The sequence below is a fragment of the Natrinema sp. CBA1119 genome (assembly GCF_002572525.1).
Classification (GTDB): domain Archaea; phylum Halobacteriota; class Halobacteria; order Halobacteriales; family Natrialbaceae; genus Natrinema.
The window spans coordinates 3326434-3439237 of record NZ_PDBS01000001.1 but is presented as its reverse complement, the minus strand read 5'-3'; the positions used below and the strand labels follow the sequence as shown (position 1 = coordinate 3439237).

The window sequence follows — 112804 nt, the reverse complement described above, 5'->3', positions numbered from 1 at the left end:
CGGCGCGGTGGTGCGGGCGCTGCTGACGATCGGCGACGAACGGGAGTGGACACCGGGACGCCTCGAAGCAACATCGCTGACGACCGACGGAGAGACCCGCGGCTGGTGGTACGCCGAACGCGAGTGGTTCGAGCGCCTCGGTTCGGACCTCTCACAACTCGAGTTTTCCCAGCGCGTGTTAAAAACCATAAAAAATTACCGAAGCGAACACGACGGCCGTTAAATACGCCGTGGAGATAGATTAATAACGCTTCACGCGCCTTCTTGTCGTAGACGATTCAATGACCGGAGAACAGGTGTACGTTTCACACGCGCCAGGTGACCTCGAGCTCGCCCAGGACCTGTTCTCGACGGTCAAAAATTTCCCGTTCGGCGTCCACCTCGCGCTCGAGGAGATCGAGTCCGGGCGATCACGAAAGCGACTCGAGGGGCGTCTCGCCAACAGCGACGTGGTCGTCGCGGTGCTGACCGAGGACGCGGCCGACAACACCTGGATCGATCAGGAAATCGGTTACGCGGTGGCCAAAGGGATTCCCGTCGTGCCGCTTCGCGACGAGGGAGTTAGCCGTCGCGGATACGTCGGCGACGTCGACGGACTGACGATCGATCGGGGGGACCTCTCGGTCACGATTTTCAACCTGCTCTCCCGACTCCGGAGTGAACTCTCACCGCTGGGGGCGCTCTCGGTACCGAACTGGTACATCCGATTCCCGTGTACGATCCCCGACTGCGGCCACCCGGTCACGCTCGAACTCGAGCACGGACAGACGAAACTCTGGAAACTCCACAGCCACGGGAAACACCTGACGACGTCGTGTGCGGTCTGTGAGTCGACGTACTACTTCAACCCGGCGACGATCGGATTTTTGGGCCGCAAAGACGGAATCGATCGTCAATCGCCGTCCCGAAGCCGTTCGTAAGCGTCCGTGACGAGCCCGAAGGCGGATCGACTACCGCTCGAGCGGTCGGGATGGGCGCGTTTGACCTGCTCGTGATACGCTTTGCGGAGCGTCTCGTCGCTCGCGCCGGCGTCCACGTCGAGAACCTCGCGAGCCCTCGTCTTTCGCATCTCAACGTCGGTGACGATACCGCGCTCCTCGGCGTCGGACTTGCAGTCGGCACACAACCGTTCCGTGCGCTCGTCGATCGTGGTAACGCGAAAGAGCTCTTCGGAGACCCGCTCGCGACACTGACTACAGCGGCGTCGGTCCTCGTCCGGACCCGCTTCGGTGGAACGCTCGGAGTCGGTCACGGCTGTGGATTCCTCTATAGTTCCGTTAGCAGTGCCGTCAGTACCGGACGTTCCACCACCGTCGCGACTCGGAGCATCGGCGACACACGACGGACAGCAGGTCACCACGGTCCCGTCGTCGAGCACCACGTCCTCGAGTTCGGCCAGACGGAACGTGCCGGTACAGCCGTCGCACGTGTCCCGACGCTGGTCGAGCGAACCGCCTCTTTCGGCGGCCGCTCTGGCGTGTGGCTCACAGTGCTGACAGCAGACGACCTGTTCGCCGTCCGGCATCGTCACTGTCGTCAGTTCCTCGAGCGGAGTCGTTCGACCACAGCCATCACAGCCGGCCGGTTCGTCGCCGACGGCAGCCATCACGCCATCAGTTCGTGTTCGTCCTTTATTAGTTCTTCTGCTGACAGTCATGGTTGGCATCAGTTCGGGGTGTCGTCTCAACACGATACCCGTCGGAATCGGTCCGTGTAGCAACTAATTACTCGCGGAACACCCCTCGGGCCGTCCGACGACCGAGCCTGAACGGAATCGATAACAAAGTGGCCATGCGCCGACCGCTAGCTTGTGCGAGGCCCCCCTCGCACGGAGACGCTCCGTCCGTTGGATGGTACTCGGCGGCTCGCCGTCGCCGGGTTCCACCTCTCCTGTCAGGTTCGTTCGCGCCGATCGGAATCGGGAAACCGATATGACTCCGATGCCGAGTACCGGTATGGACACGGCAGTTCAGACCGGCTCCCGGGACGGATCGATCGACAGCGAACGGGTCGGTATCGGCGTCGTCGACCTGGGCATCGTCGTCGGCCTCGTTCTCCTCGGGAACGTCGAACACGGTGGCAACCCGATTGCCGAACCGCTCGCCTCGCTCGAGACGGTCGCCCCGTTCGTGATCGGGTGGATCGCCGTCGCAGCGCTCGCAGGCGTGTACACGCGCGACAATCTCATCGGGACCGATGGCGTTCGTCTGACGGCGACCGCATGGATCGCGGCGGCGAACGTCGGGCTCATGCTTCGTGGATCGCCGTTGTTCGAGGGTGGTACGACCTGGCCGTTTCCGGTCGTCATTACCGGTATCGTGCTCGTCGCCTTGCTCGGTTGGCGGCTCGGATACGCCCTATTCCGCTCACGATTGCGGTAGGTCACATTCCTTCGATAGTAGCCACTGAAATGATTCACATACTGATCGTATAGCTGTCGTTCGATCAGGTGTGCAATGACTTGTAGTGGCTGCTATAACTGGTTTCGCCGAAACGGGCCGACGTGGAGTGTTCAGCATTCATACTTGAATATCGACACTGGTTGATATCTCTCTTTTGATGGCGAATATAGAGGAGGTAGATATAAAATATATTATGTGATGGTCTGAGAGAGGCGTACTCGACGGAAAATGCAAGATCCGTATCTGATCCATAAGTTATGAGGATACAACCCTATGGATATCAATTAGGGACAGATCCACCACGAGCCGATTATGGGAAACACTTATATGGTTATTTCCCATACTACAGGATACATTATGACTGGATATTACGACATTGTTCTCGGCCTCATCCCAGTCGCACTGCTCGGTATCACCGCAGCCCTGACCGTCGTGGGGATTTCGTTGACTGCGGCGGTGCCGATCGGTTCGCTTGTGGCGATGACGATTATCGGACACGCAATGTTTGTCAACACGCCGGCCGAGGCTGCCGACGAGCCCCGGTCTGCGCGTCCCCCGCACGCGGACTAAGGAATTCCGGTCATTTTCTCTCTCTCTCACTCGTTTTCCCGTATACCCGCTTCCGGTTCCGTTTCGTCGCTTCGGTCCCTCGTCTCGGTTATGACAGCGACCCTGTTTCTGACCAGCGATGCCGTCGCAGACCTCGCGACACCGACCGACTACGCCGACGCCGTTCGCGACGGCTATCGACAGCGTGCGGAGGATCACATTCACGCGGAACTGGGCGAGATCATCGCCGGGAACGCGCCCGGCCGGCGGAGCGACGACGAAATCACGGTCTTCGATAGCGGCGGGACGGGCATCGAGACGGTCGCGGTGGCGTCCCTGCTCTACGGGCGCGCACGGGAGAAGGAGTTCGGCACCCAAATCGAGTTCTCGCCGGCGAGCGAGGCCTTGACGGGGAACTGAGCCCTCGAGAGCCGATCGGGACGGTCGGTGTGCCCGGCGCGGAGGGGAAACGGTTCGGCCGGTTACTCAAATCGCTATTTAAGCTTGTGTGACATTTACTGCGCCTCGCCGATTTGGGAGTAGATGATGCGACGACGATCGTACATGACAGGGTTCGGCGGTGCCATCGCAGTCGGCCTCGCCAACGTCGTACCGTTCGGTCGCGGTGACTCGAACGATGGAACTGACCAGCGAAACGAATCCGACGACTCGGAACCGGCTTCGGGAATCGCGCATCCGACGCCGTCCCCCGCGTGTCTGCAAAACCCGTCGTTCGAGGAATACCTCGACGGGTGGAGCGTCGGCGCGGACCTCCCGACGGTTCCCGGTGAGTTGACCGATCCGGTCAACCATTCCGTCGCGATCACCGCCGAACGGGCGGCGGACGGCGAACGGTCGATGGCGCTGTTCATCGACGGCGTCGCCGATGATGGGACGATCTGGGTCGAACAACCGGTGAACATCACGCACGTCGACGCGGTGACCGTCGATGTCTACAGTCAACAAAAGTCGTTCAACCGAATGTCACAGGTGGCCTTTTTTGCCGGGAAGAAGCCACGCGACGGGCTCTCGGAGGGAGACTTCAACCGCGAGAAGGTCATCGAAGACCACGCGGGATGGAAGACGTACTCGTATTCGGTGAGCGGTCTCGAAGGGATCGTGACGCTCGCCGTCGGCATGAACGTCGTCTGGGAGACCGGCGTTCGGCGGTTCTTCGACGACATTCGACTCGTCGCGGAGTAGGCGCCGCACTGAGACGGACGGCGAATTTTTCACGGGGTATCGACCGCCAGTTGCAACGATAGCCCCCCATTCCTACCACGGAACGTCGACGACCCGTCCGATCGCGGGTGTGAATCGCCTCGAACCGTCTGTGAACCGCCTCGAACCGTCTGTGAACCGCCTCGAGGTCAAGTGGTTCGAGAGAGCGACGCTCTCTCGTCATCCCGAGAACCTCCGATTCTCGGACGACCCCGAGACACTCGACCTGCTCCGCCCGTAGATTGAGCCCGCTACTCGCTGGCGGGCCGAATTTTGAATCCGTACCGGGTGACGCCTTCCTGCGTGTAAATCCGGCGGATCGTCGTCTCGATTCGGTCGCCGACCGAGAAGTCGGCGGGATCGGCGTCGGTCCCCATCGCCGGGGCGCTGACGGTCTCGTCGCCGCTATCGGTTTCTAGCGCGACGATCGCGGCCGCGTAGTCGCCCGAGCGAGCCTGCTGTTCGGCGAACTCCGGCGGCGCGCCGCCCTGCGAGATGGTCGTCACGGCTTCGATCGTTCCCTCGCCGGCGAGTTCGATGGCCTCGTAGTCGGCGAGCGCACCGCAGTCGTCACAGGCCCCTTCCGGCGGGAAGGAAAGGGCACCGCATTCCGAACACCGACCGGCCTCGAGTCGGTAGCGCTGGGGAAGCGAGCGCCGCCAGGAGGGGACGCTGACGTACGCGCCGCCGCCCGACGGCGGTCCCGTGGTGACGACGCCGCGCTGGCGGAGGTACTCGGCGTACGTGAGCGGGTCGTCGCCCTCGAGTGCGGTCACGGCGGGCACCTCGCCCTCGCTTCGCTGCGTCGCCGACGCAACGCTGACGACGAATGCATCCGCACCCGCGCCGCTCCCGTGGGAGACCGCGAGGATCGACTCGTAGCCGTCCGCAAGTGCCCGCGCGAGCGACAGCGGGACGCTCGCGGCACCGAGGTCGCCCAGCTCGTGGACCGTCGCGGCGGCCTGGATCTCGTCCGTGCTGACGCCGGCCGCACCGGCCGCGCGATAGGGCAGTTTGCCGTCGGGGGCCTGGATCGCGGCCGCTTCGGTGTCCGGTTCGACCTCGAGGCCGTCGACGGCACCGCCGATCGTCTCGGTGAACGCCTGCCGGTCGTACTGGGTGACGCCCAGACCCCGGGTCTCGTCCTCGCCGGTATTGCGGAACCGCGTTCCCGGATAGGGCGCGGCGTACTCGGCGCGGTCGGTGATCTCGGCCGGCCCGTCGGACTCGAGGACGAACGCAGCACTGCCGGCCCCGGCGGCGTGATCCATCCCGTCGTCGGGGTCGCCCCGCGGTGCGTCGGCTGCGACGACGAGCGCGGTCGTCGAGTCGGCCTCGAGCGCGTCCATACCGGCCCACAGCGCGCGGGTGCCGGAACGGGTGCTGCCGCTGAAGAGCTGTCCGGTCGCCGACTCGGAGAGGGATAGCATCGCCCCGAGCCGGACGGTCAGGTCCTCCTCGGCCGCCGGCAGTCGCGAGGACGCGACGCCCAGCCAGTCGATGTCGTCGGGGTCGGTCGCCGCTGCCTCGAGCGCTCGCGTCGCGGCCTCGTAGGCCATCGTCAGGGTGTCCTCGTCGGCCGAGGGAACGGCCTTCTCGGTCACGCCGGCGGCGTGGAACTGCCCCCAGGCCTCCTCGAAGGCTTCGCTGCTGATTCGGAACCGCGGTGCATACGCGCCGACGCCGGTGATCGCGGCCGTCATCACGCGCTCACCTCCCGTTCCTTCTCGAAAATGTGAATCACGGATGCACCGCCGCTGCCGCCGACGTTGTGAGTCAGCCCGCGTGTGGGGTTTTCGACCTGTCGCTCACCGGCCGCGCCGGAGAGTTGCTTGTAGGCCTCGACGACCTGGCCGGCACCGGTCGCGCCGATGGGATGGCCCTTCGACTTGAGGCCACCCGACGTGTTGACCGGCAACTCGCCGCCGAGTTCGGTCGCGCCGGACTCGATGAGTTGTCCGGCCTCACCTTCCTCACAGAATCCGAGATCCTCGTAGGCCAGCAGTTCCGCGATCGCAAAGCAGTCGTGGACCTCCGCGAAGTCGAGCTCATCGGGTGCGACGTCGGCCATCTCGTAGGCCGATTCGGCCGCCCGCTGGCTCGCCGGCACGCCGGTGTACGTATCGCGCTGGAAGAGGCCGACGGTGTCGCTGCCGGCACCGACGCCGGCGACCCGGATCGGGTCGTCCGTGTAGTCGTCGACGACGTCCTCGCTGACGATCAGCGCACACGCCGCGCCGTCCGAAGTCGGACAGCAGTGATAGAGATTGAGTGGGTCCGCGACGACCGGGGCGGACTGGGCGTCCTCGAGCGAGCACTCGAATCCCAACTGGGCGTGGGGATTCTTCGCGCCGTTCGAGTGGTTCTTGACGGCGACCCGGGAGAGCTGTTCGCGCGTGGTCCCGTACCGTTCCATGTGGACGCTGGCCATCTGGGCGTAGACGCCGGAGAACGTGGTTCCGGAGAGGCGTTCCCACTCGGTCTCGCCCGAGACCCCGAGCCAGTACTTCGTCGCGTCCGAGCTCATATCCGACATGATCTCGAAGCCGCCCGCGAGGACGACGTCCGCCATTCCCGATTTGACGGCCTGCACGGCCTGTCGCACCGCAAAGCCGCTGGCCGCGCAGGCGTTTTCGACCCGGGTACAGGGGACGCCGTCGAGGCCGACGTGTTCGGTTACCGCGGGTCCGGAGAGGCCGAGCTGGCGGCCGCCGACGCCGAGGTTACCGACGAACGCCTCGTCGACGTCGTCGGCCTCGAGTTCCTTCGGTACGCTGTCCGTCGCCGCATCGAACGCCGTCCGGAACAGTGATCGGTAGCTCTCCGACGGGAAAGCCCCGTAATCCGACTGCCCCGCACCGACGAGGTACGCGTCTCGCATACTCGTTCTTCGGTCGTCCGGTGTGAAATAACTGTACGCTTTGTGACGATCGATGATCACGAACGCCCGTCCGCTCCTCGAGCCGGCGGGCCAGTCGTACTCCATGAGACTCGACGCGGGATTCAAGCGTCTCGTCACCGTATCTCCGGTATGTCACGCGCGGCCGAGCTCGTGTCCGTCCTCGAGGCCACGGACTCGCTGGCGATCGTCTGCCACGACAATCCGGATCCGGACTGTCTCGCCAGCGCGCTCGCGCTCGAAGCGATCGCGCGAGACCACGATGTCGAGGAGGTGACGATCGCCTACGGCGGCGAGATCTCCCACCAGCAAAACCGCGCGTTCGTCAACCTCCTCGAGATCAGTCTCCGGACGCTCTCGAGGACCGCGATCGAGGAGTACGACAGCGTGAGCTTCGTCGACCACACCAGACCGGGGGCGAACACCGAAGTGCCGGCGGACGTCACTCCCGACATCGTCGTCGATCACCACCCCGGCGAGTCGGTCGACGCCGCGTTCGAGGACGTTCGCGACGAATACGGTGCGACCGCGACCATCTTCATCGAGTATCTGCAGGAACTCGAGGTCGACCTGACGACGCGGCTCGCCTCCGCGCTCCTCTTCGCGCTCCACCGCGAGCGGCTGGATTTCGTCCGCGAACCCACGCGACGCGAGTACGAGGCCGCGCTCGCCGTCTATCCCGACGCCGACCTCGAGATCCTCGAGCAGCTGTACGGCAGCGCGTTCTCGCCGGGGACGCTCGACGCGATCGGCCGAGCGATCGCCAGTCGAGAGCGCCGGGGCTCGTCCCTCGTCGCGAGCGTCGGTAAGACCGGCGAGACCGACGCGCTTCCCCAGGCGGCGGACTACCTGCTCAACCTCGAGGGGGTGGACACCGTGTTGGTCTACGGCGTCGTCGGCGACGCGATTCGGCTGAGCGGCCGCTCGATCGATCCGCGAGTTCACATGGGCGAGACGCTGGCGGAGGGGTTCGACGAACTCGGTGCGGTCGGCGGCCACCATGACATGGCCGGCGGCCGGATCGAACTGGGGCTCTTCGCGGACGACGACGACGACGACGGCGCACTCCTCGAGTTCGTCGGCGGACGGCTCACCCGTCGGTTCTTCGACGCGCTGAACCTCGACGACTGATGTCGAAACCGACGAACGGCCCGACTCATCGACTCGGCGTTCGATCGACACTCGACTCGTCAATGGCCGTTCGACCGACGTGATACTCGCGCCGGCTGTTCGACCGATGCGGTGCACTCATACGGTCTGTTGTACCGATGTCCCGGCGCAACCGCGAACCGCCCTGCGGGTGCGCCGGAACTGACTGACAGCAGTCCGTCTCAGTCGATGTCGATCGAGTGCGCCTCCTCGTCCGCCTCGCGCTTTGGCAGCCGCACGGTCAGGATGCCGTTGTTGACGCTGGCCTGAACCGCGTCGGCGTCGACCGGTTCGGGAAGCCGAATCTGCCGGCTGAATGACTCAGTCTTCCGTTCCCGACGGATGTAATTCTCTTCGTCGCCGCCCATCTCCTGACTGTGTTCTCGCTGCCCGGAAACGGCCAGCGACTCGCCGGAGAGGCGCAACTCGAGGTCGTCGCTCTCGTAGCCGGGGACGTCGACGGTGACGACGAACCCGTCGCCCTCGTCGGCGAGGTCCAGACTCGTCGTCGAGCCGCCCGTCGAGAGATCGAGTCGGCTCCGGTTGTCCACCTGCGTTTCCCACGATCGGGCCGCCGTCTCGATCTGGCGATTGAGTCGGTCGAGCAGGTCGTCGATACCGTCGAACGGACGCGGTCGATCTGCCATGGTAGCACCTATCGAACGTAGACGATCGACGGCGAAAAAGGCCACCCTCGGTCGGAGTGACTGTCTCCCCGACGAACGTGTTCCCGAGAGATTGCGGCAGAACCGAGGGGTGGGCTGGTCGTTTTTACGCTGCTCGTCCTAGGAACGGATATGACGGACGCACTATTCGTCGTCAGCGAAGAAGGGTACTGGGGAGAGGAATGCGTCGAGCCGCTCGAGGCGCTCACCGAAGCGGGCGTCGAGATCACGGTCGCGACACCGTCGGGCGATCCGCCGGTCGTCGACGAGCGATCGCTCGATCCGGAACAGGTCGGCGAGGAGACCGCCGAACACGTCCGTGAGGTCGCCGAGACTGACGATCGACTGAACGATCCGATCCCGATCGCACAGGCCGACGCCGAGGGGTATGACGCCGTCGTTTTCCCCGGCGGCCACGGCACCGAGTGGGACATCAATCAGGACAAACACGCCCGCGAACTCCTCCGCGATATCGTCGAGGGCGACGGCAAGGCGCTCGTCGTCTGCCACGCCGTCGGCATGCTCGGCTTCGCCCGCGACAGTCACGGCGCGTTCATCGTTAACGGCCGGGATGTGACCGGCTTCCCCAACGAGTGGGAGGAGGGCATCGTCGACGAGGCCGACCGCATGCCCGACGGCCGCAAGCTCCCCTACTGGGTCGAGGACGAAGTGAAAGAAGCGGGCGGCAACTGGGACGCCGAACTCGATTCCGACACCAGCGTCACCGTCGATGGCGACCTCGTCACCGCCCGCGGCCCCGGCTCCTCGAGCGCCGCGGCCGAGACCCTGCTCGAGGAACTGGACGTCTGATCCGACTCGGCCCGCTCGATCCGAGTCCGTTATACGCGCGCCATCCCAGGGGTACCTGTGGTTCCCGCTGAATCGAACACCGCTGCACAGCCCGGATCAGTACGGAGTCGCGGCTACCGCATCACCGTCGACGACGGACGGGAGTCGTTTTTCGCGCTCAGTATCGAACGCGTCGACAGCGAGGACGCGTGGCTCATGTCGGACGCCGCCGTCGCGCTCGAAAACGTGCGGTAAGCGACGATCACCCTGTGTTGACCTGAGTCCGAATTGACACTGTTCGCGTCACGAATGAGAAGGGGCTTTAGGATATCCGTTCTTCTCCCGTCCAATGAGACGTCGGACGTATCTAGCCGGCGGCGCGAGCGTGCTCGCGGGGATTGCCGTGTCTGGCTTTGTGAGTCGACCGCCGAACAACGAGCGCCTGCTCGAGGCGGCTCGCGAATCACCCGATGCCGACGAGGGGAGTTCGAACACGGAGACGATCCTTCCGGGAACCGACCACGAGACGCCGCTCTACGAGATCGACGCGCCGAACGACGGACCGACCGCGATGGTCTTCGGCGGCGTCCACGGCGACGAACGGGGCGGGATCGAGGCCGCTCGAGAAATCTCCGACTGGCGTCCCGACGCGGGGACGCTCGTCGTCGTTCCCGAGACCAATCGCGTGGCCGTCGAAAACAACGAGCGCCGCGGCGTCGACGGTGACCTGAATCGACAGTTTCCGGCCGACCGTGAGCCCCAGAGCGAACTCGCAGCGGGCATCTGGGACGCCGTCGAGGCCCACGAGCCGGACGTCGTGCTCGACCTTCATCGGTCGCTCGGAATCTATAGCCTTCATCGGGAATTCGTCGGGCAGGCGATCTTTCACTCGCCCGACGCCCGCGGCGAACGGCTCGCCGACCGCCTCAACGAGGATGCCGTCCCGTGGTATTTGCCGTTCCACAAATTCACGGCCGGAGAGACTTCCCTCACCGGGCCGTTGCTCTTCCAGCACACCGCGCGCGAACTCGGGGCGAGCGCCTACCTCTTCGAGACCACCGAGTTCCTGCTCGATCACTCCGCGATGGTTGAACTGTCGCGACTGGCGGCCGCACACGTCCTCGAGTTGCACGGCTTGCTCGAGGTCGGAGGTGGCGCATGACTGGTAGCAGCCGACGCGCGGGCAGCGACGGTGAGCGCGACGGGCGACTACCCGTATCCCTTCGTCGGATCGCAACGAGTCCAGTGACGCTCGCCACGTTCGCGCTCCTGGTCGTCCCGTTCGGACTGGGCTGGTTCGAGACGCGGCTTTTCTCGCCGCTCGCGTTGCCGGGCTACCTGATTTTCACCATCGGGACTGCGATCGGCAACGCCATCTCGCCGCGCCTCGATTTCTGGGTCTACTGGGTGCCGTTCCTCGGCGGTACCGCCGGCATCGCCGCCGTCGCCGGCTTCGGTTACGAGTGGTGGTGCGGTCGGAGGGGTGGCGACTCGAGCGAGCGACTGTAAGGACGACTGCTCGACCGCGACCGATGGACGATCGCTCGTGACGGTTCGTGTTGCAACGAATCAGTCCCTTTTTACACGCAGACGGGGAATCACCTCTCATGAGCTTCGAGGAAGACGACCGCGTGGTCCTCCACGACGAGCACAGCGAGTTCGACGGCGAAACCGGCACCGTCTCCCAGACGATGGAGTCGATGTTCGGCGACGTCACCTACACCATCAGCTTCGACGACGGCCAGGAAGCCGGCGTCCCCGAAGACGACCTCGAGGCGGCCGACGACGCCGACGAGGAGACGGACGCAGACGAAGAATAACTACCGCTCGCGAGTCGGTTCGCTCGAGTCTACTCGCCGACCGCACCGGACCGACGACACCGCGCCCGCAAACCACACCACACTTCGAATCGCAGATGCCACAAATCCCGCTTCACTACGTCGATTTACGGACGTTTTGCTACGCTACCGAGGATGAGAAACGCGTCGAAGAGGCCCTCCGAACGTTCCTTCCCGACGACGACGAGCCGTTCGAGATCGAACGCGCCGAGAGCGAGGGCCACTACGGCGACCGCATCCTCGTCCTCTCGGCACGCGTGGAGAAGGCAGACGACGTCCGCCATGTCCTTTCGCGGCTGGCCGACCTCGAGTCCTTTGACGAGCTGATCGACGAACTCGACGAGCGGGTCACCGAGAACACCGAACTGTTTCTCCGACTCGACAAGCAAGCGGCCTTCGCGGGCGATGTCCGCCTCGGAGAGGGGATCACCTTCCGCGGAAAGGTCGAGGCCTACCCGGCGAAGAAGGAACAGGCCGTCGAAAACGCCGAAGATGTCCTCGAGCGGCTGCGCGAGCAGGAATAACCCCCCCCCCTCGCTGTCGGGTCGCTGCGCACTCAGTAACGGACGCGGTTTTTGGCCGCTTTCGACCGTTCAGCCGCGGCAGCCGACCTGCCGCGTCCCGTTGCTCTCGGCCGCCAGCGGAACGTGCCGATCCGACCGAACCCGATTCGCCGGGCACGACTCATCGATCTGACCGAACGTGATCCGCCGGGTACGAAGGGCTTTTGACTGGCCAGTCAGTTAGTTCAGATACGCATTGAATGACGGACGAGACGATCGACGATATTATGGAGGCGACGTATCGAGCGCTCTGTACGCACGGCTACGCGGATCTGACGATGCAGGATATCGCCGCGGAATCGACCAAAAGCAAGGGGACGCTCCACTATCACTTCGAGGGCAAGCAGGACCTCCTCGAGTCGTTTCTGGCGTTTCTCCTGAACCGGTTCGAGGAGCGAACCGAGACGATTCCGGGCGAGACGCCGGCCGAACGTCTCCACGAATTTCTCGAGGAATTGTTGACGCCGGCGGACGAGGGCTCCGCCGAGGAGTTTCGGACGGCGATCCTCGAAATCAAGGCGCAAGCGCCGTACAACGAGGTTTTCCGGGAGAAACTGAGTGCGTTCGACCGCGCGCTTCAAGCGCGCATCGCGACCCTCGTCGCGGACGGCCTCGAGGCGGGGGAGTTCCGTGCGGATATCGATCCGGACGAGACGGCCGACTTTCTCGTCACGCTGTTTCACGGCGCACAGACGCGAGCGGCCGCGGTCGATCGGCCGCCCGAACGGACGCGCCAGTACGTCCACGAGTACATCGACGAGACCCTGCGGCCGGACGAGGCGACCGAGCGAGACACGGCGACGACTGACGTGGACGGGGAGGCCGGCGAATGAGCCTCATCGATCGCCTCGTGGGCTGGCTCTCGCGCCGTCTCGATCGACTCTCCGGACTGTTCAAGGGCCGCGACGAGTTCGATCTGACCTCGGGCGATATCGCTGGTCCGCTGTTCTACCTCTCGCTGCCGATCATCGTGACGAATCTGTTGCAGACGGCCTACAACCTCATCGACACGTTCTGGCTCGGTCAGTATAGCACCGAAGCGCTCGCGGCCATCAGCTTCGCGTTCCCGATGGTCTTCCTGCTTATCTCGGTCGGCATGGGGCTGTCCGTCGCCGGGAGCGTGCTCGTCGCCCAGCACATCGGCGCAGATGAGGAGAGCGAGGCGGAGTACGCCGCCTCGCAGACCGTCGCCCTGTCGTTGCTCGGTGCGGTGGTCTTGGGTCTGGTCGGCTACGTCTTTGTCGACGGACTCCTCGGACTCCTCGGCGCGTCGCCGGACGTGTTGCCGCTAGCGACCGACTACATGGAGGTCATCTCGCTCGGGATGCCCTTCATGTTCGGATTCTTCGTCTTCATCGCGCTGATGCGGGGCTATGGCGACACGATCACGCCGATGCTGGTGATGCTCGGCTCCGTTCTCCTCAACGTCATCCTCGACCCGTTCCTGATCTTCGGCTGGGGGCCGTTCCCCGAACTCGGCATCGAGGGGGCGGCGATCGCCACGGTCTTCTCCCGCGCCCTCGCGCTCGTCGTCGGGCTGGTGATCATGTTCCGCGGGACGCGAGGCGTCCGGATTCGGCTCCGCCAGATGCGTCCGGACCTCTCGTTTGCCACGAAACTCGTTCGAATCGGGTTTCCGGCGTCGATCGAGGGCATGGGCAGAGCCCTGTCGATCAATCTCCTGCTGGTGATCGTCGGCCTGTTCCCAACCTACGTCGTCGCGGCCTACGGCATCGGTACCCGCGTGTTCTCGGTCATCTTCCTGCCGGCGATCGCAGTCGCCCGCGGCGTCGAGACGATGACCGGACAGAACGTCGGTGCCGACAAACCGGAACGCGCGGAAGCGGCCGCCAACTTCGCCGCCAAAACCATGTTCGTTATCCTCGGCGCGCTCGGCGTCGTGGCGTGGCTCGGCGCACGGCCCATCACCGCCGTGTTCACCGACGATCCCGCGGTCATCGAGGTCGGCGTCACGTTCCTCCGGTACGTCGCGCCCTCGTTCGGCTTCATCGGCGTGATGCGAGCCTACAACGGAAGCTTCCGCGGCACCGGGAAGACACTCACCGCCGCGGCGATCGTTCTCGTGACCTACGCAGTCATCCGACTCCCGATCGCCTACGTCCTCTCGCAAACGACGATGGAGTACCGCGGAATCTGGCTCGCGTTCGCCGCCTCGAACGCCGTCGGTGCCGGCCTCGCCTACGGCTGGTACCGCAGAGGGACCTGGCGCGACGCCGACGTTACCGACGGGCCGCCGGCTCCCGGTCTCGGCGACAACCTCGAGGTCGGTGAGACGGACGCGAGCACGAACGACTAACGGACCACCCCATTCAGTAAAGTGCCCGTGAGGTGACGAACTCACGAGCCGAGTCACTATGCGATTCCCCCTCGACAGTTCGTACTGGCGGGCCGACGACCGAGCACGGCGAGCGAACCGCTCGAGTTGCGCTGCGCGGAGGTAGTCGATGGTCGAGACCGTCAGTATCGATATCCTGAGCCTCCTGCTCGTCCTGTCGGTCGCCTGGGTGTTCGGCGCGCTCGCCGAGCGCCTCGGCTACCCGACGATGATGGGGGAGCTGTTCGCCGGCATCGCCTTCGGCCCCGCCCTGCTCGGTCTCTTGCGCCCCTCGGAACTGCTGTCGGTCCTCTCGGAACTCGGCGTCTTCCTCCTCATGGTCTACGTCGGCATGGAGGTCGACCTCCGCGAACTGTTCGAGCTCGGTTCCCAGTCACTGCTGATCGCCTTCGGCGCGTTCGTCATCCCGTTCGGACTCGGCTATGCGGCCGGCATCTGGCTTGGCATCTCAGTCGGTGCGGCGCTCTTTCTCGGACTCGCCATGGCCGCCACGTCGCTCGCGACGAAGTCCCGGATCCTCGCCGACCTCGAGCTACTGGACACTCGGATCGCGAACGTGTTGCTCGGCGGCGCGCTCGCCTCCGACGTGGGCGTGCTCATCGCGTTCGCGGGCGTCGATAGCTACGTCACCGCCGGCGGACTCGATCCGAACGAGATCGGCGTGATCCTCCTGCAGGCGTTTGGCTTCTTCGCGGTGACGCTACTGATCGGCTATCGGTTCCTGCCGATCGCGTGGCGGTATATTGAGCGTCAGCGCGAGCATTACGGGTTCGTCGATCGGACGACCGCGTTCACGTTCGCGCTGCTCGTCTCCTTGCTGTTCGCACAACTCGCGACGCTCGCGGACCTGCACATGATCATCGGCGGCTTCATGGCGGGAATGTTCCTCCGGCAGTCCGACGTGGAACCCGGGCTCTACGAGCACATGCACACGGTCATGTACGACCTCGCGATGGGGTTGTTCGCACCGGTCTTCTTCGTCACGGTCGGCTTTCAGATCACGTTCGACGTCTTCTTCGACTCGTTCGTCGTGCTCGCCGTCCTGGTCGCCATCGCGTTCTTCGGCAAGATCATCGGCTCCTGGCTGTTCTCGCTCCCGACGTCGCTCACCTCGCTCGAGGGGTTGGTCGTCGGCTTCGGCATGAACGGTCGCGGGACCGTCGAGATCATCATCGCACAGGTCGCCTACGAGGCCGGCGTTATCGACGCGGAACTGTTCTCGATTCTCGTCTTCATCGCGGTCTTTACGACCGCGCTCGTCCCCGTGACCGTCACCTGGGGCGTGGGCCTGCTCGAGGCGGCGGACGAACTCGTCTACGTCGATTCGGCGATCGCGACCGAGGACTGAGCACCGGTCGCGGCTCATCGCCACTCGTCGAGCCGGTCGCCGTCCTGGCCACGCTCGAGCGGGGCGTTTTTGCCGCCCGCGCCAGCAGGTAGGGGTATGCAAGTCCACGTCGTGGGTGACGATCCCGTCCGCGAGGCGGTCGTCGCCGCGCTCGATGACGTCGATATCGGCGTCCGTGACGCCGAGCCGTCGTCCCTCTCCGATGCCCGCTTCGCCGTCGTCAGCGACGTCGCCGGCTCGGCGACGTTCGATCAGGCGAACGAGGCCGCCCGTTCGGGCGGAACGCCCTGGATCGCCGTCGAGATCGGCGGGATCGGCGGCCACCCGCTTTCGGCTGTCGACGCCGCTATCTCGGGATTCGCGCCCGCCACCGGCTGCTTCGACTGTCTCCGTTCGCGGGTCGCGTCGAATCTCGAGGAGCGAGCCGACGCCCCGCAGGCCGATCGCGCCGGAGCACGACTCGCCGGTGCGATCGCCGGTCGGGAGTGCGTTCGCGTCCTCTCGGGCGACGAGCGCTCGATCATCGGGCAGGTACGCGAAGTACCACACGCCCGCCGGGAGTTCCTGCCCGTTCCGGGCTGTGCGTGCGCCGATACGGATCGGGATCGATCGCTCGAGCGCGATGCCGAAACGCTCGGCCTCGATGCAGCGGTCGAACGCGCCGAGCGGGCGATCGACAACCGCGTCGGTCCCGTCTCGAGCATCGCCGAGGTCGAGTCGTTCCCGGCCCCCTACTACCTGGCGACCGTGGCGGAGACGACCGCCTTCAGCGACGCGAGCGCGCCCCGGCAGGCCGCCGGCGTCGCCGACGACTGGAACGCTGCCCTGATGAAAGCGGTCGGCGAGGGACTCGAGCGCTACTGCGCGGGCGTCTATCGCGACGCGGAGTTCGTCCGCGCGAGCGAGGACAACCTCGAGAACGCGGTCGCGCCGACTGAGCTCGTTCGGCCAGACGACGCACCGGCGTACGACTCCGGCGATGAACACCGCTGGGTGCCGGGCGAGGCCCTCGAGACCGGAGAACCGACACACCTGCCCGCCGCGGCGGTCCAGTTCCCCCAGCCGGGCGCGTCGCTGGTCCCGGCGATCACGACCGGGCTGGGACTTGGCTCCTCGACGGTCGACGCGCTCGTATCCGGGTTGACCGAGGTGATCGAGCGCGACGCGACGATGCTCGCCTGGTACTCGACATTTGAGCCGCTCGGGCTGTCGGTCGAGACGGACGCTTTCGCGACACTCGAGCGCCGCGCCCGGAGCGAGGGACTCTCGGTGACGCCGTTGCTCGTCACGCAGGATATCGACGTGCCCGTCGTCGCCGTGGCCGTGCATCGCGAGCCAAACGCACTCGAGGGCGACGAGCCGATTTCGGCGACCGACGACGCGTGGCCGGCTTTCGCGGTCGGCTCGGCGGCCGGCCTCGACGCCGCGGCGGCCGCGACTGCGGCGCTCGAGGAGGCGCTCCAAAACTGGATGGAACTGCGCAGTCTCGGCCCCGACGATGCGGCCGACGCCGGTGGCGCGATCGGCGAGTACGCGTCGTTTCCCGAGCGCGCGCGCGAGTTCGTCGACGCCGACCGGATGGTTCCCGCAGCGAGCGTCGGTCCCGACTCCGTCCCGACCGGTCTCGACCGCCTCGAGACGCTGTGTTCGCGGACGGCCGACGCAGGGCTGACGCCATTTGCTGCGCGCTTGACGACGCGCGATGTCGAGTCGATCGACTTCGAGGCGGTCCGAGTCGTCGTCCCCGGTGCCCAGCCGCTGTTCACCGACGAGTCGTTCTTCGGCGAACGCGCGCGGACGGTACCGGACGACCTCGGCTTCGAACCGCGCCTCGAGCGGGCGTTTCATCCGTATCCCTGAACCTGGAGCGGTTCGCCCGTCGGGGCCAGGTATCGGATTCGCGTTATGCGCCGGTATCCGCCGCAGAATCAGTCTCGTTCGTTCCGCCGTCGGTCCGCTCGGAGTCGTTCGGTTCGGGATCTGTCGTCCCGGGCCCGTCCGTCCCGGAACCCTCTGCTCCCGGTTCAGCGGCCGGCCCGGAGGATTCGCCGTCGTCGCTGCTGAGTTCTATTGTCAGATCGTCGCCGGTAATCCTGATGATCACCGACTTGGTGTTCGGCGTGATCATCGCCTCCTCGGTGGTCTGTTCTTCGCTCTGCCGTTCGTACTTGGTCACGCGGAGATGTTGCTCGGTCGCCTCGAGATGGGGCGGCGTGGCCGACTGGTTGGCCGTGATCGTATAACTCTCGTCGTAGGTCTGGCGGTTCGTCCCCGGCTTGTACGCCTCGAGCGTGACATCGTAGTGACTCTCGGCTTCACTGTGGATCTCGATCGGGACCAGGCCCTGGAACGTGCCCTCGTAGTGCTCTTGGAGCGCGTCGGCACAGCCTGAGAGCGCGATCGTCGCGGCCACCCCCGCGGTTCGAAGTACCGTCCGACGGTTCACGTGTACTCGTCAGTGTCGAACGACTGTATGCGTTACTCTTCCGGTCTCCCCGATGTCCACGACTGACTCGGCGGCCGATCGGTCGGGCCGGGGACCGGTCTCGGTAGATATCCTCATCCACGGGATTTTTGCATCCCGACCCGAACGACAAGGCATGGAGAAAGTCGCTATCGACGACGTTGACATCGAAACCAACCCGATGGACGTTCACTCGATCAGACGGCCGGTTTCGGACGCGCTCGGATTTTCGGACTTTGCGATGAACTACTTCGAACTCGAGCCGGGAGAGTCCTTTTCGGGCGGCCTGCACACCCATCACGATCAGGAGGAGGTCTTCTACGTCCAGGAGGGGACGGCGACATTCGACATGGAAGAAGGGGAGGTGACGGTCGACGAGGACGAGGTGATTCGGTTCGCGCCCGGTGACTTCCAGCACGGCTACAACGACACCGACGAGCGGGTCGTCGGCTTCGCCTTCGGTGCGCCCAAGTCGAAACACGACTGGGACCAGATCGAGTCGATACTCTACTGTCAGGACTGCGAGGACGAGGTCGGCCACGGCCTCGAACTGACGGATGACGGTGCCTTCCGGCTGACGTGTACCGAGTGTGGCAACTCGTTTACGCCCTAATATCGGGGGACGGGCTCGAGGAGTCGCGAACGTGACCCGTGTCCGCCGCCGAGATATCGCGCTCGCGAGCGACGATCGGATTCGATCGCGGCCGGAACCTTTTCAGGGGGGACCGAGTGGATCAACGTATGGCCACAGCAGACGGTTCGAACGCGGAGATCGACACGAGACTGTTCATCACCGTTTCCGGGCCGCCGGGCTGCGGGGCGACGACGCTCTGTCAACGCCTCGCCGACGCGATGGGCTGTCCCTACGTCTCCGGCGGCGACATCTTCCGCGAACTCGCCGACGACCGCGACATGAGCCTCAACCAGCTCACCGCGGAGGCCGACGGCTCCGCCGACATCGACCGCGCGCTCGACCGACGCCTCCAGCAGATCGCCGAGAAGTGGGGGATGGCCAACAAGCCGTTCATTCTCGAGTCCCGGCTCGCGGGCTGGCTAGCCGGCGAGCGCGCCGACCTACGGATCTGGCTCGACGCGCCCGAAGACGTCCGCCTCGAGCGGATCGACGACCGCGGCGAAACCGACGCCGAAATGCGCGTCCGCGAGGTGAGCGAAGCCGGCCGCTATCAGTCCTACTACGAGATCGATATCGGCAATCAGACGTTCTACGACCTCCACATCAATACCGCCCGCTGGAGCAAGCACGGCGTGTTCTCGCTCGTCCGAACGGCCATCGAGGAGTACGGTCCCGAAGCGGACGAGGGAGCGTTCACGACTCCCGAACTCGATCCCTAAAATCGGCTCGAGGGGGGATTCGACGGGGCCTCGAGCATCGAACGCGACCTCGTCACGGTGACGGCGGTCGCGGCCGGTCGAAACGGACCGCGTCCGTTACTCGCTGTCGGGGGAGTAGTTCGGCGCTTCGTCGGTGATGACGACGTCGTGGGCGTGGCTCTCGGCCTGCCCGGCCGCGGAGACGCGGACGAACTCCGAGCGCTCCTTGAATGCGGGGACGGTTTCCGCGCCGACGTAGCCCATGCCCGACTGCATGCCGCCAGCGAGCTGGTGGAGTTCGGACTTGAGCGTCCCCTTGTACGGCGTCGCGGCCTCGACGCCCTCCGGAACGTACTCGTCGTCCTCGTCGGGTTCGTCCTTGAGGTATCGGTCGCTGTCACCGGACTTCATCGCGCCGACGGATCCCATGCCGCGGTACTGTTTGTACTTCTTCCCGTTCATCGTGACGACGCGACCGGGTGCTTCCTCCGTGCCGGCGAAGTAGGAGCCGAGCATGACCGCGTCCGCGCCGGCGGCGACCGCCTTAATCGCGTCGCCGGAGTACCGGATGCCGCCGTCGGCGATCACCGGCACGTCGTGGTCGCTCGCGACGTCGGCGACCTGCGCGACGGCCGTGATCTGTGGCATCCCCGACCCCGAGACGATGCGGGTGGTACAGATCGAGCCCGGGCCGATGCCGACCTTGAGGCCGTCCGCGAAGTCGACGAGGTCCTCGGCCGCCTCGCGGGTGCCGATGTTTCCAACGACGACGTCCGCGTCGACGGACTCCTTGATGTCTCGAGCGCCCTCGACGACGTTCAGGTTGTGCGCGTGTGCGGTGTCGATGAAGAGGACATCGGCATCGGCCTCGTCGGCGGCCGTCGCGCGGTCGTGCTCGAACGGGCTGACGGCGACGCCACAGCGGAGGCGACCGTCCTCGTCGCGGACGGCCTCCTTGTACTCGCGGCGCTGCAGGATCCCCTGCATCGTCACGAGACCGACGAGCAAGTTCTCGTCGTCGACGACCGGGACGCGCTCGATCTTGTGATCGTACATCATCTCGAAGGCATCGCGGGAGTCGATGTCCTCGGGGGCCGTGATGACCTCGTCGGTCATCGCCTCGGTGACCGGGTCGTCCTCGTTGACCTCGAGGTGGGGCCGGATGTCCGTACTCGAGATGATCCCCAGGACTTCGCCGTTGGTGTTGACGACGGGCGCGCCGCCGACGCCCTTACGGGCCATTCGCTCGTCGACCTCGCGCACGGACATCTCGGGATCGGCGGTCACCACCGAGTCGAGGGGGATGATGAGTTCGTCGGCGCTCTTGACGCGCCCGATCTCCTCGACCATCTCGTCGATGTTCATGTTGCGGTGGAGAACGCCGAGGCCGCCGTGGCGGGCCATCGCGATCGCCATGCTGCTCTCGGTGACGGTGTCCATCGCCGCCGAGAGGATGGGAACGGAGACCTCGACGTTTTTCGAGACGTTCGACGTGAGGTCGGCGTCGTCGGGTTCGACGCGGCTCTCCTTCGGGCGGAGAAGGACGTCGTCGAACGTTAGCGCTTCCGGTACCTGCAGTTTCGAAGAATAGGGCTCTTGCTCTGGAACGTCGTTCGCCATGTAAACCGTCCGGACCCCCGAGCAAAAAGGGTTGCGAGATATAGCCGGGTGCGAACGGTTGACGGAGGCCTCAGTGGGCGAATCGGTCGGCCGGTCAGACGTCGTCAGGCCACGCTCGCTCTCCGCTCGAAATGTCTGCGCTCGTCCTCGAGTCGTCGGGTTCTTGTCCAAACATTTCGGCGGTGCGAGAGTCACAGTCGGTGTCACAAATCGCGGCGATTCCAGCGACGAGTGCCGACATCCAAGCCAGATCTGTGCGTTTCCGTACGGATCTGGGTGCTACTGCTGAAACACTGCCGAATCGTGAAATGCAGTCCCACACAACGTTTATTGACAGTCCGCTCGTGTATTTGGGTATGTACGCTGTGAGTGCAGCCGCCGCCCGAACCGATGGCCGGACGAGTTCCGACTTCGTCGCCGCCTTCGCCTTCGGGAATGTTACACAGAAACTCACAGCGCGAGGCCCTACTTCCAATGCGATCGACTGGTGTGCGGACCGGTCGGTACGGGATCGCCCGTCATATCGCCCACAGGCCTCGGGTCATGGCCATCGGCCCTGACCGATGAGTACGTCACAACACCCGGTCGCGCTCCAGATGGAGCGCATCGTCGGGGGTGACGCGCGGCTCCTTGCGCTGGTGATGATGCTGCCGTTAGTCGACGGCGTTTTCCCCGCGTTGATCCTGGCCGGCGCGCTCGACGAGCCGCTGGGTGCGTTGCAGGTCGGCCTGTTGATCTTCGGTGGGAGCGCCACCGTCGCCGTGATTTTAGCGGAGATGAACGGCACGCCTCGAGAGCAGGCGACCGTCGTCTTGCTCGTCGGGATCCCGCTGATACTGCTCGCGGCGGTCCAGGCCGCACTCGCGCCGGCGATCGAGAGCGTGCTCGATATCGTCATCTTCGAGCGGTTCGCGGCGCTGGTGATCGCCGCTATCGCGGCCAAGACCGCCAGCGCGACCATCGGGGACTACCTCCCCAACCCCGTCGTCGTCATCGGGCTGGGACTGGTCGCGAGTATCGATCCCTCGGGGGCGACGTTCGTCGTGATGACCGATCCCGTCCTCGTCGTCCACGCGACGCTGGCGGCGGCCGTCGGCGTGGCGTTCGCGCTGACCATCGCCCTCACCGGACCGTACCTGCGGGAGTACATGGACATCGACCGGTTCCGCTTCGGGAGCGCGGTCGCGCTCGGATTGCTGCCGCTATCCCTGCTCGGGATGGCCTTCGGACAGGCCCCGCTGGCCGCGCTGCTCGTCGCCGCCCTGTTCGCCGTCGACCTCCCGTGGGGCGGCTCCGACGCGGACTCGAGTTCCGGAGCCGATTCGGGTTCGGCGGCCGCACAGATGGGCGCGGTGGCCGACGGCGGGGACGTCGAGGACTCGAGCGAGCCGCCGGCCGCCGAAAGCGAGGAAGAGGAGTCGAACGCGTATCCGGGCGACGACGGGACGGATACCGCGGGACGGGCTCCGTGGCTGTAGTGCGGTTTCAGTACCGAATCGAAACCACTTTAGGGTGGATCGCCCAACGAAGACTCGAGGGGTCGTGGCCAAGCCAGGCATGGCGGCTGACTCCAGAGGCACCGCGCCCGGGACGACACTCCAGACTGATATACTGATCGGACACCTGATCAGTGTTCGTGTGATGACCCTCTGGAGTTCCGAGGCGCACCGGAGATATCAGTAGATCGGGGGTTCAAATCCCTCCGACCCCATTCCTCGCCGCTCGCAAACTCGCGAGCGGCAGGTATGCAAGAGGAGGGATTTGAATCAGGGAGCAGCTTCGCTGCGACCGTGGTTCAAATCCCGTCGACTCGACTGTGCTTTCTTCGGGTAGCGAACTATCGTGTGTCCACTCTCGAGTTCGACGTCAGGGCGATCCCCGGCGAATGCGGATCGATCTGATTCTCTCCAGATTGAAGGCAGACTGTTTCGAGAACGTCCAGGTGCTCGCGAGCAAGGCCCTCGAGAAGTGATCGCGATCGGGGAACGATCCGACCGTACTCCGTGGCGTCGAGTTCACCTGGAAGACTCCGGCCGGTGGCACTGAAACCGGGTTCGTCGGCGCTGTTGCCGATCACTGAACCGACCTCGATAGTGGCAACGCTCCCGTTTTCGTTGCTTTCAGCAAGTTTCCTTGAATAACATCCCTGCTTAGACAACTCGGGTTGTAGCCTCCGACTCGAGGGCGGGGTTGGCACCGCGATCGCACCGCAACGCCGGCGGGGTCGTTTCGCGCTTCGCGCGAAAGCCCCCTTGGCGGGTGTCCCCAAGGGGACTGAACCAAAAAATTACAGCGCCCCGCCCCCGCCTCCGCACGCAGAACTCCAGTTGAAGCACATGAAACGGGGGTATTGTCACTATTGTGTCTCTCCTACGGGCAATCTTATTTGAGACGATAGATTTTACAGATGCGGATACTGATAAGTGAATATGAATGAAAAAGCTCTCGAAACCTATGCTAAGAGGGTCATAGACCTATCTCGGGAGATTACTTCTAAAAGAAAACTAGATCCGGATCGTTTTCCACCATGGGTTCGATCAGCAAGCATTAAAGCCGCCTCTTATCGAGGTCAAAACTTGCTTCTTATTTCGGATGGAGCTGGTGGTGATAATTTTGAATATTATGATGATATAGTGTCTGACACAGAACTGTATTTCGATATCAACTACGAGGATGTTAATAAATCCGCTTTAGAACTACCAGAACATTCTCTTGAAACTCAGAATGGCGTGAAATTCACAACACTCACTGGACAACGGGGGGAGGATGGTGGCTCTACAATAAATATACCACCAGAAATAATGCTTCTTGCTTCACAACCACACGAAATACCGAATCCCTTCTCTGTTAGCAATCTATTTTTACAGCTTGATAATGCTGGTGATTATATGGGTACAAGCTTTATACCTGCTGCTCTATATGTCCATGACTATTTTTTCGACAATCCAGATAACTTGATAAAACCATCTGCTAAGGAGCTATATAGTATAATAGAAACAACATATGTGTCAGGATGGGGCGACTATTATGAGACAAAAACAACTCGTCGACAAAATATCTTATCACGAGTGGATGATACAGCGATCGTTTTGGGGAAATATGACAATGATGAGTTGGAACGACAACTCGAAGAGGTATCTAATGCACTTGAGGCACGAGGATACCAAGCACCTTTGATTAAGGATCTCCCTAGCCATCCAAGTCATTCAATGCCGAGAAAGGTCAAATTATGGGCGATCGCATCTCGCTTCTGTGTAATAATTGACCGAGATCCGTCAGGCCATTTAGTTGAGTATTCTGATTTGAAAAATGAAGGGATATTATTAGCTATACTTCGAAAAAAGGGGTCTGGATCCACTCGAATGATTGCACACGAAGAATTCAGCAGTAAGTATATACGAGTATTTGAATTTGATGATTCTCCTGTTCAAGTGATTGACGATGTAATTACTTGGGTGGAGTCTGAAATTGATGGATTCGAAGATTATTATTCCGACCTATATGATTGGAGGTGAATAGTTGGTTTAGTGCTGCTGCTGCTTCTTCTTTTGTCGGTTCTTCACACCTCCCTCGGGTTACACGTTGACAGAATACAATCTCTGTGAGTACACACAATATCCTGATTCTTGTGTGCATATCTCGAATCAGTCGATCATTTGTGACCATATTTTCCTTTCAACAATAGACAAATTCAGTCGTTTAGGGGCGAAATAGGCTATTCAGTAAGTCCGGGAACTAGAATTCCAAGGATCGTGTGTACGGGTAAGCAAATCAGAATCGACGGAGACTATACATATCGTCAAGTCGCTTTCGTTTCAAGTCGAATTCGCGAAGGTAGGAAGTGAAGCCAATCACTCTCGAGGGTTTATTTGACTAACATCTAATTCGCCATCCAGATATGAGACTCCATCCTCAGTGATCGCATAAACACCGTTTCCGAGATTCTTCACGAGACCATGAGGACAAAGATACTCTCTGCACCGTCTTCCAAGATATTCTGCGCCGAATTTAATTCGCTCATCGGTTTCCATTTTCGAGGGTGGGTGCGGTCCTTCCTCCTCGAGAAATTCTAAGATCCGGTCGTCCGCTCGCACCATCCAACCCGCATCCAATCTCATTACCCTCGATACGACTCAAACCTGCCTATAACCCACGAATACACCTCTTTTGGTTGTTGTGAGCGTTCTAGAATCATGTTTGAGCAAACTATTAGTAGGTATTGACTAATGAATGTTAGATAGGGGCTGTGTAGAAAGGTCTCTCACAGACCAGAAAGCATCGATCCAGTGCTTCAGACACCGGATCCCTCAACAGTTCCCGAAACCACCCTCCGAAACCCATGCCCGACAAAAATCCGCGAAACCGCGACCACCCCACTCGAGCGACCGAACCACCCCAAAACTACCCCGCGCCCGACGGCCGCACCGCGTGGATCGAACTCACCGCCTTCCAGCGCGACTGTCTCGAGGCCGTCACCCGCCTCGAGCGAACCCACATCCCCGCTCGCGAACCCGCGATCATCGACGAACTCGAGCGCGCCTACCCCAGCGTCACCCGCACCAGACTCGATCCGAACCTGCACGTGCTCGTGGGCCACGGCCTCCTCGAAAAGCGGCGACTCGAGGCACACCGGTGTGAGTACCCGCTCACCGACGACGGCCGCGCCCTCCTCATCCAGCGCGCCGAACGCCTCGCGGTCGCCTGCGAGATCGGCGCGCCCGATTCCGACGCGGTCGACTCGAGCGCTCGAGGGGCGGGTGAGAACGGATGACCGGGACTCGAGCCGAGCCGGCCGTGCGGTGTCCGGACTGCGACGCGGCGCTCCCCGAACGCGACCCGCTGGTGGGCTGGTGGCTCTGTGACGACTGCGCGATCGCGGTCGGCGATGACGGCGAGCGAATACCGTGATCGCCACGCCCGCTCCGGGGACGGTATCGCTCCGGAGACGGCACCGAGCCCGCTCGAGGACCGACCGGCGGAACCCGCCGATCGGCCCGAACTGACGCGCTATCATGCTCCTGGACACCGCCGCCGGCGGGTGATCTGCCAATAGATATTAACGTAATCCGGAGAGTGTCGTTTTATGAACAGACGAACGATCTTGCAGGCGACGACCACCGTTCCGCTGGCCCTCGTGGCCGGGTGCACCTCGAGTTCCGACACCGATGACGCGGACGGAAACGGGGAGAACGACGCGGAGTCACAGGGCGACGTCGGGATGACGATCGAAACCGGCGGTGTCGAACTGACGCTCGCCGACGTGGAACTCGCGATCGAACTCGAGACCGACGACGGCGAGCGTCGCGAGTCGAACGAGGGCGAAATGTGGGTGCTCGCGAACGTCGCAGTCGCGAACAGGAGCGAGGAAACGCAGGATCTCCCTCGCGCCGAGAATTTCAAACTCGTCACCGGAGGCGAACAGTATGACAGCGCCGTCCTCTCGAGTCTCGCGTCCCCCGTTTCGGGCGAGGGGTACGACGCTCCCACCGACGCTCGACAGGACGTCTCCGCGGGCGGATGGCTCGCGTTTTCGATCCCGGACACGACCGAGTCCGCGACGCTGTCGTGGGCGGGAGCCGGCGACTCCGAAGCCGATGAAGACGAGGAAGCCAGGGACGAAGCGTCGTGGGACCTCGCGCTGGACCCCGCGGAGCTGCCCGATGTCGGATTCCTCGAGTTGAACCTCCCGGAGACGGTCGCCATCGGTGACGAAATCGCGGCCGAAGTCGTCCTGGAGAACGCCGGTGGCACCGAATACACGGTCGAAACCGCCCTCGAAGCCGAACGTCCCGGCGGATCGACCGACACCGAGTCGTTCGAGGTCACCGTCCCCGCCGAAGACACCGCGAGCGCACAACATTCATTCACTCCGCTGATGACGGGATCGTTCACCGTCACCCTCGGAGAATACAGCGTCTCGAAGTCGGTGGAAGTGACTCCCCTGACGACCGCGTTCGGTGAGACGGTAGCCGTCGACGGGTTGCCACAGATCACGATCAGCGACCCCATCGTTACGGATTCGTTCGAGGCTGATTCGTACTACGGCACCGAGACCGTTCAGGCGGACGGGTCGTTCGTGTTTTTCGAATTCGAAGTGCAAAACACCAGTCGCAACCGGTTGTCGGCCCCTCGGTCGTCGGACCTGGATCTCTCCGCCAACGGATCGGTGTACGATACCGCGTCCCTCGACGTGGGTATCAGCGCGAGCTACGTCGATCCCATAGAGGACGGGGAGTACGGCACGTACGGGACCATCGGCGCAGGGGAAACGATAGCCGGCGTCCTCCGATTCGATGTCCCAAGTTCGATAGCCCCAGCCGATCTCGAGTTGATCGGCGAGTGGTCGAACGGATACGCGAGTGCGGAAACGAGCATTCACTGGAGCCAATAGCCGCGACCGAACCGCCCGAGTCCGGTCCCGTTCCCGGAATATCGGTTCTCGGAACATCTCGAATCGGTCTTACGGCGCGTGCGGGGGCGTATCGATGGGGCAGCTATCTGCAGTAATCGAACCGGCCGATATCGCGATTGCGGCCTGACTTTCGAGGGAGCGCGCCGAATCAGTCGTCGCCGTCGGTTTTGATGATCGCGAACCAGAAGTCCTCGATTGACTGGACGAACTCGACGAACTCGTCGGTTTCCACCGGTTTTCGGATGTACTCGTCCGCCTCGAGGCCGTGCGTTCGCACGATGTCTTCGCCCATCTTCGAACTCGTGAGGACGACGACGGGAATCTCGTTCAGTACCGGTTCATCCTTCAGTTCCGCGAGGACCTCCATCCCGCTCTTGCCGGGGAGTTGGGGCTCGAGCAGGATGAGATCCGGCTGCGGGACGTCCCCGTAGTCGCCGCGTTGATGAACGAAATCGAGCGCCGCCTCGCCGTCGGAGACCGTGTGAACGGCGTTCGCGATTTTCCCATCCTCGAAGTTCTCCTCGAAGAGCCGCACGTCGCCGTGATTCGGCTCGACCAATAAAATGTCGACCACCTCCCCCAGATCAGTTTCGTTAGTCTCGTCTGCCGAAGCCATACATGGGTATGCGACCGCAAGGATAAAACTGCAACTCTCTGGCCCTATTACTGCCAAGTAGTCGTTTCAGCGTCCCTCAGCGCCGCATCCCTTGTTCGGCGGGTAAGCCGCCCGTCGCCGACCGCGGGAACGCGGAACCGCTACTCGCGGCTGGCGGCACCCCTCACCCGCTCGACGACCAACTGCTCGAGGCGCTCGATCCGCTGCTCGGTGCTCGGATGGGTCCGAAACGGGCCCGCCGATGCGGCCGCCCCCTCGCGCGGAAGAATATCCAGCGCGCTCGCCGACTTCGCCCAGGTGCGCTTGTCCTCGCTGGGTCGTGAGCGGTCGTCCGAGAGCGTCTCGAGCGCGCTGGCGAGGTCGCACAGCGCGCCCGTCAGTTCCGCGGCCCCCCTGTCGGCCGCGAACTCCCGACCGCGCGAGAGGATGGCGATCCCGAACTGACAGCACAGTCGCTGTCCCGTTGTGACGACCGTCAGGAGCGCCCACAGGACGAGCCGGGCCAGATAGGCGAGCGGCTGGGAGACCAGTAGTTTTCGAGACGGCGGATCGTCCGACCCCACGTGTTCGGCGACCAGCATCGGAACGAGTACGAGATTCATGATGCGACTGTCGCCGTTCGCGAGGTGGCTGAGCTCGTGTGCGAGCACCGCTTCCCGCTCCGCCGCCGAGAGCCGATTGACGAGCCCCGTGGTGACGATGACGGTCCCGCTCGAGCGGCCGCCGACGGCGTAGGACGCCGGCCGTCGGCGATCGGCGACGTAGACCGCCGGCTCCGGGACGTCTCCCTGCTGGGCGAGCCGACGGGCCACCGCCGCCAGTTCGGGATGGGTTTCGGACGCCGGCGCGCCCGCTTTGCCGAGTTCCGCCTGGAACTCTCGGATTTCGTCCCGGACCGGCCAGTAGTAGAGGACCGGGAGCAGTGGAATCCCGCTCGCGATGGCGACGCGGAGGGGGTGCGTGAGCGTCCACTGCAACAATCCGAAGTAGTCCCCGGAAAACGGCAGGAGCAGCGTCTCGAGCACGTAGACGACGAGGATTCCGAGCCACGCGAGCGAGCCCCCGATGACGATCGCCGTCGGATTCCGGCGGAACGACACGTCGACGGAATATCAGCTGAACGAGGAGAGACCGATTCCACGGTTGTTGTCCAACCGGATCCGTACTGACTGTCGATGCCCCGCTCGTTCGACGGCGTTACCCATCAGATTAGATTACTTATCAGTTACTGTATAGTGTCGGTGCTCTCAAATACGAAGCTCACGTTGCATTGTATATGAGTCAAACGCGATCCGCGGACGACTCGTCAGTGCTGGTCGAACGAACGGCCGGATTGACGGCGGTACTCGGTGTGTTCATCATGGCATCGACGGTCGTCTTTACGGTCACGGGCAACATGGGGATCCACAACGTCCTCGTGGGTGCGCTGACCGCACTTGTCGCCTCGGTACACGCGTACCGAACCGGCGAAAGCCGAACCCAGAGCATCGCCCTCGCCGCGGTCCTCGTGGTGCTCGGAATCTGGATCGCCGCGTCACCGTTCGTTTTCGGAACCGAGCGAGAACTGGTGGTCGGAATCAACAGTCTCGGTGGCGCGATCATCGCGATTCTCTCGCTCGTTAGTGTGTACGGAAGCGTTCAAACATCGGAGACGACCGCGACGACCGCCTAACTCGAGGGTTCCCATTTTCGCGGCTGTCCGTTCCACCACGCACGAGTGACAACGAAGCTGCCAGCCGCGAGCGGATCGGCGTTGTCTTTCACCCGATGGAGTACGAGTATACGGCATCGAACCGAAAGCACAGTATCGAGCGCTCCGGTGAGTTCACTCGAGCGCGACGGAGGATATCCTCGAGCGTCTCGAGGAGACGCGACTGCACGATACCGTCCCGAATTTCTGCAACGGCCGATTCTCCGTCGGCTATCGTGGCCACTGAAAGGAACTGCACACCTGATCGCATGAGAGCGATGCAATCAGCGTATACATCGGTCCAGTGGCTACGATAGCCGTCACACGATGGGCGTCATTCCGAACGGGTCGTGTCAGAAATAGCCACATTCGGGCGGCTTTTCCCGCTTCCGGTCGTCCGGAGAGGCATGACCGACAGCGACATCCACGTGGCAGCGCTCTGTGGCAGTCTCCGCGAGGAGAGTCACACTCGGACCGCACTCGAGGTCACCCTCTCGGCCGCCGAACGGGCCGGCGCGACGACCGAGTTACTCGATCTCCGGGAGTACGACCTTCCGATCTTCGACGCTGACCGGGATCGCGAGGATGCAGGCGATGCCGAGGCGCTGGCGGCCCGGGTTCGCGACGCCGATACGATTATCCTCGGCTCGCCGATGTATCACGGATCGTACGCCTCGCCGCTGAAGACCGCGATCGACTACTGCGGGTTCGACGAGTTCGCGGACAAGACCGTCGGACTCCTCGCCGTCTCAGGTGGCGCGTTTCCCGTGACGGCCTTAGAGCACATGCGGTCGGTCTGCCGGGCGCTGAACGCGTGGGTGATCCCCCACGAGTCGGCGGTTCCGAACGCGAGTGCCGCCCTCGAGGACGGCGAGTTCGTCGACCCGAAACTCGAGAAGCGAGTGACGACGCTGGGTCGGCGGGCGGTGCAGTATGCGGCGATCGAGCCGGATCCCGACTCCTTCGAGAGCGATCAAAACGTGGGTGCACAGGGGAAGTGAGCGGTCGGTCTCCGCGTGAGCCCCACGCGTCACACGGACTCCCGTCAGTCAGTTCCGGCGCACCCGCGGCCCGCCATGCGGTGGCCGGGACACAGTCACGACAGACCGTCTCAGGGGTCGAGAACCCGCTGGAATCGATACTGGTGGGCGAGAAACGCGAAGAGTCCGAAGACGAGCACGCCGATGTGAAGCGCCTTGATCTCGAGAACGACCGTCGTGACGCCGAGCGAAACCGGTGGCGAGGAGAGGCTCCAGTCGGTAAACCAGCCGGTCGCGAGTAGCATCGACGCCCCGACGGCCAGCAGGAGTCCCGGGACCACCGGCGTGAACGGCACGCGCGTGGACGCGTGTCGTCTGAAAACGCGTTGCTCGAGGAGGAACTGCGCGGTGAGGATCCCAGCGAGGATGACGGTCGCGACGACGACGCCGGGGACGGCACCGATCAGTTCGGCCACGAGCAGCCAGACGAGCCACCCGGTCGTGAGCAGGACCGTCACGCCGAGTCGCCGCGGTTGCAGGAGGTCGCCGATATCGCTGACCGTCGCGCCGAAGACGCCCGCCCTGAGCAGCGACCCGCAGAAGAGCACCCCGAGCCCCGCGAGTGCGGTTGACGTGGTTCGCGAGTCGACGACGAGGACGAACCAGCACCCGACCGCGAGCATTTCGACGGCCGCGGCCGAGAGCGCCGCAGTGACGCCCACCACGCGTCGCCGCGTCGATCGACCGAGAACCTCGGGCTGGCGGAAAACGCTCATACTCCGATCCGTTTCGACTGAATCCCTTTCGTTATGGAAGGCGTTCCACACCTCTCTTCGCCCTCATCGTGCCGATGGTACCTTATAGCACGGGAAGCAGTCAGTTTATCGCTCGACGACGCGATCCGATTGGTGGACGGAGACTCGCGTCGCCCGTCGATCGAAGGCCCACTCGGCAGCCGTCCGCGTACGCACGACCGACACGCACTCGAGGCCAACCGGAAGCGGACGTAGGAACCGATTTCCCCGACGAAATCCCGCAGATATCGGATCTCCGGCCAGTTCAGTCCACCGTGAGCGAATTACGGATCGACAGCGACCGATCGCGATGGTCGGTGAGCAGTCGATCGCCACGCCGGTAAACAAGTAATTAAACAGTTTGTCTTTCGAAACCGGTCCCTGAAACGAGCGGGACCGGTGGGTCCGACGACGGAAACGGTGAACAGAACTATGTACGGTGGTGTGGTCGAAGCGAATTATGCCCGAGATGGAACAACAAGACAAAACGTTGTCCGAGCTCATCGTCAAGGAAGCAATCAACAGAGGAATGGACTCGCCGATGCGGGAATCGATTCTCGAAGCTGTCGAAGAGTCTGAAGGATCGCGATCGGGCGGACGGCTGCCGCTCGCGGGGGCCCTGTTCGGCCTCGGTGCGACCGTGGGCTTTCTCGTGGGTCGTCAGTCACCGGAACTCGAGGAATCACCGATCGATGACCTCGAGGAGCCTGAGATCATCGAGGACGTCATGGAGTCGACCGAAGCGACCGACGAGACGACGGCCGAGGTGAACGAGGAATCGGACGCCAGTTCGACATCGCGACTCCCGCGACTCCTGCTCGCGGTGGGCGTACTCGCCGGGGCCGCGTTCCTCCGTCGTCGCCTCGCCTCGAGCGAAGAAGAGGAGTGGGAGCCGATCGAGGAGTTCGAGCCGGCGACGAGCGGCGATGCGGAAGAGGAGACCGAGTCGGAGCAGATGGAAGAGGCCGACGCCGAGGAGGCCGGCGAGGAAAGCGAGGAGTAGGGCAAGGAAAGCGAAACAAACGAGGCGCCGCGACCCCCATTCGCGACCGAGTTCGTGGATTCGAACCGCCCCTCTCCGATCCAAACAGCGTCTCTCCGAGTCGAACGACGTCCCTCCGAGTCGGCCGGTGCTCTGCCGAGCCGACCGATGGCTCGGACGAATTTTTTCGAATCTCTGTCGTCGCCCTGACGAAGGAGCTAAGGGACCGACGCAGACAGTATACGGTCAATGGAGACGACCCACCGCGTTTTCGCCGGTGATTCTCGCGATCTCTCGCGCGTGGCCGACGAGTCGGTCGAACTCGTCGTCACGTCGCCGCCGTATCCGATGATCGAGATGTGGGACGACCTCTTTACCGGGCTCGATCCCGCGATTGGCGACGCGCTGGACGACGGCGACGGTCAGGCCGCCTTTGACGGGATGCACGACCAACTCGAGGCCGTCTGGGACGAACTCGAGCGGGTACTCGTCGACGGCGGGATCGCCTGCATCAACGTGGGCGATGCGACCCGATCGGTCGACGGGAGCTTTCGGGTCTATCCGAACCACGCTCGCGTGCTCGCGGCGTTCGAGAAACGGGGATTCGATCCGTTGCCGGACGTGCTCTGGCGCAAACCGGCGAACAGCGCGGCCAAATTCATGGGCAGCGGGATGATCCCGCCGAACGCCTACGTGACGCTGGAACACGAGTACATCCTGGTTTTCCGAAAGGGAGACCAGCGCCGCGCGTTCGAGCCGGGAGCCGACCGGCGCTACGAGGCCGCGTTCTTTTGGGAGGAGCGCAACCGCTGGTTCTCGGACGTCTGGACCGAGGTTACGGGGGAGTTGCAGTCCCTCGAGGAGGCCGACGACGAACTCCGAGAGCGGTCGGCGGCTTACCCGCTGGAGATTCCCTACCGGCTGATCTGTATGTATTCCGCCTACGGCGATACCGTGCTCGACCCCTTCTGGGGCACCGGCACGACCACGCTCGCAGCGATGTGTGCCGGCCGAAACTCGATCGGGTTCGAACTCGAGGACGCTTTCCTCGAGGTGTTCGACGACCGGATCGACGACGTGCCGGCGCTGTCGCGGTCGGTCGGCCGCACGCGTCTCGAGCGTCACCGGGCGTTCGTCGAGCGTCGCCGCGAGGACGGTCACGCGTTCGAGTACGAGGCGGACCACTACGAAACGCCGGTTATGACTGATATGGAACGGGGTATTCGACTCCGAGAGGCGCGCGCTATCGAGGACCGCGACGACGGCTACCTGGTCGAGCACGATCCGCTCGTCTTCGAGTGAGCCGCCGCTCGGCGCCTGAACCGACGCGAGCTTTTTCCCTTCCCCGCCCCCAGCAGGGGTATGGTTCGAAGTCTCGAGGAGCCCGAGATGACGCCGGTCCGCGCCCTTTCCGTCGGCTCGTCCGAGTGGATCCGGACGGCGACGGCGGGGCTCGCGGACGAAGCGGTGGCACTCGCGGAATCCGTTCCGAACGCGTCCGACCTCTCGGACGACCGGCTCGAGACGGTCGATTGCGTCCTGACCGACGACCGAGACGTCCTCGCGGCCGTTGACGGCTCGTGTCCGGTCGTTTACGCGGTCGATCCGGCCGCGAACGAGTCGATCGACCGCCTCCGGGACGAGGGTGCGACCGAAATCGTCGCCAAGACGACCATCCAGGAACCGCCGTTGCTGACCCATCGGCTCCGGCGGACGGTCGAGTTCACAGCGATGGAGCGATCGGCCGACCACCGAGTAGAGTTGTATCGGACGTTGCTCGATCAGTCGTCGGATCTGTTGATAGTCCTCGACGAGGAGGGAGTGGTCACCGACGTGAGTCCGGCGGTCGAACGCGTCGGAGGGTTCACCGCGGACGAAATGTCCGGGACGAACATGCTCGACTACACCCACCCCGACGATACGCAGCGGGTCCGAGACGAGTTCGACACGGTTTGCGAGGGCGAACTCGGGACCAGGCGAACCGTCGAGTACACCTGCAAACACGCGGACGATCGCTGGTACGTCCACGAGGCCGTTCTCACGAACCGACTCGAGGACGGCACCGTCGACGGCATCATCGCGTCGATTCGTGACATCACGGAGTTCCACCGCATGGAACGGGAGTTGAGCGAGTCGTTCAAACGCGTCACCGACTCGTTCTACGCCCTCGACGCGGACTGGCGGTTCACCTACGTCAACGATCGCGCGCTCGAGGTGCTCGAGATGGAGCGATCCGATCTGGTCGGTCAACGTATCCTCGATGTCTTCCCGAAAATGAAAGGGACCCCGTTCCAGTCCGCCGCCCTCGAGGCGATGGAAACACAGGAGTCGCGGACGGTCGAAGCCTACCTGGGGTCCTACGACGCGTGGATCGAGGCCCGGATTTACCCATCCCCGTCCGGAATCTCCGTCTACTGGCGGGACGTGAGCGAGCGCGTCGAGCGCAAACGGGATCTCTCCGAGCGGACGGAGCGATTGCAGGCGCTGGTCGAGAACGTTCCCGTCGTGTTGTTCGTTCTCGACGACGACGGGACCTTCACGCTCTCGGAAGGCCAGGGGCTCGCGAACCTCGGCTTCGAATCCGAGGAGGTCATCGGCCGATCGTTCTTCGACCTGCTCGAGGACTATCCCGAGGTTCGCGCCGACGTGAGGGACGCACTCGATGGGGTGGCAGTCAACACGCGGAGACGGATCGGAGACCGTATTTTCGAGACATCCCTCCGACCGATCGCGGACGACGGTACCGTCGATCGCGTCATCGGCGTCGCTAACGATATCACCGAACGGGTCCAGTATCAGGAGGCGCTCAACGGGCTCCACGAGGCGACCAGTCACCTGTTGACGGTCGACTCGAAGGAGGACGCGTGCGAGTACATCGTCGACATCGCGACCGACGTGCTCGACCTCGAAACCGTCGTCTACCGTTTCGACGAGGAGACGAACGAACTGCTGCCCGCGGCGTACTCGCCGGCCATCGAGTCGACGTTCGGTTCGCCACACCCGCTCCAGCCCGACGCCGGTGATCCGTGGCAGGCGTTCGTCGCCGGCGAACCGACGGTCCACGACGACGGAGCGGCCCGGATCGTCCGCGATGAGGCGCCGGACGTTCGAAGCGGTCTCTCCGTTCCGCTCGGCGAACACGGGGTTCTCGTCGCACTGTCGACCGAACCCGACGCATACACTGACGAGACCGTCGAACTCGCCGAACTGTTCGCGACGACGGCGGAAGCCGCCCTCGACCGGATCGGGCGGAGCCGCCGGCTCCGCGAACGCGAACGCGAACTCAAGAAACAGAACCGTCACCTCGAGCGGCTCAACGCGGCCAACGAGGTGCGTCAAGAGGTCGAACAGCTCCTTTTGATGGCAGACTCCCGGAGTGAGATCGAACGCGGGGTCCCCGAGTGTCTGGCCGAACTCGAGTCGTGTTCGCTGGCCTGGTTCGGCGAACCCGACCCGAGCGGGAACAGCCTCGAGCCGCGATACCACGCTGGGTTCGAACGGGGGTATCTCGACGCGGTACCGATAACGACGGTGGACGACTCGGCCGCCGAACCGGCCGGTCGGGCGGCTCGAACGCGGAGCCCGGTTCACGTCGAAAACGTCGCCGCGTCGGTTCACGATGGCGAGTGGCGGGGTGAGGCGCTCTCGCGAAACTTCCAGTCCGCGTACGCGATCCCGCTGATCTACGACGGGTTTTGCTACGGTGTCCTCTCGATCTACGGGGAGCAACGGGGCGCGTTCGACGAGACGCTGCGGTCGACGCTCGCGGAACTCGGCGAGACGATCGCGTACGCGATCGACGCCGTCAAACGGAAGAACGCGCTGTTCGGTGACGGTCACACCGAAGTGGAACTCGAGGTTGCGGCGGACGCGACGCTGTGTCGGCTGGCCGAGTTCCTCGGCGAACCCGTGACGTACGAGGGTGCGACGGCGCGAGCCGACGGCGCCCAGTTCGTGTTCGCGGCCGTCGAGGAGCCGGTTGACGACTCGCTCGCGGCTGCCGAATACACTGCTATCGAAGGGATCAGCGAGATCACTACGATCGCCGACCACGAGGACGAGACGTTGCTCCAGCTCCGGGTCACCGATTCCTTCCTGGGTTCGATCACCGATACCCACGGTGCACGGTTGTGTGAGTTCGTGGCCGACGCGTCGGGCGGCCGCGCGATCGTCGACGTGCCGGACGCCGTCGAAATTCGCGACGTGTTGTCCGGTATCAGCCGAAGCGGGCCCTCGGTGTCGATGGTGGCCCGACGCGAGGGGGCGACCGACGATCGATCGACGGTCAGCGCGCCAGCGCGGAGCGCGCTTCTCGAGACGTTCACCGACCGCCAACGAGAGGTGGTCCAGACGGCCTATCACGGCGGCTTCTTCGAGTGGCCCCGCCGTGCGAACGGTGAGGAGATCGCCGGCTCGCTGGACATCTCCTCGCCCGCCTTTCACAAGCACGTTCGATCCGCCGAACGAAAGCTGTTCGCGGCCCTGTTCGAGGGGGCGGCCGCTTCGGAGGTTAATTGATTAACCATCTATCGACGGAGGCGTTACACAGTTAACGATCAGGCTCTTTGCAACGACTCGTGAATCAGGGGACGACTTCCCACCTGCGTACTGGGGGTACGTACTAATCCATGACCGAGATGAGTTCACGATCACCGTCGACCGCGATTGGGGATCACTATTCCGTGCAATACGATAGACTCGACGACGAACCGCTCAGCGTTGCCGTCGCGGACGCCGTCGCAACATTCAAGAATGAAGACGTGACCGAACTCGAACCACTCCATTACTCGATCAACGCCGACGCGCTCGAGCGGCTGTTCGAACCCCGTGCGGACGGGCTCCGTTCCGGCGGCTCGGTAACGTTCGAGTACAGCGATTGCCTGGTGACCGTCACCGGTGACGGCGAGATTCGCATCGACTCCAGCTAGCCGCTCGATCTGGGGCCGGGGATCGGCGTGATCCCGCGTTCATTCTACGACGACCGAGACCGAATGCGAGCGCCTCGCTCGCCGCTCTGACTTCGCCACGGATACCTCGGTGGTGACGTGAACGGTGCCGAGACTGTTCGACAACGCCACGACAGCGACTGAGAGCCGACAGTATAAGCGGATCCATCCCGAACGCTCCGCCATGTCCACTCGTATCCTCGTCCCGACCGACGGGAGCGATTCCGCGACGGCCGCCCTCGAGCACGTACTCGACGTCGCGGCCGATCGGGAGGCGACCGTTCACCTGCTCAACGTTGCCGACACGAACCAGCCGAGCCTCACGCGCCTCGGCGACGACATCGTCGACGTACTCGAGGGAGAGGGAAACGACATCGTTTCCGACGCCGCGGCGATGGCCGAGGACCGCGGCGTATCCGTGGTGACAACCGTCGTTCAGGGCGATCCGCGAGAAGCGATCGTCCAGCACGCCACCGCCGACGAGTTCGATCTCGTCGCGATGGGGGCCCACGGACGGCGCGGGCTGGGGGAGTACGTCCTCGGGAGCGTCACGGATCACGTCGTGAACAGAAGCGCCGTTCCGGTGTTGACCGTCCGCGCCGCCGACGAGGTGTCGCCGACGTTCCCCTACACGGACGTCCTCGTTCCGACCGACGGGAGTGACCACGCGACGGCGGCGCTCGAACTGGCGTCGACGGTCGCCGAGCGACACGGCGCGAAGCTCCACCTGCTGTCCGTCGTCGACGAACTTCCGGAGGTGATCGACGCGGGCTCGGCAGACCTTCCCGAGCAGCTCGAGGACAACGTCCAGGGGGTCCTGGACGACGCGGCGTCGGCCGCCACGCAAGCGGGCGTCGACGACGTCACGACCACTATCGCCGCGGGGTCGGTGCCCCGGGAGGTCACGACCTACGGCGACGAGGCAGGGGTCGACCTCATCGTGATGGGAACGCACGGCCACACCGGTCTCGACCGGCACCTGCTCGGGAGCTTCACCGAGCGCGTGATCCGTACCTCGCCGGTTCCCGTCCTCACCACGCAGGCCCACGATGACGCGTGACCCACACACCAGTGAGCCGAATCGCTCGTCCAAACTGGCTCTCGGCCCGTCTCGCCAGTCCGGTGTTTCCCTCGCTTAGCCCGACCGTGCGATCGGGTCCTCGAGTCGCGGTCCGGTTAGAAAAAGTACTAGTACCTCGATTCGGAAACGACGGACGATGGTTCCCCAACCGGCGCTCCGAAACGAGATGGTGACTGAACCGTGACCGAACGAACGCTCCCCTCGCTCGAGCGCGTCCGATCGGAGATTACGAGAAACAGGCTCCGGGTCGCGTTCGCGGTACTCATCCTCATTACGGCCGCCGTCGTCGCCAGCGCGGCGGGCGGTGGGGTTTCGACGGCGTCGAAAGAAGACGTTCCGGACGCACCGGAGACCGATAATCACACCGTCGTCACCGAATCGGGCCGTGCGGGGACGATTACGGCCTACCAGCCCAACGGCGAGGTCCTCTACTACAACAACTCGCGGACTAAGTACTTCGACGCGGACCCCGTCGAGGGCGACCCGCTGACCGTCGAGTACGCCGCGACGGACACGATTCACACGGAAGGCGCTAACTGCGGCGCGCCGCCGTGTACCCGCAACGTCATCGAGCGGGCCGACCTCGAGACCGGTGAGGTCGAGGTCATCTACGAGCGCTACGACTACAAGGAGTACGCCGGCGAATGGCACGACGTCGATCGAATCAACGAGACCCACTTCGTCGTCGCCGACATGGTCGCCGACCAGGTGTTCATCGTCAACACCGAGACGGAGGTCGTCGACTGGCTCTGGGACGCCCAGAGCGACTTCCCGCTCGAGGGCGGTCACTCCTGGCCGCGCGACTGGGCACACATCAACGACGTCGAGTACATCGAGGAGGGCCAGATGGAAGGCCGGATCATGGCCAGTCTGCGCAATCAAGACCAGGTCGTCTTCCTCGATCAGGAGGAGGGGCTGCTCGAGGACTGGACGCTCGGGAGCGAAAACGAGCACGACGTCCTCCACGAACAGCACAACCCTGATTTCATCCCCGAGAGTCAGGGCGGCCCGGCCATCCTCGTCGCCGACTCCGAGAACGCACAGATCAAGGAGTTCCAGCGCGAGGACGGCGAATGGACCCAGACCTGGCTCTGGGAGGACGATCAGATCCAGTGGCCCCGGGACGCAGACCGACTTCCGAACGGGAACACGCTGATCTCCGACACCCACGGCAACCGGGTCATCGAGGTCAATCAGTCCGGCGAGATCGTCTGGGAGGTCGGCTCCAGCCTCCCCTACGAATCCGAGCGCCTCGAGACCGGTGACGAAAGCGAGAGCGGCCAGAGCGCCCAGTCACTCGGCCTCGAGAACCGAACTGAAGCCGAGAGCAGCGGTGGCGGCGGCGGCGGCGGCGGTGGCGGAGACGGCTTCGGCTTTAATCCCCTCGGATTCCTCGGTGATCTCATCGAGTCGCTCCTTCCACACCGGATCTACAACGCCCTCCTCTTCGTCAGCCCGGTCTGGATGGGGTCCTCGGAGTTCGCCGCTATCGGCGTCGCGCTCCTGACGGGCCTGACGTGGGTCGGCACCGAGATCAGGTGGCAGCTCCGCGACAGAGGCGTCCGATTCCGGCTGCCCGTCTACCGACAGGGCGGGAGCTAAGACGAAGCGATCGCAGTTTTCGATTTTGCAGTTCGGTGACGCAGGAACGCGAAGCTGTACTGAGAAGCAGCGTCTACGGGGGCTGAATCCGCCGCTCGGTCACGCCAACAGATGGCCGCCGGCGAGGTAGAGAGTCGCGAGGATCGTCTGGAAGGACAGCGAGCCAATCGCCGACAGCGCGACGAACGAGCGGCCGTCCATTTCCGAGAGCCCGGCGGGGACGGTCAGCAGCCCGCGAACGAACAGCATCGTATTGCTCACGGGGACGGCCAGACCGCCCCAGCGATCGAACCAGCCGTCGAATCGCTCGAGTCGCGACTCGGTGATGGGAAACCAGCGCTTTTGCAGGACGTACTCTCGGCCGGCGCGACGGACGAGACAGAAGAGACAGAACTGGCCGACCGTCGTTCCGACGACCGCGATGGCGACGATCGCGATCACTTCTGGGATCGACGAGCCGATCAGTGCCAACGCCGCCGGAACGACGAGTTCGCTCGGCATGAACCGCAGGAGCATCGCCCCCTCGAGAACGCAGATACCGAAGAACACCGCTAACGCGAGTTCCGACGTGAACATCGACTCGAGCCAGGCCGGTAGCCCCTCGGTTTGCAACGGATCCATGCCCGGTTCGTAGTCGGTCCCGAATGTAAGCACTGTTGGTTCGACGGCAGCGTCGACCGCGTTCGTACGCGTCGATCCGGCGTCCGAGAATCATAAGTTACGTAATGGGATCGATCGAACCAGTACGCGATGGAACTCGAACGCGGATTGTTCCTCGCGGGCGCGTTCGCGACCCACGCGTTCGTCGGCTACGCCCTCGTCCGCGGACTCACCGACGAAGACCCGCGGATCGGGCTCGTCTTCGGCCTCCTCCCTGACGCGGACTTCCTCTTTCCCGCGGGATTGGAATGGCCGTTCGTTCACCGCGGCATAACCCACACGCCCCTGTTCGCCCTCGCGATCGTCATCGGCGGCTACGCGGTCGGCCGACGGCTGAATCGAGAGGACTGGCGTGGCCGGGGTGTCGCAGTCGCCGTCGGGCTCGCGATCGGCTCGCATCTTGCGATCGACTCGCTCTCGCCGAAGGGGATCGACTGGCTGTTCCCCCTCCGGACGAGCTGGAGTCCCGGGCTGGCGGTTCACAGTCCGGCCGCGACAGTAGTGCTCTGGGCCGCATCGATCGGCATCCTCGCGTGGGGCGCGGACGAACTCCCGTCGATTCGCTGAGGTCTCGAGTTGGAGACGCGGCGCACGGCAGCCGTGACCGCAGTAACCGTGCGGTCGGTCACCCCGTCGGAACGGTTGCTACCGGCAATAACAACGTTAGAAGCAGTGACGCGAACAGAGCGGCCGAACCGGCGAGCAGAAACGCGCGATTGATCCGGCCGTTCTTGGATTTGAACCAGCCGAGCGTGACGTGGGCCCGCCAGACGGGGGCGAACGGGCTGATTCCCATCGGCGTGACGATATCACCCGCGAGGTGGGCGAGGAACCCGCCGGTACCGACGGCGAACCCGAACGCAAATGCATCCGGCGTCGAGGGGACGGCGAGGGCGGTCCCGACGCCGGCGACCAGCCCGACGAGGACGGCGAACCAGACGGTGTGCGTTGGCCCGCGGTGTCGGAGCCGCGGCAGCGGCTCGTCGATATCCGGGAGGTTGGCCACGGCGACGGCCACGAGCGCCCCGATCAGCGCCAGCTCGAGCGACCAGACGCGGCCAACCAGGGGCAGAAACGGCGCGTACAGCAGGGCGTTGAATCCGGCGTGTCCGTCTCGGTACATACCGATCGATCGACCGTTCATCGGAGCCGGACGGGGATTAACCGCTCGGTCGCCCCGCAGGCGGGTAGTCACTCCGTCGTCCGCCGATCGGCGTCACCGCACCGCCCGGACACCGAACGCCGACACGGCCAGGCCGCCGATCAGGATCGGCATCCAGTAGATCGCACCGCGGAAGATGAGGACGGCCGCGGTGATGACCGACGCCTGAATACCGGTGGTGGGAACGAGCAGCGTGACGAACGCGGCCTCGATCCCGCCGAGTCCCCCCGGAAGGGGCGCAGCGCCGGCCAGGTTTGCCAGCGGGATCACGAATAGCAGGACGTACGGCGGGACGCCGTAGCCCAGCGCGGCGAACGCCGCCATGAGCGCGGCGACCTGAAAGAGCCAGCCACACAGTGACAGCCCGACGACGGCGGACAGCCGCCACCGGTCCGTCGCCACGCGTTCGATGTTCTCGAAGAATCGTCCCAGTCGGTCGGCGATGTCCTCCTCGAGCGTCTCGGACTCGAAGCGCTCGAGCCCGAGCCGACCGAGTCGGGGGGCGACGATTCCGGGGAGCCGGTCGACGATCGCCTGGTGGTACCGCCAGACGAGCCCCATGGCGATGACGATTCCCGCGATCAGCACGACCGCCGAACCGACCGCCGTCACGAGGTGGTCGCCGAGCGCGGCGGTGGTCGCGTAGTAGCCGACGCCGACGAGGATGAGCGAGATCGAGGGAACGACGTTGAGGACGTCGACGCTCGCGATGCCGACGAGGCTGGTCTCGTAGCGGGCATCGGAGGTCTTCGAGATGAGCAGCGCTGCGACCGGTTCGCCGCCGGCTTGCCCGAACGGGGTGACGTTGTTCGCGAAGACGGCACCGGCGTAGATGAAAAACGACTTCCCGACCGGGATGCCGATGCCGAGCGCGGCGAGGACGGTCCGGAGCATCAGGCTCCAGGCGGCCAGCCAGCAGAGCGCGAGCGCGAACGTCGCGGCGACCAGCGACGGCTCCGCCGACAGTAACGAATCGAGAATGTCGCGCGCGCCGACGACGAAAAAGAGGACGGAAAAGACTGCGATCGTCCCGATGGCCCCGATGATGAACGCCCGACGATTTCGCTCGTCCATGGCTGGTATGAATCGTCAGTTACCTTGAAACATCTGATCATCGCCGAGCGGAGAGCGCGGCCGTGACGGGTGGCTGCCCTCCCCTTCAATCGATTTATTGGCGTGGAGAAAAGTGAGGCCAGTAATGGACAGGACACCGCAATCGAACGTCCTCTTCGTCGTTCTGGATACGGTCCGAAAGGATCGGCTCGAGCCCTACGGGTACGAGCGGGAGACGACGCCCGAGCTGTCGCGGTTCGCCGAGGCGGCGACCGTCTTCGAATCGGCGGTCGCGCCCGCGCCATGGACGCTTCCGGTTCACGCCTCGCTGTTTACCGGCCGGTATCCGAGCCAGCACGGAGCCGATCAGGGGAGTCCGTATCTCGACGACGAGACGACCCTCGCGTCGACCCTGTCGGCGGCCGGCTACGACACGGCCTGTTACTCTTCTAACGCCTGGATAACACCCTACACCGGCCTCACCGACGGGTTCGGCCACCAGGACTCGTTCTTCGAGGTTCTCCCCGGCGACGTGCTCTCGGGGCCGCTGGCCAGCGCGTGGCAGACCGTCAACGACAACGACTACCTCCGCGATCTGGCGTCGAAGCTCGTCCACCTCGGCGCGATGGCCCACTCCAAACTCGCCAGCGGCGAGGGGGCAGACTCGAAGACGCCGTCGGTAATCGATCGAACCAAGTCCTTCATCGACGACAGCGAGAGCGACGACGGCTGGTTCGCCTTCGTCAATCTGATGGACGCCCACCTGCCGTACTACCCGCCCGAGGAGTACCGCGAGGAGTTCGCCCCCGGCGTCGATCCCGACGACGTCTGCCAGAACTCCAAGGAGTTCAATTCGGGTGCCCGCGATATCGACGACGACGAGTGGGAAGACATTCGCGGCCTCTACGACGCCGAAATCGCCCACATGGACGCCGAACTCGGCCGCCTGTTCGACTGGCTCCGCGAGACCGACCAGTGGGAGGAGACGACAGTCGTCGTCGCGGCCGACCACGGCGAACTCCACGGCGAACACGACCTCTACGGCCACGAGTTCGCCCTCTACGATCAGCTCATCAACGTCCCGCTGCTGGTCAAACATCCCGACCTCGAGGCAGACCGGCGCGACGACCTCGTCGAGTTGCTCGATTGCTATCACACGGTGCTCGACGTGCTGGATGTCAATCCCGATGCAGTCGGCCGGACGGATGTCGACGGACATTCCGACCGCGTCGTCGCCCGCGACGCGACGCGCTCGTTGCTCTCGAGCGAGTATCGCGCGTTCGAAGGGGCTGTCGATCCCGACGCCGGCCAGCGCGCCGTCCTCGAGGGTGAGGGGAACTACGCGTTCGTCGAGTACGCCCAGCCGGTCATCGAACTGCATCACTTAGAGGAGAAAGCGAGCGAGGCCGGCATCGATCTCCCGGACGATCACCGCGCCTACTCGCGGCTGCGCGCCGCCCGGAGCACGGACGCGAAGTACGTCCGCGCGGACCGCATCCCCGACGAGGGGTACCGGCTCGACGAGGACCCCGTGGAGCGAACATCGGTCGATCCGGCCGACGACGATATCGTCGCTGCGACCGAACGGGCGCTGGCTCGCTTCGAGGAAGGGGTCGGCGGCGCGTGGGACGACCCGACGGAGACCGACGACGCGGCCGACGCGCTCGACGAGGCCGACGAGGAGACCCGCGATCGGCTGCGGGAGCTGGGCTATCTCGAGTGAGACGGTTTGCTGTAACGATTTACCGGCGCGGCCGGAGGCCGAATCGCGGTTGTGCCGGAAATTACTTACAGCAGACCGTATGAGATGTCGGCTCGACGAGCGAGCGGACTGACACGGCAGGACGATATCGGAGATGTACCGGGGAATAGGGCCGGTTTTGGTGACTTTCCGGGAACCAATAAGAATACGTAGGTCGACTCGAAAGGTAGCGGCAACTAATGCAGGACCAGCACTTCCTCGAGTCGGACTGGGATTACTGTCTGGTGCTGGATGCGTGCCGGTACGACGTATTCAGCGACGTATATGACGAGTACCTCGACGGGACGTTAGAAAAGCGCTGGAGCACCGGTTCGTCGACTCCGGAGTGGGCCTATCGGACATTTACCGACGAACACGATATCGCGTACTTCTCGGGGAATCCATTTATTAACGACCTGGGGATTCCGCTGAACGAACTGAAGTGGGGGGCCAGCTGCGACTACGAGTGGACCGCCTCGGAGCACATCAGCGACGTCTTCGACGTGTGGAAGTCCGGCTGGGACGACGACCTCGGGACGGTCCCCCCGGACAGTCTGGCGGAGGCGTACCACGACAATCAGGACGCGGTCGAGACGGCGGATCGGACGGTACTCCACTACATGCAGCCACACGCGCCCTACCTCTCCCGCGGCAAGGGCCAGAAGCTCAAACAGATCCAGAAGGGGATCCGGAAACAGGAAGAAGCCGAGAAGGAAACCGACGGCGGTGGCGGGACTCTCTCCTCGCTCGGCGATACGATCCGCCCGAAGGTGGAGAACACACTCGAGGGCAGCGAACTCGCCCAGAAGGCGGGCCTCTGGCTCGAACTCGACCCCGCCGACCTCGTCAAGAACGGCACTCGAGAGGCGGCTATGGAACTCTACGAGGAGAACCTGCGGATCGCCCTCGAGTCCGTCGCCGACGTGGCCTCGGAGTTGGACGGCACCGTCGTCGTGACCGCGGACCACGGGGAGGCGTTCGGCGAGGAAGGTGTCTGGGAACACCACATCGAGACGCACATCCCGGCGCTCATGGAGGTGCCGTGGCTCGAAGTCGAGTAACGCCGCGCTCGGACAGCGACGAGGACACCGCTCGCCGGTTCGCGGCGACGGTCTCGAGGGGGTAACTGTACCCGCACCGATCAGGGGGAGTCCGGTATGAAGATCAGCCACTACTTCGAACTCGAAGCGCACGTCACCGGCGGCATTCACGAGTCCGTCGTCCACCAGCGGAAAATGTTGGACCGACTGGACCTCACGTACACGACCGAGCCGACGCTCGAGGCCGACGTCTTTCACTGCAACCTCATGGGACCGCGCTCGGTCTGGTACGCGCGGCGAGCGCGGCGACGAAACATCCCAGTTGTCGCGCACACGCACGTGACCGCCGAGGATTTCGGGGAGAGCTTTCGGTTCACGAACGCGCTCGCCAGGCCGCTCAAACCGTACCTCCGGTGGGCCTACGGACTGGCCGACGCGCTCGTCTGTCCATCGGAGTACAACCGGCGGCTGCTCGAGACGTACACCGACGCGCCGACGACGGTCATCTCGAACGGCGTCGACCGCGAGAAACTCGCGGGGTTCGAATCGCTCGAGGCCGAGTACCGCGAGCGCTACGACCTCGAATCGCCGACCGTCTTCCTCGTCGGCCACGTCATCAAGCGCAAGGGTCTCGAGACGTTCGTCGAGTTGGCCCGCCGGCTGCCCGAACTGGATTTCGCGTGGTTCGGCCCGCTGGACCTCTCCTTGAAAGGGCGAGAGACGACGCGGTTGATCGAGGACTCCCCGGCGAACTGTACGTTCACCGGCTACATCGACGACATCCGCGGAGCGTTCGCAGCGGGTGACATTTTCTGTTTCCCCACGCACGAGGAAAACGAGGGGATCGCGTTGCTCGAGGCGATGGCCGCCGGGAAACCGGTGCTCGTCCGCGACATCGAGACGTTCTCGTGGCTCGCGGACGGCGAGGACTGTCTGAAGGTCTCAGGGGCGGGCGTCGACGGCTTCGAGGCGGCCCTCGAGCGGCTCACAGACGCCGAACTCCGGGACCGGCTCGGATCGAACGCGGCCGGACGGAGCGAGGAATTCTCGCTCGAGACGGTCGCGAAGCAATACCAGTCGCTGTACCAGGAGGTGGCCTGAATGAAAATCGGATTCTTCACGGACAGTTATTTCCCCGAGATCGATGGCGTAACGTACACGATAAAGCTCTGGCGCGAGGAGTTAGAACGAAAGGGCCACGAGGTGTACGTCGTCTACCCCGACGGCGACTACGAGCCCGGCGATCGCGAGGTCCCGGTCAAATCACTGCCGAACCCGTTTTACGCCGGCTATCGGATCCCCCTCACCCGACGGCCGTCGACGCTTCCCGAACTCGATGTCGTTCACTGCCACGGCCCCGCACCGATCGGCGTCCTCGGACGGTACTACGCCTGGAAACACGACCTCCCGACGATCTATACGCACCACACACCGCTCGAGGAGTACTTCCACCAGAACGTCAAACTCGAGTCGGTCGCGGGATTGCTCTCGAAACTGTACGTTCCCGTCGAGAACGCGTTCCTCGAGAGCTTCGACGTGGTGACCGCTTCGACCGAACGGATCGATCGAAACGTCGAACACGTCCAGCTCCCCGTGGGGATCGATATGGACTTCTTCCAGCCGACCGCAGGAGAGTGGTACTCCGACCGAACGGTGATCGGCTACAGCGGTCGGCTCAGCATGGAGAAAAACGTCAGCGAGATCCTGCGTGCCGCCGAGGAACTACCGGAGTACGACTTCGTCATCGTCGGTGAGGGTCCCTACCGCGACTGTCTCGAGCGAGACGCGCCGGAGAACATCGAGATCCGATCGTTCCTCCCCCGGGAGGAGTTGCCTGCCTTCTACTCCTCGATCGATACCTTCGTGACCGCGTCAACTGCGGACACGCTCGGCCTCTCGACGCTCGAAGCCAACGCCTGTGGCACGCCCGTCGCCGCCGCCGACGTTCCGCCGTTCGATCACACGATCGGGGCCGATAACGGCGAACGGTTCGAATACGGCGATCTCGAGTCGATGGTCGACGCCATCGAGACCTGTCTGGCGACCGATCGCGAGACCAGAGCGGGCGTCGAACGCTACGCGGTCGAGTACACGATGGATCACCTCGAGCAGCTCTACCACAACGTCCCGCTCTCGAAGGACGAGGCCGCGACGGACGTCGAGAGTCCGTGGCGGTTCTCCGAGGAAGACCGGAGCTGACGCGGTCGGTTCTAGTTCAGTTTCAGCCAGTTCGTTCGGTTCTTCCGATCGATCGGAAACCGTGAATTTCACCGATAGGAGCACTGACGGAAGGGACGAGAAGACCTATATGCGAAACGGACAGGGTGGCACGTAACGCAACGGACGGGACCGGACCCGTCGCTCGCTACGATGTCAACTCGAACACGTACCGACGGAGGTGACCGACCATCGATCGACGGACGCTGATCGCGCTGGGGGCGTTGGCCCTCGTACTCGTCGTGCTTGTCCTCGGATCGACCGCGACATCGTCCTCGAGCGACACCGCGGTCGATCGACAGGAGCAGTTGGTGACGGTGGACGAGGATTCGTCGCTGTGGCCGTACACGAGCAGTGCGACGACGTTCGAGGAGCGGACGCTCGCGATCAACGTGGTGGTCGCTGGCGATCCGGCGGAGACGCGTCGCCATCTCGAGGAGCGAAGCCGCGGCGGCTGGAACGAAACCGCACCCGAACAGGAAGACGTCAGCGCGACGGCGGCCGAGGACGTCGTCGGGACGGAAACGGCCTGGGGGAGCGCTGACGGCTCGACTCGGTACGCTTACGTCGCCACGGGCGACGATCCGACCGGCGGGACGTGGCTCGACGAGAGCTACCAGGTACACGACGGCGAGTACCTCGGCTCGCGTCACCACATTCGTGCCTACGCGTCCCCTGACAGCGACGACCAGTGGACGGCGATGCAAGCCCACCGGGAACACTGGGACTGGTTTCGGCTCAGCCACACGGTCACCAGCGCCGAGGACTCCCAGCGATACGTCGAACGCGAGTTCATGGATCGCCGATACGTCTCGAGCGTCTCGCGCGACCATCTGGGAAACGACCGCGGCTTCGATTCCGACGGCTGGATAACGATCATCGATCTGAACGGCGACGCCGGCGATGACAGCGACGAAGGTGGCCCGCCGGTTCACCTCGCGATGCTCGGGCTCCTTCCCGGCGCGATGCTCATTGGCCACGTAACATCGCGGACCGAACCTCGAGCGCTGGTTTCCCCGCGCGTTCGACACGCGTTCGTGCTGGCCGGTGCGCTGATCGGGCTCTACCTCTTCGTCCGGTTCGGCGCGATCGCCGTCGAGGCTCGGCTCGGCGATCTCGATCCGCGATTCGTCGCGGGCGCGTTCTACCCGCTGCTCGTCGTCGGATTACCGGTCTGTACGTACTACTTCGCCCGCCCGCTCGATCGGCCGACGGCCTTCGCGGCCGGATCGGTCGGCTTCGCGACGGCGATCCTGCTCGATTACACCGCCTTGGGCGTGACTCGATTACCGGTTACCGTCTTCGTCCACCGGTTCTCGACGGCGATCGCGCTTGGCTTCATCGCCGTCGGCGCGTCGCACGCGGAACGAATCGATCCAGAGGATCACGGCTTCGTGCGAATGGGGGCGCTCCTCTGGGGCGTCACGCTACTCGTGCCGTTGCTCCGGTTTCTGTAACGGTCGCCCGTCCGCGGATCGCCCCCCGAAATCGTCGGGGCTCACGTACGGACGCGTCCACGAGGTCGTCGCCTGCGTGTAGCCGACGACACCCACGAAGGTAACGACGTAACACAGCCAGCGCGGCAGGCCGAACCCCTGTATCCAGATCGTCATCACCAGCGCCCAGGCGACGAGTACAGCCGTATCGCGACAGATTCGTTCCCCGTTGTGCCGGCAGTAGGCGATCAATCGGCGGCGTCGTGACTCGAGGAGCGGCCGATCGTCCCGGCCGGATTCAGCGACGTTGCGGTCCGATTCGTCGGAACCGAGTTCCGTTCGAGTCACCGTTGCTCGGAGGTTCGGGAGCAGTGAAATACGCTTTGTGGTTCGTCCACCGTCGCTCCCCGACGCGAACGAAGCGGGGTGGTTCGGCTTCGCCGACCTCGAGCCGATGACCGACGATATTCTGGCCACCTCGAGTTGTGCGGTGAACGCGGGCTACGGCGTCCAGCCGACGAACGCCGTCTCGGGCTCGACGTCGACGGCGTCCAGCGTTCGCCCCGTCGCGACGTAGTGGCTGACGAGCATGGCGATGCCGACGACGGTCCCGACGTCGTAGTGCGCCCGAAGCCGGTCGTGGTCCGCATCGCGGGGATCACCCAGTGCGACGCCGCGGGCGTAGGCGACGAGTGCGCCATCCCGGTCGTCGAGGGCCGCGAGATCGCCGTCGGTAATGGCGGTGATCTCCGCATCGGTGACGCCCGCCTCGCGGCCGAGTCGAACGTGCTGGTGCCACTCGTAGGGGTGCTCGAGGGCGCGAGCCGTCGCGAGGATGACGATCTCTCGCTCCCGCTCGGGAAGCACGTCCCAGAGGCGCGTCGAGTAGCGCATATACCACCGCATGAGTTCGGGCGCGTTCGCCATCGCCCGAAAGATGTGGGCGTCGCCCACGTCGTTCTCTGTGAACAGGTACCGGTACTCCTCGGGCAGGTCCGCGGCCTCGAGGAGCGGGACGCGAGCCATGGCGACTCAGTCGTTCCCCGGATTCCGACGCGCGATCATGCCGAGTCCGATCCAGGAGATGACGACATCGCCATCCTGATTGACTCCCTCGAGGAGGCTGTCGACGTAGCCCCGTTCGGGAGCGCTCTCCGAGACGCGCTTGTCCACGATTTCGGTCCGGATCGAGAGCGTGTCGCCGGGCCTGACGGGCTGTTTCCACCGGAGTTCGTCCACCCCGCGAGCGCCCATACTGGCGCGATCCTGTATCGGACCGTCGACGAGCATTCGCATACAGATCGCCGCGGTGTGCCATCCGGAGGCGACCAGTTCGCCGAAGGCCGACTCCTCCGCGGCGTCCTCGTCGGTGTGGAACGGCTGGGGGTCGTACCGCTCGGCGAACTCGAGGATCTCGTCTTTCGTGACGTGATACTCGCCGAACTCCTCGGTGTCGCCGATCTCGATGTCCTCGTAGTAACGCATTGCCCTGTTGTGTGCTACGTATCGGCAAGAACCTGTGGGACGAGGCAGTGTGGACGGCGAACAGGGATCGATCGAACGTGTGAGGCCGAACTCGAACGGTTGTTCCCCATGCTTGTAACGGCTTACCCCGTCGAGCGTTCTACGTCAGCGTCTGACTCGAGGGAGCGCTCGTCTCGCGTCCGGAGGGATAGCACGACGGCACAGGCCGCGGAGAGCAGGCCGGCGGCCGCGGCGATGGCGAACGCCACGCGATAGCCGGATTCCGTGTAGACGCGAGCGCCGTTGACGGTCTCGCCGGTCCAGTACGCGTCGAGTGCGGCACCAAGGACGACCGGGAAGACGGCCGCCCCGATCCATCCCATCGTGTTGATCAGGCCGATCACGGTCCCGCTTGCCTCCTCGGGGTGGCGTTCCTTGATGACGGTAAACGCGAGCGGAATCCCGCCACGCAGGATTCGGGAGAAGAGGAAGATCGCGCCGACGAGCAACAGCGGAATGGTACCGAAGGCGGCGAAGACGCCCCAAGTCAGCCCGAAAACGACGGTCGAGAGGACGATGAGCCCGGTCCGGTTCCCCGACCGGTCCGAGAGCCAGCCGAACAGCGTCGGGCCGATCATCCCCCCGATGTTTCCGACAAGGAGGTAGACCGACGCCTCCGTCACGGAAATGTCGTGGGTCTGGACGAGATAGGGAATCCCCCACAGACCGAAAATAGTGATCCCGATGCCGGTCATGAAAAAGAGCATGACGCCCAACAGCCAGGTCTCGGGCTCTCGGATCGCGTCGGAGACGTATCGCTTCAGCGCCGCGGCCGAGGTCACGTCCGGTCTGTCGGGAACGTCGTCGATCGGCGGGAGACCGGCGTCGGACGGCGAGTCGTGCGAAAAGAGGCCGATCCCGACTGCGACCGCGATTCCGAACGCCCCCAGTCCGAGCATTGAGCCGCGCCATCCGACGCTCGAGGCGGCGATTGCCAGCGGCGTCGTCGCCGCCAGCCCGCCGAGAATGCCGACGCTGAAGGTCACGCCCGTCATCGTCCCGAACTCGTCGGGGCGGAACCAGTTCGCACAGAACCGCAACGCCGCGACGAACAGGACGCTCGCCCCGAGCCCGACCAGCAGCCGGCCGAGGAACGCCAGCGCATACGTCGGCGCGAGTCCGAACGCGAGCGCCCCGAGGCTCATCGCTGCGGTTCCCGCCGTGGCGATCGCGCGCACGCCGTACCGGTCCGTCAGCAGGCCGGCCGGGATCTGAAACGCCGCGTAGAGGTAGAAAAACGACGAGTGGAGCAAGCCGAGACTCGTCCCCGTCGTCTCGAACGAGCGCATCAGCTGTTCCGAAAGGACCGCGGTCGACGATCGGTGGAGGCTGACGAGAAAGAACCCCGAGACGAGCACGCACCAGCCGAGCCATCGGCGGTGGTACGGATTCGAGAGCGGTTTCACCAGCTTGAGTTTGTGATGTGGTCACATTAAGCCACCGGCGGGGGACTCCGCCGAGGACGGAAGTGACGCCGAGAATACCCGCCACCATGGGGACGGAAACTTCCAAACACCTTTGCGTCACCGAATGGGCTGTTTCGGTATGAACCTCGAGGAGCAAACCGTCCTCGTCACCGGCGGTGCGGGATTTATCGGATCGAACCTGGCCAACCACCTCGCCGAGTCGAACGACGTGACCGTCGTCGACGACTGTTATCTGGGAACGCCAGAAAACCTGTCCGATGCCGTCGAATTCGTCGACGCGAGTGTCCTCGATGACGATCTACCGACGAACGTCGACATCGTGTTCCACCTCGCGGCGCTATCGTCGTACGCGATGCACGAAGAGGACCCCACGACGGGTGCCAGAGTCAACGTCGAAGGCTTCGTCAACGTGGTCGAACAGGCCAGGCAGGACGGCTGCGAGACGGTGGTCTACGCCTCGACGTCGTCGATCTACGGCAGTCGGACGGAGCCGTCGCCCGAGGACATGCCAGTGAGCGTCAACACCGGCTACGAGGCCTCGAAGCTTGCGCGGGAACGCTACGGCGAATACTTCTCGAATCACTACGATATGTCCGCGGCCGGCATGCGCTTTTTCTCGGTGTATCAGGGCTACGGCGGCGCGGAGGAACACAAGGGAGAGTACGCCAACGTGATCGCCCAGTTCGCCGACGACATCGCCGACGGCGAGTCGCCCGTTCTCTACGGCGACGGTACCCAGACGCGGGACTTCACGCACGTCTCCGATATCGTTCGCGGCCTCGAGCTGGCCGCAGTCCACGAACTCGACGGAATCTACAATCTGGGGACCGGAGAGGCGTACGATTTCGAGACCGTCGTCGAGATGATCAACGACGAACTCGGGACCGATGTGGAAGCGGAGTACGTCGAGAACCCGATTCCAGATTCGGTCTACGTCCACGACACCTGCGCCGATTCGTCGAAGATCCGAGCGGAGACCGGCTGGGAACCACAGATCGACTTCGAGGAAGGTATTCGGCGCGTCTGTGCACAATACACGGACCAGTAGCGCGATTCTGCGTCGGCTCTCACGGATCGGAGTACTGTCGGTTTTTCGAATCGGAGTCCGAGGAACGAAGGGGTGAGAAGCGCCGTAGATGTACTGTTACTACGCGAACAGACGATAGCCGGGCTGATTGCGCTATAGTAGCCACTGCAAGTCATTGCACGCCTGCTCGACCGACAGCTGTCCGATCAGTGTGTGAATCGTTTCAGTGGCTACTATCGTTCGAGCTCGGATCGGACTGATCTCGAAATCATCGGATACCACCAACCTCCGTGCGATCGTATCACCATTGAAATAATCGCCATTCGCAACTCGACTGCGTTCGAAATTGAATGCCACTCCCGTGGGTATATCCTCTCCGCAGTCCGGCTGTGACGAGGATTGTTTACAACTGTAGTGAATTTTATCCCAGTGGTGGCGATACTGTTAGCCAACAGACCGCTGGGCGGACAGATCGACAGCAGGTATCCAACGGTCGAATACCGGCCCCAGTAACTATCACGGAAAACGATGTATGAGCGGACCAGCGTACCTGCGAGGGGTTTTTACCACGGCACGCACATCCACACGATATGCGACTTCACAACAGGGACGTCAGACAAGACGTCCGCGAACTCGGCGCGCTACTCGGAGACGTCCTCGAGGACCAGACGTCTCGCAGGTCGTTCGAAACGGTCGAGTCGTGTCGGCGGGCGGCTATCGATTACCGGGCGGGAGAGCTCGAGTCCCGCGAGCCGCTCGTGACGGAACTCGAGAACTTGTCGCCACACCAGCAACGGATCGTCGCCCGCGCGTTCACGACCTACTTCGAGTTGATCAACCTCGCCGAGGAGCGCGAGCGGGTCCGAACGATCCGCACGGCCTCTCAAGAGGGAACCCTCGACGACAGCCTCGAGACCGCGGCCGAAGAACTCGGCGAGGCGGACGTCGAGACCGTCAAACAGGTTTTGGACGACGTGTTGATCGAGCCGACGTTCACCGCTCATCCGACCGAAGCCCGGCGCAAGACCGTCAAGTCCAAACTGCGAGAGATCTCAACGTCCCTCGAGACGCTGGACGAACGACTGTTGACCGACAAGGAAACGGGACAGCTCTGGCGGGATATCGACGCCGAGGTGACGAGCCTCTGGCAGACCCCGCAGGTGCGCAATCGCCAGCCCGAACCCGAGGACGAGGCGCGCAACGTCCAGTGGTATCTCGAGAACACGCTGTTCGACGTGGTCGGCGAGGTGTACGACGAACTCGACGACGCGATCGACGAGGAGATCCCCGGGAACCTCGAGATCCCGAAGCTCTTCGAGTTCCGCTCGTGGGCGGGCAGCGACCGCGACGGCAACCCGTACGTGACTCCAGAGGTGACCGCGAACACCTTAGAGCGCCAGCGCTCGGTCGTTCTCGAGCAGTACCGGGAGCAGCTCAAACGGCTCTCGGGCGTCCTGAGTCAGGACGGCAGCCGGATCGACGCCGGCTCGGAGTTTCAGGCCACCCTCGAGCGCGATCGCGAGCGCCTCCCCGGCAGCGCCCGCACGGCCGAGGAGCGCTACCCCGGCGAACCCTACCGCCAGAAGCTCAAGCTCATGCGCGAGCGACTCCGCCGCGTCGGCGACGTTCGGCCGGGGGGCTACGACGAGGTCGACGACCTCCTCGCGGACCTCGAGGTCATCTCGAAGAGCCTGCGCAACAACGGTGCCGAGAGCGTCGTCGACGCCCACGTCGACCCGATCCGCCGGCAGGTCGCCACCTTCGGCTTCTCGCTCGCGAGTCTCGACCTCAGGGAACACCAGCAGAAACACACCGACGCCATCGCCGAGGCGCTCGAGGCCGAGGGAATCGACTACCACGAGCTCTCGGAAGCCGACCGCGTCAAGTTCCTGACCGACGCCGTCTTGCAGGACGAGTCGGTGATCGACCTCGGCGACACCGCGGAACTCTCGGACGACTCGGCGCGCGTCCTCGAGCTGTTCGACAGCCTCGCCGACTGGCAGACCGAGTACGGCAGCCACGCCATCGACACCTACGCCATCTCGATGACCGAGGAACCCAGCCACGTCCTCGAGGTGCTCTTCCTGGCCGATCAGGCCGACGTCATCGCCCTACCCGAACACGCCGGGATCGACATCGTGCCGTTACTCGAGACCGAGTACGCCCTCTCGGGTGCCCGGCGGATCATGGGATCGCTGTTCGAGAACGACGCGTACTCGCAGGTCCTCGAGGCGCGGGGTCACACGCAGGAGATCATGCTCGGCTACTCGGACTCGAACAAGGAGAACGGCTTTCTGGCGGCGAACTGGTCGCTGTACAAGAACCAGCGCCGCCTCGGCGAAATCTGTGATGACCACGACGTGACGATGCGGCTGTTCCACGGCCGCGGCGGCTCGATTTCCCGGGGCGGCGGCCCGATGAACGAGGCGCTGCTCGCGCTGCCGAACTCGACCGTGACGGGCCAGGTCAAGTTTACCGAACAGGGCGAGGCCATCGCCGAGAAGTACGCCAATCCCCGAATCGCCGAGCGCAACATCGAACAGATGCTCAATGCCCAGCTCCGGGCGCGCAAGGGGGCGTTGGATCAACCGGAAGAGGAAGTCCGCGACGAGTGGGTCGACGCGATGGAGACCATGGCCGACGCCGCGCGACGGGAGTACCGCGACCTCCTCGAGAGCGAGGGCTTTGTCCGGTACTTCGAACAGGCGACGCCGATCACGGTCATCGAAGACCTCGATCTGGGCTCTCGTCCGGCCTCCCGATCGGGCGAGCGCACCGTCGAGGACCTGCGCGCGATCCCGTGGGTGTTCTCCTGGACCCAGTCGCGGTGTATCCTGCCCGGCTGGTACGCGATCGCGAGCGGCGTCGAGGCCTATCTCGAGGACGGCGGCTCGATGGAAACGCTGCAAACGATGTACGAGGAGTGGCCGTTCTTCCGAACGACGCTCGACAACGCGGCGCTCTCGCTGTCCCGAACCGAACTCGAGATCGCCGAGCGCTACGCCGAGTTGGCCGAACCGACGCTTCGCGATCGGTTCTTCCCCCGCGTGACCGACGAGTACGAGCGGGCCGCCGACTGCATCACGGAAATCGGGCGGCGCGATCAGCTCCACACCCGCGACTGGCTCGGGGAGAACCTCGAGCGCCGGAACCCCTACGTCGATCCGCTGAACATGTTGCAGGTCTACTTGCTCGACCGGACCCATCGAACGGACATCGAGGAACGGACGCTGCGGCTGACGGTCAAGGGGATCGCGGCCGGAATGAAGAACACTGGCTGATCGAGACGGAGCGATCGAGCGTTACGCCAGCGGGTACCGGTCCGTGTTCGGCCACTCGAGTCGACTGATTCCGTCGCTTGTCTCGGACGTGAACCGATCACAGGGAGCGCCACGGATCGAAACGGGTAAAAACGTCTCTCGAGTAGAGAAAAGTGAGCCGAGATAGCCTAGCCCGGCCAAGGCGGTAGATTCGAAATCTACTGTCCTCACGGACACGGGAGTTCGAATCTCCCTCTCGGCGTTTTCACGACGACAATGACGGTGAGCGGAGCGAACCGTCCGTCGTCGTGAAACCCACACGGAGATTTGAATCAGGGAGTGAAGCAACGCGGAACGACCGTGGTTCGAATCTCCCTCTCGGCGCTTTTCCGCGACGTTAGACGGTGAGCGGAGCGACTCGTCCGTGCACCTGAAACATGGTCTCTCGGAGGAGTGGCTCGGCGGTAGGTGAGACGACTAGCCGTGTGATGGCGGTTCGGCGGTGGTAGTCGTCGCCCGACACTATTCTCAATAGTGACCTGATATTATTTAATGGTTAGTGAACACCGTCTCATCGTCTTCCTACCGCGCTACTCACTCGCTTTGCTCGTTGTCGTTCGAGAATTGGCGATTCTCAAATCAACTGATCTGAAGGCGGTTCGCGGCAGGAGCCGCTCCGCGAAACGGACGGATACCCCCGTCATTCGCAGGCATGGTCACTATGCAAAGAGTTGTGATATGTCCAGTGACGCAGCCACAATGATCGCTACTCGAGAGACAACAGTTCCGACGCAGTGGGGACGATGAGTTTCGACGACGCTTCGGACGACGACGAGACGTTTCATCCGCTCGGCGAGGCGTGGCAGGACGACCTCGAGGACGTGCTCGACGACACCGAGTACGACACGGAACTCGGGATGGAGATGGGGCGAGACGCGATGCGGGTCACGAAAGGTGACCTCTCGGAGGAGGAGTTCCACGAGCGCTATCACGAGGAGGTAATGGAGGAGTTCGGCGAGGACGGGCGACCGATCGCCAGCCCGGACGACGTCGACGAGGAGTCGGGATCGCTGCTCTCGTCGGTTACCGGCGACGAGTCCCGTCGCGAGGTGCTCAAGAAGGGGGCCGCCGGTGCAGGGTTCGCCGCTCTCGGGTGGGGTGCGGTCGACCAGCAGGAACCGGAGGAGCCGGCCGTCGAAGATCCGGGGGAAGTGGAACCCGACGAGGACGCGACGCAGTGGGGGATGACGATCGACCTCGAGCACTGCGACGGCTGTCTCTCCTGTGTGACGGCCTGCAACGCGGAGCACAACTGGGATCAGGGGGCCAATTGGATGTACGTCCTCGCCTTCGAGGACGGCAATGTCGAGTCGCCCGAACCCGACAACTACGACAGCGTTCACGACTTCAACTTCCTCGTCCGGCCGTGCCAGCACTGTACGGATGCGCCCTGCGAGAAGGTGTGTCCGACGACAGCCCGCCACACCCGCGATAGGGGCGGGCTGGTACTGACCGACTACGAGGTCTGCATCGGTTGTCGGTACTGTCAGGTCGCCTGTCCGTACGGCGTTAACTACTTCCAGTGGGACGAACCCAACGTGGATCGGGAAGAGATCGATTCGGAAGCAGTCTACGACTACCGCGACCGGCCGGTCAGCAGCCGTGCGCCCCGCGGCGTCATGTCGAAGTGCGTCTTCGATCCGCCCCGTCAAGACGGTAACTTCGGCGAGGAACTGGTCGGGACGACCGCATGCGAGTCGGCCTGTCCGCCGAGCGTCATCCAATTTGGCGACAAGAACAATCCGAATAGCGATCCGGAGCGCTACCAGGACAATCCCGCCAGAGCGCGAACGCTAATCCGGGTAAGTACGGGGCTTCCGTCGCCCGACGAACTCCCGGGGATGCTCGAGGGAGTGGACTCGAACCTGGACGCGGTCACCGAGGCCGTCGACGGCCTCACCGAGGAATCGATCGCCCTCGCAGTCGCGGTCCAGCTTACGAACGTGGAGTACGAGGAGGAGGCACCGCCGGGCGATACCCTCCCGGAGCAAGAGCAAACGATCCTCGATGTCGTGGCGGCCCTTCAGGACCACGGGCTCGACCTCACCAGCGAGGAGACCCTTCGCAGACTCGATCTCACGGTCGATCAGTTCGAGGGGCCGTCCGAAGACGTCGAGGTCTCCACCAATGAGGACGTCGCGCAGGAACGGTTCGAGGACTACATCGACGCCCCCGAGGAGGAGTTCGAACTCCTCGCGGACATCGGGACGAATCCGAACGTCACCTACCTCGGAAAACAGCCCGGACCGAACGCCCATCAGGTTCCCGGGCCGACGTCCTACGAGGAAGTCGACATGCTCAACGTGCGACAGAAGGCCCTCGACGACGAAACCGTCAGCATCGTCGACCGAGACGTGGACTTGGGCGTGGGTGAAGAGTCGAATTCGTCACACTAACGCCGTGGGCAGGCCCCCATCCTCACGGAGCGAACGACGCGTACCGGAAGCGAGTCGAACGAGTTGTTCACACGTCAAAGCCGACGTTGAAGTCGCCTTGCCATCCCTCCCGCCGGCCGCCGAAGTCGGTTTCACCGTAATGCCGATTGCCAACCCACAGCACCGACGAGAGCGTCGTCTCGAGGCCGCTCATCACGACTCCCCCGAAGAACGAGCTTTCGACGGAGCGATCCGCACCGCTCTCGGCGAACCGGAGGCTCGCGCCGTCGGCGTCGATCGTATAGCTATCGAGCCTCGCCGGCAGACGGGTGGCAGGTGGCGTTACGACTGGTTGATCGTCGCGGGACTGGACCACTCGCGATCGGCGACTGCTGACTCGGGCTCGGCAGCGTCCTGAGAGAGGGCCGCGACGAGCGTCAGCAGGAGGTACTGCTGGTGGGTGTTGTAGCCGCCCTGCGACCAGGTGATTCGCCGGACCGCCTCGCTCGAGAACGGGCTGGCCAACTCGTCGGGTTTGCTCGTCGCGTCGACGAGGGCAGTCGGTGGTTGTCCGGACGAGCCGCCGCCTCGCCCCAGCATCTGGAAGACCCGTTTCTTGAGTTCGGGGTGCTCGGACAGCCACTCGTAGCCGGCGTGTTTGACGCGGTACTCGAGGGAATTGATTGGCGCGCCGTAATCGACGTACTCGACGTCGAGGGTGTTCCGATCGAGCGCGGCGAGGAACTCCCGGTAGAGGTTCGTCCGCCGCTTCTGTTCGGGCGGACACGCCATCGCCTCGGTGAAAAACGGGAGGGAGTAAAACGGCGTCGTCGACCACATGTAGTATCGCGTCCGGTCTTCGCCGGTGTTGAGGTAGTTGAACCCGCGCTCGCGAACGAGGAAGTGAACGAACTTCCCGTCGTGGTCGGATTCGGGATACGAGACGAGTCTGTCCCGGATCGACGCGCGGAGCGTATCCGGATCGGCGTCGATGAGGGAAGCCACGTCCTCGAGCGAGTACACCTGCTGATAGTCGAGAACCGCGTCCACGAGTTCGTCGATCGAATCGACGTCTTTCGACGGTGTCAGGTCGGGAAATGCCTTGTCGCCGCCGTCACCAGTGATGAACGTGGCGCGGGGATGGTCCACCGACACCTGTTCGGCGAAGTTGAGACCCAGGGACATGCTCAAGTTGTTCATTCCCTGCGTCATGTCGAGCAGCGCTTCGCGGTGGTGATCGGTCCTGTCGACGACGTACGACTCCCAGGGAACGTCGAGCGCGTTCGCTACCTGTCGTGCAACGTTGACTTCGGCAGTGTTCGCGCCGTCGGCTCGCATCGATGTCGCGGCCGTCAGTGTCCCATCGACGCGAGTGTACCCGGCGATCGCCGCCCGCGAGTCGAGGCCACCGCTGAGGGAGATAAGCGTTTCCTCGGAGACGCTGGCGCGGTTTTCGCACGCTTCGACGAATTGGTCCCGGAGCCGCCGGGCGTTCGCCTTGACGCTTCGATTCCCGTTCGCGTGGACGTCGAACTCGAACTCGTGTGTCGACGTCACCGACTCCGCGCCGACCTCGAACAACGATCCCGGCGGAAGCCGTTCGACGCCCGCGTACAGCGTTCGCGTCCCGAGCGGGTAGCCGAGGAGCAGCAACTGCCCGAGAGCGATCGGGTCGGGCTCGAGTTCGTCGCCGAGTGCCCGCCCCAATTCCCGAACGGCCTTGAGCTCGCGCGTGACGACCGTCGTCCCGTCGATCGTCGCGCGATAGGTCGGCAGTCGTCCGAACGCGTCGTTTACGGCCCACATCGTTCCGTCCGCGTCGTCGATAACGAGGAGCAGGAAGTCGCCGTCTCTGGCGGCCACCCACTCCGAGAGCGCCTCGGTGTCGCCTTCCCGTACCAGCGTCGCGGCTTCCGAGACCGCCGCGTCGACGTCTGCAGTACCGTAGAGATACCCTTCCAGCACGACCGTCGACGACTCCGTTTCGAACACGGATACCGGATACTCATCGTACTTCGTGTACGCGACGACGGAGTCATCGGTCCGGACATCGTGGCGCTGATAGGCGTCGGTAAACCGAACGGAATCGAGAACGTCGTCGACGACATCGTTGGCAGTCGGCTCTCCGAGAACCGTAATTCCAGGCATACCGGAGTGGTGCCACTCGAGGGGGATTATTATCCTCCAGTTAAATCCGTCGAGCGGATCTCTCACGGTGATTCGACCGTACTGGTCGGTGCGACGGGGCGTCGCAATAGCGGGTCGACTCCCTCGCAGTGCCCTCCCGATTACCGATCGACGGGTCCGAGCGGACGCGGGCGGCGCGTCGGCGGCGATGCCCGACGGTCGGCGAGCGCGGGACTAGAGCTCGTACCCGAAATTGAAGTCGCCCTGCCACTGCACCTGTTGACCGCGGAAATCGGTTTCGCCGTAGTGGCGGTTCCCCGTCCACAGCACGTTCGAGAGTTCCGTATCGGGATCGCTCATGACGAGCCCGTCGAAGAACGAGCTCTCGACCGAGTGATCGGCCCCGCTCTCGGCGAACCGGAGGCTCGCGTCGTCGGAATCGATCGAACAGCCGTCGATCCTGATCCGGTTGATGCTGCCGTCACCGTCGGTGACGAAGAGTCCGTGGCGATCGGTTGACGACTGCGACGAAACGTCGAACTCGCAGTCGGTGAACGTCACCCGCGACGATCGGACGGAGACCGCGTAATCGGAAACCGACGGGCTCGTCCGATCCGTCAGCGAACAACAATCGAAAACCGCCTGTGCATCGCCGCTGTCGTCGATACGAATGGCACGGCCGTCGGTTCCCTCGTCGGTGAGGGACACGTTCGTCAAGCGGGCTGGACCGTCCTGCGTCAACCGAACCAATTCGGTATCCTTCCTGACCTCGTTCGTCACGTTCAGTCCGTCGATCCGTTGGTTCCCGCCGTCATCGAGCCAGAGGCCAGTCCACGGAATCCCGGGGTGTTCGGTCATCGAGATCCGGCAGTTCCGTGCCGAATCGTTCGTTCCGAGCCGGATGTGCGCGGCGGCACAGTTGTGCGTGTGGCAGTCGGAGAGAACGTTTCGACCGGAATCGTGCGAGAGGTAGAACCCGTGAGAGATGTACCCCGCCGCCTTGCAACTCTCCCAGTGGTTCGTCCCCCTGTTGTAAATCTCCGAGGCGAAGGGGATCGCGAACCCGAAGTGGGAGTCCCGATCGTAGTACGTATCACCGTTGACGAGGTGACAGTTTCTGATGACGTTCGTCGTGGTCGGTAACCTCCCGTCGACCATGATCGTGTGGAGGTCACCACCGTAGGTCGGTTCCCGCTTGTTGCGCTGCCCGCGCATGGAGACGTTCTCGATGAGGCCGTACCTGTAGGTGAACCAGCGACAGATGCCGGCGTCGTACTCGCCGCGGATGTCGACCTGAACGTTCCGAAGGATCGTTCGCTGGGCGTTCGGAAGCGACGTGTCAATGGTTCCAACGGTCATCAGACGGTCGACGTCCTGATCGGTCACTTCGAGGACGGCGAACGGTTCGCCGACGATTCCCAGAAATTCGTGGGCGTCGAAGTGGACGTTGTCGGTGTCGACGTACCACGTTCCCGCGGGAATCTTGTAACAGTGGTTTCGTTCCGTTGGCTCGAACGAGTAGTAGTGATCTTCGATCGCGCCCCACAGGTCGTCCGCCTCGGGTTCGACGCCGAGATCGTCGCGGACGTCGACGACGTTCGGGTTTGTCTCGCCGCGAACGGTGACGGTGTCCGTATCGGTGCCGGTCACCGAAATCGACGCTCCGAAATCGAGGTGCGACACGTCGTCGTCGACCGTCGTTCCCGAGTCGCTCACGGCTATGGTCGCGGCCTCCTGACTCTGGGCCGCGGCGATACCGGTGTTCCGTGAATTCGTCGCGGCGACACCGCTGAGAGCGCCACCGAGACCCAGGGCACCGAGCATTCGTACGTACGAACGACGCGATGTCTCACCGATAGCGCTTCCCGATCGATCTTCTTGATTGTCTTCCTCCATCACGAGCATACCGTCACGAATTCCCGGATTTGTTATGACTATTCTACTGACACTTGTACGCCAGCGAACATCGGTCGGTCCGTTTCCTCCCTGCAACGGTCGCCGAGGCAGTCGGTAGGTAGTCCCATCTGAAAAGTCACCCACCCCATCGCCGTCGGTGAGAAACCGACGGCTATAGCCAGTCACGATTTGGACAGTCCGAGCGTACGGAGTACATTCCCAAATAGAAATATATGGAATTAAATATATTTTGGGCGATGCAAGCCGAATTATCGATCAGGGACCGTCGAAAGCGACTGATCGTCGGACGACTCTGGATCGGGGCCGCGGCCGTACTGGCGACGACGTTCAATCTCGGTGTGCCGTCCTCAGCGACCGAAGTCGCTCACCTATTCGTCGTCGCCCTTGCCCTGTTTCTCGCGGGCGTCTCCCTGTTCGATTCGTGGAACGTCGTCAGCGATCCCTTTCGGCAGGCTGACCGCGATCGGCCAGGCGGCGCCGCTCCAATTGCTCGTCCGAATCGTGAAAAACGAGTTGCTCAATCGCCAGCCGACTCGCTCCCGGTCAGTCGTCGGCCGGTACGAGCGGCTGCTGGTCGGCCGCAAGCAGTCGATCCAGCGCATCGACCATCGCTTTCACGCTCGCACGGGTGATGTCGGCTTCGCTTCGAGCGACCGTCACCGAACGATCATTGCGCGCCATCGTCACCTCGACGGTAACGACGGCATCGGTGCCGCCCGTGACCGCGTCGACGTGATAGGACTCGAGTTCGGCGTCGGCCATCGAGCCCAGCGCCTCGCGGACGGCGGAGACGGCGGCGTCGACGGGCCCGGAGCCGGTACCGCTGGCGACGCGCTCCTCGCCGTCGACGTCGAGTCGGATACTGGCGGTCGGGACCGCGCCGCCGCTGGTGGCGGTGAGATCGAGCAGGTCGACGACGCGCTCGCGGTCCTCGCCGGTGACGTCCTCGGCGATGGCCAACAGATCGGCGTCCGTGACTCTGCGGCCGCGATCGCCGAGTTCCGTCACGCGGGTCGCGATTTCGGCGACCTCGTCGTCGTCGGCATCGACGCCGTGTTCCTCGAGCGTCGCCGCGACACCTGCGCGACCGGTATGCTTACCGAGTGCGAGTCGGCGCTCCCGGCCGACGGTCTCGGGCGCGTAGGGCTCGTACATCTTGTCGTCCTTGAGCGTGCCGTCGGTGTGGATGCCGCTCTCGTGGGTGAAGGCGTTCTCGCCGATGACGGCCTTGTTCGGCGGGAGCTGAACGCCCGTCGCCCGCGAGACGATCTGTGCGAGGTCGTACAGCCCCTCGAGTTCGAGCGTTTCGAGGTCGTACACGTGTGAGAGCGCGATCGCGACCTCCTCGAGGGCGACGTTGCCGGCGCGCTCGCCCAGTCCGTTGACGGTGCAGTGAACGAGGTCGGCACCGGCCGAAACGGCCGCGAGCGCGTTGGTCACCCCCAGGCCGAGGTCGTCGTGCGTGTGCGCGCTGACGGGCCCGAGTTCGGCGAGCCGAGAGACGGCCTCGTGGGTATGTTCCGGCCCGGTGTGGCCGACGGTATCCGCGAAGCAGAAGCGATCCGCGCCCGCCTCGAGGGATGCCTCCGCCAGTTCCTCGAGGTAGTCGAGGTCGGCCCGGGAGCCGTCCTCGCCGATGACCTCGACCCAGAGGCCGTGGTCTTTCGCGTAGGCGACGAGTTCGGCGGTCTTCTCGAGATTGTCCGCGCGAGAAGTACCGACCTTGCCCTCGACGTGGCGGTCGCTCGCGGGGACGACGATGTGGACGCCGTCGACGCCGCACTCGAGCGCGAGGTCGATGTCGTTCGTAATTCCGCGACAGAAGCTGGTGACGCGGGCGTCCAGATCGAGGTCGGTCACCCGCGAGATGGCCTGTCGCTCACCCGCACCGGTACAGGCGCTGCCGGCTTCGATGACGGAGACGCCGGCGCGCTCGAGGGAGCGAGCGATCTCGACTTTCTCGTCGGGGGAAAGCGAGACGCCCGGGGCTTGCTCGCCGTCGCGAAGCGTCGTGTCGAGAAGGCGCACTGTACGGTCCGATTCTATCGTCTGTTCGGGGGAGTGAGGTACGGGCAAGAGTGGTGAGTTTCGAGTACTGCGGTTACGTTCGTCGGAGAATTTCGCATCCAGCCGGGTCGCCCCGACTTCCTCTATCCTCGGCATGCGGCGTTGAGACGGAATCTCGTGCCATTGTACTGTGGGCTAACGTATCATGCTGACTTAAATCCGCCGGTCGCGGCTCGATCGGTCTCGGTCGTTCTCGATCGGTCGCCATCGGTTCTACTCGGCCTCGAGAACCAGCCGATCGCCGGGTTCGACATCGGTTGCAGTGCCGGCTGGGAGTTCGACGATCAGATTTGCTTCTTCGCGAGCGAATCCCCGCCATGGCCGCAGGGTCTCGACGCGCCGGACGACGCCGTCGACGATCCAAGCGGCATCGATCGGGAAGAAGACGAACAGCATGTGGAGGTCACGGGTTTTGGTCGAACCGAACTGAAAGGCCAGCGCGTAGTCGTCCGGGATCGATCGGCGAAACATGAGTCCGCGCGTCTGGCTGACGATCGAATCCGCGAGATCGACCGTCGTCGCCAGGGTCTCGCGGTTGGTCCCGTCGCCGGACGGACTATCGGCAGCCGGATCGTGGACGAGTCGCACGCCCTCGAGTGCGAAGCCCCACACAAAAAGTGTTCTCGCCGCGGCTCATCGTCGAGTCGATACCGCCCGGTCGGTCCGTCGTCTCGAGCACGCGCGCCAGAGCATTCACATCGGCTCGCGCGTAACCCGCCTGTACGCGCACATGGAGAAAACCCCGCAGGGAACCTCGGTCGGCGTCGACGACCCCTACGAGTTCGCGGGCGTCTGCGACCATCTCACCGGCGAGGGAAAATGCCGGTACGCCTTCGACCACTACGAGCACGACCCCGAGTTCGCTCGCGAGCGCGCGGACGAGGAGTACGAGTGTCCCGTCGTCGACCCCGAATCGGACTGGTCGTGGGCCGACTGCCCGCACTTTCGCTCGCGTAACCGCGACCGCGAGTGCGTTCGCTGCGGCCTCGAGGAAAAGCGACTCGCACACGACGACGAGCGGCCGCTGCTCGAGGAACACCACCTCTCCTACGCTCGCGACGGCGAGACCCTCTCCCACGAGATCACGATCTACCTCTGTCGGTGGTGTCACGCCAAGGTCCACAACTCGTGGGCGCGGATCACGGACGACGCCGGGCTCGATCCGGCGGCGATCGCGGCGCTCGAGGAACGCCGGAGTCGCGAGCAGTCGGAACTGGGGTTCGAGTCGGCGGCGGAGCGCTACGACGACGAGCAATGACGTTCGCGGCGTGCCGGAACGGAACTCAGGCCAGTTTTCGGAGAATGCCGTACACGGCGTCACGAAGCCGGTCGGGCAGATAGCGAGCGTAGAGGCCGTACTGCGCCAGCGGCCCGACCGGATACCGCGCCGGTGGATCGGGGCTGGTCGCCGACTCGAGGATCGCTTCGGCGATGTCCTCGGGATCGGAGGCAAAGGGGCCGCCGCTCCCGCCGCCGACCAGCTGCGCATCGTCGTACAGTTCGTACAGCGACTCGTAGGCCGGCGTTCGCTCGTCTTCCGGGAGTTCGTCGTCGACCCGATCGGAGAAGTTCGTCTCGACCGGCCCGGGTTCGATCACGACGACATCGATCCCGAACTCGTCGACTTCCCCGCGCAGGGCGTCGCTCATCGCCTCGAGAGCGTGTTTCGAGCCGGCGTAGGCACCCGCGCCGGGCATCGAGATCCGGCCGATGACGCTCGAGACGTTGACGATACACCCCTCCCCCTGAGCGCGCATATGCGGTAAAGCGGCGCGAGTGAGCCGGTGGGGGCCGTAGACGTTAACGTCGAACTGCCGGTGGAGGTCGACCGTGGCGACGTCCTCGAGGGGGCCCATCTGGGCGTAGCCGGCGTTGTTGACGACGCAGTCGATCGAGCCCGCGATATCGACGGTTTCCTCGACGACGGACGCGACCTGCTCCGGATCGGTGACATCGAGTGCGAGGGTCTCACAGCCCGCCTCCTCGAGGTCGTCGATGTCGTCGACGTTCCGCGCCGTCGCGAAGACCTGCCAGTCCTCGGCGAGAAAGGCTCGAGCGGTCGCCCGACCGATACCCGAGGAGCAGCCGGTGATGAGGACCGATCTCTTGCGCGTATAGCGGTCCTCGTCGGTCGTCGCGGTCTCGCGACCCCGGTCGTCCTCGACGACGGTTCCGTCCGGCCCGTCGTCGTCTGTCCCGTCGACGTCCTCAGCGGTAGCCATACGTGACCGGTTCGAGAGACGATACCTAAGTATCGACGGTTTGTCGCGCTCATCGTAATTTTCAGGTGCGGGTGATATCTGACTGATTCGACCGATCGTTCCAAGACAGCAGACAGCCCGAAAGCCCCCGGACTGCTCGAGTCCCGGGACTCGCTGCGCGCTTCCCTCACTCCGTTCAGTGCAGTGCTTGCTTCGTCCGGGTTCCTCGAGCCGTCCGGCCCCTTTCAGTCCCACCCGCCGCTGGCGGTTGAACGGCCGGCTGTAGCCGGTGGACAACGACGGGGTCTATTCGAGGATCGATTTCTTCGCTTCGTCCGCGTACTTGTCCGCCAGTCGGACCGGCTCCGGGAGTTTGTACGACGAGGCGAGCTCGAGGACGATTTCGGCCGCCGTCTCGGGCCCGACGCGGTGGCCGGAGCTGACGTACAGCGGATTGATGTACTGGTTCGGCGAGTCGTACTGGCGGGTCTGGACGGCGTAGCCGATCAGGGTGCCGTCAAGTGCGTCGACTCTCGAGTTCGATTCGATGGCGACCGTCGACCCCTCGGGAAGGTCGTCGGTGTCCTCCCGCGGCGTGCCACAGAGCAGGCTCTTCGCGACGCCGATGCTCGGCACGTCCCGGACCACGCCCATGTGCGTCGCGATTCCGGCCTGTCGGAAGTGGATCCGACCGCTGCCGTCGAAGAGGAGGAGGTCGGGATCGACCGACAGCTCCTCGAGCGCCGCCAGGATCGGCCCGCCCTCGCGAAAGGAGAGGAGGCCGGGGATGTAGGGGATCTCGAGGGGCGTCACCGCGTGGACGCGTTCGACGACCTCGCCGCCGCACATCGCGACCACGGCGCTCAGGGCGCGATCTTGGTCGCCGTCCTCATTCGTGAGAAAGGACTGATCAACGCCGACGACGACCGGCGGCTCGCCGGCGCTCGCGGTCGTCGCGAGCGCGTTCGAGAGCGCGTCGGGATCGAACGCGAACTCGTCGTCGAAGACGGCGACGGATGCGATTTCGCTCTGGAGGTCCTCCATCTCCTCGCGTGAGAGACCGGAACCGGGTGCGAGATCGGGGCGGGGATTGCTCATCGGTGTCGCAGTGATAGACGGCGGGCAAAAATCAGTTACGGGGTTTGGGAAAGCCCGTCAGCGATGCGATCAGAACCGGCCGCGGCCGGGGCCGCCGGGACCGCCCGGGCCGCCTGGTCCACCGGGGCCGCCACCGCCGAACTCGAGGCGGTTCGGCGCGCTCACGTTCCCGTTTTGCTTGAGATACTGGCCGTAGGCGAGGCCGATCACGAGGCCGACGAGGTGGGCCATGTGGGCGATGCCGCCCCCGAGTCCGCCGCCGGCACCGGCGAGGAAGAAGACACTGATGAACGCGTAGCCGGCGGTGAGCAGCCAGATCGGAACGGGGAGGATGAAGTAGAGGTACACCTTGAGACCCGGGTTCAGAACCGTCAGGACGCCCATGATGGCGAGTGCAGCCCCGCTAGCTCCGAGGACGGCAGTTGGGGCACCCTGCACGATCGAAATTGCGACCTGTCCGAGTCCGGCGAGCGCGCCGCTGACGAGGAACAGTATCGCGAACTTCCTCGAGCCGACGTATCGCTCGACGAGGGGCCCGAAGAAGAAAATCACGATGCTGTTCCCGACGATGTGCATGAAGTTGCCCGTACTGTGAGCGAAAATCGACGTGAACCACGTCCAGACGTACTCGACGTTCCACGACGTCAGCATGAAGAGTGACTCGTAGAGAACTGGGCCGCCGAACGATCCAACAACCAGTTGTGCGAGGAACGTGATCCACATCAGCGCGAGGAACGTGTAGGTCGCGTTCCCGCGGAAGTATGCCAACGGCCCACCAGTGCCCGTATTAATCGGAATCTTGTCCGTGAGACTCGAGGCACGGGATGAGCTCCCGCCCGAATTGACGTTGTCGTCGAAGCCGCTGTCGAAGACGCCCTTCGGGTCGTTCCAGTTCTCGAGTCCCGTGCAGTTGTGGTTCTCGGGGAGCCGATGGTCGCCACAGTACGTGCCACCGCAGTGCCGACAGTTGTACGGCATGTTTTCGTCCTTCCCACACACGTCGCACTTGGCCATTGACCGGGGGTATGTTCGGAGTCGCTAAGGGATTTGGGGTTTTCGACGGATTATTTCGGCGCGGCCGACCCGATCAGTAGGCACGGTGTACGGTTCGTTTCGCTCTCGCTACCGACCGGCTGGAAGCACGAAACAGCGGAGTTTACGGGGTATCGCTGTGGGGAATTCCGTCCGCTCGATCGAATCGAAGCGACGGAACGGTCCGGTTCCGCACTGACCAGCGTGGACTGTACATTTTTGGCTCCCCGCCCCCATATCCGACTGTGCAAGAGTACGAGCGCAAGCAACTGCTCGAGCGCGTCGAGCGCGAGGGCGCGACCGTCGGCGCGGACATTCCGGAGACGATCGAGATTCAGGGGGAGGCAATCGACCTCCGGACGTTCGTCTTCGAGATCAAGCGCCGCGAGACGGTCCCGTCCGGCGAACGCGACCGCGTCGAGCAGGCCAAGAAGAACCTGCGACGCGAGCGGCTCGAGCGACTCGAGCGGATCGAGGAGGGCGACATCGCCTGGGACGAAGGCGAGGAACTCGCCGGCAGCATCATCGGCATCGATCGGGCGCTGAACGCCCTCGAGAGCCTGGGGCCGACGGACCTCGAGCGCGAACAGCAGGTCCAGCAAGCCCAAGACCGCAAACGCTGGATGTCGTTCCTGAAGAAGGCGCTGGGGCAGGATGACGACGCCAGCGCGCGGAGGGGACGATGACGACCAACGCCGAACTCGCCGCCCGCTTCGAGGAGTTCGCGGACCTGCTCGAGGCCGACGACGTCGAGTACAAACCCCGCGCCTACCGCCGAGCGGCCGAGAACATTCGCGCCCATCCGTCGCCGATCGCCGATCGAGTCGAGTCCGGCGACCACGAGGTCGTCGAGAACATCGAGGGCGTCGGCGACGCCATCTCCTCGAAGATCATCGAGTACGTCGAGACCGGCGAGATCGACGAACTCGAAGCGCTCCGGGAGGAGCTGCCGATCGACATCGCCGATATCACCCGCATCGAAGGGGTCGGCCCCAAAACCGCAGGGACGCTCTATCGCGAACTCGACGTGCAGACGTTAGACGATCTCGAGGCTGCAGCCGAGGCCGGCGAGGTACAGTCGGTCAAAGGGTTCGGGCCGAAAACGGAGCAAAACATCCTCGAGAACATCGAGTTCGCCCGTACTGTCGGCCAGCGCCAGTTGCTGGGCGAGGCGCGACCGCTCGCCGACGACGTGCTCGCCTTCCTCGAGTCGATCGACGCGGTCGAGCGCTGCGAAGTGGCGGGCTCGATCCGCCGGTGGCGCGAGACGATCGGCGACGTGGACGTCCTCGCGGCGACCGAAGCGAACGAGGCCGTGATCGAGCGCTTCGTCGAGTGGGAGTCGGCCGACGACGAGATCGAATCCGGTCCGGAGAAGGCGAGCGTCCGGGTCGGCGAGATCCGCGTCGATTTGCGCGTGGTCGTCCCCGAGGAGTTCGGCTCCGCGCTCCAGTACTTCACCGGGAGCAAGGACCACAACGTCAGCCTCCGAAACTACGCGATCGACCGCGAGATGAAGTTAAACGAGTACGGTGCCTTCGACGTGAGCGAGGTCCCGGACGCGGAAGGCGGACAGCGAGTCGGCGACCGCGTCGCCGGCGAAACCGAAGCGGGGATGTACGAAGCGCTCGGGCTGCCGTGGATTCCGCCGGAACTCAGGACGGACCGGGGCGAGATCGCCGCCGCGGAAAACGGGGAGTTGCCGGACCTCATCACACGCGAGGACATCCGCGGCGACCTGCACACCCACACCGAGTGGTCCGACGGTGCCACGCCCATCTCAGCGATGGTCGAGGCCGCCGCCGAGCGAGGGTACGACTACTTCGGAATCGCTGACCACGCAGAGGGTCCCGGAATCGTCGGCGGCATGGGACTCTCCGATACCGAGATCCTCGAGCAGGTCGAGGAGATCCGCGCGGTCGGCGACGAGGCCGATATCGAGGTCTTCGCGGGAATCGAGGCGAACGTCGACGCCCACGGCGAAATCGACCTCTCCGAGGCGGTGGTCAAGGCCTTGGACGTGATCGTCGCCTCGACGCACAGCGCACTCGGGCAGGACGCTGAAACCGCCACGGACCGGCTCGTTCGCGCCCTCGAGAATCCGGCGATCGACGTGCTCGGCCACCCCAGCGGTCGACTGCTCAACGAGCGCTCCGGCCTCGAGTTCGACGCGACCGCGCTCGGGCGGGCCGCTGCCGAACACGATACCGCCCTCGAGGTCAACAGCAATCCCCGCCGGCTGGATCTCTGGGGCAGTGCCGTCCAGGCCGCTCTCGAGGAGGGCGCACCAATCGCGATCAACACGGACTCCCATCGACCGTCGACGCTCGAGTACATGCGCTGGGGAGTCCACACCGCGCGCCGCGGCTGGGCTGAACCGGCCGACGTGATCAATACGTGGGAGCGTGCGGCTCTCCGCGAGTTTCTCCACTGACGAATGCCACCGGTTTCCTCTCCCATGCGCTTGCTCGTCGACGTCATGTGTGGCGGAATCGTCTCCTATCTGCGAATGTGCAATCACGACACCGCCTACGCTGGCGACCGGGGGCTCGAGGCCGACGACGCCCTCCTCGCCGTCGCTCGGGACGAAGGTCGGACGGTCGTCACTCGAGACGTCGAACTTGCGGGGCGAGCCGACGAGTCGATCCTCCTCGAGTCCCGCGATGTCGAGGCCCAGCTCGCCGAACTCGAGGCGGCCGGGATCGACCTGACGCTCGCGGACGAGCCCCGGTTCTGCGGGCGGTGTAACGGCCCGCTCGAGCCCGTCGATTCGACGGCGTTGACGCCAGAGTACGCGCCCGATCCGGCCGACTGCAAGGTGTGGATCTGTCGGGATTGCGGTCAGCACTTCTGGCGCGGGAGTCACTGGGACCGGGTCGCAGAGACCCTGTCTCGAGTCCACGAATTAGCCGAAAAAGCGTAGTACGCGTTCTGTACTCGGCACGGGTCGAAACTGAGTGGAGCAGTTCGGTAACTACGCGGGCCAACATTTTGCTCTGCGCTCCCTCGCTTGCGCTCGGTCGCTCGGCAAAATGTTGATTAAAAGCACTCCTCCCTTCCCTACGGGTCGGTCGTCGGCCCGCTCGCTCACTCCGTTCGCTCGCGGTGAGTGCACACTTCTCCGTTTGTACTGAACACAGGTTTCACACCACACTTCGAACGAAGAAATCGTATCACCAACTACTGACAGAAGCCGAGGCTGCGTGTGTCTCAGTCGAAACCGTCGGTCCCGGGCAGTACGTGTTCCTCGACGACCGCTTCGTCCAGTTCGATGCCCAGGCCCGGCTCGGTCGGCACGTCGATGAAACCGTCCGCGATGAGCGGCTCGTCGCGCACGAGCAGGTCGTCCCACCAGTCGACCGCGAGCGCGTGGTACTCGAGCACATCGGCGTTGGGGACGGCCGCACAGAGATGGACGCAGGCCATCGTGCCAACGGGGCTACAAACGTTGTGCGGTGAGAACGGAATATAGCGTTCCTCGGCGCGTTCGGCGATCCGCTTGGACTCGGCGAGCCCACCGCAGGTCGTCGGATCGGGCGTTATCACGTCGACCGCGTAGTCGTCGATCAGGTCGCTCAGTTCGTGAATTCGGAACCGATTCTCGCCGGTCGCGAGCGGCGTCGCCGTCCGCCGGGCGACCTCGCGCTGCGCGTCCGTCTCCTCCGGCGGGACGACGTCCTCGAGCCACATCAGATCGTACGGCTCGAGTTTGCGCGCCAGGCGGCTTGCGCTCTCGACCGTGTAGTCCCAGTGGCAGTCGAAGGCGAGATCGATCTCGTCGCCGACGGCATCCCGGACGGCGTCGACGACCGCGACCTTGTGGTTCACGGCGGCGTTGGTCAGGCGACCGTTGTACGGATCCGGATCGGTATCCCGCGGCGTGTCGAGGTCGAACTTGATCGCGTCAAATCCCATGTCGACGACGCGCTCAGCCTCGGCGGCGTAGGCCTCGGGCGTATACGCGTCCGCGTCGGCGTACTCCGTGGCTCCGCCGTCGTCGACTGCGTACGCCTCGCCGGCGTGACAGTCACAATAGATCCGGACCCGGTCGCGGTAGCGCGATCCGAGCAGTTGGTAGACCGGCAGATCCAGAATTTTGCCGGCGGCGTCCCACAGCGCGATTTCGATCCCGGAAGCGGCGGTGACGACCTTCCCCGTCGTGCCGCCGTGGCCCGACATCTCCTGAACGAGGCGCCGGAACAGCCGCTCGACATCGAGCGGATTCTCGCCGACGAGAAATCGATTCGCGTACTCGACCAGTTCGGGAACGCCGCCGCCACGGTAGGCTTCCCCGATTCCCGTCACGCCCGCATCCGTGTGGACCGTCACGAGGTTCCACTCGAAGTTCCCCTCGACGACCGCCGCTTCGATCCCGGTGATTTCGACGTCGTGTCCCGCGGGTCGATCGGACGCGTGGTTCGAAAAGTCCTTCATCGACGATCAACTCCGGAGACGGCGGCGGCTACTCTTCGATCGAACGGGTTCGGGGACGGACGGTTCGAGCGCATCGGTACTCGTAGTGGTACGCGTTGGCACGTGTAGCTATCGCTCGGTAGGTGGGATAGCACGCAGCCGGAGCGTCCCTAATAGACGGACACGTCGTCGAATCGACCGTCGTACGCGATGTGGGTGGGATGGGTCGGCTCGGTTCCCGACAGGAAGAGTCGATCGACCTTCTTCCAGGTGTTCTCGTAGACGAGGTGGGCGAGTTCCGACACCGTCGTCGTCAACCGATCGAGGCCGTTGTCGTAGACGACCCGGCGTGCGATCCCGTCCCTGAGCGCGGTCACGAGTTCCTCCTCGCGTTCGATGGCCGCCTCGAAGGCGGTGTGGCCGACGCCGACCGTTCGCGGGAGATGGGCGTACGAGGAGGTAAACGGCGGGAGCGAGAGCGACTCGGCGAGGGTGCGTGCGCGGCGATTGTGCAATCGGAAGTGTTTCGGGTTGAATATCTCGATCGCGTCGATCGTCTCCGCGTGCGCCTTCAGATCGGCTTCCTCGAAGCTCACGTTCGCGAAGGTCGGATGCGGGACGAGCACCGCCGCGCCCTGTCGATCGAACTCGGCCATCGCCGTCTCGAGCGGGATATAATCCGGAACGGGATCCTCGAGACCGATGGCGAGGACGTGTCTGCGCTGTCGCCACGACCCGGTGAACACCTCGCGGGCGGGGATCACCAGTAGCTCGTCGTCGGCGTAGTTCGCCGCGCGCTCGCGGATCTCCGGGAGGCGGGTGAAGTGAGGTGCGTAGACGATCGCGTCGAGGCCGGCTCGCTTCGCCCGCTCGACCACGCGGTCGTTGAGCACCTTCACGTGGCAGTCGACTCGGAACGTCATCCGTCGGTCACGTCGCTCACTTTCGTCAGCGCCGAGTTATGAATTCTGATTTTCCGGCCACTCGACGGTGTCCTTGATCGCGTCGACGATCGGGACGACCGGTTCCGCCGGATCGACGGAGATGAAGAGACCGTCGTCGCCGACGTAGACGCGGAGGATCTTCAGGAAGTCCATCGACGTCGTGATGTACTCCACGCGCTCGGCGTCCGGAAACAACGTGTTTCGGAAGAGCTTGCTCTGCATGAAGTCCATGTGAACGTTCGTGTGGATCGTCTCGAAGTGCTCGAGCATCGCGTCTCGGCTCTCGTACATCGAGACGGTCTCGTCGCTGAGGTAGAGCGGCCGAAACGACTCCGTATCGTACTCACAGAACGCGTACAACGGCCCGGAGACCGTTTCATGAACGACCTGACGGACGCGATCGGCATCGAACGCCGCCAGTTCCGACCTGTTAGTCGCCGGCATACCTCGAGCGGAGGAACTCGACGGCCGAAGGTCTGTCGGGCACATGTTTCTGGCCGGTGACATTCGCTGCGAAAGGATGATTAGGGCGGCCGTCCGAGTGATCGTATCGAATGGCCTGGAAATGTGGGATCGACGGCTGCGGGTCGGTGTTCGAAGACGTCGAGTCTGCCGTCGTCCATCAGGCGACGGATCACCAGCGCCGCGAGTGCAAAGTCTGTGGAACCATCATTCCGGACGGTTATCTCGCAATTCGTCACGCCTTCACCGAACACAGCCGGGCCGAATACGTCCGCGCCTACGGTGCCAGTTCCGAAGCAGTTCGCGAGCGCGAGGAGTTGCTCGAGGAGATCGAGTCCGTCGCGGACATGCAAACGATCGCCACGGAACTGAAACGGTAACGAACGGCGACAGTATCCTCTGCTCCCTCAGTAGTGATGTCGGCATCAGCGAGTATCGATGCCGACCAGCATCGAACCCCGTTCTCAGCGTCGAACCAACAGTACTCTTCTCATGGCGATAGCGATCAACAGTGAGAGATTACGTCGAGATATCCATCGCTGGCCGGCGTGATACGCCCGGAGAATCACCAGCCACGGTCGACCGGACCGTCTCGAGCCGCGCGATACGGTCCGTACGCGAGTAGGTGATAGTAGCAGTAGCTGAGAAGCGCGTTAGCGCTCGTCACTGTCCAGCACGCGAATCTGATCGCCACGCACTGTCACCGGAATCGGAACCGTCGCGCTCCTAAATTTTACATCGTCGGGTAGCCTCGCTTCGCATCGGCTCCCACTCCTCGCAAAATTTAGTATAAAACTTCCTCGGCGCTCACTGCTCACGGGTCGTTCCTCCCCGTTCGCTTTCCGAGGCCCTCGCAGCGCTCGCGCCGAGCGAACCGACTCGCTACCGCTCGTCGCTATATTCAGCGCGGCGGAGCCGCGCTGACTGCTTGACGAGCGCGTTAGCGCTCGTCACTGTCCAGCACGCGAATCTGGTCGCCACGCACTGTCACCGGAATCGGAACCGTCGCCTCGTAGAGTTCGACCGTCACCTGATCCTTCCCCTCGTCGATGCGCTGGACCTGGGCCTTCTCGCCCTTGAACGGACCGGCGATGAGTTCGACGATGTCGCCCTCGGCGATCCCTTCGACGTCCGGCTTCGGCGAGAGGAAGTGTTCGACCTCAGAGATGTCTGACTCGCCAGGAACGATGCTCCGTGCGTGCGGAATGTCCTCGAGGACCCGGTTGAGGACGGCGTCGCCTTCGGCCTCGACCATCACGTAGGAGGTCAGCGAGTCAGGGGCGAGCGCGGCGTGAATATCCGGCTCCTCGCGGTTGATAATCATATCCGCGACGGTTCGCTCCTGGCTCGCCGTCGTTTTGACAGCGAAGATGCCCATTAGAGGCCACCACCGCTGGTCAGGAATACCATGATCGTACCGATGAGGAATCCAACGAGACCGATCAGCAAGACTCCTGCACCGGCGATTTTCGACACCTGGAGGAACTCCTCAGTAGTGGGTGTCGTCGCCATTTTCAACACCCGAACGTACGAGGTGAGGTCGTACGGAACGTCCATGTATGTCTGTTCACAGCGCGGGGTCTTTTATCTGTCTTTCGTGTCCGCAGACGAATCGCGGCAATCTCGGGCTCAAAATGACGCTCGATCGGAGTCAACAGCGACCGACCTCGGGACCCAGAACGCGCCCCGCGAGGAGGAGACGATCTCGAGGAGCTCGAGGGGCAAGCAGAAGCGACCGACGAACGCTAACGGCAGCGGCCGTCAGAACGGCGAGTGAACTGGGTTTCCGCATATTCGACGGAGCCGACCGAACCGTCCTGAAACCAACCGTCTGCACCCGGTATCTGTCATGGGCCTGTCGGCGGTTGTTCGCCCGGTGTCCCCGGAATCGGTGTCCGTGGTAGCCGGGGTTCCGGTCGCGTCTCGAGCGTCACTTCGACTGACCCCCGTTCGCCGTCCCGGATGACTGTGAGTTCGACCGTGTCACCGGGCGACGACTCGAGCGCGAGATACGAGAGCAGCTGTGCCTGATTCTGGATTTCCTCGCCGTCGATGGCGACGATCACGTCGCCGCTACCCGGCTGAGTGGGAACCGCCGGCTGGAGAACGCCGTCGGCGGGCGCGTTCGGGACGACTTCCGTGACGAGAACGCCGGTGGCCTCCTCGAGCCCAATCGCCTCGGCGATGTCCGGTCCCACGGGCTGAACGGCGACACCCATGAACGGGTGTTCGTACGCGCCGTCCTCGATGAGCGCGGGGATGACCCGATTCGCGAGGCGCGAGGAGATCGCGAACCCGATCGTCTGATCGGCACCGGCGAAGACGATCCCGAGCACGTTGCCCTCGAGACTCACTAGCGGGCCGCCGCTGTTGCCGGGGTTGACCGACGCGTCGGTCTGGATCGCGGCCGGAATCGAGGAGCCCGCCGGGCTAGGCAGCACTCGATCGACGCCGCTGACGATCCCCTGAGAGACCGAGGCGTCGAGCCCGAGCGGATTGCCGAGAACGAGTACCTCCCGGCCGATGGCGGGCTCTCGATCGACGATCGACAGCCCGGACGCAACGTCCGGCATCTCCTCGACGCGAAGGACGGCGAGATCGCTGTAGGGGTCGGTACCGACGATCGACGCGGTCCGCCACTCCTCGTTGCTGAACTGTAGTTCGACGCCGCCCTCAGCCGCGCTCTGGACGACGTGGTTGTTGGTTACGACGTGCTGATCGTCGATGACGAACCCCGATCCCAGTCCGCCGCGGCCGCGAGGGCCGGAGACGGTGACCAGCACGACGGACCCGATAGTGTCGCGATACGTCGCCGTATACGGACTGTCGACACCGTCCCCGTTCTGCCCCTCCTGCCCGTCCTCCCCTTCCTGTCCGTTCTGCGCAGCACTCGAGCCGACCCCGAGGCTGCCGATCGCTACAGTGGCCCCGACCGTTCGGAGCACTCGTCTGCGCGTGCGCTGATCTGGAGTCACGCCCGTAGCGACCCCGACGAGTGACATAAAACGGTAACCAGCACACTCAGACGGTCGCGCTGTGGCCGCCCGCGGGAGAAGGACCGCTGAGAGCGCCGCCTCGACCGCGTCGACTACTCGTCGCGCGCCGCCTCGACCGCGTCGACGAACGACGCCGCCGTCGCTCGAACCTGATCCATGTCTCCGTCGGCAATGGCCGCGTCGTCCACGATCGCGCCGCCGGCTCCGACGGCCACGGCGCCGGCGTCGAAGAAGTCGGCGACGTTGTCGCGCGAGACGCCGCCCGTCGGAACGATGTCGACGTCGCCGAGCGGCCCCGCGAGCGCGCCGATGTGGCCCGGCCCGACCGTCGACGCGGGGAACATTTTGAGGAGATCCGCGCCGGCTTCCATCGCCGTCACGGCCTCGGTCGGCGTCATCACTCCCGGGGCGACGAGGGCGCCGTGTCGGTTGCAGGTTCGGACCACGTCCGCGTCGGTGTGGGGCGAGACGACGAACGACGCACCCGCGTCGATCATCGACTGTGCGGTTGGCGCGTCGAGAACGGTCCCCGCGCCGACGACCGCGTCGGTGGCCGCGAGCTCCCGGTCGACGGCCGCGATCTGCTCGGCCGCGCGCGTCCCGTCGGCCGTGATCTCGAGCGCGTCGACCCCGGCGTCATGAATCGCGCGAGCGACCGGGACGATTTGGTTCTCATCGATACCGCGGAGGACCGCGATGACACCACTGTCGACGATCCGTTCCCTGACGACCCGTTTCTCGGTCATCCCTGCAATCCTCCCGCAGCCATCGTTCGATCCCTTGTTGCGACTCCGCCGCTGCTGAGACGATCCATCATAGACGAGCGTTCGCCCCTCGACAACATAAATTCACTCATAGTCGAAACAATCTGAATCGCGACATCGCTCACTCCGCGAGCGGGCGAATCGTGACGGACTCCGCCCCGTCGTCCTCGAGGAACGCGCCGGTGTCGCCGATCGTGTTTGCTGTCGGACACGCTTGAATACTACCTCGTCGATCTACACCGCGTCGAACACCGCTGAGCAGCGCTCAGCGAGCCCGACGAAGCTCACGCTTCGTCGAACAACCCGGAGCGAGGCTCCGTGAGTTTGACTTCGCTCACGCTTCGTCAAACAACTCCTCGCCCTCAACCATGTGCGCCTCGACGGCGTCCATGTCGAGCGTGACGCCCAGACCGGGCTCTTCCGGAATCTCGATATAGCCGTCCTCGATAACGTCCTCCTCGACGAGGTCCGACCACCACCCGAGTTCGTAGGAGTGGTACTCCACTGCGAGCGAGTTCGGGATGGCTGCGCCGACGTGGGCACTGGCGACGGTCGCGACCGGCGAGGCGACGTTGTGCATCGCGACCGGCACGTAGTACATGTCCGCGAGATCGGCGATCTTCCGCGTCTCGCGCATCCCGCCGACTTTGGGCATGTCCGGCGCGATGATGTCGACGGCCTGCTCCTCGAGCAGTCGGCGCTGGCCGTGTTTCCGGTAGACGTTCTCCCCGACCGTGATCGGCGTCGTCGTCGACTGGGTGACCTCCCGCTGGACGTCGTGGTTCTCCGGCGGGACGGGGTCCTCGAGCCACCAGATATCGTACTCCTCGAGGCGCTTCGTGAGTCGTTTCGCACTGCCGCCCGAGAAACTCCAGTGGCAGTCGAAGGCGACGTCGGCCCGGGAGCCGACGCGCTCGGTGATCGCTTCCACGATCGAGGCCTTGTGCTCGATCTCGGGGCCGCGGAGGTGACGGTTCGCGCGGTCCTTCTCGTGACCGCTGGGCACGTCGAGGTCGAACTTCAGGGCGTCGTACCCCAGTTCCTCGACGACGCGCTCGGCCTCATCGGCGCAGGCGATCGGATCGGCTTCCTCCTCGGTGTGACAGTCGCAGTAGACGCGGACCTCGTCGCGGTACTTGCCGCCAAGCAGCTGATAGGCCGGGACGTCGAGGATCTTTCCGGCGAGGTCGTGCAACGCGACCTCGATCCCCGAGATCGCGGTGACCGTGACGCCGCCGATCGAGCCCTCGCCGGACATCTTCTGGACGAGGTGCTCGGTCAACCGATCGATGTCCAGCGGGTTCTCACCCTGCAGGAAGGGCGCCATCCGCTCGATCAGTTCCGGCGCGCCGGCCCCCCAGTAGGCTTCACCGGTGCCGACGATTCCCGCATCCGTGTAGATCCGGACGAGGGTCCACGGGAAATTCCCGTCCACCATCGTCGTCTGGACGTCGGTGATCTCGACGTCCCGGCCGCCGCCGCGTTCACGGGTGACTCCCATCGTCTCGCTCGAGAGGTCACGCATCGTATACTCGGCGTTCGGATCGTGCAGCTGTGAGTAATCGACTCCCATAAGACAGATTTTCACACCTACAGTAGTAATAGTTTCTACCTTCCGTGAGCAAGGTCCGGGACGCGTGGTCGGTGATTGGGTATCGACGGAAATGAACCCACCGCTTGCGAACGGCACCCTCGTCCGCTCGAGCGGGAATCGCCGACCGTCGTCACTTCACGCGCGCTCGAGTTCGTCGCTCACGTCCTCGAGGTCGACGTCTAACGCCGACGTCGCGGCGAAGGCGGCCCGCTTCTCGGCCGTTCGGCGATCGATCGCCTGCGGACCGACGGCGAACTCGATCCGGCAGACGCCCGCCGACGGACTCGAGCGGCCCAACACGGTGACGGGGCCGACCTCGCGGGTGTTCCGGACGTGGGTCCCGCCACAGGCCGTCGCGTCCCACGGATCCGTCGGACCGGTCATCCCGGAGAGCCGATTCCCGCTTCGGTTGTCGGTTTCGTCTTCGATCGTGACCACTCGAACCCGGCCCTTCTCGACGGCATCCGCGTCGGCCTCGGCGTCGAACGCGAGCGCATCGCGCTCGCGCGCCTCCGAGATCGGGACGTCGTCCCACGACACCGGCCGCGACTCCCAGATGACGCGGTTGACCGTTTCGTCCAGTTCGATCAGCGTCTCGTCGTCGACGGTCGCCGCCGTCTCGAGGTCGACCCGGACCGTCTCCGGGCCGATATCCAGGCCGGCGTACGAGCCGTCCTCGAGCAGCCGCCGCGCGGCCCCCGCGAGGATGTGACTGGCAGTGTGGGCTCGCATGCAGTACATTCGGAACGACCAGTCGACCGAACACAGCACGCGGTGGCCCGGCCGAAACGACGGCTCCTCGGCCAGCACGTGAACTTGCTCGCCGTCGACCAGTTCGACGTCGGTCACGGCAATATCGCCGATCGTCCCGCGATCGGCCGGCTGGCCGCCGCTCGCCCCGTAGAAGTGACTCCGCTCGAGCCAGACCCGCCGCCCGTCGATCGACGTCACTTCGGTCTCGAACCGCGTGGCGTACGGCTCCGCCGCCGCCCGTTGCCCGGTCATCGGTTGGAGTCTGTCGTCCGCCACTAAAAGTCTGCTCGCCGAGCGCGTCAGCGAATTCGAAGCGCGATCGATTACTCGGCGAGCGTCACGTCCAGTCGCTCCTCGAGGGCCTCGATCAGGCCGCCGCCGACGCCGGCCTGCGTCGCGCGTCCCTGTTCGACGGCGAGGAGGTCTTTCTCCGGTGCGCCGAGCTCGTCGGCGAGTTCCTCGCGCTGGAGACCGGCGTCCCGTCTGGCCTCGACGAGCGTCTCGCCGTAGTCCGAAACGAGATACGGCAACTGATCGTCGTCGTAGTTGGTTCCCTCGTTCTCCCAGTGTTCGGAGTCGCCGTCCCAGACCGGGTTCGCCTTCGCGACGTTCTGGGCCGCCTTCTGCGTGCGGCTGGGCCCGTCGCTCGAGCTCCCGCCGCTCGAGCCGCTCCCGCTCGAGTTGCCGCCGCTCCGGTTCCGATCCCGGCCGTGGGCCTGCGAATCATCGTGTGGCGCGCAGTCCGGACAGACCTCGAGTTCGGCTCCGGCGACCGTTGCGAGCCTGAGCGAGTTGCTCTCGGCACCGCAGAGTTCGCAGTTCGTCCCGCCACCGCCGCCGGACGAACCGGTCGAATATTTGGCCATGCGACACATTGGCTACTGGCGCATTTTAACCGTTCGGTACGGGGGATGACAGAGGGTACCGGCTCGATAGCAGTCACTCGAGGGGATTTGTTCGAAGGAATTCGTTTTGGACCGGAACTCAACGGCCGAAGTGTTTCCTGACGGTCGTCCGCAGGGGCAGCGCCAGTCCGCCGAGCAGCGGCAGGATCACGAACGCGGCGAGATCGACGGGAAGCGTGGCGACACCGGCCGCCGCAGCGCCGAAGCCGGCGGCCGGCGCGAGCACGGGAACCACGTACAGATACGACGGCGCCCAGCCGGGCAAGCGCTTCGTGTTGCGGATGATCACGGCGAACAGGAGCGGCATGAGCACCGTCCCCGCGAGCAGGGGACCGCCGATCAGCGTCGTCGCGGCGGCCACCGCGAGGGCGACGACGATCGTCTCGTTGATCGTCACTGCCCCCCACGTCTCCTCCCGGCTGACGGCGCGAGTTACGAGCAGGGCGCTCAGTGCGAGCGCGACGACGCCCGCCAGCGCAGCGTACCACAGTGTCGGCTCGAGCGGCGGCGTCACGAACTCGACGCCCCCGACGAACGTCGTCATCGTCTCGATTCCGTGACGGCTCTCCGAAAGCAGTGACAGGATCCCAGACGGATCCGCGCCCGTCGCGCGGACGTCGGCCCAGAGCGATTCGAGTGACTCGCCGTTCTCGAGCGCGAAGTGTCCGAGACCGACGGTGTAGACGATCACGGACAACCAGATCAACGGCAGCGAGAAGTTCTGTCGCCGCCACCAGCGAACGAGCGGATTGGGAGTCGTCGGTTCCGATCGAGAGCCGGACGCAGTTCCGGTTCCGCTCGACTGACCGGTTCCGTGAGCCGTTCCACCGGCCTGGCTCGTCGGCCCCGAGGCGCTCCCACCGGGAGCCCCCGTCCCCGTTCCGGCCCCGGTGGCGGTTCCCGTCGCATTGCTGGCCCCGGTCGCACTCGAGGTGCTTCCGGCGGTCCCGGCCGAGGCCGCGCCGGCCGCCGATGTCGCCCCGGTCGCACCCGCCGTTGCCGACGACCGACTCGAGCTCGTCCCGCTCGACCCGGCCGTCTCGGAGCTGGCCGTCGCCGACGACGCGGTCGACGCGGAGGCGGATTCCGTCTCCGATTCCGAGTAGCTCAGCTCCGTTCCGTCTGCCGCCTCCTCGTCCTCATCGCTCTGCCAGACGTCGGGCGAGGGGAGGCCGCTGGTCCGTTTCGCGACGTAGTCCCTGTGACCGAGCCGATCGTAGGCCTGGCGCTCGACCGGATCGCCGAGAATATCGTAGGCCGTCTTGACCGCGGTGAACTGGGCCTGCGCGCGGTCGTCGTCGTTCAGGTCGGGGTGATAGACCCGGACCTGTTCGCGGTACGCGTCCTTGATCTCGTCCTGGGAGGCGTCGGGAGAGATCTCGAGAAGGTCGTAAAAATCATCTGTCATGTGAGCGTGGAGATGGTATCGTCTGTGAGTGGGATTGTGGGGGAGGGGTTATAATTTCAGTGTTCTTTCCGGTTTCCGTCCGGATCGTCCTCACTCGAGTACCGTGGGTATTTCGGCCGTTGCCACGAGCGCCGGCTTACGAGAAATCCGCGAGCGACGACTGCCCGGCTGACGGGTCGTCGCCGGCTGGTTCCGGGTCCGATTCCGGTTCCCCATCGGATAACCCGTCGCCCGCGTCGGTCTCGAACCCGTCCCCGCTCCGCTCCCAGCTCTCGAGGCTGGCCTGATCGGCGGCGACGAACTCGAGGTTGGCCACCCGGACGCCGAGTTTGCGCACGGGATCGGACTCGAACTCGGTGAACAGGTCTCGAGCGATGCGGTCGACGAGTTCCGGGTCGTCGACCGGCCCGGAGAGGGATCGTTCGCGCGTGTTGACGTCATATGGCGGCGTAACGGCTTTGACGCCGATGGTCCGGTACAGCGCCCCTTCCCGTTGCGCGCGGTCCGCGACGGCGGCCGCGAGGGTGTCGATCAGTTCGTACTTCGGAGCGGGCGCGTCGACGGGCTCGGCGAACGCGGATTCCCGAGAGAAGCTCTTGGGGTCGCCCTTCGGCTCGACCCGGCGATCGTCCTCCCCGCGGGCGCGATCGTACAGTTCCCGGCCGCGCTCGCCGAATCGGTCGACCAGCGGCTCCGGATCGGTCGCGGCGACATCGCCCGCCGTCTCGAGGCCCATTTCCCGAAGCTCGCGGGCGGTCACGGGACCGACGCCGTGGAGCAGGTCGACCTCGAGCGGCGCGAGGAACTCCCGGATCTCGCCAGGTTCGACAACTGTGAGCCCGTCCGGCTTGTCGAAATCGCTAGCGATCTTGGCTGTGCTCATCGTCGGTGCGACGCCGACGCTGACGGTGACGCCGACCTCCCGACGGATGCGGTCCCTGACGTGGCGGGCGAAGCCGTCCGCGACCTCCCAGGCGGTGCGTTCGGTCACGTTGAGATAGGCCTCGTCGATACTCACCTCGCGGACCGTGTCGGCGCACTCGTGGAGGATCTCCCGGACCTCGCTTGCGACCGACTCGTAGTAATCCATGTCGACGGACCGGTAGTAGCCGGTCTCCTCGCGCTCGACGTCGTCGTCCGTTTCGCCGGCCTCGTAGGCCGCGCGTCTGGGGAGGCGCTCGAGAGCTGTCGAGATGGCCTGGGCGCTCTCGACGCCGAACTCGCGGGCCTCGTAGCTTGCGGTGGCGACCGCACCGATGGTGTCTCCTTCCTCGTAGCCCATCCCGACGACGAGGGGTTCGCCACGGAGGTCGGGCTCGCGCAGTCGCTCGCAGGAGGCGTAGAAGCAGTCGGCGTCGACGTGGCAGACGATACGATCCTCGTCGTCCTCGCCGTCGACGCCCGGGAGCCGCGGCCCATCAGACATTCGTCTACCGGTGGATTCGTCCGGACCGATGTGAACGTTGCGCCCCGATTCGAGGGCCGAGGGACAGGCCGTGCTCGGTCACGGTAGCAACGTTACAGTTCGTAGGCCATCATCACTTCGTCGACGTACTCGCCGTCGATCGTGTAGTGGTCCTTCCGGATCGCTTCCGTATTCCAGCCGTGAGCCGTGAGGAACTCGAGTGCGGTCTCGTTGATGACGGGGATGCTGTTGTAGAGTTTCCGATACCCGTTCGCTTCGGCCCACTCGACCCCTCGCTGGAGGAGCGTGCTGCCGATCCCGTGCCCACGATAGGTGTCGCGAACGCCAACTGTCTGTCGGGCGACTTCACGAACCGAGTCAACCTGCTGAAGATCGAGGTGGGTCCACCCGATGACATCCCCGTCGACAGTCGCGACGAAGAACCGCCGGGACTGCACCGCGTTGTGTCTGGTGACGGCGGTTTCGTACAGGAGTTGCTCGGCGATCGTCTCGGCGACGACGTAGGTCTCTTCGGCCGTAACGTCTCGGATCGTCTCGATGAGGCCGTCGAAGTCCCGCTGACGACCGGGGCGAACGGTGACGGTAAACTCGTCCAATTCGTGCTTTTCGATGGCACCGAACTCGAGTGCGATCCGGAGCGTTCCGTTCTCCTCTTCGAGGTAGCCGTCCGATTTCAGTTGCTCGAGACACGTTCGAAACTCTTCGGACGGGAGGGAGACGATGTCCGGTAATTTGCGTCGTTCGGCGGTCCCGTGCCGCTCGACGTACTCGTAAATGCGCCTGCTGGCATCGGAGGCGAACGCCGGCTGTTCTCTCGCGTCCATACGAACAGTACGGGCCACTCTCGCTTATTCCTTGTTCATTGGCAACTCATCACATTCAAATCGGGCCGGTCACAGTTGGCCTCGGTACGAACCACCGACGATCCAGCCGCAAAACCGCGTCTCGACCGACTATTCCGCCGGCGGTTCGGGGAACTCCACCAGGAGCCGTTTGCTCTCGGGCATGAGATCGTCCCAGCTGATGGATCCCTGCTCCGCGATCGTCGCGGGCTTCAGCATCGGATCGTCGTATACCAGTGCTGCGGTAAGCGCCGGGGGGCGAAGCTCTATCTCACCGCCTTCGGTCTCGACGGTCCCCTCCGGGCCGAACTCCGCGGTCGGTTCCCCGACGACGATCCGCATCACCATGCCGAAGATCTCGTGGGGCGCACAGAGCACGTCGTAGACGCCCGGTTCGTCGAAGCGGTACAGCCAGAACGCGTCCGTTCCCAGTACCGGTGAGGAAAACGGCGGGATGCCCTCCGGAACGCGACGCTGGCGACCGAGCCGTGGATGGTACGCGGTGACGGTGTGATCCGGCGTCACGAGATTGAATCGCACGACGTCTCCGGTCTCGACGAAGCGTCCCGTCGGCTCGAAGTAGAACTCCGGCACCGGTCGCCCCTCCTGCGGGCACGTTACCAGATCAACTTCGTGGTCGGGCTGCAGCGATTCTGGCAGTTGCCCGTCGCCCTCGAGGCCCGAATAGCCGAGCACCGGATGGATGCAGTTCGACTGCGGACACGCTCGCTGTTCCCGACCACCGCCTCGGTTGTCGCCCCCGCTCGCTGCGCCGAGTCCGGACGCGAACGGAATCGTCGACGTTACACCGGCCGCTTTCAGAACCTGTCGTCGGTCCATGCCCGCCATCTGTCTCGACCCCGAATTAGTTATGAAGGGACATTGGACGGCTAATCCGTTCTTATAAATGAATTGTTACTTGGATCTGTACGGTATCGTTTCCAGAGTCTCGAATACTCGAGAGACCGTCTCGAAGTCGAAACAAGCAGTATACGCACGCGTCTCGACTCGAATCACGGAATTAGTGCTCGAGTCACGGAATCAGTTGTACTCCCGCCAGCGGTATCCACACTCGGTACACTTGAAAAAGCGCGTCGGCGGCTCATCGGCCGAGGCGGTCTGCTTGAGCGTGTACCACGCCTCCTCGGCACCGCACTCGTCGCAGATGATGTCCGTCGCCTTCGGTTTTCCCTCGAAGTTGGCCTCCTCGCTGGATTCGATCACCTCGCCGTCGGTCTGTGACTCCGTCGTGACAAACGCGTCTTCCTGCTCGCGGTCACGTTCGCTCGAGGCTCCGCAGTCGTCGTTCGTACAGACCATGCGGTCGCCGCGGGCTTTCATCATCGAACCGCAGTCGTCGCAAAACTGCATGATGGATGGCTACGAACTGGGCACGCAAAAAGACACCACTTCACTCGAGCCGCGTCGTCAGTGCCGGTTTTCGAGCGCTTCGTCCTCGAGGACGAACGGACAGTCCGCAACCCGGAACGTCTGCATCGTCGTGACGGCGAGGATATCGGTTCCGTCGCGAGTACAGTCGACATCGGGTGGCTCGGTGAAGTGCTCGCAGCCCTGGCAGTACGAGCGCTTCTCGACCTCCCGTATTTCCCGCTCAGCCAGCCGGAGCGCACCACCCGGCTCGGCCGAGTCGGACGACTCGCCCGTCCCGCTCGAGTCGGCTGTCTCGGTCGTGTCATTTGTCCCGCTCGACCCGTCTTCCCCGACCGACCCGTCTTTCCCGCTCGATCCGTCTCCAGCAGCCGATTCGCCCGCACCGCTTGACTCCTCCATACGATCGGCCTCGAGTCGCTCCCAGAGCCGGTCGCCGTCGATATCGGCGGCGTCGTGTCGATCGAACAGGTCGTCGAAATCGGGCGGACTCGAGCGCTCGCGACCGTCGTCGGAGACCGTCGCGGCGAGATCCTCGAGCGGATCCGATCGGCCGTTCACGTCGTCGCCGTCGTCGTCCGGCCGGTCCACCTCGTCCTCTGGCCGGTCCACCTCATCGTCGGCGTCGACCGTTCGTGACCCGTTATCATCGGCCTTACGCGTCGGATCCCGGTTCTCGTCGTGGGTAAATTCCGTTCCGTTCGCATCGTCGCCGTCTCCCTCGTCACGGCTCGCGTCGTCGGTCATCGATCGGGCGCTCCGGTGTCGGTCTCGGTCATATCGGTCCCGTCTCCGTCGTTACTGTTCCTCATTTCGGATTCCGCCTCCGACTCGATCGCCTCGAAAACCGCGTCGGTCGTCGAGCCTGCCGGGCTCTCGACGTGGCCTTCGAGCGCCGGCGGCTCATCGGTCTCGAGCCGGTGGGAGCCGAAGATCGACGAGCGTTTCGCGACGTCCGAAATCCGGCTTTCGCAGTGCGGACACGCGGGGGCGGTCAACAGCGCGAGATCGACACTCGAGCCACAGTCGGCGCAGGTCGCCGTTCGAATCCCCAGCTGGTTCGCCGCGCGCTGGAGTCGCTCGGTCGCCGCTCGCCGCCGCCGTTCGTCCGCGATCGCATCCCGCTCCTCCCGGAGTTCGATCACCGCCCGCGCGAGCAGCGTCGATCTGTCCTCGAGTTCGTCGGCGTCTTCGAGGAGCCCCTCGAGAATCGCCTCGTAGTTATCGAACCCGCGATCGACGGTTTCCTCGAGCGCGGCGAGATCGTCGCGAACCGCCGCGAGATCGTCAGCGGTCGCGGCGGTGGGGTGGTCGTGATCGATCGGCGCCTTCCCGTCGGTCTCGCGTTTGACCTGAATCACGCGGGAGCGGACGTCCTCGAGGAGGTCCGTGAACTCCTCGCGCTGGCTCTCGAGCCGGCGCCGGACGGCCGACAGCTCGTCTGGGTCAGCAACCGCCAGGTCGTCGTCCGTCGCGGCGGTGTGCGCTGCGGTCAGCAGCCGGCGACAGACTTCGTCTCGGCTCTCGTCGCGTCGAGCCGCCTCAGTAGTCAGCCAGTCGTCGACGTCGGCGGGCAGCGGAAACGAGAAATCGCCCTCGTCGTGGTCCTGGCTCGACATCTGCTCCTAATAGGGTCATCAGTCGGATAAGCGTTGGTTCGAACTCAGTCGCTGAGCCGATCGACCGCTACCGAATCTTCCTGACGTTGCTGATATCGAACCCGCCGTCGTGGATCTCGGTCTCGAACCTGACGATATCCTCGTCCTCGAGCCGGGAGAGCACGCCGCGAAACTGCTCGACGACGAGCGTGCGCGCTCGCTCCGAGCCGCCGCTCTCCCACTCGAACAGTAGCGTACCGTCGGTTGCCTCCTTGATCCGGCCGAGCTCCGTGGGCTCGAGGAGGTCCGAGTTGATGAGCAACAGGATCACGCCGCCCCAGCGGTGTGACGCCCGTTTGAGCCCTTTCAGCAGGACGGTCAGGTCCGACAGCCCGAGCCGGTCGTCGGCCACCGCGACGAGGTCGGTCAGCGAGTCGATCACGACGAGGTTCCCCGTCGCGTGCTCGGTCAGGTACTCGCCCAGCGCCTCGAGGACGTCGGTGCGCTCGTTGTGCGAGCCGAGTTCGGTGATGTCGGCCATCCCCTCGGCGTACCAGGCGGTCGGAACCGGCGTCAGCTGGAAGTACTCCTCGGCGAGTTCGACGAACGAGACGTCGTCCGTCCCCGCCCGGACGAGTTCCTCGTCCATGACGAACTCCATTTCGCTGACGATGGCGCTTCGTTCGTCCGTAAACGAGACGTAGTGGACGGCCTCGGGGACCGTCGTCCCCGGCTCGAGGTCGCCGTAGTAGAGGTCGAACAGTTCGGGATCGGCGTCGATAAGCCCGTTCATCGCGGCGCTCGTGTAACAGAACTCCCGCGCCCCGGCACCGGATTCGCCGGCCAGGAGGACGACGCTCCCGGTCGGTGCACCGCCGCCGATCGTTCGGTCGAGCCGTGAGATTCCGAGCGGCATCCGCTCCATACCTGTCCGTTCTGACCGAGGGGCTTACGTATTGTGGGCCATCCTGCTACCGGTCGTCGCCGTCCGCTCGAACTCGAGCCCCGGCCTCCGCCGGCTCCGCGAGAATGATCCGGCCCTCGAGCCCGCGATCGGCGAGCGCGTCCTCGGCCGCGGCTTCGGCCTCGTCGGCGTGTCCGGTATCGGTCACGCCGTAGACGACCGGTCCCCACGACGACTGGCCGACGCCGGAAAGGACCTGACACTCCTCGAGCGCTTCGACGAGTTCGCCCGCGGGCGGCCGGAAGACGCCGCCTTGCGCGTCGGCGTACCAGGCACCGTTTTTCCGGCCGATTTCGGCGACGGCCTCGCCGAACGGCTCGAGTCGACCCGCGGCCGCGGCCGGCAGTAGTTTCCGGGTGACGACGCCGGCGATCTCGTCGGCGATAGCGGGATCGGCTCGCTCGACGACCGCGCGCATGCTCGCGTCCTCGTCGTCGCCGCTGCGGCCGGGATCCGCGTCGGGAACGACGACGAGAAACCGCCAGTCTGCGGGCAGGTCGTGGCGGGCGACGACCGGCGGCACCGTCCAGTCGCCCTCCGCCGGCGGCTCGGTCGTAAAGCGGTTCGTCGGATGGCCGGCGTCGACGGCGAACCCGCCGCGCTCGAAGGTTGCGACGCCGACCCCGCTGCGGCCGCCCCGGCCCATCGCCGGCGCGTGGGTCCGAACTCGAGGCTCGAGGCCGTGGGCCCGCGCGGTCGCCGCGAGCACGGCCAGTGCGAGCTGCGTCCCGCTGCCGAGGCCGACGTGGCGTGGCAGGGACTCCTCGGCGTCGATCGCGACGCCGGGGACGTCGAGGACGTCGACGGCGCGGCTCGCGTACGTCCGAACGAGCGAGTCGTCGGCCCGGACGGTCGGGGCCGGCTCGGCGGTAACGGTCACCCGGGGCTCCGCGAGCCCGACGCCGATACCGCCGTAGAGCCGCTCGCGAGCGAGCGAGAGGTTCTGAAAGCCGACGTGGAGTCGCGCACCCGCGCTGACGGTCGCGGTCGCCATGATGGTATCCACCGCTACGAAAGCCCCCGGGAAGGGGGTTTCGACGGTGGCAACGACTGGGACCGTCGCGACGGTGTCACCGCTGCCCACGCGCTCGAGCCGACGGGGCACAGCGGTTATGTCGCTCCCGCCGACAGTCACCGACGATGCGGACAGTCGACGCGTCCGTCGTCGTCCCCGCCCGCGACGAGGGGGAACGAATCGAGCGAACCCTGGACTCGCTCGCCGCCCAGCGGTTCGACGGGGATCTCGAGGTGATCGTCGCCGCGAGCGGCGCGAAAACGGTGCGGGTCGCTCGAGCCCATTCGGTCGTCGATCGGGTGGTCGTCGACGACCGCAGGGAGGGGCCCGGGGCGGCCAGAAATAGAGGTGCAGCCGTCGCCGGTGGCGATGTCCTCCTGTTCACCGACGCCGATACGGTCGTCCCGGCGTCGTGGGTTCGACGCCACCACCGACACTACGCCACACCCGACGTCGTCGGCATCGGCGGACCGCTCCGGCCACTCGAGAATGGGCTCCGTCACCGAGCGTGCTTTCGGCTCCTCTCGGACTGGTGGTATCGCGCGTGTTGGCCGGTCGGCTTCGTCCAGCAGCCGGGATGTAACTGCAGCGTGCGACGGACGACGTTCGAGGCGATCGGTGGCTTCGACGACTCCTTGGAATTTCTCGAGGACACCGACCTCTCGTTGCGACTGCGCCGCGAGGGGACCGTCGCGTACGACCATACCTGTCCCGTCGATACGTCGACTCGCCGGCAGGAACGGGTCGGCTACGGACGGCTCTGCTGGACGTATCTCGTCGGCTACCTGAACTACGTAGTACCCGGCCGATCGCCGGCGCAGGGGTACTTCTAACCTCGAGCGAGCGGGACCGTTGCCGCGCGGCGCGGACTCCATCTCGGATCGACTATCAGCGTTCGTTGACGAACGTGTTCGCACAACGCGGGCTTGGACGAACGATTGGCCGAGAAAGGACGACTTATACGGGTTCCGAGTCAAGGGAGGGGCATGAGCAGCGACGATCGGTTCGACTACGGGAAAGACGAGCAGTTGCGGAGCCGCGAAGTGACGGAGGGACCGGACAAGGCCCCACACCGCGCGATGTTCCGCGCCATGGGGTTCGACGACGAGGACTTCGGCGCGCCGATGATCGGCGTCCCGAATCCGGCGGCCGACATCACGCCGTGTAACGTCCACCTGGACGACGTCGCCGGCGCGGCGCTCGAGGGCGTCGACGAGGCCGGCGGGATGCCCATCGAGTTCGGGACGATCACCATCTCCGACGCCATCTCGATGGGGACCGAGGGGATGAAGGCCTCGCTGATCTCCCGGGAACTCATCGCCGACTCCGTCGAACTCGTCTCCTTCGGCGAGCGCATGGACGGGCTGGTCACCATCGGCGGCTGTGACAAGAACATGCCCGGAATGATGATGGCCTCGATCCGGACGGACCTCCCCTCCGTCTTCCTGTACGGCGGCTCCATCATGCCCGGCGAGCACGAGGGCCGAGAGATCACCGTCCAGAACCTCTTCGAGGGCGTCGGCGCCGTCGCCGACGGCGAGATGGAAAGCGATGAACTCGACGAGATGGAGCGCAACGCCTGTCCCGGCGCTGGCTCCTGTGGTGGGATGTTCACCGCCAACACGATGGCCTCGATCTCCGAGGCGCTCGGCTTCGCGCCGCTGGGCAGCGCCGGTCCGCTCGCCGAGGACGAAGCGCGCTACGAGGTCGCCCGCGAGGCCGGCGAACTCGCCGTCGAGGTCGTCGAGGAACAGCGCAAACCCTCCGACTTCCTCGGCAAGGAGTCGTTCGAAAACGCCATCGCGCTGCAGGTCGCCATCGGCGGCTCGACCAACGCCGTCCTCCACCTGCTGGCGATGGCCGCCGAAGCCGGCGTCGACCTCTCCATCGAGGAGTTCGACGAGATCAGCCGGCGGACGCCGAAGATCGCAAACCTACAGCCCGGCGGGACGCGGGTCATGCAGGACCTCCACGAAGTCGGCGGCATCCCGGTCGTTCTGAACGCTCTCTACGAGGCGGACCTGCTCCACGGCGACGCGCTGACGGTCACGGGGAACACGATCGGCGAGGAACTCGAGGCGCTCGACCCGCCGGCGATCGAAGATATCGACGCCGACTTCCTCTACACCGTCGACGAGCCGAAGGACGAGCAGGGTGCCATTCGGATCCTGACGGGGAACCTCGCGCCCGGCGGCTCGGTCCTCAAGGTCACGGGCGACGACGAGCTCCACCACGAAGGACCCGTCCGCGTCTTCGAGGACGAGGAAAACGCCATGGCGTATGTCCAAGAGGGACGCGTCGAGAGCGGCGACGTGATCGTCATCCGCAACGAGGGGCCACAGGGCGGGCCCGGAATGCGTGAGATGCTTGGCGTCACGAGCGCGGTCGCCGGTCAGGGCCACGCCGAGGACGTCGCGCTCATCACCGACGGGCGCTTCTCCGGCGCGACGCGCGGATTCTCGATCGGCCACGTCGCCCCCGAGGCGTTCGCCGGCGGCCCCATCGGTCTCATCGAGGACGGCGACGTGATCACCATCGACATCGCCGAGCGAACCCTCGCGGTCGACGTCAGCGACGAGGAACTCGAGGCACGCCGCGAGGAGTGGGACCGACCCGACCCCAACTACGAGACCGGCGTCCTGGCGAAGTTCGGTCGCGACTTCGGCTCGGCCGCCAACGGTGCCGTGACCAACCCCGGCGTCAAAGAGGACTGATCGGCAAGCGTTCCCGGCCGGCCGTATCGACTCACCCGCTTCCGGGCGACGGTTTCGCGACACCACTCCCTTCGATTTCCTGCACGAGTCTTTCCCGCCTTTGTGATCGATTACCAGCTAGACCGATGAGAAAGTACTGCCTCGAGTGTGACTGGCAAATCAGCACCGACGACGGCTACACCGAAGCGGAGGTCTCGGAAAATGCGATCGAACACTTCGTGGAGACGGGACACACGGTCGATTCGCTCCGGCTCCCGCCGCCGGTCGTCCTCGAAAACTGAACGGGATCGGCCCACCGGACGCAACTCGAGACGGCCGTCTCCGGTCGATCGGACAGCCAATTCCGGTCGATCGGACGGCCAATTCCGGTCGATCGGACGGCTGATTCCGCCCGAGCGACCACTTACGCGCGTCGTTCGAGGATCCGATCGATGATCAGCCGAGTCGAGAGCAGTTGCTCGTCGTCGGTCGATTCCAGCGCGCTCGCCCGGCGGACCGAACAGCCGATCCCGCGGCGCTCGAGTTCGGCCGCGATGGCCTCGTCATCGTGGTGCTGGTCGTGGCCGAGCGCGATCACGTCGGGATCGATTTCTTCGATCGGGACGAAGATGTCCTCCTCGTGGCCGAGTATCGCTTCGTCGACGGCCTCGAGCGCGCCGACGACGTCCCGCCGTTGCGTCGCGGGGCAGATCGGCGCCTCCTTGTGGTCGACGTTCGTCTTGCGGGCGACGATGACGTACAGCTCGTCGCCCATCGCGGCGGCCGTCTCGAGGTAGTGGATGTGGCCGGGATGGAGGATGTCGAACGTTCCCTGGGCGATGACCGTCCGCGTCATCGCCCCATCGCCCCCCGTTCGGCGGCGGGCGCCTTCCGTGTCGATCCCGTCGTAATCGGTGCGGTAGTCACTGATAGCATCGTCTCGAGTATAGCGGGTCTCATCGTCGAAGTTCCTCGTCGATATCCGCCTGCGTGAAATCGAAGAAGTCCTCGGTCTCGGGCAGGTCGACGTCGATTACTGTGAGTTGCGTCGGCTTGCCCTGCGAATCGAACGCCTTCCAGTCCGTTCGGCGGTAGGGCGCACCGATGATGACGTGGACGCTCCCGCGACCGAACGTGTCCAGATCCGCGTTGCTCGGGCTGATAACGCCGTTCGGGTGGGAGTGGATGCTCCCCAGCGCCTTCACGTCGTTGGGAATCTGGTTCGTCTTGACGGTCGCGCTGACGCTGTTGGACTCGGTGCCGGGCACCACGAGGATATCCGTGATGACGAGGCCCTCCCGATCCAGGTCCAGGCGCTCGGCCTCGGTCCCCCGGAGAAACCCCATGTATTCGTTCGGGTGGGACGCCTCCGAGGACTCGAGGGCGAACTCGAGGGTCTCCTCGGCGATACCGAGGATCTCGCTCGAGCGGAACAGCGCGTCGAACAGCCCCATACTCCCCCCTGCGGCCTTGCGGTTGCTAAACGTTCCGATGCGCGGGTTCGCCTTGACCCACCAGTATACCCCTATTCGTCGGCCGAAATCGCATCTTTCGGAATGAGACCGTCGATCTCGGCTCGCATCACGTCCTCACCGTCCTCGTTCTCACAGACCGCCGCACTCTCCACGTCGTAGGAGCCGTCGCGCTCAGTGACCGACTCGAGACGACATCCCCTCTTGACAAGGGTTATACGCGACCACCCCCAAACTTCGACTCAAGATGACGCGTGACTCCGCCGGGGAACCCGGCGCAGACGACGGGGATTCCGTCGTTTACGATCTCGCTCCCGATTGTACCGCTGACGACGTTGAGACCGGTCGCTCCTATCTCGCCGAGATCAACGGCATCGTCGACTACGGCGTCTTCGTCGATCTCTCCGACTCAGTCTCCGGACTCGTCCACGAATCAGTTCTCGAGGGGACCTACGGCGTCGGCGACGAACTCGTCGTCAAACTCGAAAGCATCCGCGAGAACGGCGACCTCGCCTTCGAACCGGTCGACATCGACGACTACGCGCTCGAGACGGTCTCTCACGACTACTCCCTAACCGGAACCGACCGTCTCGAGGCGACCGTGGGCGAACAGATCCACCTCGAGGGCGTCGTGACGCAGGTCAAGCAGACCGGCGGGCCGACGATTTTCCACGTCGCCGACGAGAACGGCGTCGTTCCCTGCGCCGCCTTCGAGGAGGCCGGCGTCCGCGCCTACCCCACTATCGAAGTCGGCGACGTCGTCCGCGTGACGGGAACGCCGGAACACCGCGAAGGCTCGGTCCAGATCGAGGTCGACGGCCTCTCGAAACTCGAGGACGAAGACGCCGCCGAGGCTCGCGACCGCCTCGAGGTCGCCCTCGAAGCCCGCGCTGAACCCCACGACGTCGACCCGCTGATCGACTGGCCGGCGTTCGAGAAACTTCGGCCCGACCTCGAGGAAGTCGCCCGACTGCTCCGCCGGACGGTGCTCGAGGGGCGTCCGATCCGCGTGCGCCACCACGCCGACGGCGACGGCATGTGCGCCGCCGTCCCCGTCCAGATCGCGCTCCAGCGGTTCATCGCCGAGGTTCACGAGGACGAGAACGCGCCGCGCCACCTCATCAAGCGCCTCCCCGCGAAGGCCCCCTTCTACGAGATGGAAGACGCCACGCGGGACCTGAACTTCGCGCTCGAGGACCGCGAGAAACACGGCCAGCAACTGCCGCTCCTCCTCATGCTGGACAACGGCTCGACGGCCGAGGACGTGCCAGCCTACGAGACGCTGGCCCACTACGACATCCCGATCGTCACGGTCGACCACCACCACCCCGATCCGGACGCGGTCGAGGACCTGCTCGACGCCCACGTCAATCCGTACCTCCACGACGAGGACTACCGAATCACGACGGGGATGCTCTGCGTCGAACTCGCGCGGATGATCTACCCCGATCTGGGCGACGAACTCCGCCACGTCCCTGCCGTCGCCGGACTCTCGGATCGATCGAAGGCCGACGCGATGGACGACTACATCGATCTCGCCGCCGAGGAGGGATACGACGAGGACCGTCTCCAGAACGTCAGCGAGGCGCTGGATTACGCCGCCTTCTGGCTGCGCTATAACTCCGGCGACCAACTGATTCAGGACCTACTGCAGGTCGACAGCGACGATGAACAGCGCCACCGCGACCTCGTCGATTTCTTCGCCGATCGCGGCCGCGAGGAAGTCGACGAGCAACTCGACGCCGCGATGCCCCATCTCGAGCACGAGACGCTCGCAAACGGAGCCCACCTCTACCGGATCGACGTCGAGAACTACGCCCACCGCTTTACCTACCCCGCGCCGGGGAAGACCACCGGTGAGATTCACGACCGCAAGATCGAGGAGACCGGCGACCCGGTCATCACGGTCGGCTACGGCCCGGACTTCGCCGTCCTGCGCTCCGATGGCGTTCGACTGGACATTCCGAACATGGTCTCGGAACTCGAGGCCGAAATCGCGGGCGGCGGCGTCTCCGGCGGCGGCCACCTCGTCGTCGGCTCGATCAAGTTCGTCACCGGCAAGCGCGAGGAAGTGATCGACGCCTTAGTCGAAAAGATGGCCGAGGCCGACATCGACGAAGCGCTCTCGAGCGCAGCGCCGATCGACGACTGAGACGGACTGCTGTCAGTCGGTGACGGTGCAATCGTCGGACGGTCGCAGTTGCGCCGGGAACCCGGTACAACGATCGGGACGCGGCGACGCTTGAGCAACGAAGCGACACGGGAAAAAGCGGTCGGCGGTCGGTTTTCGGTTCGATTCTCTCGACAGCAGTGATCGCTTTAGTCAGCGCCGTGACGCGGCGTGTAGCCGCAATCGTCACAAGCGAGCGAGTCGTAGCGAGTCGCGAGTGTCCCCGAACAGTCCGGACAGTGATATTCGGTTTCGAGCGAATGTTGACTTATTGCCATACACAAATCGAAGAACTGGACGTGTATAAGCTCGCCTATTATGACGGTTGAATAATACAATGGGACTAGAACGCATAGTAATACACCTCGAACAGGTATCGCAGAGCGGAAATCGGTCGCAAGCGGGATACGGCCGTCAGAACTGGTAGCGTCGCTCGTCGTCCATCGATGGATACTGATCCGCACCAGTCATCTCCTCGAACGTCATTCCGGAGAGATATTCGTCGTAGGTCACGTCGTAGGCCGACCGCAGCTGGAAGTCGAGTTTCCCGGTGTCGACGGTCGACTGAAAGAGCATGTGGATCGCCCGGCGAACCAGTTCGTCCGTCTCCTCGGGTTCGAGGGCTGTCTCGAGCAGTGCGAGTTCGTTGCGCGTTTCGCGATCCAGCGAGACGGTGAGGTCGTCGCCGATACCGGTGTAGGAGTCCGTCAGTTCGTCGTTGAGATCATCGAGGCTCATAGGGGAGGGACTCGAGCGCGTCGGATAGACCTTTCGCGGTCGCTTCGACCCGGGAACTGGCATCCCGAACTCGCCCGTTGACTCAGCGGACGGCTCCGCAGTGGTCACAGGCGTCGGCGTCGGCATCGATTCGCGCACCGCAGTCGACGCAGTTCGTCCGCTCGAGATGGTCGCCATCGTCGTACCCGGAAGCGTCACGCAGAGAGACCGCGATCCCGATCACGATGAGCGACCCACCGATGAGCACCCATCCGGCGGGGCCGATCGCCAGAAAGAACAGGACGACGAACGGAGCGACGATCACTGCGAAACCGATACCGATCAGTGTCGGGCCGAGCGACTGGGAATTCATCGCCCCCGACTATCGTATCAGAGTGAGAAAAATATTCGGGCGGTTCCGGCGTCGGGCTCTCACCGATACGACATCGCGTCCCGCGATTGTTGACCGACCCGGTTGCGAATTTGCCGAGGGTGGGCAAGCGAATTGCGACACTGACTTACAGCCGACGGTGTAACCCCCGTCGATGACAGCCGAGGCCCAGGAGTGGGCGTTGCCCGACGATCCGACGGTCGTTCGCGAGGCGCTGATCGGGTGGTACGAGGACGACCACCGCGACTTCCCGTGGCGGCGGACCGACGATCCCTACGAGATCCTCGTCAGCGAGGTGATGAGCCAGCAGACCCAACTGGGCCGCGTCGTCGAGGCCTGGGAGGAATTTCTCGAGCGCTGGCCGACGACCGCCGAGCTGGCGGCCGCCGATCGCGCCGAGGTCGTGGGTTTCTGGACGGACCACAGTCTCGGGTACAACAACCGAGCGAAGTACCTCCACGAGGCCGCCGGGCAGGTCGAGGAGGAGTACGACGGCGACTTCCCCGAAACGCCCGAGGAACTCCAGGAGCTGATGGGCGTCGGTCCGTACACCGCCAACGCGGTCGCGAGCTTCGCCTTTAACAACGGCGACGCCGTCGTCGACACGAACGTCAAACGCGTCCTCTATCGGGCCTTCGACGTCCCGGACGACGACGCGGCCTTCGAGGAGGCCGCGAGCGAACTCATGCCCGATGATCGGTCTCGAGTCTGGAACAACGCGATCATGGAACTCGGCGGCGTCGCCTGCGAGCAGACGCCCCGCTGTGACGAGGCGGGCTGTCCGTGGCGCGAGTGGTGCGGGGCCTACGCGAGCGGTGACTTTACCGCACCCGACGTGCCCACGCAGCCGAGTTTCGAGGGGAGCCGCCGGCAGTTTCGCGGCCGCGTAATCGCCACGCTCCGGGAGTACGACGAACTTGACGTGGATACCCTCGGTCACCGCGTCCGCGTCGACTACACTCCCGACGGCGAGTACGGACGGGAGTGGCTCGAGGGGATAGTAACCGATCTCGAGTCGGACGGACTGGTCGAGTTCGATTGCGACGGAGACACTCCTATTGCACGGCTTCGACGGTAGAACGCGCCTCACGTGAAGAATAACGCCGAACGGCCTGCATTCCCTGTCGGCCAGAGTTTCCCGTTGGCCGGGTGAAACAACGGTGCCGTGATACTTGTAGCTACCCGGGAATTACAGGAACTGAGAACGCTCTCGGAATCCGCCTCGATCCCGTTCGGCCGTTTCATCGGCCCGAAAATTCGGCACTGAGGCGGTGGTCCTCGTCTCGCGAATCGGGCGTGACGATTGTGAAATCGACTGAATACACGCGGATCCCCCACAACAGCAACTAATTAGCGGACTGGAGAGTCCGACGGAAGCGATAGTCATCGGAATTGGGTGGCGGGAAAGGCTACCGGAAACCAAACCCGTCTATACGTCTTCGTGGTGGACTTCGGTGATGACCACAGTCGTCGAACTCGAGATTCCGGCTGCGCGACTCGGCTTCGCCCGGACGTTCGATCGAGTGTCGACGTTCGAGTTTCAGGTCGGCGGGATGATCGGTGGGTCGTCGCCGCTCGTCTGGACGAACGGCCCGGACCGCGAGACGGTCGAGCAGGCGCTCGAGGCGGATCCGTCGGTCGACGTGATCGCGACCATCGCCGACGACGCTGACGAGTCCGCGGCGGACGACGGAGTGACGCCCGGGCAGAACGATCGCTGGTTGTTCCGACTCGAGTTCGGAGACGACGTGAAACTGCTCGAACAGATCGTCACCGAGACCGACGGCGCGATCCTGACGGCTCGAGGAGCGAACGGGCGGTGGATGCTGAAGTTACTGTTCGACGATCGGGAATCGGTGTCGACGTGTCACGAGTTGTTCGAGCAATACGAGTACCAGGCCGTCGTCACCCGAATTAGCGGTATCGACGATCTCGCGAGCGCGCAAACACCCCTGACCGAAACGCAGTACGAGACGATCTGCAAGGCGCACGAACTCGGCTACTTCGACATCCCGAGGGGGGTGACGCTCAAGGAGTTGGCCGCGGAGCTCGACGTCTCACATCAGGCGCTCTCGGAACGACTCCGGCGGAGTCACGCCGCCCTCGTCAGCGCGGAACTGTCCGAGCGAACTGCACCGATGGAGATAGATCCCTAATTGGTCCGCTCGTTGCTCGAGTATACGACTGCGGTGAATTCATCATCCCGTACCGAAAGTATTGCCGTTGTATCCAAACCATGCCCTTATTTCTCGTTATAGTTTTATTCTGAACTGCCTATCAGTGTATTTGTCTCAATAGATAGCTTTAATATTGGACAGAGAGACACTAGGGTGTCGGCGTGATGCCGACCGGCCGAAACACCGACAAGCGCTGTGACGCCGGTAGATCACCCGTGCTCAATTACGACGCGCGGTCATTCGTGGCTGTGTGACCGCGCTGGTACCGGATCCGTGACGGGTCGTCTCACGACCCGTACACTGTTTCCGTCGCCGAACGACCGATCCTGCGGGTCAACGAGTGAATAGTTTTATCTGTTGAACGATAATACTGTCAGTCGTGAATTCGAGTGGTCGAACGCAGCCAGACGGATGCCGTCAGTAAATCACCGCACGCATCCGATGCCGTCGACGGTCCGGCTGATCTCTCACTCGACGATATTTATCACCTTCTGCAGACGAAGCGCCGTCGGGACGTGCTCCGGTACCTCCACGAAGAGGGTGGACGGGTCCGGTTGCGAGACCTCTCTGAACAGGTCGCCGCCTGGGAGCAAGAGACAGCCATCGAAAACCTGAGTTCCAACGAGCGCCAGCGGGTCTACATTTCGCTGTATCAATCTCACCTGCCGAAACTCGACAATCACGGAATCGTCACGTACGACAAAGACCGCGGTTGGGTCGAGCCAACGCCACTCGTGGCACGGCTGCGTCCCTATCTCGAGCCCCCACATCAGGCCCTGTCATCCGAACGGTGGCCGCGACGGTACGCGGCGACAATCGCCCTCTGTGGCCTGCTTCTCGGGATGATCGCGGCGGGGATCGTTCCGGTTTCCGGACTCGTCGGTGCGGGACTCGTTCTCGTCGCGTTTGCCACCGTGACGGGAATACACGCGTGGTCGACCGGCGTGTTCCGCCGATAGCGCCTTGGCGGGGACGTTCCGCCGATACCGTCTCGGTGAGGACGTTCCGCCGATAGCGCTCCGGTGTTCTCCGAGCGCGATAGTCGAGTGACGACCGTCAATCGGCGCGGGGCGGTGCAATCGCGTTCGTTTCACGGGACCGCTCGAGGAGCCGGTGGACGTGGAACGCGACCGAAAAGTCCTGCGGGCTGGGAAGCGCGCAGGCGAGCCAGCCGATGGTCGCGGCGGCGACTATCGGCGTGTCGCTCGTCACGTAGCCGGCGGCGGCCAGTCCGAAAGCCGGAATCGCGAGGAGGGCGGGTGCGAGTGCAGCGAGGCGCAGCGCCCACGGCGATTCGTTCCCGGTCGGCCGAGGATAGACGGCGGCCCACGGACGGGTCGTTACCAGCGCGACGATCCCGTCGGGGCGGCCGGGGAAATAGGAGACGGAGTACTCGACGCGAGCGAGTCGAAGCACCGTCGCGTGTGCCCACTCGTGGGCCACCAGACCGATCGCGACCGCGAGAGCGAGCGCACAGCCAGCAACCACCACGTTTGTGCCGATCATAGGATGCGTGAGATGCATACCATGGCTGGTGCCTCCATAGCGGAGGCGTCTCACGCGTCCGAGTCGAGGAGCTTCCAGTGGAAGGCCCTCCGGCTGTACCAGTTGCCGTCTTAAGGGCGATCGGTCTCAGACTGATCGGAACGTCCAGCGCTGGTTGGCACCGCCGGTGTCGGGCCACTGTTGGACGTTCGCACCGTCGGCCGTCGAGGCGTTCGCCACCTCGAGTAGCTGGCCGCTGTGGACGTTGACGATTTCGTAGATGCCCGTCGCGATCGGGCCGCTCGCGCTCCCGTCGTCGCCATCGCCGGATCCAGGCGGCGAGCCGCCGCTCTCGACGGCGCTCGCCCACTCCGCCAGCCAATCGCGCAGGCCGCTGTCAGGGACCGACAGCGAGTGCGTGTTCACCGTGAGAGACGGATAGCCGCCGACCTCGTCGTGGTGACCGACCCAGTAATCGTAGGGCGAATCGAGACGATCGTTGCCGGCGCGATCACTGATCTCCTGGATGATCCGCTGATCGCTGCCGGTCCGGTCGGCCGGCCGTGCGCCCGCGTTCGCGAGGTTGTGACTTTCGACGTCGCCCGCGGGCAGTTCGGAGAGGCCGCTGGGCCACAGCGGCGGCGAACCCGTGCTCGGGACCTCCGCGAACGACTGGCCGTCGAGCGCCGGATCGGCCGTCACGTTGTCCCGGTGGTAGGCCGTAGGCGTCCCCTCGAGAATCGGGTCGCTGGTATCGTTCATTCCCGTGTAGACGTTGCTGACGAAGCTCGTGGTGGCGGAGCTATCGGCGTTCGCCGACTCATCGAAGAAGTAGGTGAGATTGTTGACGACGACCGAGCTCGTGTCGCCCTTGAGCCGCGGGAGGCGGCCGCGACACTTCGCCCAGACGTTGCCTGCCAGCGTCACGTTCGACGCGCCGTCGCCGACGAGCGTGCCGTAGTTGTGGTCGCCCTCGTTGCCGTAGGGGTTCCACAGCCCCTCGTAGATCAGCGAGTTGATGACCGTGGTATTCTGTGTATCGTAGCCGACGGAGAGACACTCGTCGACACCCCACGAGGCCGTCACGTGGTCGACGACGTTGTTCTGCGTGCCGTCCTGGGTGTTGAACGCGTCGTTGCCCTGGATCGAGCCGTTGCCGGGGCCGATCCGAGACCGGATGTGCTGGACGACGCAGTCGTTAGCCCCGATCTGGACGGCACCTTTGATAAACGTGATCCCGGGTGAGGGTGCAGTCTGGCCGGCCATCCAGCAGTTGTCCTCCGTGATCGCCAGATTATTGTTTCCGAGATCGATCGTCCCGCTGGTCTCGAAGACGACGAGGCGCGGGCCGCTCATCTGGAACGCGTCCGCGACCGCGCTCCGGGTCGGCTCCGTAACCCGGATTACCTGTACGTTCTCGTTCTCGAGCCACGAGGTGTCCGCGAACCCGTCGTTGAGTCCGTACTGTGCGGCACCGGACTGCGCCACCGCCGACCCGACGAGCGAACGCATCGATCCCGCGCCGATCATCGCCGATGCCGCCGCCGTTTTCAAGTACTGCCGCCGTGAGTGGTTCATGGATCCTGGCTGGATACAATTATCTCACAGTAAATATATATTTTTACTAGATGAATTATACTCAAATATGAAGGCACTCATATGGCCGGGCCGGAACAGACCGTTTCGAGACCGCTCGCGGCTGTACGTGATACCAGTGGTGAATCGAGTCGCTCCCGATCGGCCGGCCAAATGTTAAGTGGCGGTTTGTGGTACCAACCATCATGGCGACGACTGACGCGCTCGAGTTCGGCCACGCGGACCGCAAAGAGATATACGAGTACGTCGAGCGCCGCGGAGCGGTCGATCCCGAAGAGACTCGAGACCAGTTGGGTATCGATCCCGGCGGCTTCCGCCACCACATCGCGATCCTCAAGCGAGACGGCCGAATCGAGGAGGAAGACGGCACGCTCAGAGTCACGATCAACGCGGGGGCGGAAGAGGAGTACGTCTCCGAAACGCTCGAGTTTCACATCCGACCGGCGCGCCAGGAGGACCTGACGGGGATCGTCGGCGCGATCCGGCAGGTCGCCGAGGAGAAAACGTACATCGAGGCGGAAAGCGTCGCCGACGAGATCGACCACGAGAACGCGTTGCTCCGACACAACGAACTCCAGTCCCGGATGTTTTTCGTCGCCACGGTCGACGACGAGGTCGTCGGCTGGGTCCACCTTCACGCACCGGAGTTAGAGAAGCTGAGCCACACCGCCGAACTCACCGTCGGCGTCCTCGAGGAGTACCGCGACCACGGTATCGGCTCCCACCTCCTCTCGCGCGGCCTCGAGTGGGCCGGCTCCAACGGTTACGAACGGGTCTACCAGAGCGTGCCGTCGACCAACGAGGAGGCGATCGCGTTCCTCGAGATGCACGACTGGGAGACCGAAGCGGTCCGCGAGGACCACTACAAACTCAACGGCCACTACGTCGACGAGGTGATGATGGCCGTCGATCTGTAGCCCCAGTCACGTTCGATTCGGAAGACGTGTCGTTTTCTAACCAATCCATTTTATATGACCGTCTCTGGAACCGAGAGGTATGCGTCTTGCCACCCCCGCGCAGTCCGAGTGGGAGGGATGGGGGGAATCGACCGCCGTAATCGTCGCAATGGGGCTCGCGCTCGCGGTCGCCGGAATCGTTCAGACGCTCGAGACGCCGGTTTCACAGCCGGTCGTCGCGTTCGAACTGTTCGTCTCGCTGCTCGTGCCGACCGGGCTGGCCACCGGCGGCTATTGGCTGGCCAGTCGGGACATCTCGCCGGACGTTCGCTGGCGAGCCGCGACCAGGGTCTCGATCGGAATCGTCGTCGCGTGTGCGCTCGGCGTCTGGCTCATCGGCTACGTCACGCTCGAGGGCGGAACGATCCGTGATCCGCTATCGCTGGTGACGGTCCTCGCGGCGGTCGGCGGTGCGACCGGCTTCGCCAGTGTCGTTCGGGAACCGCTGCGAAACGAGTCCAGTTCGATGTGTGACTGTGCGGTCGACGGAGACACAGCGGCGGCGCCGTCGCCAACCGCGGCCGCCGCCGATACGAAATCAACGGCAGGAGAATCGACAGCGGCTACGACCGAAACGACGGCACCGACCGACGAGCGGATTTCGGACGCGATGGAAGCGACTGACGAGACAGCGACTTCTCGTGCGTCGACAGCCACCACCGCATCGGCATCGACAACGACGGAGGCGACGTCACGCGCTGGTGTGTCCCCGGACGCTGACATCGCCGCTGGTCCCGACGACCCGACACATCGTGTCGATTCGACCGGGGACCCGAAGTCCGAAGAGCCCGACGCACCGCCGCTGCCAGCGCGGGATCCGGGCATCGACACCGTCGCAACCGTTCCGTCGACGGCGGAGACGGTCCTCGACGTGCTCCAGAACGAGCGCGCTCGAGTCGCACTTGCCGTGCTCTATCACGAGTGGAACGGCGAGCCCCGAGCGGTCGACGCCCTCGCTCGCGCGGTCGCTTCGCACACGGACGACTCGGCTGACGCCGTTGCAGCCGTGCTCCGACACACTACCCTCCCGAAACTGGCGGCGATTCGAGCGATCGACTGGGACCCCCACACGGATCTCGTCTCGGAATCCGACCATGCCGTCTTCGAAGAGGGGGTTCGCGAGGCATCGGTCCTCCTCGAGGCGTTCGAACCGGGAACCAGATAGTCGGGACCGCCCGCTGTTCGGGTGGCGACGCGGGACTCCGGAACTGGGATCCGAAAATCCAGCCCCCGCAGCGAACGCCGGTCACCGCGGTGTCCAAAGTGGAGACGGCCGAATCGTTCCCACCCGTGCGTAGTAACGGAATCGAAAGGTAGTTTTCCCGGACCCTGCTACGCTGAGTCATGCTTTCGATCGCGCTTGCCGGAAAGCCAAACGCCGGCAAGTCTACGTTCTATACCGCGGCGACGATGGCAGAGGTCGACGTCGCCAACTATCCGTTCACCACGATCGACGCCAACCGCGGGGTGAGCTACGTCCGGACCGAGTGTCCCTGCCTCGAGCGCGACGAGCGCTGTACCGCCGATAACTGCGAGGACGGCAAGCGCTACGTCCCGATCGAACTCCTGGACGTGGCGGGGCTCGTCCCGGGCGCTCACGAGGGAAAGGGGCTGGGCAACCAGTTCCTCGACGAGCTCACGAACGCGGACGTGATCATCAACGTCGTCGACGCCTCCGGCGGGACCAACGAGAAGGGCGAACCCGTCGACATCGGCGACCACGATCCGCTCGAGGACATCGACTTCATCGAGGAGGAGATGGATCTCTGGCTGGCTGGCATCGTCGAGAACAACTGGGAGTCCGTCGAGCGCAAGTCCCGCTCGCCTGACTTCGATATCGACGACGTGCTGGCGGACATGCTCTCTGGCTTCGGCGCGTCGCCAAAGCAGATCGCCATCGTCCTCCGCGACCTCGAGTATCCCGACGACCCGATTCAGTGGGAGGACGAGCACCGCGAGGCGCTCGCCCGTGACGTCCGCCAGCGGACCAAACCGATCGTGGTCGCGGCGAACAAGATCGACATCGCGCCCGAGGAGAACGTCGAACGCCTGCTCGAGTTGGATAAACCGGTAATTCCCACGACAGCGGAGGGCGAACTCGCGCTCCGCCGGGCCGCAGAAAACGGGCTGATCGAGTACGATCCCGGCGACGAGACGATCGCGATCGGTGACGACGTCAACGACGCCCAGCGCGAGGCGCTCGAGGGGATCGCGGACACCATGGCCGAGTGGGGCGGCACCGGCGTTCAGGCGGCGCTCGATTACGCGGTCTACGATCTGCTCGACCACCTCACCGCCTACCCGGTCGAAGACGCCGCGAAGTGGTCCGACGGCAGCGGCAACGTCCTGCCGGACGCGTTCCTCTTACCCGACGGATCGACACCGGTCGATCTCGCCTACAGCGTTCACTCCGACATCGGCGACGGCTACCTGCACGCGGTGAACGCGAAGTCGAATCGCGAGATCAGCGAGGAGTACGAACTCGAGGAGGGCGACGTGATCAAGATCGTGAGCACTAACTGATTACGGTTCTCGTCGACCCGGATTCCGGAGGCCTTTTGTAGCGATAGCAAAGAGAAGGTAGTAGGCGGCACGGTCAGGCAGCACCTTTCAGCCCGCGTGGTTTCCACGTGTGGCCACCGTTGACTGACCTACCCCGTCTCTCTAATACTTGTGAGCGACTGCTGTTGTGCCCGTAGCGGTGCTTCACTGTCCGACAACGTGTGAGTTCAGTTGCGCTACCTGAGATCGTGAGCGGGAATCGTAACTGAGGGCCGATGGCCTGCCAACAGGAGTCTCACGACTGCTGTCGGGTAGAGATGAGTATTTGCTCACTGGCGACCTACACCGACTATGACGCCTCGTTCAACCCGCGTTTCCGACCCCCGTCGCGAACGAACGACGGCACAGTTGGCCGTCCTCGACGATCGCCTCAAGGCGACGGAGCAGCGCCAGCAGCAGTTACAGCACACGCTGGCCGGGCTCGCCCGAGAGGTCGGCGTCTCCGTCGGCTGTGTCTGCGGGCACTGCGACGAGAGTCACACGCTCATCAGAGACGGGACGATGTACTGTCCGAGATGTGGCTATCGGCGATCGGTGTAGACCGCCTCGAGTACCGAAAAGTCGGACCGAAGGCGCTCACACCAGGCGGCCGAGCGGATCGAACCGAACCGCGGCCACGAGGACGGCGAGGAAGACGTAGGAGCCGCGGATGAGTAACATGGTCGCGAGTTCGGGATCCGCCCGTCGCGCGACCCCGGCGACCGCGACGAACGCGAGAACCGCGAGGAGGGACGTAAGGGGGAAGAGACGAGCGATGGCGAAAGCGACCACGACCAGTAGTGCGACAGCCATCAGTCCGTAAGCGACGCTGTACGCACGGTCAGGGCCGACGACGACCGCGACGGTCCGTTTCTCGATCGAGCGATCGTACGCGTAGTCCTGCGTGTCGTCGATCACCTTGATCCCGGAGAGGAGCGTGAGGAAGACGACGGCGAAACCGAGCGGAACGACCCCGATCGTCCCTGCTTGCACGTAGAACCCCCGAGCATGGACAGGGCGATACCCAGGGGGTAGCCGGTCGTCGCCGTCACCGGGTTCGTGTCGAGTTGCGGCGCGTGGTGGTAGGCGATCAACCACGTCGGAACGACCAGTACGACCGCGACCGGACCGACGAGAAGTCCCAGGGCCACACAACACAGCGCGAACACCGCCGTCGACAGTCCGAGTGCGATCCAACAGCCGCGTTCGGTCAACGGATGGTCGTCGTCCTCGCCGCGGACGTGGAAATCGACGTAGCCGTCTTTCACGTGTGCCGTGTAGACCGCGGCAAACATCGCGACGACGTGAACCGCCGCGGTCAGCGGGTCGACGGTTCCGGCGAGGATCGCGCCGAACAGCGAGGCCGCGAGCGGCGGCGTCATGAAGACGGGATGAACCTGCGACCAGAGCGCTCGAGCGGTCGTGTCGACTCCGGCGGCGTCCCTGGCGAGGGCCATATGCGGGCGACAACGAACTGAAGTATAATACCCGGGCCGGGGCCGCACGAGCTGGAACCGACCCGCCGGAACACACAATTTGATGTGAGATGGCGTGCCACGAGTGAGCATGGCAGATAGCTATACGGGTGCGGATCTCTTCACCGACGCCCTCGAGTCGTACGGCGTCGACTACGTCTTCGGCAATCCGGGAACGACCGAACTGCCGATCATGGACGCGATCGGCCGGAGCGACCTCGAGTACCGACTCGGGCTCCACGAGGACATCGCAGTGGGAATGGCCGGTGGCTACGCTCAGCGCAGGCGGTATCACGCCCACCACGACGACTCGATCACCCCGGTCGGCGTGGCGAATCTCCACATCGCGCCGGGATTGGCCCACGGGCTCGGTAACCTCTACGCGGCCAAGATCGCCGGCGCGCCGCTGGTCGTGACGGCGGGGAATCACAGCACGGACTTCCGCCACGAGGAGCCGATTCTCTCGGGTGATCTGGTCGACATGGCCGATCAGTTCTGCAAGTGGTCCGACGAGGTACTGGACGTCTCGGCGCTGCCGACGATGCTCCGCCGGGCGTTCCGGGTCGCGATGACGCCCCCGACCGGCCCCGTCTTCCTCGGACTGCCCCTCGACGTGATGCTCGAGGAAACCGACGCCGAGCCCGAACGACTTGGTCCGATTCCGAACGCGGGCAGCGGCGATCCGGCACAACTCGAGCGCGCTGCCGACCTGCTGGCCGACGCAGACGATCCGGTGATGGTCGTCGGGGACCACGTCGCTCGCTCCGGTGCCGACGCCGTTGCCGCGGCGGTCGAACTCGCGGAGGCGACGGGTGCCCGCGTCCACGGGGAGATCCTCTCCTGCGAAGTGGACTTCCCCACAGACCACGAGCAGTGGGTCTCCTACCTGCCGACCAGCGAGAGTCTGGCCGCGATGTTGATGGACACCGATACGATACTCTTCGCCGGCTGTTCGACGAACACGACGCTGACCCGCCACGAGGAGGCGCTGGTCGATCCCGACACGACCTGCATCCACCTGAGCGACGACGCCTGGCAGGTCGGCAAGAATCAGCCCGCCGACGCGGCAGTGATCGGCGACCCGGGGCTCGGTATGCAGGATCTCACCGAGCGCGTTCGCGGGAAACTCTCCGATGACGTCGTGGCCGACCGGCTCGCGGAAGTCGCGGAGGTCAAGGAGACCGTCGAGTCCCAGATGGCCGGCTACGGCGAGGCCGACGGGGACGATCCGCGGTCGTCGAAGGCCGAACTGGTCGACGCGATGGAGCGCGTGGCCGGCGATGCGGCCATCGTCGACGAGGGTGTCACCTCGAAGTACGCCATGTTGACCCGGTGGGACCTCGGCCCCGAACAGTACATGTCGAACAAGGGCGGCGGCCTCGGGTACGGGCTGCCGGCCGCGGTCGGCGCGGCCGTCGCCGAAGAACAACTCGAGGAGCCCCGCGACGTGGTCGGCTTCATCGGCGACGGCTCCTACCAGTACTACCCGCACTCGATCTACAGCGCCGCCCGGTACGATCTGGACCTGACGGTCGTCATCTCGGACAACCGCAACTACCGGATCCTGAAGGACAATACGCTCCACCTCATGGGCGGGGAAGAAGACGACTACGAGTTCGTCGGGATGGACTTCGAGCCGGCGGTCGATCTCGTGAAAAACGCCGAGAGTCACGGCGCGCGCGCCGAACGTATCGAGACGCCGGACGGTATCGAGGGCGCACTCGAGGACGCGCTGACGCGCGAGGGACCGGACGTCCTGGACGTGCTGGTTCAGGACTGACGGTCCAGACGGCACCGGAGAACCGGCGCCCGGGACGACGCTGTCGGCGACCGCGAGACCCCTCACTCGGCGGCCTCGAGCGCCCGACCGAGTGCGACGGCCGTCGCCTCGTCGTACCAGTCGGTCACGAGCTGACAGCCGACCGGATCACCGTCCCCTCTCTCCGTCGCGACCGGAACCGAGAGCGCCGGATGGCCGGTGAGGTTGAACGGACCGGTGTTGGCGATCGTTCGCAGGAGGTCCGCGTCCTCGCTGATCTCGCCGTAATCGGGCGCGCTCATCGGCGTCGTCGGCAACGCCAGCGCGTCGCAGTCCGTGAGTCGGTCGTCGACGACGCCCTCGAACTCCCGGCGAACGTTCTGCGCAGCCACGTACCCCTCATCGTTGTCGACCGCGGTTAGCGCCCGCCCGAGGACGAGTCGAGCGCGCACGTTCTCGCCCAGTTCGTCCGCGTCCATCGACGCCACCGCCTCGCGCCAGGGCTCGCTGTAGCCGGTTCCGACGCCGTAGTCCTGCCCCGCCTGCGCGACCAGCGTCGTGAACTCCGTGGCGGTGACGGCGGCGTTGACCAGCGACTGGGTCTCGAAATCGGGGAGCGACGCCGGTTCGACGGTCGCGCCCGCCGCCGCCAGTCGGTCGGCCGCTCGATCGACGGCCGCAGCGACATCGCCGTCGGCGCCGTCCTGTGCCTCGGTCACGAGGCCGACCGTCAGTCCGTCGATGTCGCGATCCAGCCCGTCGGTCGGGGTCGGTTCGCGCATCCCGGCCGTCGACGGATCGCGGCGGTCGGGACCGTTGATCGCCTCGAGGACGGTGGCCGCCGTCTCCACGTCGGGCGCGAGCGGGCCGATATGGTCGAGTGAGGTCGCCAGGTCCGCGAAGCCGAACCGCGGCACGGTCCGGAACGTCGGTTTGAACCCGACAACGCCACAGAAGGAGGCGGGGATGCGAACCGAGCCGCCGGTGTCGGTGCCCAGCGCCGCGTCGACCAGCCCGGCGGCGACGGCCGCCCCGCTCCCGCTCGAGGAGCCGCCCGGCACGCCCTCGGCACTCGGGTTCTCGACGGGCCCGTGCGCGCAGGTCTCGCTCGTGGTGAAGTAGGCGAACTCGTCCATGTTCGTCGTCCCGACGAGGTCCGCGCCCGCGTCGAGCAACCGCTCGGTGACGGCCGCGTGGTACTCGGGCTCGAAGGCGAGCGCGTCCGAGCCGCAGGTCATCGGGACGCCCGCGACGGCGATGTTGTCCTTGACCGCGATTTCGGTCCCCGCGAGCGGGCCCGACTCGGCGCCGGACAGCTCGCACCGATACAGGAAGGCGTTGTACTCGTCGTCGTCTTCCCCGACGTTCGCCGCGGGACCGGACCGGGTCGTCGTCGGCTCGAGGTCACCGAGCAGGGCGGCGGTCGCCTCCGCTTCGGCCGTGTAGCCCTCTCGCTCGGCCTCGGAGAGGGAGAGTCCGTAGGTCGTCGCCGCCGCCTCGATCGCCTCGGAAATGCTATTATTTACCATGGAGGATGGTGACAGCACCCGCGTCTTAACGGTTGGGTCGCCGGCAGGGGACGAGGGCCGTCAGGAGCGCCAGTACGCCGGCGTCAGGATTACCAGCACGGAGAGGATCTCGAGTCGGCCGATCCACATGAGGAAGCTCATGTACAGCTTTGCAGCCCCCGAGAAGGGCTCGTAGCTGTTCATCGGTCCGACGACGCCGACGCCCGGACCGATGTTCCCGAGCGTCGCGATCGTCGCGCTCGTGGCCTCGAGCGCCGACAGCGAGAGACCCGGCGTTCGATAGGCGTCGAGGAAGAGCAAGACGGTGGAGACGACGAACAGCGTCAGAAAGAGCGCGATGAAGACGAAGATGCCGTGAATGGTCTCCTCGTCGATGACCTCACCGGTACCGCCCATTCGAACCGGGCGGATCGCCTGCGGATGGACGAGTGTGAAGAGTTCGCGTCGGATCGATTTCTGGACGACGTACCAGCGGACGATCTTGATCGAGCCGGCCGCGGATCCCGCCGAGCCGCCGAGGAACATCGCGAACAGGAGAATCACCTGCGTCGACTCGCTCCACGTGTTGAAGTCCATACTGGCGTAGCCCGTTGTCGTCACGATCGCGAGCGTCTGGAAGAGGCCGTGGCGCAGCGAGCGCTCGAGACT

The 112804-nt window shown here is 64.5% G+C and carries 110 protein-coding genes, 2 tRNA genes and 3 pseudogenes (2 of these 115 running past the window's edge); 61 read left to right on the top strand and 54 right to left on the bottom strand.

From position 1 onward, the window contains the following. Both CP556_RS17040 and CP556_RS17035 read left to right on the top strand, forming a co-directional pair. Positions 1 to 223: the 3' portion of a DUF8159 domain-containing protein gene (locus CP556_RS17040; protein WP_098726696.1), read on the top strand. 212 nt of this gene lie to the left of the window's left edge; 223 of the gene's 435 nt are visible here — the last part of the coding sequence; its start codon lies off the left edge, out of view; the stop codon is at positions 221 to 223. Positions 224 to 281: 58 nt separating this feature from the next. Further along, complete coding sequence (locus CP556_RS17035) at positions 282 to 920, top strand: toll/interleukin-1 receptor domain-containing protein (RefSeq protein WP_098726695.1); 639 nt, start codon at positions 282 to 284, stop codon at positions 918 to 920. Here CP556_RS17035 and CP556_RS17030 read toward each other — a convergent pair. Next, entirely contained in the window at positions 893 to 1606 is a 714-nt protein-coding gene (locus CP556_RS17030; RefSeq protein ID WP_098726694.1) for a J domain-containing protein, read from the bottom strand. The genes CP556_RS17035 and CP556_RS17030 overlap by 28 nt on opposite strands. A 349-nt stretch (positions 1607 to 1955) precedes the next feature. On the opposite strand from CP556_RS17030, the gene CP556_RS17025 reads away from it, so the two are divergent. The 5 genes and pseudogenes from CP556_RS17025 (at position 1956) to CP556_RS26775 (ending at position 4413) form a co-directional block, all read left to right on the top strand. After that, entirely contained in the window at positions 1956 to 2381 is a 426-nt protein-coding gene (locus CP556_RS17025; RefSeq protein ID WP_098727458.1) for a DUF3054 domain-containing protein, read from the top strand. A gap of 378 nt (positions 2382 to 2759) precedes the next feature. Beyond that, the gene (locus tag CP556_RS17020) at positions 2760 to 2972 is read left to right on the top strand and encodes a DUF8015 family protein (RefSeq protein ID WP_098727457.1); all 213 of its coding nucleotides are present in this window, start codon (positions 2760 to 2762) and stop codon (positions 2970 to 2972) included. Positions 2973 to 3083: 111 nt separating this feature from the next. Continuing rightward, positions 3084 to 3371, top strand: a pseudogene (locus tag CP556_RS17015) (hypothetical protein); the annotation flags it as partial. Between the two features lie 123 nt (positions 3372 to 3494). Beyond that, positions 3495 to 4154 (top strand): hypothetical protein, encoded by a 660-nt coding sequence (locus CP556_RS26780; protein ID WP_255291493.1) that lies wholly within the window; start codon positions 3495 to 3497, stop codon positions 4152 to 4154. A gap of 130 nt (positions 4155 to 4284) precedes the next feature. After that, on the top strand, positions 4285 to 4413 hold the full coding sequence (locus CP556_RS26775; RefSeq protein ID WP_255291492.1) for a hypothetical protein: 129 nt from the start codon (positions 4285 to 4287) through the stop codon (positions 4411 to 4413). 10 nt (positions 4414 to 4423) lie between these two features. Here CP556_RS26775 and CP556_RS17005 read toward each other — a convergent pair whose 3' ends face one another. Both CP556_RS17005 and CP556_RS17000 read right to left on the bottom strand, forming a co-directional pair. Beyond that, on the bottom strand, positions 4424 to 5875 hold the full coding sequence (locus tag CP556_RS17005) for a zinc ribbon domain-containing protein (protein WP_098726693.1): 1452 nt from the start codon (positions 5873 to 5875) through the stop codon (positions 4424 to 4426). Continuing rightward, positions 5875 to 7053, bottom strand: a complete 1179-nt coding sequence (locus tag CP556_RS17000; protein WP_098727455.1) for a thiolase domain-containing protein — start codon at positions 7051 to 7053, stop codon at positions 5875 to 5877. Before CP556_RS17000 ends, CP556_RS17005 begins: the two co-directional genes overlap by 1 nt. A 150-nt stretch (positions 7054 to 7203) precedes the next feature. Between CP556_RS17000 and CP556_RS16995 the strand changes: the two genes are divergently transcribed. Further along, positions 7204 to 8202 (top strand): DHH family phosphoesterase, encoded by a 999-nt coding sequence (locus CP556_RS16995; RefSeq protein WP_098726692.1) that lies wholly within the window; start codon positions 7204 to 7206, stop codon positions 8200 to 8202. A 200-nt stretch (positions 8203 to 8402) separates the two neighbouring features. Here CP556_RS16995 and CP556_RS16990 read toward each other — a convergent pair whose 3' ends face one another. Next, the gene (locus CP556_RS16990) at positions 8403 to 8867 is read right to left on the bottom strand and encodes an Hsp20/alpha crystallin family protein (protein ID WP_098726691.1); all 465 of its coding nucleotides are present in this window, start codon (positions 8865 to 8867) and stop codon (positions 8403 to 8405) included. Positions 8868 to 9017: 150 nt separating this feature from the next. Between CP556_RS16990 and CP556_RS16985 the strand changes: the two genes are divergently transcribed. From CP556_RS16985 to CP556_RS16945, 10 genes are all read left to right on the top strand, one after another. Continuing rightward, on the top strand, positions 9018 to 9695 hold the full coding sequence (locus CP556_RS16985) for a type 1 glutamine amidotransferase domain-containing protein (protein WP_098726690.1): 678 nt from the start codon (positions 9018 to 9020) through the stop codon (positions 9693 to 9695). A 57-nt stretch (positions 9696 to 9752) separates the two neighbouring features. Then, positions 9753 to 9929 carry a hypothetical protein gene (locus tag CP556_RS26080; RefSeq protein ID WP_176548223.1) on the top strand — a complete coding sequence of 59 codons (177 nt, stop codon included), beginning with the start codon at positions 9753 to 9755 and terminating at the stop codon, positions 9927 to 9929. A gap of 94 nt (positions 9930 to 10023) precedes the next feature. Further along, positions 10024 to 10836: a succinylglutamate desuccinylase/aspartoacylase family protein gene (locus tag CP556_RS16980; RefSeq protein WP_098726689.1), complete on the top strand. Its 813-nt coding sequence runs from the start codon at positions 10024 to 10026 to the stop codon at positions 10834 to 10836. Beyond that, complete coding sequence (locus CP556_RS16975) at positions 10833 to 11183, top strand: hypothetical protein (RefSeq protein ID WP_098726688.1); 351 nt, start codon at positions 10833 to 10835, stop codon at positions 11181 to 11183. Before CP556_RS16980 ends, CP556_RS16975 begins: the two co-directional genes overlap by 4 nt. A gap of 98 nt (positions 11184 to 11281) precedes the next feature. After that, entirely contained in the window at positions 11282 to 11494 is a 213-nt protein-coding gene (locus CP556_RS16970) for a DUF1918 domain-containing protein (RefSeq protein WP_098726687.1), read from the top strand. A 95-nt stretch (positions 11495 to 11589) separates the two neighbouring features. Continuing rightward, positions 11590 to 12036: an RNA-binding protein gene (locus tag CP556_RS16965; protein WP_098726686.1), complete on the top strand. Its 447-nt coding sequence runs from the start codon at positions 11590 to 11592 to the stop codon at positions 12034 to 12036. A gap of 239 nt (positions 12037 to 12275) precedes the next feature. Beyond that, positions 12276 to 12908: a TetR/AcrR family transcriptional regulator gene (locus tag CP556_RS16960; RefSeq protein ID WP_255291491.1), complete on the top strand. Its 633-nt coding sequence runs from the start codon at positions 12276 to 12278 to the stop codon at positions 12906 to 12908. Then, positions 12905 to 14392, top strand: a complete 1488-nt coding sequence (locus tag CP556_RS16955) for an MATE family efflux transporter (protein ID WP_098726685.1) — start codon at positions 12905 to 12907, stop codon at positions 14390 to 14392. Before CP556_RS16960 ends, CP556_RS16955 begins: the two co-directional genes overlap by 4 nt. Positions 14393 to 14540: 148 nt before the next feature. After that, a complete protein-coding gene (locus tag CP556_RS16950) occupies positions 14541 to 15779 on the top strand; it encodes a cation:proton antiporter (protein WP_098726684.1) in 1239 nt (412 codons plus the stop codon). 96 nt (positions 15780 to 15875) lie between these two features. Then, positions 15876 to 17639 (top strand): YcaO-like family protein, encoded by a 1764-nt coding sequence (locus tag CP556_RS16945; protein ID WP_098726683.1) that lies wholly within the window; start codon positions 15876 to 15878, stop codon positions 17637 to 17639. A gap of 43 nt (positions 17640 to 17682) precedes the next feature. Here CP556_RS16945 and CP556_RS16940 read toward each other — a convergent pair whose 3' ends face one another. Next, positions 17683 to 18225: a twin-arginine translocation signal domain-containing protein gene (locus CP556_RS16940; protein ID WP_255291490.1), complete on the bottom strand. Its 543-nt coding sequence runs from the start codon at positions 18223 to 18225 to the stop codon at positions 17683 to 17685. A gap of 154 nt (positions 18226 to 18379) precedes the next feature. Here CP556_RS16940 and CP556_RS16935 point away from each other — a divergent pair, with 154 nt between their 5' ends. Continuing rightward, entirely contained in the window at positions 18380 to 18856 is a 477-nt protein-coding gene (locus tag CP556_RS16935) for a cupin domain-containing protein (protein ID WP_098727453.1), read from the top strand. A gap of 128 nt (positions 18857 to 18984) precedes the next feature. Continuing rightward, positions 18985 to 19596, top strand: coding sequence for a (d)CMP kinase (gene cmk / locus CP556_RS16930; protein WP_098727452.1), 612 nt, complete (start codon positions 18985 to 18987; stop codon positions 19594 to 19596). Between the two features lie 96 nt (positions 19597 to 19692). On the opposite strand, the gene guaB is transcribed toward cmk, so the two are convergent. After that, entirely contained in the window at positions 19693 to 21195 is a 1503-nt protein-coding gene (gene guaB / locus CP556_RS16925; RefSeq protein WP_098726681.1) for an IMP dehydrogenase, read from the bottom strand. Positions 21196 to 21758: 563 nt separating this feature from the next. Between guaB and CP556_RS16920 the strand changes: the two genes are divergently transcribed. The 6 genes from CP556_RS16920 to CP556_RS16900 all read left to right on the top strand — a co-directional run bounded on the left by CP556_RS16920 (position 21759) and on the right by CP556_RS16900 (position 27586). Beyond that, positions 21759 to 22673, top strand: coding sequence for a DUF5794 domain-containing protein (locus CP556_RS16920; RefSeq protein WP_098726680.1), 915 nt, complete (start codon positions 21759 to 21761; stop codon positions 22671 to 22673). Positions 22674 to 22731: 58 nt separating this feature from the next. Then, positions 22732 to 22906, top strand: a tRNA-Trp gene (locus CP556_RS26075). Between the two features lie 718 nt (positions 22907 to 23624). Then, complete coding sequence (locus tag CP556_RS25425) at positions 23625 to 24710, top strand: hypothetical protein (protein WP_141551701.1); 1086 nt, start codon at positions 23625 to 23627, stop codon at positions 24708 to 24710. A gap of 824 nt (positions 24711 to 25534) precedes the next feature. Further along, positions 25535 to 25966 (top strand): winged helix-turn-helix transcriptional regulator, encoded by a 432-nt coding sequence (locus CP556_RS16905; protein WP_255291489.1) that lies wholly within the window; start codon positions 25535 to 25537, stop codon positions 25964 to 25966. After that, on the top strand, positions 25963 to 26103 hold the full coding sequence (locus CP556_RS26070; RefSeq protein ID WP_176548222.1) for a hypothetical protein: 141 nt from the start codon (positions 25963 to 25965) through the stop codon (positions 26101 to 26103). The genes CP556_RS16905 and CP556_RS26070 overlap by 4 nt, the downstream gene beginning before the upstream one ends. A 175-nt stretch (positions 26104 to 26278) precedes the next feature. Then, positions 26279 to 27586 carry a DUF4352 domain-containing protein gene (locus tag CP556_RS16900; RefSeq protein ID WP_098726677.1) on the top strand — a complete coding sequence of 436 codons (1308 nt, stop codon included), beginning with the start codon at positions 26279 to 26281 and terminating at the stop codon, positions 27584 to 27586. Positions 27587 to 27755: 169 nt separating this feature from the next. On the opposite strand, the gene CP556_RS16895 is transcribed toward CP556_RS16900, so the two are convergent. Together CP556_RS16895 and CP556_RS16890 are read right to left on the bottom strand one after the other, a co-directional pair. After that, on the bottom strand, positions 27756 to 28223 hold the full coding sequence (locus CP556_RS16895; RefSeq protein WP_098726676.1) for a response regulator: 468 nt from the start codon (positions 28221 to 28223) through the stop codon (positions 27756 to 27758). Between the two features lie 140 nt (positions 28224 to 28363). Continuing rightward, positions 28364 to 29323 (bottom strand): M48 family metallopeptidase, encoded by a 960-nt coding sequence (locus CP556_RS16890; protein ID WP_098726675.1) that lies wholly within the window; start codon positions 29321 to 29323, stop codon positions 28364 to 28366. Positions 29324 to 29499: 176 nt separating this feature from the next. On the opposite strand from CP556_RS16890, the gene CP556_RS16885 reads away from it, so the two are divergent. Further along, a complete protein-coding gene (locus CP556_RS16885) occupies positions 29500 to 29895 on the top strand; it encodes an SPW repeat domain-containing protein (RefSeq protein ID WP_098726674.1) in 396 nt (131 codons plus the stop codon). A gap of 425 nt (positions 29896 to 30320) precedes the next feature. Continuing rightward, positions 30321 to 30914: an NADPH-dependent FMN reductase gene (locus tag CP556_RS16875; RefSeq protein ID WP_098726672.1), complete on the top strand. Its 594-nt coding sequence runs from the start codon at positions 30321 to 30323 to the stop codon at positions 30912 to 30914. 110 nt (positions 30915 to 31024) lie between these two features. Here the strand turns inward: CP556_RS16875 and CP556_RS16870 are convergent, their stop codons facing one another. Then, on the bottom strand, positions 31025 to 31669 hold the full coding sequence (locus CP556_RS16870) for a hypothetical protein (protein WP_098726671.1): 645 nt from the start codon (positions 31667 to 31669) through the stop codon (positions 31025 to 31027). Positions 31670 to 32147: 478 nt separating this feature from the next. Here CP556_RS16870 and CP556_RS16860 point away from each other — a divergent pair, with 478 nt between their 5' ends. The 6 genes from CP556_RS16860 (at position 32148) to CP556_RS16835 (ending at position 40298) form a co-directional block, all read left to right on the top strand. Further along, positions 32148 to 32690 (top strand): hypothetical protein, encoded by a 543-nt coding sequence (locus CP556_RS16860; RefSeq protein WP_098726669.1) that lies wholly within the window; start codon positions 32148 to 32150, stop codon positions 32688 to 32690. Between the two features lie 228 nt (positions 32691 to 32918). After that, complete coding sequence (locus CP556_RS16855) at positions 32919 to 33971, top strand: DNA-methyltransferase (RefSeq protein WP_098726668.1); 1053 nt, start codon at positions 32919 to 32921, stop codon at positions 33969 to 33971. A 60-nt stretch (positions 33972 to 34031) separates the two neighbouring features. Next, positions 34032 to 37187 carry a PAS domain S-box protein gene (locus CP556_RS16850; RefSeq protein ID WP_098726667.1) on the top strand — a complete coding sequence of 1052 codons (3156 nt, stop codon included), beginning with the start codon at positions 34032 to 34034 and terminating at the stop codon, positions 37185 to 37187. A 110-nt stretch (positions 37188 to 37297) separates the two neighbouring features. Further along, positions 37298 to 37597 carry a DdfA family disk-determining factor gene (ddfA, locus tag CP556_RS16845; RefSeq protein WP_098726666.1) on the top strand — a complete coding sequence of 100 codons (300 nt, stop codon included), beginning with the start codon at positions 37298 to 37300 and terminating at the stop codon, positions 37595 to 37597. A gap of 202 nt (positions 37598 to 37799) precedes the next feature. Then, complete coding sequence (locus CP556_RS16840; RefSeq protein ID WP_098727450.1) at positions 37800 to 38675, top strand: universal stress protein; 876 nt, start codon at positions 37800 to 37802, stop codon at positions 38673 to 38675. Positions 38676 to 38876: 201 nt separating this feature from the next. Then, positions 38877 to 40298 (top strand): aryl-sulfate sulfotransferase, encoded by a 1422-nt coding sequence (locus CP556_RS16835; protein ID WP_098726665.1) that lies wholly within the window; start codon positions 38877 to 38879, stop codon positions 40296 to 40298. Between the two features lie 99 nt (positions 40299 to 40397). Here the strand turns inward: CP556_RS16835 and CP556_RS16830 are convergent, their stop codons facing one another. Then, entirely contained in the window at positions 40398 to 40919 is a 522-nt protein-coding gene (locus CP556_RS16830; RefSeq protein WP_098726664.1) for a DedA family protein, read from the bottom strand. 129 nt (positions 40920 to 41048) lie between these two features. Here CP556_RS16830 and CP556_RS16825 point away from each other — a divergent pair, with 129 nt between their 5' ends. Beyond that, the gene (locus tag CP556_RS16825) at positions 41049 to 41525 is read left to right on the top strand and encodes a metal-dependent hydrolase (RefSeq protein WP_098726663.1); all 477 of its coding nucleotides are present in this window, start codon (positions 41049 to 41051) and stop codon (positions 41523 to 41525) included. A gap of 58 nt (positions 41526 to 41583) precedes the next feature. Here CP556_RS16825 and CP556_RS16820 read toward each other — a convergent pair whose 3' ends face one another. Both CP556_RS16820 and CP556_RS16815 read right to left on the bottom strand, forming a co-directional pair. After that, positions 41584 to 42081, bottom strand: a complete 498-nt coding sequence (locus tag CP556_RS16820) for a metal-dependent hydrolase (RefSeq protein ID WP_098727449.1) — start codon at positions 42079 to 42081, stop codon at positions 41584 to 41586. A 93-nt stretch (positions 42082 to 42174) separates the two neighbouring features. Continuing rightward, positions 42175 to 43194 carry a lysylphosphatidylglycerol synthase transmembrane domain-containing protein gene (locus tag CP556_RS16815; protein WP_098726662.1) on the bottom strand — a complete coding sequence of 340 codons (1020 nt, stop codon included), beginning with the start codon at positions 43192 to 43194 and terminating at the stop codon, positions 42175 to 42177. Between the two features lie 124 nt (positions 43195 to 43318). Between CP556_RS16815 and CP556_RS16810 the strand changes: the two genes are divergently transcribed. The 5 genes from CP556_RS16810 (at position 43319) to CP556_RS16790 (ending at position 49628) form a co-directional block, all read left to right on the top strand. Next, positions 43319 to 44896, top strand: a complete 1578-nt coding sequence (locus CP556_RS16810; RefSeq protein ID WP_098726661.1) for a sulfatase — start codon at positions 43319 to 43321, stop codon at positions 44894 to 44896. 218 nt (positions 44897 to 45114) lie between these two features. Further along, entirely contained in the window at positions 45115 to 45975 is an 861-nt protein-coding gene (locus CP556_RS16805; protein WP_098726660.1) for a hypothetical protein, read from the top strand. A 96-nt stretch (positions 45976 to 46071) separates the two neighbouring features. Next, complete coding sequence (locus CP556_RS16800) at positions 46072 to 47055, top strand: glycosyltransferase family 4 protein (RefSeq protein ID WP_098726659.1); 984 nt, start codon at positions 46072 to 46074, stop codon at positions 47053 to 47055. Further along, a complete protein-coding gene (locus CP556_RS16795) occupies positions 47056 to 48153 on the top strand; it encodes a glycosyltransferase (RefSeq protein ID WP_098726658.1) in 1098 nt (365 codons plus the stop codon). Between the two features lie 242 nt (positions 48154 to 48395). Next, entirely contained in the window at positions 48396 to 49628 is a 1233-nt protein-coding gene (locus tag CP556_RS16790) for a hypothetical protein (RefSeq protein ID WP_255291488.1), read from the top strand. Here CP556_RS16790 and CP556_RS16785 read toward each other — a convergent pair. The 4 genes from CP556_RS16785 to CP556_RS16770 all read right to left on the bottom strand — a co-directional run bounded on the left by CP556_RS16785 (position 49599) and on the right by CP556_RS16770 (position 52537). After that, on the bottom strand, positions 49599 to 49955 hold the full coding sequence (locus CP556_RS16785) for a DUF8119 family protein (protein WP_098726656.1): 357 nt from the start codon (positions 49953 to 49955) through the stop codon (positions 49599 to 49601). The genes CP556_RS16790 and CP556_RS16785 overlap by 30 nt on opposite strands. 153 nt (positions 49956 to 50108) lie before the next feature. Further along, positions 50109 to 50633, bottom strand: coding sequence for a carboxymuconolactone decarboxylase family protein (locus CP556_RS16780; protein WP_098726655.1), 525 nt, complete (start codon positions 50631 to 50633; stop codon positions 50109 to 50111). Between the two features lie 6 nt (positions 50634 to 50639). Then, complete coding sequence (locus tag CP556_RS16775; RefSeq protein ID WP_098726654.1) at positions 50640 to 51092, bottom strand: MaoC family dehydratase; 453 nt, start codon at positions 51090 to 51092, stop codon at positions 50640 to 50642. Positions 51093 to 51214: 122 nt separating this feature from the next. Further along, entirely contained in the window at positions 51215 to 52537 is a 1323-nt protein-coding gene (locus tag CP556_RS16770; protein WP_098726653.1) for an MFS transporter, read from the bottom strand. Between the two features lie 139 nt (positions 52538 to 52676). Here CP556_RS16770 and CP556_RS16765 point away from each other — a divergent pair, with 139 nt between their 5' ends. From CP556_RS16765 to CP556_RS16750, 4 genes are all read left to right on the top strand, one after another. Then, on the top strand, positions 52677 to 53606 hold the full coding sequence (locus CP556_RS16765; RefSeq protein WP_098726652.1) for an NAD-dependent epimerase/dehydratase family protein: 930 nt from the start codon (positions 52677 to 52679) through the stop codon (positions 53604 to 53606). A gap of 569 nt (positions 53607 to 54175) precedes the next feature. Then, entirely contained in the window at positions 54176 to 56866 is a 2691-nt protein-coding gene (ppc, locus tag CP556_RS16760) for a phosphoenolpyruvate carboxylase (RefSeq protein ID WP_098726651.1), read from the top strand. Between the two features lie 156 nt (positions 56867 to 57022). Beyond that, positions 57023 to 57107 (top strand) — tRNA-Ser (locus CP556_RS16755). Positions 57108 to 57648: 541 nt separating this feature from the next. Further along, positions 57649 to 59301 carry a 4Fe-4S ferredoxin N-terminal domain-containing protein gene (locus tag CP556_RS16750; RefSeq protein WP_098726650.1) on the top strand — a complete coding sequence of 551 codons (1653 nt, stop codon included), beginning with the start codon at positions 57649 to 57651 and terminating at the stop codon, positions 59299 to 59301. A gap of 67 nt (positions 59302 to 59368) precedes the next feature. Here the strand turns inward: CP556_RS16750 and CP556_RS26765 are convergent, their stop codons facing one another. The 6 genes from CP556_RS26765 to CP556_RS16720 all read right to left on the bottom strand — a co-directional run bounded on the left by CP556_RS26765 (position 59369) and on the right by CP556_RS16720 (position 65979). Continuing rightward, positions 59369 to 59494, bottom strand: coding sequence for a hypothetical protein (locus CP556_RS26765; protein ID WP_255291487.1), 126 nt, complete (start codon positions 59492 to 59494; stop codon positions 59369 to 59371). A 128-nt stretch (positions 59495 to 59622) separates the two neighbouring features. Further along, entirely contained in the window at positions 59623 to 61428 is a 1806-nt protein-coding gene (locus CP556_RS16740; protein ID WP_098726648.1) for an asparagine synthase-related protein, read from the bottom strand. A 213-nt stretch (positions 61429 to 61641) separates the two neighbouring features. Continuing rightward, positions 61642 to 63312, bottom strand: a complete 1671-nt coding sequence (locus CP556_RS16735; RefSeq protein WP_098726647.1) for a right-handed parallel beta-helix repeat-containing protein — start codon at positions 63310 to 63312, stop codon at positions 61642 to 61644. A gap of 380 nt (positions 63313 to 63692) precedes the next feature. Continuing rightward, positions 63693 to 63845: a hypothetical protein gene (locus CP556_RS27290; RefSeq protein WP_176548221.1), complete on the bottom strand. Its 153-nt coding sequence runs from the start codon at positions 63843 to 63845 to the stop codon at positions 63693 to 63695. Positions 63846 to 63867: 22 nt separating this feature from the next. Next, positions 63868 to 65400, bottom strand: a complete 1533-nt coding sequence (locus tag CP556_RS16725) for a (R)-citramalate synthase (RefSeq protein WP_098727448.1) — start codon at positions 65398 to 65400, stop codon at positions 63868 to 63870. A gap of 204 nt (positions 65401 to 65604) precedes the next feature. Beyond that, a complete protein-coding gene (locus CP556_RS16720) occupies positions 65605 to 65979 on the bottom strand; it encodes a DUF192 domain-containing protein (RefSeq protein WP_098727447.1) in 375 nt (124 codons plus the stop codon). A gap of 142 nt (positions 65980 to 66121) precedes the next feature. Here CP556_RS16720 and CP556_RS16715 point away from each other — a divergent pair, with 142 nt between their 5' ends. Then, entirely contained in the window at positions 66122 to 66649 is a 528-nt protein-coding gene (locus tag CP556_RS16715) for a DUF7097 family protein (protein ID WP_098726646.1), read from the top strand. A gap of 25 nt (positions 66650 to 66674) precedes the next feature. On the opposite strand, the gene CP556_RS16710 is transcribed toward CP556_RS16715, so the two are convergent. The 3 genes from CP556_RS16710 to CP556_RS16700 all read right to left on the bottom strand — a co-directional run bounded on the left by CP556_RS16710 (position 66675) and on the right by CP556_RS16700 (position 69704). After that, entirely contained in the window at positions 66675 to 67613 is a 939-nt protein-coding gene (locus CP556_RS16710; protein WP_098726645.1) for an SDR family oxidoreductase, read from the bottom strand. A gap of 285 nt (positions 67614 to 67898) precedes the next feature. Next, positions 67899 to 68690 carry an endonuclease V gene (locus CP556_RS16705; protein ID WP_098726644.1) on the bottom strand — a complete coding sequence of 264 codons (792 nt, stop codon included), beginning with the start codon at positions 68688 to 68690 and terminating at the stop codon, positions 67899 to 67901. Positions 68691 to 68759: 69 nt separating this feature from the next. Next, positions 68760 to 69704: a rhomboid family intramembrane serine protease gene (locus CP556_RS16700; protein ID WP_098726643.1), complete on the bottom strand. Its 945-nt coding sequence runs from the start codon at positions 69702 to 69704 to the stop codon at positions 68760 to 68762. A gap of 263 nt (positions 69705 to 69967) precedes the next feature. On the opposite strand from CP556_RS16700, the gene CP556_RS16695 reads away from it, so the two are divergent. The 3 genes from CP556_RS16695 to CP556_RS16685 are packed head-to-tail and all read left to right on the top strand — an operon-like array spanning position 69968 to position 72645. Beyond that, entirely contained in the window at positions 69968 to 70408 is a 441-nt protein-coding gene (locus tag CP556_RS16695; protein WP_098726642.1) for a DUF5788 family protein, read from the top strand. Beyond that, complete coding sequence (gene polX, locus CP556_RS16690; protein WP_098726641.1) at positions 70405 to 72156, top strand: DNA polymerase/3'-5' exonuclease PolX; 1752 nt, start codon at positions 70405 to 70407, stop codon at positions 72154 to 72156. Before CP556_RS16695 ends, polX begins: the two co-directional genes overlap by 4 nt. Before the next feature lie 24 nt (positions 72157 to 72180). After that, entirely contained in the window at positions 72181 to 72645 is a 465-nt protein-coding gene (locus CP556_RS16685) for a Mut7-C RNAse domain-containing protein (RefSeq protein ID WP_098726640.1), read from the top strand. A gap of 287 nt (positions 72646 to 72932) precedes the next feature. Here the strand turns inward: CP556_RS16685 and CP556_RS16680 are convergent, their stop codons facing one another. The 3 genes from CP556_RS16680 to CP556_RS16670 form a co-directional block, all read right to left on the bottom strand. Further along, entirely contained in the window at positions 72933 to 74156 is a 1224-nt protein-coding gene (locus tag CP556_RS16680; RefSeq protein ID WP_098726639.1) for a mandelate racemase/muconate lactonizing enzyme family protein, read from the bottom strand. 149 nt (positions 74157 to 74305) lie between these two features. Beyond that, the gene (locus CP556_RS16675; RefSeq protein WP_098726638.1) at positions 74306 to 75058 is read right to left on the bottom strand and encodes a PHP domain-containing protein; all 753 of its coding nucleotides are present in this window, start codon (positions 75056 to 75058) and stop codon (positions 74306 to 74308) included. Positions 75059 to 75094: 36 nt separating this feature from the next. Beyond that, a complete protein-coding gene (locus CP556_RS16670) occupies positions 75095 to 75523 on the bottom strand; it encodes a hypothetical protein (protein WP_098726637.1) in 429 nt (142 codons plus the stop codon). Positions 75524 to 75633: 110 nt separating this feature from the next. On the opposite strand from CP556_RS16670, the gene CP556_RS16665 reads away from it, so the two are divergent. Continuing rightward, complete coding sequence (locus CP556_RS16665) at positions 75634 to 75921, top strand: DUF7565 family protein (protein WP_098726636.1); 288 nt, start codon at positions 75634 to 75636, stop codon at positions 75919 to 75921. A gap of 273 nt (positions 75922 to 76194) precedes the next feature. Here the strand turns inward: CP556_RS16665 and CP556_RS25420 are convergent. From CP556_RS25420 to CP556_RS16580, 17 genes and pseudogenes are all read right to left on the bottom strand, one after another. Then, positions 76195 to 76278, bottom strand: a pseudogene (locus tag CP556_RS25420) (transcription elongation factor Spt5); the annotation flags it as partial. A gap of 203 nt (positions 76279 to 76481) precedes the next feature. Then, the gene (locus CP556_RS16660) at positions 76482 to 76919 is read right to left on the bottom strand and encodes a transcription elongation factor Spt5 (RefSeq protein ID WP_098726635.1); all 438 of its coding nucleotides are present in this window, start codon (positions 76917 to 76919) and stop codon (positions 76482 to 76484) included. Further along, on the bottom strand, positions 76919 to 77098 hold the full coding sequence (locus tag CP556_RS16655) for a protein translocase SEC61 complex subunit gamma (protein ID WP_098726634.1): 180 nt from the start codon (positions 77096 to 77098) through the stop codon (positions 76919 to 76921). The genes CP556_RS16660 and CP556_RS16655 overlap by 1 nt, the downstream gene beginning before the upstream one ends. Positions 77099 to 77388: 290 nt before the next feature. Beyond that, a complete protein-coding gene (locus CP556_RS16645) occupies positions 77389 to 78543 on the bottom strand; it encodes a S1C family serine protease (RefSeq protein WP_098726632.1) in 1155 nt (384 codons plus the stop codon). A gap of 86 nt (positions 78544 to 78629) precedes the next feature. After that, entirely contained in the window at positions 78630 to 79283 is a 654-nt protein-coding gene (locus CP556_RS16640) for a bifunctional 4-hydroxy-2-oxoglutarate aldolase/2-dehydro-3-deoxy-phosphogluconate aldolase (protein ID WP_098726631.1), read from the bottom strand. A gap of 352 nt (positions 79284 to 79635) precedes the next feature. Continuing rightward, positions 79636 to 80874 carry a mandelate racemase/muconate lactonizing enzyme family protein gene (locus CP556_RS16635; RefSeq protein WP_098726630.1) on the bottom strand — a complete coding sequence of 413 codons (1239 nt, stop codon included), beginning with the start codon at positions 80872 to 80874 and terminating at the stop codon, positions 79636 to 79638. A gap of 156 nt (positions 80875 to 81030) precedes the next feature. Next, the gene (locus CP556_RS16630) at positions 81031 to 81900 is read right to left on the bottom strand and encodes an alanyl-tRNA editing protein (protein WP_098727446.1); all 870 of its coding nucleotides are present in this window, start codon (positions 81898 to 81900) and stop codon (positions 81031 to 81033) included. A 71-nt stretch (positions 81901 to 81971) separates the two neighbouring features. Continuing rightward, the gene (locus CP556_RS16625) at positions 81972 to 82514 is read right to left on the bottom strand and encodes a helix-turn-helix domain-containing protein (RefSeq protein ID WP_098726629.1); all 543 of its coding nucleotides are present in this window, start codon (positions 82512 to 82514) and stop codon (positions 81972 to 81974) included. A gap of 118 nt (positions 82515 to 82632) precedes the next feature. Further along, positions 82633 to 83961, bottom strand: a complete 1329-nt coding sequence (locus CP556_RS16620; RefSeq protein WP_098726628.1) for a J domain-containing protein — start codon at positions 83959 to 83961, stop codon at positions 82633 to 82635. Positions 83962 to 84097: 136 nt separating this feature from the next. Then, entirely contained in the window at positions 84098 to 85387 is a 1290-nt protein-coding gene (dinB, locus tag CP556_RS16615) for a DNA polymerase IV (RefSeq protein WP_098726627.1), read from the bottom strand. Positions 85388 to 85479: 92 nt separating this feature from the next. Beyond that, positions 85480 to 86211 (bottom strand): GNAT family N-acetyltransferase, encoded by a 732-nt coding sequence (locus CP556_RS16610; protein ID WP_098726626.1) that lies wholly within the window; start codon positions 86209 to 86211, stop codon positions 85480 to 85482. A gap of 129 nt (positions 86212 to 86340) precedes the next feature. Beyond that, a complete protein-coding gene (locus CP556_RS16605) occupies positions 86341 to 87069 on the bottom strand; it encodes a cupredoxin domain-containing protein (protein ID WP_098726625.1) in 729 nt (242 codons plus the stop codon). A gap of 201 nt (positions 87070 to 87270) precedes the next feature. Beyond that, positions 87271 to 87600: a transcription factor S gene (locus CP556_RS16600; protein WP_098726624.1), complete on the bottom strand. Its 330-nt coding sequence runs from the start codon at positions 87598 to 87600 to the stop codon at positions 87271 to 87273. A 57-nt stretch (positions 87601 to 87657) separates the two neighbouring features. After that, positions 87658 to 88365: a DUF8135 domain-containing protein gene (locus CP556_RS26060; protein ID WP_098726623.1), complete on the bottom strand. Its 708-nt coding sequence runs from the start codon at positions 88363 to 88365 to the stop codon at positions 87658 to 87660. Then, positions 88362 to 89237: a hypothetical protein gene (locus CP556_RS16590; RefSeq protein ID WP_176548220.1), complete on the bottom strand. Its 876-nt coding sequence runs from the start codon at positions 89235 to 89237 to the stop codon at positions 88362 to 88364. Before CP556_RS16590 ends, CP556_RS26060 begins: the two co-directional genes overlap by 4 nt. A gap of 67 nt (positions 89238 to 89304) precedes the next feature. After that, positions 89305 to 90141, bottom strand: a complete 837-nt coding sequence (locus tag CP556_RS16585) for an RAD55 family ATPase (protein ID WP_098726622.1) — start codon at positions 90139 to 90141, stop codon at positions 89305 to 89307. Positions 90142 to 90187: 46 nt separating this feature from the next. Further along, positions 90188 to 91174: a beta-ribofuranosylaminobenzene 5'-phosphate synthase family protein gene (locus CP556_RS16580; protein WP_098727445.1), complete on the bottom strand. Its 987-nt coding sequence runs from the start codon at positions 91172 to 91174 to the stop codon at positions 90188 to 90190. Between the two features lie 146 nt (positions 91175 to 91320). Here CP556_RS16580 and CP556_RS16575 point away from each other — a divergent pair, with 146 nt between their 5' ends. The 3 genes from CP556_RS16575 (at position 91321) to CP556_RS26055 (ending at position 94190) form a co-directional block, all read left to right on the top strand. Next, positions 91321 to 92028: a glycosyltransferase family 2 protein gene (locus tag CP556_RS16575; protein ID WP_098726621.1), complete on the top strand. Its 708-nt coding sequence runs from the start codon at positions 91321 to 91323 to the stop codon at positions 92026 to 92028. A gap of 153 nt (positions 92029 to 92181) precedes the next feature. Continuing rightward, the gene (gene ilvD, locus CP556_RS16570; RefSeq protein ID WP_098726620.1) at positions 92182 to 93909 is read left to right on the top strand and encodes a dihydroxy-acid dehydratase; all 1728 of its coding nucleotides are present in this window, start codon (positions 92182 to 92184) and stop codon (positions 93907 to 93909) included. A gap of 125 nt (positions 93910 to 94034) precedes the next feature. Beyond that, positions 94035 to 94190, top strand: coding sequence for a hypothetical protein (locus CP556_RS26055; protein WP_176548219.1), 156 nt, complete (start codon positions 94035 to 94037; stop codon positions 94188 to 94190). 122 nt (positions 94191 to 94312) lie between these two features. On the opposite strand, the gene CP556_RS16565 is transcribed toward CP556_RS26055, so the two are convergent. Continuing rightward, complete coding sequence (locus CP556_RS16565) at positions 94313 to 94744, bottom strand: FAD synthase family protein (protein WP_098726619.1); 432 nt, start codon at positions 94742 to 94744, stop codon at positions 94313 to 94315. 100 nt (positions 94745 to 94844) lie between these two features. Beyond that, a complete protein-coding gene (locus CP556_RS16560; RefSeq protein ID WP_098726618.1) occupies positions 94845 to 95342 on the bottom strand; it encodes a Mov34/MPN/PAD-1 family protein in 498 nt (165 codons plus the stop codon). Positions 95343 to 95607: 265 nt separating this feature from the next. Between CP556_RS16560 and han the strand changes: the two genes are divergently transcribed. Next, positions 95608 to 97512 carry a Hef-associated nuclease gene (gene han, locus CP556_RS16550; protein ID WP_098726617.1) on the top strand — a complete coding sequence of 635 codons (1905 nt, stop codon included), beginning with the start codon at positions 95608 to 95610 and terminating at the stop codon, positions 97510 to 97512. Positions 97513 to 97944: 432 nt separating this feature from the next. Here han and CP556_RS16545 read toward each other — a convergent pair whose 3' ends face one another. After that, positions 97945 to 98268, bottom strand: a complete 324-nt coding sequence (locus CP556_RS16545) for a ribbon-helix-helix protein (protein ID WP_098726616.1) — start codon at positions 98266 to 98268, stop codon at positions 97945 to 97947. Positions 98269 to 98350: 82 nt separating this feature from the next. Then, positions 98351 to 98620: a hypothetical protein gene (locus tag CP556_RS16540; RefSeq protein WP_098726615.1), complete on the bottom strand. Its 270-nt coding sequence runs from the start codon at positions 98618 to 98620 to the stop codon at positions 98351 to 98353. 172 nt (positions 98621 to 98792) lie between these two features. Here CP556_RS16540 and CP556_RS16535 point away from each other — a divergent pair, with 172 nt between their 5' ends. From CP556_RS16535 to CP556_RS16525, 3 genes are all read left to right on the top strand, one after another. Continuing rightward, positions 98793 to 99716 (top strand): HhH-GPD family protein, encoded by a 924-nt coding sequence (locus CP556_RS16535; RefSeq protein ID WP_098726614.1) that lies wholly within the window; start codon positions 98793 to 98795, stop codon positions 99714 to 99716. A 379-nt stretch (positions 99717 to 100095) separates the two neighbouring features. Further along, positions 100096 to 100794 (top strand): helix-turn-helix domain-containing protein, encoded by a 699-nt coding sequence (locus tag CP556_RS16530; RefSeq protein WP_098726613.1) that lies wholly within the window; start codon positions 100096 to 100098, stop codon positions 100792 to 100794. A gap of 410 nt (positions 100795 to 101204) precedes the next feature. Then, the gene (locus tag CP556_RS16525; RefSeq protein WP_098726612.1) at positions 101205 to 101774 is read left to right on the top strand and encodes a DUF7344 domain-containing protein; all 570 of its coding nucleotides are present in this window, start codon (positions 101205 to 101207) and stop codon (positions 101772 to 101774) included. A gap of 97 nt (positions 101775 to 101871) precedes the next feature. Here the strand turns inward: CP556_RS16525 and CP556_RS16520 are convergent, their stop codons facing one another. Beyond that, the gene (locus tag CP556_RS16520; protein WP_098726611.1) at positions 101872 to 102321 is read right to left on the bottom strand and encodes a hypothetical protein; all 450 of its coding nucleotides are present in this window, start codon (positions 102319 to 102321) and stop codon (positions 101872 to 101874) included. Between the two features lie 126 nt (positions 102322 to 102447). Next, the gene (locus CP556_RS16515) at positions 102448 to 103830 is read right to left on the bottom strand and encodes an RICIN domain-containing protein (protein WP_394340744.1); all 1383 of its coding nucleotides are present in this window, start codon (positions 103828 to 103830) and stop codon (positions 102448 to 102450) included. Between the two features lie 251 nt (positions 103831 to 104081). On the opposite strand from CP556_RS16515, the gene CP556_RS16510 reads away from it, so the two are divergent. The 4 genes from CP556_RS16510 (at position 104082) to CP556_RS16495 (ending at position 107954) form a co-directional block, all read left to right on the top strand. Continuing rightward, entirely contained in the window at positions 104082 to 104813 is a 732-nt protein-coding gene (locus CP556_RS16510) for a GNAT family N-acetyltransferase (RefSeq protein ID WP_098726609.1), read from the top strand. Between the two features lie 79 nt (positions 104814 to 104892). Continuing rightward, a complete protein-coding gene (locus CP556_RS16505; RefSeq protein WP_098726608.1) occupies positions 104893 to 106017 on the top strand; it encodes a DUF7344 domain-containing protein in 1125 nt (374 codons plus the stop codon). A gap of 179 nt (positions 106018 to 106196) precedes the next feature. Next, entirely contained in the window at positions 106197 to 107375 is a 1179-nt protein-coding gene (locus tag CP556_RS16500; protein WP_098726607.1) for a redox-regulated ATPase YchF, read from the top strand. A gap of 330 nt (positions 107376 to 107705) precedes the next feature. Further along, a complete protein-coding gene (locus tag CP556_RS16495; RefSeq protein WP_098726606.1) occupies positions 107706 to 107954 on the top strand; it encodes a hypothetical protein in 249 nt (82 codons plus the stop codon). Between the two features lie 36 nt (positions 107955 to 107990). Here CP556_RS16495 and CP556_RS16490 read toward each other — a convergent pair. Beyond that, positions 107991 to 108850, bottom strand: a pseudogene (locus CP556_RS16490) (UbiA family prenyltransferase). A 109-nt stretch (positions 108851 to 108959) separates the two neighbouring features. Here CP556_RS16490 and CP556_RS16485 point away from each other — a divergent pair. Then, positions 108960 to 110648, top strand: a complete 1689-nt coding sequence (locus CP556_RS16485) for a thiamine pyrophosphate-binding protein (RefSeq protein WP_098726605.1) — start codon at positions 108960 to 108962, stop codon at positions 110646 to 110648. Positions 110649 to 110710: 62 nt separating this feature from the next. Here the strand turns inward: CP556_RS16485 and CP556_RS16480 are convergent, their stop codons facing one another. Continuing rightward, the gene (locus CP556_RS16480; protein ID WP_098726604.1) at positions 110711 to 112156 is read right to left on the bottom strand and encodes an amidase; all 1446 of its coding nucleotides are present in this window, start codon (positions 112154 to 112156) and stop codon (positions 110711 to 110713) included. A gap of 60 nt (positions 112157 to 112216) precedes the next feature. Continuing rightward, positions 112217 to 112804 carry the final stretch of a TrkH family potassium uptake protein gene (locus tag CP556_RS16475; RefSeq protein ID WP_098726603.1) on the bottom strand. 960 nt of this gene lie beyond the right edge of the window, so 588 of the gene's 1548 nt are visible here — the last part of the coding sequence; the start codon falls outside the window, past its right edge — the gene reads right to left on this strand; the stop codon is at positions 112217 to 112219.

Coding starts and splice junctions, on each gene's coding strand:
- CP556_RS26055 (WP_176548219.1), top strand. CDS start 94,035: ATGAGAAAGTACTGCCTCGAGTGTGACTGGCAAATCAGCACCGACGAC.
- CP556_RS16485 (WP_098726605.1), top strand. CDS start 108,960: ATGGCAGATAGCTATACGGGTGCGGATCTCTTCACCGACGCCCTCGAG.
- CP556_RS16675 (WP_098726638.1), bottom strand. CDS start 75,058: ATGACGTTCCGAGTCGACTGCCACGTGAAGGTGCTCAACGACCGCGTG.
- CP556_RS16600 (WP_098726624.1), bottom strand. CDS start 87,600: ATGCAGTTTTGCGACGACTGCGGTTCGATGATGAAAGCCCGCGGCGAC.
- CP556_RS16635 (WP_098726630.1), bottom strand. CDS start 80,874: ATGGGAGTCGATTACTCACAGCTGCACGATCCGAACGCCGAGTATACG.
- CP556_RS16970 (WP_098726687.1), top strand. CDS start 11,282: ATGAGCTTCGAGGAAGACGACCGCGTGGTCCTCCACGACGAGCACAGC.
- CP556_RS26780 (WP_255291493.1), top strand. CDS start 3,495: ATGATGCGACGACGATCGTACATGACAGGGTTCGGCGGTGCCATCGCA.
- CP556_RS17005 (WP_098726693.1), bottom strand. CDS start 5,875: ATGACGGCCGCGATCACCGGCGTCGGCGCGTATGCACCGCGGTTCCGA.
- han (WP_098726617.1), top strand. CDS start 95,608: ATGACGCGTGACTCCGCCGGGGAACCCGGCGCAGACGACGGGGATTCC.
- cmk (WP_098727452.1), top strand. CDS start 18,985: ATGGCCACAGCAGACGGTTCGAACGCGGAGATCGACACGAGACTGTTC.
- CP556_RS16585 (WP_098726622.1), bottom strand. CDS start 90,141: ATGGAGCGGATGCCGCTCGGAATCTCACGGCTCGACCGAACGATCGGC.
- CP556_RS16805 (WP_098726660.1), top strand. CDS start 45,115: ATGCAGGACCAGCACTTCCTCGAGTCGGACTGGGATTACTGTCTGGTG.
- CP556_RS16825 (WP_098726663.1), top strand. CDS start 41,049: ATGGAACTCGAACGCGGATTGTTCCTCGCGGGCGCGTTCGCGACCCAC.
- CP556_RS16590 (WP_176548220.1), bottom strand. CDS start 89,237: ATGTCGAGCCAGGACCACGACGAGGGCGATTTCTCGTTTCCGCTGCCC.
- CP556_RS17020 (WP_098727457.1), top strand. CDS start 2,760: ATGACTGGATATTACGACATTGTTCTCGGCCTCATCCCAGTCGCACTG.
- CP556_RS16495 (WP_098726606.1), top strand. CDS start 107,706: ATGACGCCTCGTTCAACCCGCGTTTCCGACCCCCGTCGCGAACGAACG.
- CP556_RS16705 (WP_098726644.1), bottom strand. CDS start 68,690: ATGAGCAATCCCCGCCCCGATCTCGCACCCGGTTCCGGTCTCTCACGC.
- CP556_RS16630 (WP_098727446.1), bottom strand. CDS start 81,900: ATGACCGGGCAACGGGCGGCGGCGGAGCCGTACGCCACGCGGTTCGAG.
- CP556_RS26060 (WP_098726623.1), bottom strand. CDS start 88,365: ATGACCGACGACGCGAGCCGTGACGAGGGAGACGGCGACGATGCGAAC.
- CP556_RS16945 (WP_098726683.1), top strand. CDS start 15,876: ATGCAAGTCCACGTCGTGGGTGACGATCCCGTCCGCGAGGCGGTCGTC.
- CP556_RS16605 (WP_098726625.1), bottom strand. CDS start 87,069: ATGGACCGACGACAGGTTCTGAAAGCGGCCGGTGTAACGTCGACGATT.
- ddfA (WP_098726666.1), top strand. CDS start 37,298: ATGACCGAGATGAGTTCACGATCACCGTCGACCGCGATTGGGGATCAC.
- CP556_RS16775 (WP_098726654.1), bottom strand. CDS start 51,092: ATGCGTTACTACGAGGACATCGAGATCGGCGACACCGAGGAGTTCGGC.
- CP556_RS16765 (WP_098726652.1), top strand. CDS start 52,677: ATGAACCTCGAGGAGCAAACCGTCCTCGTCACCGGCGGTGCGGGATTT.
- CP556_RS16575 (WP_098726621.1), top strand. CDS start 91,321: ATGCGGACAGTCGACGCGTCCGTCGTCGTCCCCGCCCGCGACGAGGGG.
- CP556_RS16800 (WP_098726659.1), top strand. CDS start 46,072: ATGAAGATCAGCCACTACTTCGAACTCGAAGCGCACGTCACCGGCGGC.
- dinB (WP_098726627.1), bottom strand. CDS start 85,387: ATGTCTGATGGGCCGCGGCTCCCGGGCGTCGACGGCGAGGACGACGAG.
- CP556_RS16670 (WP_098726637.1), bottom strand. CDS start 75,523: ATGCCGGCGACTAACAGGTCGGAACTGGCGGCGTTCGATGCCGATCGC.
- CP556_RS16510 (WP_098726609.1), top strand. CDS start 104,082: ATGGCGACGACTGACGCGCTCGAGTTCGGCCACGCGGACCGCAAAGAG.
- CP556_RS16995 (WP_098726692.1), top strand. CDS start 7,204: ATGTCACGCGCGGCCGAGCTCGTGTCCGTCCTCGAGGCCACGGACTCG.
- CP556_RS16780 (WP_098726655.1), bottom strand. CDS start 50,633: ATGGCTCGCGTCCCGCTCCTCGAGGCCGCGGACCTGCCCGAGGAGTAC.
- CP556_RS16665 (WP_098726636.1), top strand. CDS start 75,634: ATGGCCTGGAAATGTGGGATCGACGGCTGCGGGTCGGTGTTCGAAGAC.
- CP556_RS16795 (WP_098726658.1), top strand. CDS start 47,056: ATGAAAATCGGATTCTTCACGGACAGTTATTTCCCCGAGATCGATGGC.
- CP556_RS16660 (WP_098726635.1), bottom strand. CDS start 76,919: ATGGGCATCTTCGCTGTCAAAACGACGGCGAGCCAGGAGCGAACCGTC.
- CP556_RS16500 (WP_098726607.1), top strand. CDS start 106,197: ATGCTTTCGATCGCGCTTGCCGGAAAGCCAAACGCCGGCAAGTCTACG.
- CP556_RS16625 (WP_098726629.1), bottom strand. CDS start 82,514: ATGGCCAAATATTCGACCGGTTCGTCCGGCGGCGGTGGCGGGACGAAC.
- CP556_RS16700 (WP_098726643.1), bottom strand. CDS start 69,704: ATGGCCAAGTGCGACGTGTGTGGGAAGGACGAAAACATGCCGTACAAC.
- ilvD (WP_098726620.1), top strand. CDS start 92,182: ATGAGCAGCGACGATCGGTTCGACTACGGGAAAGACGAGCAGTTGCGG.
- CP556_RS16990 (WP_098726691.1), bottom strand. CDS start 8,867: ATGGCAGATCGACCGCGTCCGTTCGACGGTATCGACGACCTGCTCGAC.
- CP556_RS16530 (WP_098726613.1), top strand. CDS start 100,096: ATGACCACAGTCGTCGAACTCGAGATTCCGGCTGCGCGACTCGGCTTC.
- CP556_RS16855 (WP_098726668.1), top strand. CDS start 32,919: ATGGAGACGACCCACCGCGTTTTCGCCGGTGATTCTCGCGATCTCTCG.
- CP556_RS16975 (WP_098726688.1), top strand. CDS start 10,833: ATGACTGGTAGCAGCCGACGCGCGGGCAGCGACGGTGAGCGCGACGGG.
- CP556_RS16480 (WP_098726604.1), bottom strand. CDS start 112,156: ATGGTAAATAATAGCATTTCCGAGGCGATCGAGGCGGCGGCGACGACC.
- guaB (WP_098726681.1), bottom strand. CDS start 21,195: ATGGCGAACGACGTTCCAGAGCAAGAGCCCTATTCTTCGAAACTGCAG.
- CP556_RS16870 (WP_098726671.1), bottom strand. CDS start 31,669: ATGAGCGTTTTCCGCCAGCCCGAGGTTCTCGGTCGATCGACGCGGCGA.
- CP556_RS16515 (WP_394340744.1), bottom strand. CDS start 103,830: ATGATCGGCGCGGGATCGATGCGTTCGCTCGTCGGGTCGGCGGTGGCG.
- CP556_RS16875 (WP_098726672.1), top strand. CDS start 30,321: ATGACCGACAGCGACATCCACGTGGCAGCGCTCTGTGGCAGTCTCCGC.
- CP556_RS16580 (WP_098727445.1), bottom strand. CDS start 91,174: ATGGCGACCGCGACCGTCAGCGCGGGTGCGCGACTCCACGTCGGCTTT.
- CP556_RS16985 (WP_098726690.1), top strand. CDS start 9,018: ATGACGGACGCACTATTCGTCGTCAGCGAAGAAGGGTACTGGGGAGAG.
- CP556_RS16685 (WP_098726640.1), top strand. CDS start 72,181: ATGCGCTTGCTCGTCGACGTCATGTGTGGCGGAATCGTCTCCTATCTG.
- CP556_RS16715 (WP_098726646.1), top strand. CDS start 66,122: ATGGAGAAAACCCCGCAGGGAACCTCGGTCGGCGTCGACGACCCCTAC.
- CP556_RS16840 (WP_098727450.1), top strand. CDS start 37,800: ATGTCCACTCGTATCCTCGTCCCGACCGACGGGAGCGATTCCGCGACG.
- polX (WP_098726641.1), top strand. CDS start 70,405: ATGACGACCAACGCCGAACTCGCCGCCCGCTTCGAGGAGTTCGCGGAC.
- CP556_RS25425 (WP_141551701.1), top strand. CDS start 23,625: ATGAATGAAAAAGCTCTCGAAACCTATGCTAAGAGGGTCATAGACCTA.
- CP556_RS16565 (WP_098726619.1), bottom strand. CDS start 94,744: ATGACGCGGACGGTCATCGCCCAGGGAACGTTCGACATCCTCCATCCC.
- CP556_RS16810 (WP_098726661.1), top strand. CDS start 43,319: ATGGACAGGACACCGCAATCGAACGTCCTCTTCGTCGTTCTGGATACG.
- CP556_RS16885 (WP_098726674.1), top strand. CDS start 29,500: ATGAGTCAAACGCGATCCGCGGACGACTCGTCAGTGCTGGTCGAACGA.
- ppc (WP_098726651.1), top strand. CDS start 54,176: ATGCGACTTCACAACAGGGACGTCAGACAAGACGTCCGCGAACTCGGC.
- CP556_RS16620 (WP_098726628.1), bottom strand. CDS start 83,961: ATGACAGATGATTTTTACGACCTTCTCGAGATCTCTCCCGACGCCTCC.
- CP556_RS16610 (WP_098726626.1), bottom strand. CDS start 86,211: ATGGACGCGAGAGAACAGCCGGCGTTCGCCTCCGATGCCAGCAGGCGC.
- CP556_RS16645 (WP_098726632.1), bottom strand. CDS start 78,543: ATGTCACTCGTCGGGGTCGCTACGGGCGTGACTCCAGATCAGCGCACG.
- CP556_RS16950 (WP_098726684.1), top strand. CDS start 14,541: ATGGTCGAGACCGTCAGTATCGATATCCTGAGCCTCCTGCTCGTCCTG.
- CP556_RS16640 (WP_098726631.1), bottom strand. CDS start 79,283: ATGACCGAGAAACGGGTCGTCAGGGAACGGATCGTCGACAGTGGTGTC.
- CP556_RS16935 (WP_098727453.1), top strand. CDS start 18,380: ATGGAGAAAGTCGCTATCGACGACGTTGACATCGAAACCAACCCGATG.
- CP556_RS26765 (WP_255291487.1), bottom strand. CDS start 59,494: ATGAGCGGCCTCGAGACGACGCTCTCGTCGGTGCTGTGGGTTGGCAAT.
- CP556_RS16520 (WP_098726611.1), bottom strand. CDS start 102,321: ATGATCGGCACAAACGTGGTGGTTGCTGGCTGTGCGCTCGCTCTCGCG.
- CP556_RS16735 (WP_098726647.1), bottom strand. CDS start 63,312: ATGCTCGTGATGGAGGAAGACAATCAAGAAGATCGATCGGGAAGCGCT.
- CP556_RS16655 (WP_098726634.1), bottom strand. CDS start 77,098: ATGGACGTTCCGTACGACCTCACCTCGTACGTTCGGGTGTTGAAAATG.
- CP556_RS16740 (WP_098726648.1), bottom strand. CDS start 61,428: ATGCCTGGAATTACGGTTCTCGGAGAGCCGACTGCCAACGATGTCGTC.
- CP556_RS16710 (WP_098726645.1), bottom strand. CDS start 67,613: ATGGCTACCGCTGAGGACGTCGACGGGACAGACGACGACGGGCCGGAC.
- CP556_RS16680 (WP_098726639.1), bottom strand. CDS start 74,156: ATGAAGGACTTTTCGAACCACGCGTCCGATCGACCCGCGGGACACGAC.
- CP556_RS16920 (WP_098726680.1), top strand. CDS start 21,759: ATGAGTACGTCACAACACCCGGTCGCGCTCCAGATGGAGCGCATCGTC.
- CP556_RS17030 (WP_098726694.1), bottom strand. CDS start 1,606: ATGGCTGCCGTCGGCGACGAACCGGCCGGCTGTGATGGCTGTGGTCGA.
- CP556_RS16540 (WP_098726615.1), bottom strand. CDS start 98,620: ATGAATTCCCAGTCGCTCGGCCCGACACTGATCGGTATCGGTTTCGCA.
- CP556_RS16965 (WP_098726686.1), top strand. CDS start 11,590: ATGCCACAAATCCCGCTTCACTACGTCGATTTACGGACGTTTTGCTAC.
- CP556_RS16535 (WP_098726614.1), top strand. CDS start 98,793: ATGACAGCCGAGGCCCAGGAGTGGGCGTTGCCCGACGATCCGACGGTC.
- CP556_RS16960 (WP_255291491.1), top strand. CDS start 12,276: ATGACGGACGAGACGATCGACGATATTATGGAGGCGACGTATCGAGCG.
- CP556_RS16560 (WP_098726618.1), bottom strand. CDS start 95,342: ATGGGGCTGTTCGACGCGCTGTTCCGCTCGAGCGAGATCCTCGGTATC.
- CP556_RS16900 (WP_098726677.1), top strand. CDS start 26,279: ATGAACAGACGAACGATCTTGCAGGCGACGACCACCGTTCCGCTGGCC.
- CP556_RS16850 (WP_098726667.1), top strand. CDS start 34,032: ATGGTTCGAAGTCTCGAGGAGCCCGAGATGACGCCGGTCCGCGCCCTT.
- CP556_RS17035 (WP_098726695.1), top strand. CDS start 282: ATGACCGGAGAACAGGTGTACGTTTCACACGCGCCAGGTGACCTCGAG.
- CP556_RS16860 (WP_098726669.1), top strand. CDS start 32,148: ATGCCCGAGATGGAACAACAAGACAAAACGTTGTCCGAGCTCATCGTC.
- CP556_RS26070 (WP_176548222.1), top strand. CDS start 25,963: ATGACCGGGACTCGAGCCGAGCCGGCCGTGCGGTGTCCGGACTGCGAC.
- CP556_RS16895 (WP_098726676.1), bottom strand. CDS start 28,223: ATGGCTTCGGCAGACGAGACTAACGAAACTGATCTGGGGGAGGTGGTC.
- CP556_RS16820 (WP_098727449.1), bottom strand. CDS start 42,081: ATGTACCGAGACGGACACGCCGGATTCAACGCCCTGCTGTACGCGCCG.
- CP556_RS16955 (WP_098726685.1), top strand. CDS start 12,905: ATGAGCCTCATCGATCGCCTCGTGGGCTGGCTCTCGCGCCGTCTCGAT.
- CP556_RS16980 (WP_098726689.1), top strand. CDS start 10,024: ATGAGACGTCGGACGTATCTAGCCGGCGGCGCGAGCGTGCTCGCGGGG.
- CP556_RS16815 (WP_098726662.1), bottom strand. CDS start 43,194: ATGGACGAGCGAAATCGTCGGGCGTTCATCATCGGGGCCATCGGGACG.
- CP556_RS16905 (WP_255291489.1), top strand. CDS start 25,535: ATGCCCGACAAAAATCCGCGAAACCGCGACCACCCCACTCGAGCGACC.
- CP556_RS17000 (WP_098727455.1), bottom strand. CDS start 7,053: ATGCGAGACGCGTACCTCGTCGGTGCGGGGCAGTCGGATTACGGGGCT.
- CP556_RS16505 (WP_098726608.1), top strand. CDS start 104,893: ATGCGTCTTGCCACCCCCGCGCAGTCCGAGTGGGAGGGATGGGGGGAA.
- CP556_RS16750 (WP_098726650.1), top strand. CDS start 57,649: ATGAGTTTCGACGACGCTTCGGACGACGACGAGACGTTTCATCCGCTC.
- CP556_RS17025 (WP_098727458.1), top strand. CDS start 1,956: ATGGACACGGCAGTTCAGACCGGCTCCCGGGACGGATCGATCGACAGC.
- CP556_RS16830 (WP_098726664.1), bottom strand. CDS start 40,919: ATGGATCCGTTGCAAACCGAGGGGCTACCGGCCTGGCTCGAGTCGATG.
- CP556_RS16545 (WP_098726616.1), bottom strand. CDS start 98,268: ATGAGCCTCGATGATCTCAACGACGAACTGACGGACTCCTACACCGGT.